This window comes from Pigmentiphaga humi (assembly GCF_900606115.1).
Classification (GTDB): domain Bacteria; phylum Pseudomonadota; class Gammaproteobacteria; order Burkholderiales; family Burkholderiaceae_B; genus Pigmentiphaga; species Pigmentiphaga humi.
In genome coordinates this window covers 223269-313941 of sequence record NZ_UWPJ01000023.1, presented here as the reverse complement: position 1 = coordinate 313941, position 90673 = coordinate 223269, and the positions used below count along the sequence as shown (strand labels likewise).

The window sequence follows — 90673 nt, the reverse complement described above, 5'->3', positions numbered from 1 at the left end:
GGCTTGCGCCCGCCCAGGCCGCGGATGCCTATCCCACACGGCCGGTCACCCTGGTCACCTCGTTCTCGGTCGGCAGCGGCCCCGACACCATCCTGCGGCTGATCGCCGACCGGCTGGGCAAGGAATGGGGCCAGCGCGTCGTCGTCGAGAACCGCCCCGGGGGCGGCGGCTTCGTCGCCATCGACGCATCCCAGCGCGCCGCGCCCGACGGCTACTCGCTGCTGCAACTCGACAGCGAACAACTCGCCGCCCTGCCCCATCTGTACAAGAGCCGCAGCTACGACCCCGACAAAGTCTTCGATCCTGTCGCCACGGTCTACATTACGCCCTTCCTCGTCTCGGTCTCGGCCAACTCGCCGTGGAAATCCGTCACCGACCTGATCGCCGCCGCCAAGGCAGCACCCGGCAAGATCACGTATGGTTCGTGGGGCATAGGCAGCCCCGGCCACCTGGGCGGCATCGCGCTCGAAAGCGACGCCGGCATCCAGATGCAACACGTGCCCTACAAGGAAGTCGGCCAGCTCTACGCCGCCGTCAGCAACCAGGAAGTGAACTGGAGCATGGCCACGCTCGCGTCGAGCCAGGGCGCCTACCAGGCCGGCAAGCTGCGCTACCTGGCCGTGGCAGCCGCCAAGCGCCTGCCGCAGATGCCCGACGTGCCTACCGTCGCGGAAAACGGCGGGCCGAAGAACTTCGAGATCAATTCCTTCGTCGTCCTGCTGGCGCCCAAAGGCACGCCGGCCGCCATCCGCGACAAAGTCAACGCCGATGTCGCCAAGGTCCTGACCCAGCCGGACATCAAGCAGCGCCTGGAAACCTTCGCCTTCCAGCCCATCAATTGGTCGCCCGACGAAATCCGCAAACAGACCGCCTCCCGCTCGCAGTTCTACCGGGGCTTGATCAAGAAGGCCAACGTATCATTGGAGTAGGATAGGTCCCCCCTACGCGCTTCGCGCGCCCCCCGGGGGGGCGGCACTGGCGGACCGGAAGGGGAAGCCCACCCCTACGCCCTTCGGGCGCCCCTCAAAGGGGCGGCACTGGCGGACCGGCAAAGCCGGATCCGCTGTGCCCTGGGCTGGCAGCGGCGGTTTGCGCGGTATCTCAGGCGCTGCCGGTCTTGCGGGCGGCCAGCAGTTTTTCGACGAAGAAGGCGCCGATCACGGTCTTGACGTCGCTGACGTCGCCGCTGGCGATCCAGCGCATCAGGTCTTCGAGCGGCGCGGTGAAGACCTCGAGGAATTCGCTGTCGTCGAGCTGCTGCTGGCCGCGCTCCAGCCCCTCGGCCAGGAACAGCACGATGCGCTCGTCGGCGTAGGCGATGGCGTTGTGGATGGTGGTCAGCTCGGTCCAGCGCTCGGCACGGAAACCGGTTTCTTCCAGCAGTTCGCGCCTGGCGGTGGCCAAGGGCTGTTCGCCCGCATCGATCTTGCCTGCCGGGAATTCGATGAAGGCCCGGTGCATGGGATAGCGGTACTGGCGCACCAGCACCACCTGGCCGTCCGGCAGCAGCGGCACGATCATCGACGCGCCCGGATGCAGGATGTACTCGCGCGTCGCGGCCGAACCGTCCGGCAGCGTCACGCCGTCGCGCCGCACGCGCAGCAGCTTGCCGTCGAAGACCGGCTCGCTCGAAACCGGCTGCTCGCGCAGGCGCTCGGCGCTGCGGGACAATTCCTGCAGGGCGGGATCACGGCTCATCGATGGCTCCGTTTGAATAAATAACGGTAGACGAAACCGGGATAGGCCAGCACCAGGTACAAGGTCAGCGTAATGGCATAGAACTGCCAGCCCTGCTGGAATACGTTGCCCAGGCTGGCCTCGAAGGCCAGGCCGACCGCGCCGACCACCAGGTACAGCACCAGCACCTCGGCCAGTCGCACCCAGAAAGGCTTGACGGCGGGTGTCCCGCCACGGCGGAAAGCCAGCGCGCCGAAGACGCGCTCGGACAGGAAAGGAAGATTGGCCGTCACCAGCGCGAGCAGGATCAGGACATAGATCGCCAGGGTCTGCTTCAAGGCCGGGTCCCCACTGCGGTCATGGAACAGGCGGGTGCGGCATGCCGCACGACCGCCCGCGGGAAGATCAAAGCGCCAGCGACGTATTGATCGCGTGGACGCATACCGCTACCAGCGGCGCGGGGAAAATCCCCAGGATCAGCAGCAGCGCCCCGTTGACCGACAGCACCGTACGAAAACCGAAGCTGCCCTGCAGCGGTGCCTGGTCGACGGGATCGTCGAAGTAGACGACCTTGACCACGCGCAGGTAGTAGAACGCGCCGATCAGCGAGAACAGCACCGCGACCACGGCCAGCACGACGTGGTTGGCCTGGATCAGGGCCTGCAGCACGGAAAGCTTGGCATAGAAACCGACCGTGGGCGGGATGCCGGTAAGCGAGAACATCTGCAGCAGCATCACGCCGGCGAACCACGGGTTGCGGCGGTTCAGGCCTTTCAGATCGTCCAGGGTCTCGCAATCGAAGCCCGCGCGCGACAGCAGCATCAGCACACCGAACGAACTGAGCGTGGTGAGCACGTAGACCACGATGTAGAACATGGCCGAGCCATAGGCGTTCTGGGCGTTGAAGGCGCTGCCCTCGACCACGCCCGACATCAGGCCCAGCAGCACGAAGCCCATGTGCGAGATCGTCGAATACGCCAGCAGGCGCTTGACGTTGGTCTGCATGATGGCGGCCAGGTTGCCGATCGCCAGCGACAGCACCGCCATGATGCCCAGCATGGGCTGCCAATCGGCGGCCAGGCCGAACAGGCCGTCCACCAGCAGGCGCAGCACGATGGCGAAGGCCGCCAGCTTGGGTCCGCCGCCCAGCAGCAGCGTCACGGCGGTGGGCGCGCCCTGGTAGACGTCGGGCACCCACATGTGGAAAGGCACCACGCCGAGTTTGAAGGCCAGGCCGGACACCAGAAACACCAGGCCGAACACCAGGATCATGTGGTTGTCGCCGGCCTGCGAGGTGGCGCGGGCGATGCCGGCCAGGCTCAGCGTGCCGGTGGCGCCGTAGATCATCGACATGCCGTAGAGCAGCAGGCCCGAGGCCAGCGCGCCCAGCACGAAATACTTCATCGCGGCTTCGGTGGACACGGTGTGCTCGCGGCGCACCGCCACCAGGGCGTAGAACGACAGCGACATCAGTTCCAGGCCGAGGTAGATGGTCAGCATGTTGCCGGCCGAGATCATCACCATCTGGCCCAGCAGCGCCAGCAGCGACAGCACGTAGAACTCGCCGCCGCGCAGCATGCCGCGGTCCTTGGCGTAGGACTTGCCGTAGATCAGGGTCACGCCCAGCGCGATGTAGGAGCACACCTTGAGCACGTGGGCCAGGTTGTCGGCCACGTACATGCCGTCGAAGGCGACGCCGCTCACGTTCCCGGCCAGGTCCGCCAGGCTCATCCAGGTCAGGGCCGCCAGCGTCAGCAGCGACAGGATGTGGGTCAGCGCGCGGTTCTCGTCCTTGACGAACAGATCGATCAGCAGGATCGCGGACGTCAGCACCAGCAGCGTAATCTCTGGTGCCGCAAGAGACAGGTTCAGGTTGGCAAATTCCATTCTCGTAACGTCCGGCGTCTTACAGTTTCGAAATGGCGACGTGCTTGAGCAGCGCGTCGACCGAGACGTGCATCACGTCGGTAAAGGGGGCGGGATGGACCCCCATGTAGATCACGGCGATCGCCATCGCTCCCAGGATCAGGAATTCGCGGCCGCTCAGGTCGGCAAGCTCGCGCACGTGCTGGTGCGTGATCTCGCCGAACACGACGCGCTTGACCATCCACAGCGAATAGGCCGCGCCCAGGATCAGGGCCGTGGCGGCCAGCAGACCGATCCAGAAGTCGTACTGCACCGCGCCCATGATCACGAAGAACTCGCCGACGAAGCCGCTGGTGGCCGGCAGGCCGCTGTTGGCCATCGAGAACAGCACGAAGAACGTGGCGAACTTGGGCATGGTGTTGACCACGCCGCCGTAGTCGGCGATGCGGCGCGAGTGCACGCGGTCGTACAGCACGCCTATGCAGAGGAACATGGCGCCCGAAACGAAGCCGTGCGAGACCATCTGCACGATGGCGCCTTCGACGCCGGCCGTGTTGAAGATGAAGAAACCCAGCGTGACGAAGCCCATGTGCGCCACCGACGAATAGGCCACCAGCTTCTTCATGTCGTCCTGCACCAACGCGACCAGGCCGATGTAGATCACCGCCACCAGCGACAGCCCGATCATCAGGCCGGACAGGCCGTGCGCGGCGTCCGGCACGATGGGCAGCGACAGCCGCAGGAAACCGTAGGCACCCAGCTTCAGCATGATCGCGGCCAGCACCACGGAACCGCCGGTCGGCGCTTCCACGTGGGCGTCGGGCAGCCAGGTATGCACCGGCCACATCGGCACCTTGACGGCGAAGGCCATCAGGAAAGCCAGGAAGATCAGCACCTGCTCGGTATAGCCCAGCGGCAGTTGGTGCCAGGCCAGGATGTCGAAGGTGCCGCCGGCCGAGTGCCAGAGGTACAGGAAGGCGATCAGCGTCAGCAGCGAACCCAGCAGCGTGTACAGGAAGAACTTGAACGCGGCGTAGACCCGGTTCGGTCCGCCCCATACGCCGATGATGATGTACATCGGGATCAGCGTGGCTTCGAAGAACACGTAGAACAGCAGGCCGTCGAGCGCCGCGAACACGCCGATCATCAGGCCGGACAGGATCAGGAACGAGCCCATGTACTGGGCGACGCGGCTGGTGATCACCTCCCACCCCGCCAGCACCACGATGATGGTGATGAAAGCGGTCAGCAGCACGAACCACATCGAGATGCCGTCGATGCCGAGGTAGTAGGACACGCCGTACTGGACGATCCAGGCCGATTTCTCGACGAACTGCATATCGGCCGTCGAGGCGTCGAAGCCGGTGTACAGCGGGATGGTGACCAGGAAGCCGGCGATCGCGCCGATCAGCGAGAGCGCTCGCGCCACGGTGGGCTTGCTGTCACGGCCTACGGCCAGCACCAGCAGGCCGAAGACGATCGGCGTGAAGATCGCAAGCGAAAGCCACGGGAAAGAAGTTTGAGCCATATCGCTTGCCATCACTTGTTCAGCAGGACGAAGTAGGTCACCAGGGCCATGATGCCGATGATCATGGCGAAGGCGTAGTGATAGATGTAGCCCGATTGCAGGCGGCGCGTCACGGACGCTAACCAGCCCACCAGGCGGGCGCTGCCGTTGACCATCAGGCCATCGATCAGCGACTTGTCGCCCACCCGCCAGAAGCCGCCGCCCAGCGCGCGCGCGCCGCGGGCGAACACCGCTTCGTTGATCTTGTCCATGTAGTACTTGTTCTCGAGCAGGTTGTACAACCAGCCGCAGCGCGCCTTGATCGCCGCCGGGATGGCCGGCTTGACCAGGTAGAAGAACCAGGCCACCACCACGCCCGCCAGCGCCAGCCAGAACGGTACGGTGGAGAACGCGTGCAGGCCGTAGGCCACCCAGCCGTGGAAATGCTCGCCCAGGTGCTCCATGACCGGCCGGTCGGGCGAATTGAAGATCACGCCCTTGAAGAAGTCGCCGAACAGCAGGGGGCCGACCGCGATCGCGCCGATGATCACCGACGGAATGGCCAGCAGCACCAGCGGCAGCGTGACGACGGCGGGCGACTCGTGCGGCGTGCCGCCATGATGGTGGTCGTCATGGCCATGCGCGTCGTGCGCGTGGTCGTCATGGCCGTGGCCGTGCGCGCCGCTCGTATCGAAGCGCTCCTTGCCGTGGAACACCAGGAAGTACAGGCGGAACGAGTAGAACGCCGTGATGAAGACGCCCGCCAGCACCGCGAAGTAGGCGAAGCCCGAGCCCCAGACGGTCGACAGCTTGGCCGCCTCGATGATGTTTTCCTTCGAGTAGAAGCCTGCGAAGAACGGCGTGCCGATCAGCGCGAGCGAACCCAGCAGGAAAGTGATCCAGGTGATGGGCATGTACTTGCGCAGGCCGCCCATGTTGCGGATGTCCTGGTCGTGGTGCATGCCGATGATGACCGAGCCCGCCGCCAGGAACAGCAGCGCCTTGAAGAAGGCGTGCGTCATCAGGTGGAAGATCGCCACCGAGTACGCCGAGGCGCCCAGCGCGACGGTCATGTAGCCCAGCTGCGACAGCGTCGAATAGGCCACCACGCGCTTGATGTCGTTCTGGATGATGCCCAGGAAGCCCATGAACAGCGCGGTGATGGCGCCGATCACGATGACGAAGGACAGCGCCGTGGGCGACAGCTCGTACAGCGGCGAGAAGCGCGCCACCATGAAGATGCCCGCGGTCACCATGGTGGCCGCGTGGATCAGCGCCGAGATCGGGGTCGGGCCTTCCATCGAGTCGGGCAGCCAGACGTGCAGCGGGAACTGCGCCGACTTGCCCATCGCGCCCACGAACAGGCAGATGCAGGCCACGGTCAGCAGCATCCAGTCGGTGCCCGGGAAGCTCAGGCCGGCCAGCCTGTCGGACTGCGCGAACACGTCCGTGTAGTTCATCGAACCGGCGTAGGCGAACAAGAGGCCGATGCCGAGCACGAAGCCGAAGTCGCCCACGCGGTTGACCAGGAAGGCCTTCATGTTGGCGAAGATGGCCGTCGGCCGGGTGTACCAGAAGCCGATCAGCAGGTAGGACACCAGGCCCACCGCCTCCCACCCGAAGAAGAGCTGGAGCATGTTGTTGGACATGACCAGCATCAGCATCGAGAAGGTGAACAGCGAGATGTAGGCGAAGAAGCGCTGGTAGCCGGGATCGTCCTTCATGTAGCCGATGGTGTAGATGTGCACCATCAGCGACACGGACGTGACCACGACCATCATCATGGCCGACAGCGAGTCGATCATGAAGCCGATTTCCAGCTTGATGCCGCCGATCGCGCTCCATGTGTAGAGCGCGCCGTTGAAGGTGTTGCCCGCCAGCACGTCGTTGAGCACGATCACCGAGCCGATGGCCGAGACCAGCACCCCCAGGATGGTGGCCCAGTGCGCGCCGGCGCGGCCGACCCAGCGGCCCAGGAAGCCGGTGCCGAACAGGCCGGCGATGGCGGACCCGACCAGCGGGGCGAATGCGATGAGTAGGTAGAGCTTAGGTACCGACATGTCTTGATCTTCTCGTAGCCCGGACCGTCAGCCCTTCAGCCGGTCAAGTTCATCAACGTTGATCGTGTTCAGGTTGCGGAACAATACAACCAGGATCGCCAGGCCGATGGCGGCTTCAGCGGCCGCCACGGTCAGGATGAAGAACACGAACACCTGCCCGCTCAGGTCGCCCATCCAGCTGGAGAAGGCGACGAAATTCATGTTCACCGCCAGCAGCATCAGTTCGATCGCCATCAGCAGCACGATGATGTTCTTGCGGTTGAGGAAGATGCCCACGATACTGATCGCGAACAGGATCGCGCCCAGCACCAGAAAGTGGCCGAGAGTCAGGGTCATGGTTGGTTTCCCTTGGGTTCGGCAGCAGCCGGCGCTTCGGCGCCCTCGCCTGCCTGGGAATTTTCGGTTTGCGACGGAATCGACACCAGGCGCACGCGGTCGGCGCGGCGCACGCGGATCTGCTCGGACGGGCGGTTCACCTTGACGTCGCTGCGGCGGCGCAGCGTCAGCGCGATGGCCGCCACCATGCCCACCAGCAGGATCACCGCGGCGATCTCCACCGCATAGATGTACTCGGTGTACATCGCCACGCCGATGGCGCGCGTGTTGTTGAAGTCGGCAGCGACGGGCGCCTGCGGCACGCTGGTGTCCCAGTAGGCGTTGGCCAGCACGAAAGCCATCTCGCCCACCATGACCACCCCCACCAGGATGCCCGGCACCAGGTAGCTCTTGAAGCCCTCGCGCAGCTTGCTCGTGTCGATGTCCAGCATCATGACCACGAACAGGAACAGCACCATCACCGCACCCACGTAGACGAGCACGATCAGGATAGCCAGGAACTCCGCCTTCAGCAGCATCCAGATCATGGCCGCGGTGAAGAACGACAGCACCAGGTGCATCACGGCGGTCACGGGACTGCGCGCGACGATGACCCGGCACGCTGCCACGACGAGGATCGCGGCGAATATATAGAACAGTATGGCGGTCATAGTGGGTTTCGATTACCGGTATTTCGCATCGTAGGCGCGGCTCTGCGCGATCTCGGCCTCGTAGCGGTCGCCGACCGCCAGCAGCATTTCCTTGGTGAAATACAGGTCGCCGCGCTGTTCGCCGTGGTACTCGTGGATGTGCGTCTCGACGATCGAGTCGACCGGGCAGCTTTCCTCGCAGAAGCCACAGAAGATGCACTTGGTCAGGTCGATGTCGTAGCGGCTGGTGCGGCGGGTGCCGTCCTCGCGCACTTCCGATTCGATGGAGATCGCCACCGCGGGGCAGACCGCCTCGCAAAGCTTGCAGGCGATGCAGCGCTCTTCCCCATTGGGATAGCGGCGCAGCGCATGCAGGCCGCGGAAACGCGGCGACATGGGCGTTTTTTCCTCGGGGTACTGCACCGTGATCTTGCGGGCAAACACATACCGCCCCGTCAGGCGCAATCCCTTGAGGAGTTCGGTCAGCATCAGGCTGCCGAAGAATTCCTTGATCGCTTGCATGATTCAGTCCTGCCTATTCTCTTGGCTCGCTTACCGCGCGCCTTACTTCCAGATGTTCCAGGGCGTCTGCATCCAGACCGCCACCACCAGCAGCCAGACCAGCGTGAGCGGAATGAATATCTTCCAGCCCAGGCGCATGATCTGGTCGTAGCGGTAGCGCGGGAACGAGGCGCGGAACCAGATGAACAGCGACACCACGAAGAAGGTCTTGACCGCCAGCCACAGCCAGCCCGGCACCCAGGTCAGCGGCGCCACGTCAATCGGGGGCAGCCAGCCGCCCAGGAACATGATCGATGCCAGCGCGGACAGCAGGATCATGTTGGCGTATTCGCCCAGGAAGAACAGCGCGAAGGCCATCCCGGAATACTCCACCATGTGGCCCGCGACGATTTCCGATTCGCCTTCCACCACGTCGAAGGGGTGGCGGTTGGTTTCGGCCACGGCCGAGATCACGTAGATCACGAACAGCGGCAGCAGCGGCAGCCAGTTCCACGACAGGAAGGTCAGCCCCATGCCGGCAAAGCGGCCGTCCGCCTGCTTGAGCACGATCTCGCTCATGTTCAGGCTGCCCGACACCAGCAGCACGGTCACCAGCACGAAACCGATGGCCAGCTCGTAGGACACCATCTGCGCGGACGCGCGCAGCGCGCCCAGGAAGGCGTATTTGGAGTTGGAGGCCCAGCCGGCGACGATCACGCCGTACACGCCCAGCGAAGTGATGGCCATGACGTACAGCAGGCCCGCGTTGACGTTGGCCAGCACCACTTCCGGACCGAAGGGCATCACCGCCCAGGCGGCCAGCGCCGGCATCAGCACCACCGTCGGCGCCACGATGTAGAGCACGCGGTTGGCATTGCTGGGAACGATCACTTCCTTGGTCAGCAGCTTGAGCACGTCGGCGAAGGGCTGGAACAGCCCTCGCGGGCCGACCCGGTTCGGGCCCACGCGGATGTGCATCCAGCCGATCAGCTTGCGCTCCCAGTACGTGAGATACGCCACGCACAGGATGATGGGCAAGGCGATGCAGGCGATCTTGACCAGATTCCACACCACCGACCAGGCTGCCGGGCCGATCAGCTCCGTTCCATGAGCCTGAAGGACGTCGATCCAATGCATCAGGCACGCTCCACGCTGAGTTGTTCGAATGCGCTGCCCAGCGCGAAAGTCGCGGCGTGGGCGGCGGAGATGCGCACGGCGCCGGCCGGCACCGTATCGTCCAGGGAAAGGAAGAGCTCGATCGCACCGGTGGCCGACTTGACGCGCACGCGGTCGCCGTCGGCCAGGCCCAGGCCGGCGATGGTGGCGGCGTTGGCGCGCGCATCGGGCTCGCGCGAAGCCGGCGCGGCCTGCAGCGCATCGGCGCGGCGCGCGATGGCGTCGCTGAAATACACCGGCACGTCGGCCACCCGCTGCAGGCCCTGCGCCGCAGCGCCGGCGCCGGGCTTGGCGGTTACGGCATTGGACAGGCGCGAGGCGATATCGCCGGCCAGCACGGCATCGCGCACGGACTCGGACGTCTCGTCGTCGAAACCCGGCAGTTCCAGCGCATTGCCCAGCACGCGCAGCACCTTCCAGCCCGGGCGGGTCTGGCCCAGCGCGCGGACCGTGCCCTTGAAGCTCTGGGCGCGGCCCTCGGCGTTGACGAAGGTGCCGGAGGTCTCGGTGAAAGGCGCGATGGGCAGCATCACGTGGGCCCAGTCCTGCGCGGCCGACTTGTAGGAAGTCAGCGCGACGTTGAACTGCGCCGCCCGCAGCGCCTCGAGCGCGGCCACGCCGTTGTCGGCGTCGAGCGCCGGCTCGGCATGCAGCACGATGTAGGACTTGAGCGGTTCGGCCAGCATCCGGGCGGCGGTCTTGCCGCCGCGCACCGGCACGGCCTCGGCCAGATAGCCGCCCACCGAGTTGCCGCCTTCGACGGTATAGCCCAGGCGGCAGCCGGCAGCCTGCGCGATGAGTTGCGCGTTGGCCGCCAGGGTGGACGCCTGCGGATGCTGCGCGGCCAGATTGCCCAGCAGCACGGCGCCGTTCTCGCCCTCGGCCAGCAGCGCGGCAACGCGCCTAGCGGCTTCGCCCGGCTGCACACCGGCCAGCTCGGGCGCAGCGGAGGCGTCCTTGGCCTGGGCCAGCGCAACGGCGATCTCGGCCAGCACACCCGGCAGCGCCCCGGGCGCAACGGTGATGCGCTCGGCGATGGGCATCAGCGGATCGTCGCCGGCCACGTCGACCAGGACCACCTGGGTGCCGGCCTTGGCGGCCTGACGCAGGCGCTGGGCCAGCAGCGGATGATCCTTGCGCAGGAATGAGCCGACTACCAGCACGCGGTCGAGCTTGCCGACCTCGGCCAGCGGCATGCCCAGCCAGGGCGCGCCGCTGCGGGCCGCGTCGAAGCCGTCGTCGGTCTGGCGCAGGCGGAAATCGATGTTGTCGGAACCCAGCGCGCGCACCAGGCGGGCCAGCAGCGCGAATTCCTCGGTGGTGGCGTACTGCGCGGCCAGCGCGCCGATCTCGCCGGCGCCGTAGCTGTTCTTGGCGCGCTGCAGGCCGGCGGCGGCGAATTCCAGCGCCTCGGCCCACTCCACTTCCTTCCATTGGCCGTCCTCGCCGCGCACCATGGGCACGGCCAGGCGATCGCCGCTGTTCAGGCCTTCGTAGGCGAAGCGGTCGCGGTCGCTGATCCAGCACTCGTTGACGTCTTCGTTCTCGAACGGCACCACGCGCATCACGCGGTCGTTCTTGACCTGCACGACCACGTTGGCGCCGATGCTGTCATGCGGGCTGACCGACTTGCGGCGCGCCAGCTCCCAGGTGCGGGCGCTGTAGCGGAACGGCTTGGAGGTCAGCGCGCCGACCGGGCAGATGTCGATCATGTTGCCCGACAGCTCGGATTCGACGGCGCGGCCGACGAAGGTCGTGATCTCGGAATGTTCGCCGCGGTTGATCATGCCCAGCTCCATCACGCCGGCGATCTCCTGGCCGAAGCGGACGCAGCGGGTGCATTGGATGCAGCGCGCCATTTCCTCGGCCGACACCAGCGGGCCCAGGTTCTTGTGGAACACCACGCGCTTTTCCTCGGTGTAGCGCGAGGACGAGCCGCCGTAGCCCACCGCCAGGTCCTGCAGTTGGCACTCGCCGCCCTGGTCGCAGATCGGGCAATCCAGCGGGTGGTTGATCAGCAGGAACTCCATCACGCCCTTCTGCGCGTTGATGGCTTTCTCGGACGCAGTGTGCACCACCATGCCGCTGCTCACCGGAGTGGCACAGGCAGGCAGGGGCTTGGGCGCCTTTTCGACGTCGACCAGACACATGCGGCAATTGGCCGCGATCGACAGCTTCTTGTGATAGCAGAAATGCGGCACGTAGAGGCCGGCCTTCTGGGCGGCATGCATGACCATGCTGCCTTCTGGCACCTCCACTTTCTGGCCGTCGATCGTAATTTCAACCATCTTATTTCCGTTTGCCCCGCCATCGGGCGGGGCGTATGCGTTTCGTTGAATGCTTTGCTATGCGAGACCGCGCCGGGGCTACAGGTACTCGGGCACCACGCAGTGCTTGTGTTCGATGTGGTGCATGAACTCGTCGCGGTAGTGCTTCAGGAAGCCGCGCACCGGCATCGCCGCGGCATCGCCCAGCGCGCAGATGGTGCGGCCCATGATGTTGCCGGCCACCGAATCGAGCAGCTCGAGGTCTTCGGGACGGCCCTTGCCGTTCTCGATGCGGTGCACCACGCGGTACAGCCAGCCCGTGCCTTCGCGGCAGGGCGTGCACTGGCCGCAGCTTTCCTCGAAATAGAAGTACGACAGGCGCTGCAGCGACTTGACCATGCAGCGCGTCTCGTCCATGACGATGACGGCGCCCGAACCCAGCATCGACCCGGCCTTGGCGATCGAGTCGTAGTCCATGGTGCAGTCCATGATGATGTCGGCCGGCAGCACCGGGGCGGACGAACCGCCGGGGATCACCGCCTTGAGCTTGCGGCCGCCGCGCACGCCGCCGGCCAGTTCCAGCAGCTTGGAGAACGGCGTGCCCATCGGCACTTCGAAGTTGCCGGGGTACTCGACGTCGCCCGAAACCGAGAACAGCTTGGTGCCGCCGTTGTTCGGCTTGCCCACCTGCAGGTAGGCGTCGCCGCCGTTGCGGATGATCCAGGGCACCGCGGCGAAGGTCTCGGTGTTGTTGATCGTGGTCGGCTTGCCGTACAGGCCGAAGCTGGCGGGGAACGGCGGCTTGAAGCGCGGCTGGCCCTTCTTGCCTTCCAGCGATTCGAGCAGCGCGGTTTCCTCGCCGCAGATGTAGGCGCCGTAGCCATGGTGGCCGTGCAGCTGGAAGCTGAAGCTCGAGCCCAGGATGTTGTCGCCCAGGAAGCCGGCGGCGCGCGCCTCTTCCAGCGCTTCCTCGAAGCGTTCGTAGACCTCGAAGATCTCGCCGTGGATGTAGTTGTAGCCCACGGTGATGCCCATCGCGTAGGCGGCGATGGCCATGCCTTCGATCAGGATGTGCGGGTTGTAGCGCAGGATGTCGCGGTCCTTGAACGTACCCGGCTCGCCCTCGTCGGAATTGCAGACGAGATACTTCTGGCCCGGGAACGTGCGCGGCATGAAGCTCCACTTCAGGCCCGTCGGGAAACCCGCGCCGCCGCGGCCGCGCAGGCCCGAGGCCTTGACCTCGGCGATGACCTGTTCCTGCGTCATGCCGGTGGTCAGGATCTTGCGCAGGGCCTCGTAGCCGCCGCGCTCGACGTAGTCTTTCAGGCGCCAGTTGTTGCCGTCCAGCCCCGCCATGATCTGCGGGTCGATGTGGCGATTGTGGAACGCCGTGCTGATGACCGGTTCGGCCACGCTCATTTTGCACCTCCGGCATCCGCCTCGCCCTTGAGCTCGTCGACGAGGGCGTCGAGCCGGGCTTCGGACATCTGGATGCACATACGCTTGTTGTTCACCAGCAGGACGGGCGCGTCGCCGCAGGCTCCCATGCACTCGCCTTCGACCAGCGTGAACACGCCGTCGGCGGTGGTTTCCTTGTAGTCGACGCCCAGCTTCTGCTTCAGGTAGTGGCCGGCCTTCTCGCCATCGCGCAATGCACAGGGCAGGTTCGTGCAGACCGAGATCTTGAACTTGCCCGTGGGGTGCAGGTTGTACATGTTGTAGAAGGTCGCGACCTCCTGCACGGCGATGGCCGGCATGCCGAGGACGTCGGCGACCTCTTCCATCACCTCTTGCGACAGCCAGCCCTTCTCGTCCTGGGCAATGGCCAGCGCCGCCATGACGGCGGACTGTTTCTGTTCGGCCGGGTACTTGGAGACTTCGCGGTCGATCTTCTTGAGGGCCTGTTCGGAAAGCAGCATGGTGGTATCCGGTTGGGACGCAGTCATGGGTTCAGCGGTCGATCTCGCCGAACACGATGTCCTGCGTGCCGATAATCGTGACGGCGTCGGCGATCATGTGGCCGCGCGCCATCTCGTCCAGCGATTGCAAGTGGGCAAAGCCGGGGGCGCGGATCTTCAGGCGGTACGGCTTGTTGGCGCCGTCCGAGACCAGGTAGATGCCGAATTCGCCCTTGGGATGCTCGACGGCCGAATAGGCCTCGCCCGGCGGCACGTGGAAGCCTTCGGAAAAGAGCTTGAAATGGTGGATCAGCTCTTCCATGCTGGTCTTCATCTCGGTCCGGCTGGGCGGAGCGACCTTGTGGTTGCCCGTCATGACGGGGCCGGGATTGTTGCGCAGCCATTCCACGCACTGCTTGATGATGTTGTTGCTCTGGCGCATTTCTTCGATGCGCACCAGGTAGCGGTCGTAGCAATCGCCATTGGTGCCGACCGGCACGTCGAACTCGACCAGGTCGTAGACTTCGTAGGGCTGCATCTTGCGCAGGTCCCAGGCGATGCCCGAGCCGCGCAGCATGGGGCCGGTGAAGCCCAGCGCCTTGGCGCGCTCGGGGGTGACGATGCCGACGTCGACCAGGCGCTGCTTCCAGATCCGGTTGTCGGTCAGCAGCGTCTCGTATTCGTCGATGTAGCCGGGGAAGCGGTTGGTGAACGACTCGATGAAGTCCAGCAGCGAACCCGAACGGTCTTCGTTCAGGACCTTCATTTCCTTTTCGCTGCGCAGCTTGCTGGGACGGTACTGCGGCATGCGGTCCGGCAGGTCGCGGTAGACGCCGCCCGGACGGTAGTAGGCCGCGTGCATGCGCGCGCCCGAGACCGCCTCGTAGCAGTCCATCAGGTCCTCGCGCTCGCGGAAGGCGTACAGGAACACCGCCATCGCGCCCACGTCCAGCGCATGCGAGCCCAGCGACATCAGGTGGTTCAGGACGCGGGTGATTTCGTCGAACATCACGCGGATGTACTGCGCGCGCAGCGGCACTTCGAGGCCCAGCAGCTTCTCGATCGCCATCACGTAGGCGTGCTCGTTGCACATCATGGACACGTAGTCCAGGCGATCCATGTAGGGCAGGGCCTGCAGGTAGGTCTTGTGCTCGGCCAGCTTCTCGGTGGCGCGGTGCAGCAGGCCGATGTGCGGATCGGCGCGCTGGATCACTTCGCCGTCCAGTTCCAGCACCAGGCGCAGCACGCCGTGCGCGGCCGGGTGCTGCGGGCCGAAGTTCAGGGTGTAGTTCTTGATCTCTGCCATGATTAGCGTCCCAATCCGTAGCCGTCTTCGCGGATCACGCGCGGCGAGACCTCGCGCGGCTCGATGGTGACCGGCTGGTAGATGACCCGCTTCTGCTCGGGGTCGAAACGCATTTCGACGTTGCCCGACAGCGGGAAGTCCTTGCGGAACGGATGGCCGATGAAGCCGTAGTCGGTCAGGATGCGGCGCAGGTCGGGGTGGCCCTCGAACAGCACGCCGTAGAAATCGAACGCCTCGCGCTCGTACCAGTTCACGCCCGGCCAGACCTCGACCAGCGAAGGCACCACCGGCAGGTCGTCGTCGGCCGCGAAGGTGCGCACGCGCAGGCGCCAGTTGTGCGTAACCGACAGCAGGTGCAGCACCACGGCGAAGCGCTGCGATTCGCGCACGTCGTTGCCGTAGGAGAAGTAGTCCACGCCGCACAGGTCGATGCAGGACTCGAAGCGCAGGCCTTCGTCGTCGCGCAGCGTCTGGCAGACTTGCATGTAGCGGTCGACGGGCACCTCGAGCGTGAGCTCGCCCAGGGCGAGCGTCAGGCGGATGTCGTCGCCCAAGGCGCAAAGCAGATTCTGGCGCAGGGTTTCAAGCTTGGTCATGAGCGCTCGGATCAAAAGGCGGCACCGGACAGGACGAGGCCTGCCCGGGCAAGGAATCGGAGGTGGGAATGGCGCATGCCGGCATGGGTCAGCGCGCGATGGTGTTGGTGCGCCGGATCTTGTTCTGCAGCTGCAGCAAGCCGTACACCAGCGCTTCGGCGGTGGGCGGGCAGCCCGGCACATAGACGTCTACCGGCACGATGCGGTCGCAGCCGCGCACCACCGAATACGAATAGTGGTAGTAGCCTCCGCCGTTGGCGCACGATCCCATGGACACCACCCAGCGCGGCTCGGGCATCTGGTCGTAGACCTTGCGCAGCGCGGGCGCCATCTTGTTGCACAGCGTGCCGGCCACGATCATCAGATCGGACTGGCGCGGACTGGGCCGGAAAATGATGCCGAAACGGTCGAGGTCGTAGCGCGCGGCGCCCGCGTGCATCATCTCGACCGCGCAACAGGCCAGGCCGAATGTCATGGGCCACAGCGAGCCGGTCTTGGCCCAGTTGAGGACCTTGTCGGCGGTCGTGGTGATGAAGCCTTCGTTGAGAATTCCGTCGATAGCCATTGATGAAACCCGGTGTCCTTCGGCAAGCGGCTGGGATCACTCCCAGTCCAGCGCGCCTTTTTTCCATTCGTAGATGAAGCCGACCACGAGAACGGCCAGAAATACCGCCACGGTGCCGAAGCCCAGCAGGCCGACCTGCGCGTTGGCCATGGCCCACGGAAACAAGAATGCGATTTCCAGATCGAACAGGATGAACAAAATGGCCACGAGGTAGTAGCGCACGTCGAACTTCATCCGGGCGTCTTCGAAGGCCTCGAAGCCGCACTCGTAGGGAGAGAGCTTTTCGCTGTCGGGCCGGCTCGGGCCGAGCACGGAGCCGAGGAACATCAGCGCGAAACCGATGACGCTGCCCACGATGATGAACAGCAATACTGGAAGGTAGCTCTCGATATTCATCAGGTAACCTGTTCGAGCGACGTTGCAGGCATTGGCGCGCCCGGACGTCATTGGCAAAGGCAGGATGCGGAAGAGCTTTCCCTGCGCCGCGCGGCCCACACCAAGGCGCCGCCCGTCCCGGCCGGACCGGCAAAGAGCGCCAACGCTTACATGCAAGGATGTATGTTTCTGCGCGGAATGCCACGTTTTCAAGAAACGCGCCCGGCTGCAAAAACAAGTTGTCTTACCGGATGACTGCAGTAACTGTCGGACACGCCATGTTTCACCCATGCTCATGTCCGACCGAAAGTATAGCGCAAACCCTGAGTCGGCCGAAACGTCCCTTTACCCGCGTCCGCTAGAGAAAAGCTCGGCCCGCCAAGGACTTACATGATGCTGAACGTCTGGACGGCACGCCCGCCCCGGCGCATGTTGCATTGCGCAAACCGGGCGGTTCGGCGGCCTGGCTTCACGGTGCCGGGAACGACCGCCAGCAGGTCGGTGGCATAAGGTCTGAAAGGCCAAAATCAGAACACGCTCTCTGCCAGGTTCTGATTCTGCGTCAGCGCCCGCTCGGTATGCGGCGCCGCCATGCCGACGAAGTGGCATTCCTGCTCCGCCGCCGTGCAGCCGCCCAGCAGCGGGCAGCCCGCGAACAGATCGGCCACCCAATCGACGAAAGCGCGCACCTTGGGCGACAGATGCCTGTTCTGCAGGTACATCACCGAAATCGGCATGGGCGAGGGCTTCCATTCGGGCAGCACTTCCTTCAAGCGGCCGGACTCGAGATGGGGAAGCACCAGGTAGCGCGGCGCCTGGATGAGGCCGAAACCCTGCAAGGCGCAATCGACGTAGGCGTCGGCGTCGTTGACCGCGATCACCCCTTTCATCTCGAACTCGGTGGCGACGCCATCGATGACGTAGTCCCAATCGAGCACGCGGCCGGTGCGGCTGGCGAAGTAATTGACCGCGTGGTGGCGCGCGAGATCGTCGAGGGTCCGCGGCTCGCCGTAGGCTTCCAGGTAGGCCGGCGCCGCGCAGGTGAGGTTCTCGAACGAACCGATGCGGCGCGCGACCAGGCGGGAATCCGGCAGGTCGCCCTTGCGGATCACGCAATCGACGGCCTCCTGCACCAGGTCCACCGGGCGGTCGCTCATGCCGATGACGAGTTCCACGTCCGGATAGCGTTCGTGGAACTCGCACAAAGACGGGATGAGTATGCTGCGGCCGATCGAGGCCGGCACGTCGATCCGCAGGCGGCCGCTCGGCCCGCGCGCGGCGTCGCGAAACGACGCCTCGGTTTCCTCCAGGTCGGCCAGCAGCTGCTTGCAGCGGTCGTAATACGCCGCGCCGTCCGGCGTGAGGCTGATCCTGCGCGTGGTGCGGTTCAACAGCCGTACCCGCAGCATCTTCTCCAGGCCCTGGATGGTCGTGCTGACGGTGGCGCGCGGCAGACCGAGGTTTTCGGCCGCCAGGCTGAAGCTGTTGGCTTCGACCACGCGCGTAAAGACTTGCATGGCTTGGAAACGGTCCATGGTGATCCCTTGAAAGCGGTGCCAGGCTGGGCGCACAGCGATTATTCAGCACGAACGAATAGTGTTGACGAATCCTGCCAGTTTATCCAGCCAAGGATAACACCGAGAATCTTCTCCTCTCAGAAATTTCCCCGACTTCCTATCCGAGGCCACCCTATGTCTACCCTGAGCACGCGCACCGCCGCCTTTGCCGGCGCGGCCATCGTCCTGGCGCTGGCAGCCGCCGGCCTGGCCGCGCTCTCCGAACCTGTCCAGGCCAACGCGCCCGCCTCCGCCCAGGCGCCCGCCACGCCGGTGGACGCCGCCCTGGTCGTCAGCCGCAACATCATCGACTGGCGCGATTACTCCGGCCGCATCGAAGCGGTCGAGCGCGTCGAGATCCACCCGCTCGTCTCGGGCACCCTCACTGCCGTCCACTTCAAGGACGGCGCGATGGTCAGGAAGGGCGACGTGCTGTTCACCATCGACCCGCGTCCCTACGAAGCCGCGGTCGCCCGCAGCCTGGCCCAGGCGGAAGCGGCCAAGGCCCGCGCCGGCCATGCCGAATCCGACGGAGCCCGCGCCGAGCGCCTGCTGGCCGACAACGCCATCGCCAAGCGCGACTACGACGCCAAGCAGAACGACGCGCACGTGGCGCAGGCCGAACTGCTGGCGGCGCAGGCCGCGCTCAAGGCCGCGCGGATCGACCTGGAACATACCCGCATCGTGGCGCCGGTCGCGGGCCGCATCTCGCGCGCCCGCGTCACCGCCGGCAACGTGGTCTCGGCGGGCACGGGCGGCGAGCCGCTGACCACGCTGGTATCGGTGAACAAAATGTACGCCGCCTTCGACGTGGACGAGCCGACCTATCTCAAGCTGGCCCAGGCCAGCCGCGCGGGCGGTGCGCCGATGCCGGTCCAGCTCGGCCTGGCCGACGAAACCGGCTATGCCCGCCGGGGCGCGGTGAGCTTCGTCGACAACCGGCTGGACACCGCATCCGGCACGATCCGCGTGCGCGCGATCTTCGACAACGCCGACGGCACGCTGATCCCCGGCCTGTACGCCCGCGTCCGTCTCGGCACCGGCAAGCCGCGCGAAGCCGTGCTGGTCGAAGAGCGGGCCGTGGGCACCGACCAGGAAAAGCGCTACGTGCTGGTGCTCGACGCCGACAACCGCGCCGTTTACCGGGAAGTCCGGCTGGGCCGCGGCAGCGGCGGCCTGCGCGTGGTGGAAGCCGGCCTCGCCCCGGGCGAGCGCATCGTCGTCAACGGCCTGCAGCGGGTGCGCCCGGGCGAAACCGTCGCGCCGCGCGACGTGCCCATGAGCACGCCCGCACGGCCGCCCCAAGGGCGTGCGTCCTCCCTCGGGGAGGATGCCGCGCAGCGGCAGGAGGGTACGCCAGCGGGCACGCCGGCCGCCGACCGGACCGGCGTGGTCTAAGGAAGAAAGGCCCGCATCATGAATATGTCCAGATTCTTCATCGACAGGCCCATCTTCGCGGGGGTGCTGTCCGTCCTGATCCTGCTCGGCGGCGTGCTGGCCCTGTTCCAGCTGCCCATTTCCGAATATCCGGAAGTCGTGCCGCCTTCGGTGGTCGTGCGCGCCCAGTACCCGGGCGCCAACCCCAAGGTCATCGCCGAAACCGTGGCCGCGCCGCTGGAAGAACAGATCAACGGCGTAGAGAACATGCTCTACATGCAGTCGCAGGCCAACAGCGACGGCAACCTCGCCGTGACGGTGACCTTCCAGCTGGGCATGGATCCCGACAAAGCCCAGCAACTGGTGCAGAACCGCGTATCGCAGGCCCTTCCCCGCCTGCCCGCCGACGTACAGCGCCTGGGCGTGACGACCATCAAGAGCTCGCCCACGCTGACCCTGGTCGCGCACCTGATCTCGCCGGACGACCGCTACGGCATCAACTACCTGCGCAACTACGCGCTGCTCAACGTCAAGGACCGCCTGGCGCGCCTGCCCGGCATCGGCGAAGTCCAGCTCTGGGGCGGGGGCGACTATTCCATGCGCGTCTGGCTCGATCCGCAGAAGGTCGCCCAGCGCGGCCTGACCGCGTCCGACGTGGTGCGCGCCATCCGCGAGCAGAACGTGCAGGTGGCGGCCGGCGTGATCGGCGCCTCGCCCAACTCGGCCGAAGTGCCCTTGCAGCTGTCGATCAATACCCAGGGCCGCCTGCAGACCGAGCAGGAATTCGCCGACATCGTGCTCAAGACCTCGCCCGAGGGCGGCGTGACGCGGCTGAGCGACGTGGCCCGCGTGCAGCTCGACGCGGCCGAATACGGCCTGCGCTCGCTGCTCGACAACAAGCCGGCGGTGGCCCTGGCCATCATGCAGGCGCCGGGCGCCAACGCGCTCGACGTATCGGCCCGGGTGCGCGAGGCCATGGACGACATGGCCAAGGACTTCCCGCCCTCGGTGGAGCACCGGATCGTCTACGACCCGACGCAGTTCGTGCGCGCGAGCATCGAGGCGGTGGTGCATACCCTGCTGGAAGCCATCGCGCTGGTGGTGCTGGTGGTCATCGTGTTCCTGCAGACCTGGCGCGCCTCCGTCATTCCCCTGCTGGCCGTGCCGGTGTCCATCGTCGGCACCTTCGCGCTGATGCTGGGCTTCGGCTATTCCATCAATGCGCTGTCGCTGTTCGGCATGGTGCTGGCCATCGGCATCGTGGTGGACGACGCCATCGTGGTGGTGGAAAACGTCGAGCGCAACATCGAGGCAGGATTGAGTCCGCGCGACGCCACCTACCGCGCCATGCAGGAAGTGAGCGGCCCCATCGTCGCCATCGCGCTGACCCTGGTGGCGGTGTTCGTGCCGCTGGCCTTCATGACCGGCCTCACCGGCCAGTTCTACAAGCAGTTCGCGATGACCATCGCGATTTCCACGGTCATCTCGGCCTTCAATTCGCTGACGCTGTCGCCGGCCCTGGCCGCCCTGCTGCTCAAAAGCCACCACGACAAGCCCGACGTCCTGACGCGGCTCATGAACCGCTCGCTGGGCGGCTTCTTCCGCGCCTTCAACCGCGTGTTCGGCAGCGCTTCCGAACGCTACGGCAAGGGCGTGGCGGGCGTGATCTCGCGCAAGGCTTCAGTCATGGGCGTTTATGCCGCGCTGCTGGCGCTGACGGTGTTCTTCGGCCAGATCGTGCCGGGCGGCTTCGTGCCGGCGCAGGACAAGCAGTACCTGATCGCCTTCGCCCAGTTGCCCAACGGCGCCTCGCTCGACCGCACCGAAGCCGTCATCCGCGAGATGTCGGACATCGTCCTGAAGCAGCCGGGCGTCACCCACGCCATTGCCTTCCCGGGCCTGTCGATCAACGGCTTCACCAACAGTTCCAGCGCCGGCATCGTATTCGTCGCCCTGGACGAATTCGCCGACCGCGAGGCCAGGGGGCAAACCGCCGACGCCATCGCGGCCGAGCTGGGCCAGAAGTTCGCCGGCATCAAGGAATCCTTCATCGGCGTCTTCCCGCCCCCGCCCGTGCTGGGCCTGGGCACGCTGGGCGGCTTCAAGTTCCAGATCGAAGACCGGGGCGCCCAGGGCTACGCGGCGCTCGACCAGGCCGCGCAGGCCTTCGTGGCCGCGGCCAGCCAGGCGCCGGAATTGGGGCCGACGTTCTCGAGCTACCAGATCAACGTGCCGCAGCTCGACGTGGATCTCGACCGTGTCAAGGCCAATCAGCTCGGCGTGCCGGTCACCGACGTGTTCGACACCATGCAGATCTACCTCGGCTCGCTGTACGTGAACGACTTCAACCGCTTCGGCCGCGTCTACCAGGTACGGGCCCAGGCCGATGCGCCCTTCCGCTCCCAGCCCGACGACATCCTCAACCTCAAGACGCGCAATGCCGCGGGCGAGATGGTGCCCTTGTCGTCGGTCGTCCAGGTCAAGCCGAGCTACGGTCCGGAAATGGTGGTGCGCTACAACGGCTACACCGCCGCCGACATCAATGGCGGGCCCGCGCCGGGCTATTCCAGCGGACAGGCCCAGGCCGCGGCCGAGCGCATCGCCGCCGACGTGCTGCCGCGCGGCATGCGGCTGGCATGGACGGACCTGACCTACCAGCAGATCCTGGCCGGCAACGCGGGCGTCTGGGTCTTCCCCATCAGCGTGCTGCTGGTGTTCCTGGTGCTGGCCGCGCTCTATGAAAGCCTGGTCCTGCCGCTGGCCGTGATCCTGATCGTGCCGATGAGCATCCTGGCCGCGCTGGCCGGCGTCTGGCTGACCGGCGGCGACAACAACATCTTCACGCAGATCGGCCTGATGGTGCTGGTCGGCCTGGCCTGCAAGAACGCCATCCTGATCGTCGAATTCGCCCGCGAACTGGAAATGCAGGGCCGTTCGGCGGTGGAAGCCGCCATCGAAGCCAGCCGCCTGCGGCTGCGCCCCATCCTGATGACCTCGATCGCCTTCATCATGGGCGTGGTGCCGCTGGTGCTTTCCACCGGCGCCGGCGCGGAGATGCGCCAGGCCATGGGCGTGGCGGTGTTCTTCGGCATGCTGGGCGTGACGCTGTTCGGCCTGTTCCTGACACCCGTGTTCTATGTCCTGCTGCGCAAGCTGGCGGGCAGCCGCCCCCTGCACGCGGCGGCGCCGCACCAGGCGCCCATCGTGGCCGAGCATGCGCCGGCCGCGCGCCCTGAGGGGGCGCTATGAAGCATCCCGACACCATGAAAACCACGCAACGCACTGCCTGGACGGCGCCGTCCGTCCTGCTCCTGACGCTTATCCTGGCCGGCTGCTCGGTCGCGCCCGTCTACGACAAACCGGCCGTGGACACGCCCGCCGCCTACAAGGAAGCCGCGCCCGAGGCCGACCCGCGCTGGAAAACAGCGCGGCCCGCCGAAGCGCTGGCGCGCGGACAATGGTGGACCGTGTTCGGCGATGCCGAACTGGACCGCCTGGAAGACCGCGCGCTGGCCGCCAACCAGAATCTCAAGGCCGCCGCGGCGCGCCTGGCCCAGGCCCGCGCCATGCTGGGCAGCGCCCGGGCCGAGCGCTATCCCGAGCTCAATGCCGGCTTCGGCCCGTCGCGCCAGCGACCTTCGCCCGCATCGCGCGGCCTGCCCGACGACGCGCCCAGTTCCGCCACGACGCTGTGGCGCGCCCAGGCCACGGTTTCCTACGAAGCCGACCTGTTCGGACGCATCGCGTCCGGCGTCGATGCCGCCTCGGCCCAGGCGGAACAGAGCGAAGCCCTGTTCCGCTCGGTGCAACTGGCCTTGCAGGCCGACGTGGCGCAGAATTATTTCCGGATGCGCGAACTGGATGCCGAGCAGCAGCTCTACGCCGCCACGGTCGCCCTGCGCGAGCGCAGCCTGAAGCTGGTGCAGCGGCGCTTCGACGAAGGCGACATCAGCGAACTGGACCTGGCGCGCTCGCGCACCGAGCTGGCCTCGGCGCAGGCCGAAGCGATCGAGATCGCGCGCCAGCGCAGCGCGGCGGAACACGCGCTGGCCATCCTGCTCGGCCAGCCGCCGGCCAGCTTCGGCCTGCCCGCCCGGCCGATCGCCCGCATGGCGGTGACGATCCCGGCCGGCCTACCGTCCGAACTGCTCGAACGCCGCCCCGACATCGCGGCCGCCGAGCGCGCCGTGGCCGCCGCCAATGCCCGCGTCGGCATCGCCCGGGCCGCCTTCTTCCCGCGCCTGTCGCTTACCGGCGCGCTGGGCTACGAGTCCGGGGAACTCGGCAATCTGCTCGACTGGCCGGCCCGCGCCTTCGTGCTCGGCCCCCTGGTCGGCACCGCGCTCACCCTGCCGATCTTCGACGGCGGCCGGCGCAGCGCCGAACTCGAACGCGCCCGAGCCGCCTACGAGGAAGACGTGGCCAACTACCGCCAGGCGGTGCTCGATGCCTTCCGCGAAGTGGAAGACAACCTGGCCAGCCTGCGCCTGCTCGACGAGCAGAACCGGGCGCAGGATGCCGCGGTCGCCTCGGCGGCCCGCGCCGCCGGGCTGTCCCAGATCCAGTACCGCGAAGGCTCGGTCAGCTACCTCGACGTCATCGACGCCGACCGCAACGTCTTGCAGCAGCGGCGCGCCGCCGTCCGCCTGGATGGCGAGCGGGCGCGCGCCACGGTGGGGTTGATCCGGGCCTTGGGCGGCGGGTGGAGCGAGGCTCCCCCTTCAACTGCAATGGTCGGCACGTCCATGGCCACGATCATTACGACACCCTGAACGAATTGACCGTTGCATCGACCGTGCGAACAGTCTCCTGGAGGCTCGCCGCCTGGGCCGCCATGGCGCCCGCGGCCTCCCGGTAATGTCCGGCCATGCCGGCCACGTCGTCCACGTGGCGCGCGACACCGTCGTTCAGCGAGGATTGCTCGCGCAGCGCCTGCCCGATGGCGGCCACCACCCTGGCCGCCCGCTCCGAGGCCGCGCTGAGCTCGCCCACGAAGCGGCCCGCTTCGGTCGCATTGGCCTGGCCCACCGCCACGGCTTCCACCACTTCCCGCATCAACTCGGCAGCGGCAGCCGTTTCATCGGCGATGCGCTCCACGGTCTGGCCGATCTGCAGGCTGGAGGCCGCGCTTTTCTCGGCCAGCGTCCTGACCTGCTCGGCGACGACGGCAAAGCCCCTGCCGTCCTCGCCCGCGCGCGCCGCCTCGATCGCTGCGTTCAGCGACAGCAGCTTGGTCTGGCCGGCGATATCGGAAATCAGGCGGGCCACGTGGCGAATCGACTCGCCATGCCGGTCCAGCGCGTCCAGCGCCCGCGACGCCGCCGTCATCCGCCCCGAGATCACATCCATGCGCTCGCCGGCGGTGCCGATCAGTTCACCGCCGTGCCGGGCCAGGCCGCAGGCCTCGCGGGACAGGCCGATCGCCTCTTCGACCGATCCGGCCACCTGGGTCATGCTCGCGGCCACGGTCTGCATGGATTCGGCCATGCGTCCCGCGGCGTCGCTCTGGCGGGCCGCCCCGCCGGCCACGCCCGCCGCGCCGGCCGACACTTCGTTGCCGGCGGCGTTCATGGTTGCCGACAGATCCTGCATCGTCGCCAGCGAGGTGCGCACGCGCGCCACGAGCCGATCCAGCGCGCGCGCCATGTCCGCCACCTCGTCGTTGCCCCGGGCTGCCGCGCGGGGACGGAAATCCAGATCATCGGCGATGGCGGCCAGGCGCGCCCGCATGCCGTCGATGGCGCCGACGATGGTGCGGCCGATGCGCCACGCCCCGGCCAGCACCAGGAGCATGGCGGCCAGGCCTATGCCGGCAATCATCGCCGCCAGGCGCCGGCTGGCCTGCCGTAATTCCGCCGCCCGCTCGGCCGCGGCCTGGGCGCCCGCTTCGGCCAGTGCCTGCATCGCTTGTTGCGCCTGCACATAATAGGATTCCTGCGCCGAATAGGCGGCCAGGTATTTCAGAAACAGGAATCGCTGGCGCTCCTCGGTCTCGGCTTCCACCAGTTGCGCGAGCAGATCCGTGAGCGGCTTTTCCTTCTCGGCCCAGGCATGGAAGGCCGCGTCGAAAGCGTCCAGCGCCTCGGACTCGCCCTGCGCCGCCGGCGCCTCGGACAGCGCCGCGCGAGCCGCCTCCATCGCGGCCCAGGTGCGCCCCTTCGACTGCAGCATGCGTTCCCACTCGTTGCGCGCCTCGATGGAATATTCGTCGGCCCACTGCAGCGGCTCCAGGCTGTGGCGGGCGATCTGCACCTGCCCTTCCCGCAGCGCGCCCAATGCCACCAGCGCCGGCACCCGCCGCTGCGCATAGTCGTCGACCGCGCCGCTCAGGCGCAACAATCCGGCCACCGCACAACCGGCCACAACCACCAGCGCGACGATGCCGGCAGTCCCCAAGGCGAACAATTTGCTGCGTATTTTCATGACACCCTAATGAAAACCCTAGGCCACAAATGACAACGGCGGGGTTCCCGAGAACCCCGCCGTTGCGCTTCATTCGCTTTATCGGCCCAGGCCGTACGGTGCTTGAGCAGCGTTACATCAATGAAATTCCCATGACATGTCGGCTAGCGGTACAGCCGGACCAGGCCCGCCACGTCGCCCCAGAAGACGTCCTCGTGTTCGGCCCGAATGGCCTGGTACAGGGCCGAGCAGAAGCCGGACACCGGCGTGCCCGCCTCCAGTTCGTCCGCCATGTCCTGCGAGATGCCGAGATCCTTGGCCATCAGTTCGACCGCGGTGCGTATCGGCTCGAACCGGCCGGCGGCCATCGACGGCCCGAATATCTGCAAAGGCTGCGAATCCGCAAAGCCGCCCGCCAATGCCGGGGCCAACTGGCCGAGATCGACGCCCGCCTTGCGCGCCAGCCCATAGGTCTCGGCAATGGTGAGCACATTCACGGCCACGATCATCTGGTTGCAGATTTTGGTGGTCTGGCCCGCGCCGGCCGGCCCCATGTACGTCACGCGCGCGGCGAGCGGGGCCAGCAAGGGCCGGGCAAGCTCGAGATCGGCCGCCTCGCCGCCGGCAAAGCAGATCAGCGACCCGCGCTCGGCGCCGGGCACGCCGCCCGATACCGGAGCATCGAGCCAGCCGGCTCCGGTCAATTCGCGCAGGCGGCGGCCGATGTCGCGTGCCTGCCCGGGAGAGATGGTCGAAAAATCGACCACCACCCTGCCCTGGCCGGCGGCGCCCGCCTCCGCCAGGCCGCCCGGCCCGAACGCGATCTGCTCGACGGCGGCGCCGTCTTTCACGCAAATCCCCACCACCTCCGCCTGCCGCAGCACATCCGCCGGCTCGGCCGCCACGGCCGCGCCGGCGCGCGCCAGTTCCTCCGCCTTGTCGGCGCTGCGGTTCCAGACCGTCACCGCATGGCCTGCGGCCAGCAACCGGGTCGCCATGGGCAGGCCCATGTTGCCAAGTCCGATGAATCCAAAACGGCGGGAAATATCCATGTACGGCCTCCAGTCGAACCGCGGCCGGTGTGCCGCGCAGCACCATGATAGCGTTGCTCGCCGCACCCCGGACGCCCGCGCACTGGACATGGGCGAATTGCGGTAAGGTAGCGGCAGAGCCGGCTTTCCCGCCGTCCGGCACACCACCGCTACCACCTACATGCCCAACAGTCCCTCGCGCAACCGATGGCGCGTGCGCGGCGAAATCACGTCGCGCCGCGAAGTCTTCCAGAGAACCATCGTCACCACGCTCCTGGTGATCGTCGCCGCCGACCTGATCGACTTGTGCATCAACCTCATCTACGCGCCCTTCCAGATCGTCCGCTCGGCCATCCAGACCACGCTGATCGCAAGCGTGCTGGGCAGCAGCGTGATCTACATCATGGCCATGGGAAATTACAAGCTCTATCAGATGAAATCGCACCTGGCGAACCTGAACCGGCTCGACCCCCATACCGGCCTGCTCAACCGCAGGGCCTTCATCGAACTGGCCGAGACGGCGCTGGCATCCGCTCGGCCGCACGTGCTGATGCTGGCCGACGTCGACGCCTTCAAGCGCATCAACGACATCTACGGACACCCCACCGGCGATCACGTGATCGTGACCCTGGCGCGCCTGATGCGTTCCGTTTTCGGACCTCCCTGCGAAGTCGCGCGCATGGGCGGCGAAGAATTTTCCGCGCTGCTGGTGCCCGCCACGCTGGAGGAGGCCGTGCGCCTGGCCGAAGCATTCGTGCGCCAGGTGGCGGTGGCGGACTTCTCCATGAACGGCCCGCCGCTGCACGTCAGCGTCAGTGTCGGCCTGATACCCATCGCCCGCGGCGCCAGCTTCGCCGACATCTACGCGCGCGCCGACCAGGCCATGTACCGCGCGAAAGCGGATGGCGGCAACCGTGTGAAGGTTGCCTCCTGAGGGACGCCCCTTACAGCGTGCCCTTCCGGCTCCCGATCAGGGACTACCCTTAGCGCACGGGCGTGCGCGCGCGCCCCGGGCAGGCTCAAACCGTTGGTACACGCGAGCCTCAGCCCCCGGCCCGGGGATTCGTCACGATCCTGAAACCTAGTTTTGCGGGCAAAGCCCATTCTGAAGCCGCGTCCCTGCTGGTCTAATTGATCGCGAAACCAGGAGGACGCGGTGAGAATCAGCAAGCTGGAACCGGAGCAGTTCACGCAGTTGCAGAAAGATCTCTACGAGCGCATTGCCGGCAAGCGCGGCCAGGTCAGAGGCCCCTACCTGGCGTGGATGCACCGGCCCGAACTCTGCGACATCGTCGAGAAACTGAATTCCTATTTCCGCTGGGACAGTCCCATTACCGGCCGCATCAGCGAATTGTGCATCCTGCTCACCGCGCGCTATTGGGACGCCGCCTATTCCTGGGTCGCCCATGCGCCCAAGGCGGTCGAGGAAGGCGTCTCCCAGGAAGCGGTCGACGCGCTCGCCCTCACGGGCCGTGCCGATTTCACCGCCGAAGACGAACGCGTGTTTTTCCGCTTCGCCGATGAACTGCTGCGCGAGCATTTCGTCAGCGATGCCACCTACGCCGACGCGGTACGCGTATTCGGCGAGGAAGGCGTGATCGACATGGTAGGGGCCATCGGCGCCTTCTCCATGCTCGCCATGCTGCTCAATGTCTTCCAGATCGACATGCACTCCGGACGGCAGGAGCCCTTTCCGGACGTCAGCGGCTACCGGCGCACCGGCACCAAGCCGCGTTGACGCGCCCTCCCCACCATTCAAGCAGGAAGGAAACCATGGACTACGGAATTGGCGGCCGGGTGGCCGTCGTGACCGGCGGCACGCACGGCATCGGGCTGGCGACTGCCAGGACATTCCTCGATCTGGGCGCGCGGGTCGCGATCTGCGGCCGCGATCCGCAGCGCCTCGAACAGGCCCGCGTCGCGCTGGGCGCCGGCCCCGACCGGCTGCTGGCCACCACGTGCGACGTACTCGATCCCGCCCAGGTCCAGCGCTTGCGCGACGCCGTGGCCGACTCTTTCGGCGGCGCCGACATGCTCATCAACAACGCCGGCCAGGCGCGGCTGGGCAACATGGAGCAGACCGAAGACCAGGAGTGGATGGACGAGTACCAGCTCAAGATATTCTCGGTGCTCCACCCCACCCGCGCCTTCCGGTCGCTGCTGGCCGAGTCCGGCCAGGGCGCCGTGGTCAACATCAACTCGCTGGTCTCGCAGCGTCCGCATCCGCACATGGCGGCCACCAGCGCCGCCCGCGCCGGCCAGCTGAACATGTCCAAGACCATGTCGCTGTGGCTCGCGGCCGATCGCATCCGCGTCAATTCCGTGCTGGTCGGGCTGGTCAAGTCCGGCCAGTGGGAGCGGCGCTTCCAGAAGCAGGACAAATTCGCCACCTACCAGGAATACCTGGACGACCTCGTCGCCCAGCGCAAGGTGCCGCTCGGCCGCTTCGGCGAATCCGAGGAAGTGGCCCGCACGATCGCCTTCCTGGCTTCGCCCGGCGCGGGCTACATCACGGGATCGTGGATAGACGTGACCGGAGGAATGAAGCCTCATGTCTGAGCAAGCCCGCCAGCAGGCCGCGCCTGGATCCCCGACCGTCGGCGATCTCGTCGTCGCCTTTCTCGAATGCCTGGGCGTCCGGACCGTCTTCGGCATCATCAGCATCCACAACCTGCCGATCGCCGATGCGCTGGCGCGGCGCGACGCGATCCGCTTCGTGCCGGTGCGCAACGAGGCCGGCGCCGTCAACATGGCCGATGCCGGCGCGCGCAGCACCGGCCGCATCGGCGTCCTGCTCACGTCCACCGGCGCCGGCTGCGCCAATGCCTGTGCCGGGCTGCTCGAATGCCTGGGCGCCGGCACGCCGCTGCTGCACATCACGGGCAACGTCGAGACCCGCTACCTGGACCGGGTCACCGGCTACACGCACGAGACTCCCACCCAGTTCCGCATGCTGGAAGGCGTGTCCAAGGCAGCCTTCCGCGTGCATACGCCGGAGACCGCGCTCGGCACGCTGCGCGAAGCGGCGCGCGTCGCGCTGAGCGCGCCCCGCGGCCCCGTCACCGTCGAGATCCCGATCGACGTACAGAAGATGCCGGTCTGCCTGCCTGCCGACTTCGGCCTGGTGCCGCCATCCCCCATCGAGCCTTGCGATGCCGCGGTCGAGCGAATCGCCGCCATGCTGCGCCGCGCCCGCCGGCCGATGCTGTGGCTGGGCGGCGGCGCGGCCGAGGCCGGCGATGCCAGCCTCGCGCTGCTGCGCGCCGGCATGGGCGCGGCCTCCAGCGTGCAGGGACGCGGCATCGTGCCCGACGACCATCCGCAAAACCTGGGCTCCATGGCCTCGCTGGGCGCCGCGCCCGATTTCCTGGGCAGTTGCGACTTCATGCTGGTGGCCGGTTCGCGGCTGCGCAGCGCGCAGACGCATTCGTTCCGACTGCCTCTGCCCCATCCGCTGGTCATCGTCGATGCCGATCCGCGCGCGGAAAACCGCAACTATCCATGCGACGCCTTCGTCTGCGCCGATGCGCAGCGCTTTCTGTCGGCGCTGGCCGGCAAGCTCGGCAAGCTCGACCTGGATCCGGCCTTTCACGACGACCTGCGCGCCGCCCGCCGTTCCGCGGAGAGCACGCTGCGCGCCATGCTCGGTCCCTACGAAGCGCTGCTGGACGCGCTCATCGAGCACGCTCCCGCCGATTTCAACTGGGTGCGCGACATCACCATCAGCAACAGCACCTGGGGCAATCGCCTGCCGCCCCTGCGGGCGCCGCGCCGCGGCGTCTACTCGGTCAGCGGAGCCATCGGCATGGGACTGGCGCAGGGCATAGGGGCAGCCATCGCCGCGCCGCAGCGCAAGACCATCGCATTGGTCGGCGACGGCGGGTTGTCGCTGTCGCTGGGCGAGGTCGCCACCGCGGTACAGGAGCGGGCCAACCTCACCATCATCCTGATGAACGACGGCGGCTACGGCATCATGCGCAACCTCCAGGACGCGCATTTCGGCGGACGCCGCTTCGCTGCCGACCTGCTCATGCCGGACTTCGGGCTGTTCGCCCGGTCGCTGGGCCTGCCGCACCGACGCGTCGCCCACCCACAGGGCTTCTCCGACGCGCTGCGGGAAATGCTCGCCATCGACGGCCCCAGCCTGCTGGAAGCCGACATGGCAGCCATCGGCCCGTTCGCCCAGGCCTTCGGCGGACCGCCCACGCCCTACAACCAGAAGAGCGCCTGACAGGCGCCAGCGAGGAGGCATCGAGCATGTACCCGGACACCCGGCTCTTCATCGACGGCCAATGGCGCGCGGGCGGCAACGGCGAGCTGCCCGTCTACGATCCTGCCACCGAAGCAAGGATAGGCTCCGTGGCGCACGCCGGCCCGGCGGACCTGGACGATGCGCTGGCAGCCGCCGCGCGCGCCTTCGACACCTGGCGGGCGGTGCCTGCGCCGGAGCGCGCGCGGCGGCTGCACGCGGTGGCCGACCACCTGCGCGGCCAGGCGGACCGGATCGCCCGCATCATTACGTGCGAAGAGGGCAAGCCGCTCGACCAGGCCCTGCACGAATGCGCCAGTTCCGCCGAGGTGTTCGACTGGTGTGCCGAAGAAGCCCGGCGCCTCTACGGGCGCACCATTCCCGCCCGCGTGCCGGACGTACTGCAGATCGTCGAACGCGAGCCGGTCGGCCCGGTGGCGGCCTTCACTCCCTGGAATTTCCCGCTCTCCCAGGTGGCGCGCAAGGTCGCCGCCGCGCTCGCGGCCGGCTGTTCCGTCGTGCTGAAGGCCGCCGAGGACACGCCTGCGACCGCCGCCTGCCTGATGCGCGCCATCGAGGCTGCCGGCCTGCCCGCCGGCGTGGCGAACCTGGTGTTCGGCAATCCGGCGGAGATTTCCGCGCGCCTGATCGCCAGCCCCGCCATACGCAAGGTGTCTTTCACCGGCTCGACCGCGGTAGGTAGGCAGCTGGCCGAACTGGCCGGCCGCCACATGAAGCCCATCACCGCGGAGCTGGGCGGACACGCGCCGGCCATCGTCTTCGACGACGCCGACCTGGACCGCGCCATTCCCCTGCTGGCAGCGGCCAAGTACCGCAATGCCGGGCAGATCTGCATCTCCCCCACCCGCTTCCTGGTCCAGGAAGGCATCTATGACGACTTCGTCGCGCGTTTCGCATCGCAGGCCGACGCCATCCGGCTCGGCCACGGTCTCGAAAGCGGCACCGGCATGGGTCCGCTGATCCACGAACGGCGCGTGCGCGCGGCCGAGGCTTTCGTCGCCGACGCGCTCGAACGCGGCGCGCAATTGCGGGCGGGCGGCGAGCGGCCCGGCGGCAAGGGCTGGTTCTATCGTCCGACGGTGCTGGCGGGGCTGCCCGCCGACGCGCGCATCATGAACGAGGAGCCCTTCGCCCCTATCGCGGCCATCACGCCGTTCCGCGACGACCGCGACGCCATCGCCGAGGCCAACCGCCTGCCCTACGGCCTGGCGGCATACGCCTATACCCGCTCGATGGCACGCGCGGCCCTGGCCGCCCGGGCCATCGAAGCAGGCATGGTGTCGATCAACCACCAGGGACTGGGCCCGATCGAGGCGCCCTTCGGCGGCGTCAAGGATTCGGGGCACGGCCGCGAGGGAGGCACCGAGGCCGTCGATGCGTACCTCGTCACGAAGTACGTCACGCATTTCACCCAGAGACTCTGACGAAGGACACGACGTGGTCACTTATGTATTGAGGCGCGCATTGCAGGCCATGGCCGTGCTGCTTGCGGTGTCCCTGGTGGTGTTCATGGGGCTGTATGCGATCGGCAACCCGGTCGACATCCTGCTGCCCGACGACGCGACCGAGTCCGAGCGGGTCGCCGCCATCCGCGCGCTGGGCCTGGACCAGCCGATCTGGACGCAATACCTGCGCTTCCTGGTCAATGCGCTGCACGGCGACCTGAGCAACTCTTTCGTCTACAACATGCCGTCCATCGACCTGATCCTGCAACGCCTGCCGGCCACGCTGGAACTGGCGCTGGCGGCGCTCTTCATCGCGCTGCTCATCGGTGCGCCGCTGGGCCTGATCGCCGGCCTCAAGCCGAACACCTGGATGGACAAGACCATTACCACCGGGTCCATCCTGGGCTTCTCGCTGCCCAACTTCTGGCAAGGACTGATGCTGATCCTGATCTTCGCCGTAGGACTCGGCTGGTTCCCTGCCAGCGGCCGCGGCCAGACCGGCTCGCTGTTCGGCGCCCAGACCAGCTTCGCCACGCTCGACGGCCTGCACCATCTGTTCCTGCCTGCGCTGAACCTGGCGCTGTTCAAGATGGCAATGGTCATCCGCCTGACCCGTGCCCAGGTGCGTGAAGTCATGCCCATGGATTTCGTCAGATTCGCCCGCGCCAAGGGCCTGACAGAGCGCCGCATCATCACCACCCACGTCGCCAAGACCATCGCCGCGCCCATCATCACCGTGATCGGACTGGAGTTCGGATCCATGCTGGCGTTCGCCGTGGTGACCGAATCCATCTTCGCCTGGCCGGGCATGGGAAAACTGATCATCGACTCCATCGTCCGCCTCGACCGGCCGGTCGTGGCGGCCTATCTGCTGGTAATCACCACGCTGTTCGTGGCGATCAACCTGGTGGTGGATCTGCTCTACATGGCGCTCGACCCGAGAACGAGAGATATATAGGCCCCCCGAATAACAAGTGGTTGGGGGGTGAGTGCTCCCTGAAGGAGATAGCGTTGTCAGAGGCTAGAGTGGTGATCGAGGGAACGGTCCCGGTTGTTGCGGGAACGGTGAAGCGAGCGCCGGGGCGGTTGCGGGCGGTGTGGGGCGAGTTCGCCGAGAGCCGGCTCGCGGTCGGAGGGCTGGCGGTGTGCGCACTGCTGGTGCTCATGGCGCTTTTTGCGCCGATGCTCGCCCCCCAGGACCCGTACGACCTGGCGCAGGTCGGGTTCATGGACGGCAGCCTGCCGCCCATGTCCCGATCGATGGAGGGGCACCTGTTCGTGCTGGGCACTGACGTGCAGGGCCGCGACATGTTCTCGGCCATGCTGTTCGGCCTGCGCACCAGCCTGTTCGTCGGTGTCGTGTCGGGTGTGATCGCCATCGTGCTGGGCGTGCTGATCGGGCTGCTGGCCGCGTACGCCGGCGGCTTCGTCGATGCATTGATCATGCGCGTGGTGGATTTCATGCTGAGTTTCCCCACCATCCTGGTCGCGCTGATGCTGCTCGCCGTGCTGGGCCAGGGGGTGGACAAGGTGATCCTCGCGCTGGTGCTGGTGCAATGGGCGCATTTCGCGCGCACGATACGGTCGGTGGCGCTGAGCGAGCGGCGCATGGAATACATCGAGGCGGCGCGTTCGCTGGGGCTGGGCAGGCTGCGCATCGTGCTCGGCCACCTGGCGCCGAACTGCATTCCGCCCATCATCGTGCTGGGCACCATCCAGATCGCCTCGGCCATTTCCGCCGAAGCGACGCTTTCCTTCCTGGGGCTGGGCCTGCCCATCACCAAGCCTTCGCTGGGGCTGCTGATCGCCAACGGCTACAACGTCATGATGGCCGGCCTGTACTGGATCAGCGTGTTTCCGGGCATGCTCCTGCTGGTGCTGATCTTCGCCATCAACATCGTCGGCGACCAACTGCGCGAAGTCCTCAATCCGAGGAATGCGCGATGAAAAGGCTACTCGAAATCCGCGGGCTGCGCACCCATTTCCACACCCGCGCCGGCGTGGTGAAGTCGGTGGACGGGATCGACATCGACCTGGACGAAGGCGAGGTGCTGGGCCTGGTCGGGGAAAGCGGGTCGGGCAAGAGCGTCACCAGTTTTTCCATCCTCGGGCTGATCGATGCGCCGGGCCGCATCTCCGGGTCGGTCCGTTTCCGCGGACGCGAGCTGGTCGGCGCGCCTCCGGAAGACTTGCGCGCCATACGCGGCCGCGAGATCGCGATGATCTTCCAGGACCCGATGATGACGCTGACCCCGGTGCTTCGCATCGAGACCCAGATGGTCGAAGCCATCCTGGCGCACGAGAAGGTGTCGCGCCGCGCCGCGCGCGCCCGCGCGCTGGAGGTGCTGCGCATGGTGAGCATCCCGTCTCCCGAGGAACGACTGCGCGCCTATCCGCACCAGTTCTCCGGCGGCATGCGCCAGCGCGTTGCCATCGCCATTGCGCTGCTGCACCGACCCGCGCTGATCCTGGCCGACGAGCCGACCACCGCGCTGGACGTCACCATCCAGGGCCAGATCCTGGCCCAGATGCAGGAACTGGTGGCCCAGACCGGCTCGGCCATGATCTGGGTCAGCCACGACCTGGCCGTGGTCGAGGCCATCGCCGATCGCATTGCGGTGATGTACGCGGGCAAGATCGTCGAATACGGCCCGTCGCAGCCGGTGATCGCGGCGCCCGCCCATCCCTACACACGCGGCCTGATCGACTCCATCCCCGGCAACACGCCGCACGGCCAGAAGCTGCGGCCCATTCCCGGCATGACGCCGTCGCTGCTGGCGCTGCCGCCGGGCTGCGCCTTCGCGCCGCGCTGCGCCTACCGGCTGGATGCCTGCGCGGCGCCGCCGCCGGTCAACGGCGCCGGGGGACAGCGCTGGGTGCGCTGTATCGCGCCGCTCCACGCCCCGGAAGATGCCTGCGGCACCGCCCCGCCGCCCAGAGCGGAACAGACCTCGCGCAGCGACATGGGAGCCGTGCAATGAATCCCCATCTTTCCCTGACCGACGTCTCCAGAGTCTTCACGCGCAAACCCGACCTGGTCGACCGCTTCGTGCAGCGCCTGGGCGGCAAACCCTTTCCCGTCGTCCGCGCGGTGGACCGGGTGACGCTGGAGGTCGGCCGCGGCGAGGCGCTCGGACTGGTCGGCGAATCGGGATGCGGCAAATCCACGCTGGGCCGCATCGTTTCCGGCATCCTGCCGCCCTCTTCCGGCGCGGTCTCGTTCGACAATGGCGCCCGCGCCGACGGCCGGCGCGCGCACGGCGACCGCCTGGGCATACAGATGGTGTTCCAGGATCCGATGTCCTCGCTGAACCGGCGCAAGCGCATCGTCGACATCATCGGCGAGGCACCGGTCTACCATGGCCTGGTCGCCCGCAAGGACAAGGCCGACAAGGTCGCGGCGCTGATGCGCGAGGTCGGCCTGGACCCCAGCTACGCCAGCCGGTTTCCGCACCAGTTCTCCGGCGGCCAGCGGCAGCGCATCGGCATCGCCCGCGCGCTGGCCGTGGAACCCAGCCTGCTGGTATGCGACGAGGCAGTCTCCGCGCTGGACGTATCGGTACAGGCGCAGGTGCTCAACCTGTTCATGGACCTGCGCGAGCGGCGCGGCCTGACGTATCTGTTCATCAGCCACGACCTGGGGGTCGTCAAGCACCTGACCGACCGGGTCGCCGTCATGTACCTGGGGCGCATCGTCGAGATCGGACCCACGCAGGAAATCTTCTCGCGGCCGGCCCACCCCTATACCCAGTTGCTGCTGTCCGAGGCCCCCCGCCTCGGACGCGGCCACAAGCGCTACCGGTCGGCCGCCAGCGACCTGCCGTCGCCGCTGGCGCCGCCGCCGGGCTGCCACTTCCATACGCGCTGTCCCCATGCCATACCCGCTTGCAGCCGTTCCATCCCTCTGTTGACGGCCGTCGGGCCGGACAGGAAAGCCGCCTGCCATCTCATCGAACAAACCAGGAAGGAGACCCCGTGAAACTCTCGAGATATATCCTGGCGCTGGCCTGCGCCATCATTTGCGCACCCGCCCCCGCCCAGACGCTGGTCATCGGCGCAGCCAACGACGCCACATCGATGGATCCGCAATTCACCCGCGCGGCGTCGAACCAGAACTTCGTCAACCACATCTACGAACGCCTGATCGAACCGGGCAAGGACGGCAAGACCACGCCCTACCTCGCCGAACGCTGGCAGAATCTCGATCCCAAGACCTGGATGGTCTACCTGCGCAAGGGAGTGAAGTTCCACAACGGCTCGCCCTTCACCGCGGACGACGTGGTGTTCTCCATCGAACGCGCGCCCAAGGTGCCGAATTCGCCGGCCTCGTTCGCCGCCGCCGTGGCCGAGGTCGACAAAATGGAGATCGTCGACAGCCACACCATCAAGTTCACCACCAAGACGCCCTCGCCGCGCTTCATCGAAGACGTCGGCTACGTGCACATCCTGGACAAGGAAACCTCCCAGGGCATGGCCACCGCCGATTTCAACAGCGGCAAGGCCGCCATCGGCACCGGCCCCTACAAGTTCGTTTCATGGACACCGGGCGACAAGCTCGAGCTGGTCCGCAACGAGGACTACTGGGGTCCCAAGCCCGCCTATCAGCGCGTCACGCTGCGCTTCATCGGCAACAACGCCGCCCGCCTCGCGGCGCTGCGCTCCGGCCAGGTCGACCTGATCGACCAGGTGCCGGTGCTCGACGTCAAGAGCCTGGAGAAGGATCCCAACTTCCGCGTAACGTCCGCCGCCACCTACCGCATCATCTACCTGGCGCTCAACCAGAACGCGGATGCGCCGCTGCTGACCGACCTGAACGGCAAGCCGCTGCCCAAGAACCCGCTGCAGGACAAGCGCGTGCGCCAGGCCATGTCGCTCATGATCGATCGCCAGGCCATCACCGATCGCCTGCTGCAGGGCGCCGGGCAGCCCGCCAACCAGTTCGTCAACGACCAGTCGTTCGGCTTCGATCCCAAGCTGCCGGCGATCAAGCCCGACGTCAAGCGCGCCAAGCAGCTGCTGGCCGAGGCGGGCTACCCGAACGGCTTCGGAATCACCGTGCACGGCTCGAACGACCGCTATCCGCAGGACGGCGAACTCGTCCAGGCGCTGGGCCAGATGTTCTCGCGCGGCGGCCTGAAGGTGAACGGCGTGGTCGCCCTGCCCTATACCGTCTATGCCAAGGAAGCCGTGGACAACAAATATGCGGCCTTCACCTTCAGCTACGGCAACGCCACCGCCGAATCGCTGCGCGGCCTGCTGGCCACGCTGCACACACGGCTCAAGGGCGACGTCGGCACCTTGAACCGCTTCGGCTATTCCAATCCCAAAGTGGATGAAGCCATCGACGGCGCCGCCAGCGAATTCAATGCCCAGAAACAGGAGCAGTACCTGCAGGAGGCCGCCGCGCTGGTCTACGACGACGCCGCCTTCCTGCCGCTCTACTTCCAGCGGCTGTACTGGATCTCGAAGAAAGGCGTGGACTTCGATGCCTGGTCGGATGAACGCAGCTTCGCCTGGCGCGCCAAGCCGGCCAAATAGGGACGTGGATCGACGAGCATGAACGCAGCAGCCACCGCCGGCCGGCCCATCGTTACCGTCAACCTGGGCGATTACCCTGCCACCCGCGCCTGGAAGAGCGGCCAGTTGGACTCGGACCTCATCGACGTCCGCTTCTCCGGGCTGCGCGCGGTCTGGGACGAGTTCGCCGCCATGATGCGCACGCAGAAATACGACTGCAGCGAGATGTCGCTGGTCAGCTACCTGCAGGCCCGGGCCCTGGACCAGCCCTTCGTCCTGCTGCCCGTGGTCGTTACCGGCAAGATGCAGCACGGCTACATCGGCTACGATGCCCAGCGCGGCCCGCTGCGTCCCAAGGACCTCGAGGGCCGGCGCGTGGGCGTGCGCTCCCACCCCCAGACCACCGGCACGTGGGCGCGCAGCATCCTGCAGAACGAGCACGGCGTGGACCTCGACGGCATCCAATGGATCTGCGTGGAAGACCCCCACGTCGAGGGAAGCAGCGTGCCGCCCAACGTCGGCTACGACCACAGCGGCCGGACCATGCTGCAGATCCTGCTGGCCGGCGACGTCGACGCCGCCGTCCTCGGCCCGGACATGCACCGCGACCCGCGCGTGCAGCCGGTCATCGCCGACGCCGACCAGGCTGCCGCCCGCTGGCTGGACAGGCACGGCATCGTGCAGATCATCCACATGCCGGTAGTCACGCAGGCGCTGGCCCGGGCCCGTCCCGACATCGTGCGGGAACTGTTCCGGCTCTACATGGCCAGCCGGGCGGCCGCGCCGGAACAGGAGCGGACCGCTTTCGCTCCGCATCCCGCCGGCGTCGAGCCGCTCAGGCGCGGACTGCAATGCATGATAGACGTCTGCTGCGAGCAAAACCTGCTGGCCCGGCGGCTGACCGTCGACGAATTGTTCGACGACACCACCCGCCGGCTCGGAGCCGTGGCGTGACCGCATGCCCCGACAGTGCCGCCGCCATCCCCCCGCTGGGCTGGGACGACCTCGGCCAGGCCCAGCGGGACGCCGCCTATGACAACCTTGCCGCCGTGGCCGGTGCCGCGGCGATCCAGCAGGCGCGGCACGAAGCATCGGCGCGCTTCCGGGCGGAACGTCCGGGATGCCTGGACCGCCCCTACGGCCCCGACGAACGCAACAGGTGGGATCTCTTTCCCGCCAGGGATCCGCATGCGCCCTGCCTGGCGTTCATCCACGGCGGCTACTGGCAGCGAGGCAGCCGGAACTCCGGCAGCGTGCTGGGAACCGGCGTCATGGCCCACGGGTGGTCGTACGCCTGCGTCGGCTATCCGCTCGCACCGCAGGTGTCCGTCGGCGCCATCGTCGCCCATCTGCGCCGGGCGCTGGACTGGCTGCGCGACACCGGCCCCTCGCTCGGCATCGCCGGCCCCCTGTTCCTGTGCGGTTCATCCGTGGGCGGCCACCTGGCCTCCATGCTGCTCGACCACGTGGCCGTCCGGGCGGGGCTGGCGATCTCCGGCATCTACGATCTCGCGCAGATCCGCGATACCTATCTGAATGCCAAGCTGCGGTTGTCCGACCATGACATCGCGACCTGCTCGCCTCTGCGCATGCCGGCCGTCGATAAAACACTGGCCATCGCCTACGGGACACGTGAACTCCCGGCACTGATCGGGCACGGGCGCGCCTTCCATGGCTACCGCGCGGACCGGCATCGGCCGGGGGCGTTGATTCCCGTGCCGCAAGCCAATCACTTCACCATCCTCGACTCGCTCGAATCCCCTACCGGCATCCTGACCGGACATGTGCTGCAGCTGGCAAACTGAACGTCACGACATCCTCCGACAGCCCTGCACGCCGCGCCAATTGCCGGCAGCGATCGAGTTCGCGGCAGCCTCCTGATCCAATGCCGCTACGGTTGGGGTTCGCGCTGGGCCAGGCTGCCTGCCGGCGTGGTAATCACGAAAAACACGAGATTATCGGTTCCGGTATTGGAAAGCCCATGGCCGACGCCGGCCGGCAGGAATACGAACGAGCGGGGCCTGACGACCTGCGGACAGCCGTCCAGTTCCAGCAGGCCCTCTCCCTCGACAAAGTAATAGACCTGCTCCTTGGCCTCGTGGACGTGCGTCTGCACATAGGCTCCCGGCTCATAGCTGGAAATCCGGAAATCCAGGAAGCTCGCCCCGTCTCCTTCCACGCTCACCAGGACCTTGGACAGCGCGCCCTGGAAGTGCCCGGGCGACTGTATCCAGGGAAACTCCGCGAGTTCCCTGACGGCGGCGCGGGGCCTGCCGCCGTCATTGCGCGACATCGAACTTCACCTTGGCGGCCAACTGGCTCCAGCGTTCGGTCTCTTCTTTGAAGTAGCCGCCGAGCGCCTCGGGCGCCCCGCCCTTGGGATCTTCGCCCATCGCCTTGAGCTTGCCGATCAGTTCGGGATTCTTCAAGGCTTGCGATGCGGCGGCGTTCAGCTTGTCGATCACCGGCCTGGGCGTGTCGCGGGGCGCAAAGATGCCCACCCAGCCCTGCACCGCGAAACCCGGCAGCCCCGCGGCCTCGGCCACCGTGGGCACGTCGGGCAGCGCCCCGCTGCGCTCGGGTCCGCTGACGCCCAGCGCCTTGAGCCTGCCGGAAGACACGAATGGCAAGGCGGTAGGCAGGACCGCGAACACATAGGAAATCTGGCCGCCGACCAGGTCGGTCATGACGGCGCCCCCGCCCTTGTAGGGCACGTGCTGGGCCTCGATTCCCGCGGCGGCATTGAACATCGCGGCATTCAGGTGATTGTCGCTGCCGTAGCCGGCCGACCCGTAGTTCAACGCGCCGGGCTTGGCCTTGGCCATGGCGACCAGGTCCTTGGCGCTGCCTACCGGCAACGCCGGATTGACCACCAGCACGGTCGGCACGGTGGACAACAGGCTGACCGGGGCGAGGTCCTTGCCGGCGTCGAAAGGCATTTTCTTGAAGAGGATGGGATTGGCCGCCAGCGCGGTCGAGGTCAACAGCAGCGTATAGCCGTCCGGATCGGCCTTGACCACTGCCTCGGTACCCGGGATGGACGCGCCCCCGCCCCGGTTCTCGACCACGACCTGCTGGCCCAGCGCCTCGGACATGAAAGGCGCGACCAGGCGCGCCGTGATGTCGGTAACGCCCCCGGTGCCATAAGGCACGATCAGGCGGATCGGACGGGAAGGAAACTCCTGGGCCCACGCGAGGGGCGCGGCCGCGAAGGAGCAGGTGGCCACGGCCCCCAGCGCTGCGACGACAAGACGAGCTTTCATGATGTGTCTCCGTAGATGGACATTGCTGCGTTTTTGTCCTGGAACCGCCGGCGTGCTAGCGCGCCGGTCTTGCGCCCGGCCAGACTTTGCTGGCGGCGCGCTCGTACTGCTTGGGATAGGGAACCTGCCCGCCCAGCGCATCGGCGGCATGCCATCCCCAGCGGGGATCGTCGAGCATGGCGCGGCCCAGCGCCACGAAGTCGGCCTCGCCCGACCGCACGATGGCGTCCGCCTGTTCGGGACGCGAGATCAGGCCGACCGCGCGAGTGGCGATGCCGGTGCGCTCGCGCACGGCGGCCGCGAACGGCACCTGGTATCCCGGACCGACGCTGATGCGCTGGTGGCCCACCAGACCGCCGGACGAGACGCACACATAATCGCAACCGATTTCCTTCAGTGCCCCTGCCAGGGCGACGGCGTCGTCGAGCCCGAAACCGCCCTCGGCCCAGTCGCTGGCGCTGATGCGCACGCCCAGCGCCCGGTCGGCGGGCAGCGCCGCGCGGACCTGCTCGGCGATTTCGAGCGGCAGCCGCATCCGGCCCGCCGCGCTGCCTCCGTAGGCATCGCCGCGCTGGTTCGACAGCGGCGACAGGAACTGGTGGAGCAGGTAGCCATGGGCGGCATGCAGTTCGACCACGTCGAAGCCGGTCCGCGCCGCGCGCGCCGCGGCGTCCACGAAGGCCTGGCGGATGCGCGCGATGCCCTGCTCGTCGAGCGCCTGCGGCACCGGCGCCCCCGCATCGCCGGCCAGCGCGGACGGCGCCAGCGGCTGCCAACCGCCCTCCTCCGGCGGCAACGGCCCCCGCCCGGCCCAGGGCGGACGTATCGACGCCTTGCGCCCGGCGTGCGAGAGCTGCACGCCCACGCGCGCGCTGCCCCATTGCTTGCAGAATGCCACGACCCGCGCAAGCGCCTGCTCCTGCGCGTCGCCATACAAGCCCAGGCAGCGCAGCGAACCCCGCCCCGCGGGTTCGACGGCGGTGGCCTCGGTCATCAGCAGTCCCGCGCCCGAATAGCAAAGCTGCCCGAGATGGGCAAGGTGCCAATCGCTCGCACAGCCGTCGGCATCGCTGCTGTACTGCGCCATCGGCGACACGGCAATGCGGTTGGGGAGTTCGACGCGGCCCAGCGCCAAAGGGGAAAACAAGCTGCGCGTCATGAAACGACATCTCCTGTATGCGTAAGGACAGGCCGCCGCAACGGGCATCCCGCGTTCTATAAAGTATCTTATAATTTGGGAAAAATTGTCAAAGCAGGACTAGCCCTAAGCACGAACGCCGCCGCGAGGATATGCGCATGCCATTGGATGAGCTCAGGATCTATACGGTGACGCCGCAAGGCCTGGAGGAGTATCTGCGTCTTGCGCAGGATGTAGCGGTTCCCATACGCGGCGACGCCTATGGCAGTTTGCTGGGGTTCTGGACCGGCGAGATCGGTTCGGTTTGCCGCGTGTTCAACTTGTGGCGCCACACGGACCTGGCCACGCGCCAGCAGGCGCGGGCGGGGCTGGACCGGCTGGACGCCTGGCGCAATGACTACGTGGCGTGCGTGCATCCGCTGATGGACGAGCAGGAGATCCGTTTCATGTCGCCTGTTGCGCCGCTGCGTCCGCCGGCCGGGGAGGTCAGCGCCTACGAATTCCGCCTGATACGGACCAAGGTCGGCAAAGCCGCCGAGATCGCGGCACGATTGCGCGACGAACCACCGGACGACGATCCGGCCATGTCGCTCGCGGTGTGGACCACTTTCGCGGGCAGACTGAATGAAGTCGTGCAGTTGTCGGCCTATCCCGACCTGGACCGCCGCATCCGCAGCGGCGGCTGGCGCGATTTCTACAACAGACACGGCGCATCGATCGCCCGCACGGAGTCCAGCCTGGTCGCCGCCTGCCCGCATTCACCGCTGCGCTGACGTTCGCGGCGGCGCACTCCGCGGCGGCTTTCACGCCCTCTCCACAACCATAAAAATTTCTTTCCATTAGGAATTTTTATAGCGTCGCCTTTCTGGCACGCATTCCGTTCGCGCCGGCGGCCCGGATGCCCGCAGGCGCGCAGCATCGCGCTGCCTCCGCGCACGGCCAATAGAAATCCTCATGCCTGCCATAAGGACATTTCATTTGGCGCCCTCCTCCCCGATCGGCACAATTCGGGCCAGTCGAATACAGACCGGAAATATCTGGCCCCCCAGGAGGAGAAGCAACGTGAAACTATCCAAAGCGCTGACTTGCCTGTTTCTTGCCGCGGCAGCGGGAACCGCCCAGGCACAGGACTACCCCGCCCGACCGATCCGCATGGTGGTGCCCTTCGCCGCCGGCGGCGTGGTGGACGTGACCGCGCGACTGCTCGCGCAGAAGCTGACCGAACGGCTCGGCTGGAACGTGATCGTCGAAAACAAGCCGGGCGGCAACGGCTTCATCGCGGTGAACTACGTCGCGCAGGCCCCCGCCGACGGCTATACCTTGCTGATGGCGCACACCGGCGAGTTCTCGGTGAACCCGGCGCTGTTCAAGAACGTGCCCTACAACCTGGAACGCGACTTCAAGCCCATCACGCTGGTCAGCGACACGCCCCTGCTGCTGGTGTCCAACGCCAACACGCCCTACAAGACCTTCGATGACGTGATCAAGGCCGCCAAGGCCAATCCCGGCGGCCTCTCCTTCTCCTCGCCCGGATCCGGCAGCTACAACCACCTGGGCGGCGAATGGCTGGCGCTGGAGGCGGGCATCAAGCTCATGCACATCCCCTACAAGGGCGGCGCACCCGCCATGGCGGCCGTTGCCGGCGGCGAGGTTCCGCTGGGCGTCGTGGCCGTACCCGCCGTGCTGCCGCACGTCAAGACCGGCCGGGTCCACGTGATAGGCCTGCTCACCCAGCGCACGATGGCCGACCACCCGGAATGGAAAACCGCGCAAGGCGCCGGCATCCCGCGCGTGGATGCTTCCAACTGGGTCGGCATGTTCGCGCCCAAGAACACCCCCGACGCCATCGTCGAGACCTTGCACCGGGAAGTGGCCAAGACGCTGGCCGCCGCCGACGTGGTGCAACGCTTCGCCGACGCCGGCGCCACCGTGGGCGGCATGCCGCCCGCGCAATTCAAGCAGCGCATCGAGTTCGACCTGCAGAACGTACGCGGCGTGATCGAACGCGCCAAGATCGAGCCCTGAAAGCGCAGGGAAATTTTTTCTGGAATCGTGCATGACCAACCCCAACAAGGCAAACGGACTGGACCTTCGGCGCTGGCTGGAAGACATAGCCGCCATGCGGCAGGTGAAGGAAGTTCCGGGCGCCGACTGGCGCCTGGAGCTGGGCGCCATCTCGGAACTGAACGTCAAGAAGGCCGATCCCATGGCCTTGCTGTTCGACGAGATCCCCGGCTATCCGGCCGGACACCGCGTCCTGACCTGCACCACGTCCAATGCCGTCCGGCTCGCCAACATCCTGCGGCTGGGCAGCGTCGATAGCCACCAGGACCTGGTGGGCAAGCTGCGCGGACGCCCCAACGCCTGGAAAAGCCGCGCCGCCGACTTTCCGCCGGTGGAGGTCGACGACGGCCCGGTGTTCGAACACGTCATGAGCGGCGACGAGGTCGACGTCACGGCCTTTCCCGCGCCGCTCTGGCATGAAAAGGACGGCGGCCGCTACATCGGCACCGGCTGCATGGTCGTCACCCGCGATCTCGACACCGACTGGGTCAACGTGGGCACCTACCGCGTCATGATCCACGACCGCAACCACGTCGGGCTGGACATGATCCCCGGCAAGCACGGCGCCATCCAGTACGACAAGCACGTCGACGCAGGCAAGCCCTTCCCGGTCGCCATCGTGCTGGGCTGCGATCCGCTGGGCTACACCATTTCCGGCATCGAAGTGCCCTACGGCATGTGCGAATACAACTACATCGGCGCCATCCTGGGCCAGCCGGTGGAAGTCGTGCGCGGACAGCTCACCGGCCTGCCCATTCCCTCGGCCGCCGAGATCGTGCTGGAGGGCTGGGCCCATCCCGGCGACATAAAAGAGGAAGGCCCGTTCGGCGAATTCCACGGCTACTACCCTGGCAAGCAGGGCACCTCGCCGGTGGTGACCATCGAACGCGTCTATTACCGTTCGCAGCCCATCCTGCTGGGCAGTCCGCCGGCCAAGCCGCCCAACGACTATTCCTATTCGAAAGCGGTGATGCGCTCGGCGCTGCTGATGGACGCGCTGCAGGCAGCCGGCGTGCCCGACGTGCAATCCGTGTGGGCCCACGAGATCGGCGGCGCGCGCATGTTCAACGTGGTGTCCATCAAGCAGCGCTACGCCGGCCATTCCCGCCAGGCGGGGCACCTGCTGCTCAACTGCGGCGTGGGCGCCTACATGTCGCGCTGGGCCGTGGTGGTGGACGAAGACATCGATCCTTCCAACCTGCAGGAAGTGATGTGGGCGGTCGCCACGCGCGCCGATCCGGAACGCGACATCGACGTACTGACCCGCGGCATGGGCTCGAAGAACGACCCGATGTTCGTCACCTTCGGCACCGACACCGCGTTCAACTCCAAGGCCGTCATCGACGCATGCCGGCCTTATGACTACCTCGGCCGGTTCCCCGAGGTTGCCGAAGCCAGCAAGGCCCTGCAAGCGGAGACCCGCCGCAAGTGGGGACACGTACTCGACGAATGACCCGAAGAACGACACCAAGAACGAGGAGCAGCATGAACCACACGACGATATTTGCCGCCACCCTGGCGGGCACGCTGGCCGCCGGCACCGCCTTCGCCCAGCAATGGCCGAGCCGGCCCGTTACCCTGATCGTGCCTTTCTCCCCCGGCGGCGTGGCGGACACGGTCGCCCGCCCCGTGGCCGAAGCCATGTCGCGCAAGCTCGGCCAGCCGGTCGTGGTCGAGAACAAGGCCGGTTCGGGCGGCGCGGCGGGCATTGCGCACGTCGCGCGGGCGGCTCCCGACGGCTACACCATCCTGATCTCGCTGCCCTCCATCTCCAGCATGCCCACCGCGGACAAGCTGGTCGGCCGCCAATCCATGTACCAGCTCGACCAGCTGGTCCCCATCGCCCGCATCACCGCCGATCCGACCGTGCTGGCCGTGCGCGCGGACAGCCCCTGGAAGACGCTGCAGGAATTCGTCGACTACGGCCGCAAGCACCAGATCACCTATGGTTCCTCGGGCGTCTACGGCACGCTGCACATGTACATGGCCTCGCTGGGCAACGCCGCCGGCATGGACATGCTGCACGTGCCGTTCGGCGGCGCCGGGCCGGCGCTGCTGGCCTTGATGGGCAACCAGATCCAGGCCGTGGCGGCCTCTCCGGCTTCGGTCAAGCAGCACGTGAACAGCGGCGCGCTGCGCGTGCTGGCCCACTGGGGCGACGAGCCGCTGGAAGCCTTCCCCAAGCTGCCCAGCCTCAAGTCCCAGGGCTACAACGTCGAGTTCTACCAGTGGAGCGGCCTGTTCGCCCCCGCGGGCACGCCCAAGGCCGTGCTGGAAAAACTCGGCGAAGCCGCCAAGTTCGCCTCTGAAGACGCCCGCGTCAAGAAGACCATCGAAGGCGGCGGCCTGCCCATCAAGTACCTGAACACGGCCGACTTCGCCAAATACTGGAAGGAAGACGCCGACGGGCAGATCCAGGCCGTGCAGCGCATCGGCAAGGTGGATTGAAACGCCGACATACCGGAAACGAGAACAGATGACTCAAACGCCCCACCCGCAGTTCGCCTCCGCCCAGGACGGCACCCGCATCGCTTACGCATTGCATGGCGATCCCGCCTCGCGCCGGCGCATCGCCCTGGTCCACTCGCTGGCCATGGACCATACGTTCTGGGATTCCGTCGTGGCCCATCTCGGCACGGACGTCGCGGTCGCGGCCATCGACGCCCGCGGCCACGGCCGCTCCGGCAGGCCGGCGGGCCCCTACCGCGTCGAGACCTTCGCCGACGATCTCGCGGCGGTACTGGACGCGCTGGGCTGGGAACGCGCGGCCGTGGGCGGCGCCTCGATGGGCGGCAGCGTGGCGCTGGCCTTCGCCATCCGCCACCCTGGCCGCACCGCCGGGCTGGGGCTGTTCGACACCACCGCCTGGTACGGCGCCAGCGCGCCGGCCGATTGGGAAGACCGCGGCCAGAAAGCGGTCCGGGAGGGGTTGGCCAGCCTGATCGCATTCCAGGAAACCCGCTGGTTCACCGACGAGTTCCGCAGCGCCCACCCGGACGTGGTGGCGCGCTGCAAGGAGGTCTTCCTGGCCAACGACGTGCCGGCCTATCTTGAAACCTGCCGCATGCTGGGCAATATGGACCAGCGCGGCGGGCTGGCCGGCATCGCCGTGCCCACCCGCATTCTCGTCGGCGAAGAAGACTACGCCACGCCCGTGGCCATGGCGCAGGCGCTGGCCGATGCCATTGCAGGATCGACGCTGCGCGTGCTGCCGCGCGCACGCCACCTGTCGCCGCTGGAGTACCCGCAGGACGTGGCTGCGTGCCTGCGCGAACTGGCGCGCGGCTAGCCGAAGGAATCCCGCCATGTCTCCCTACGAACTGCTGCGTCCGGCCTCGCTCGACGAGGCGCTGGAACTGATCGCCGCGCCGGATTTCGCCGGCCGCCCGGTCAGCGGCTCGACCGCGATCTCGCTGATGCGCCGCGCCGGCGTGCTCAACGTGGATAGCCTGGTCAGCCTGGAAGGCCTGCGCGCCTCGCTGAACCGGATCCAGGTCGGCGACGACGGCCAGGCGCGCGTCGATGCCCTGGCCACCCTGGGCGAGATGGAACGCCACGCCGCCCTGATGCGCTCGCATCCCGTGCTGGCGCAGGTATTCGTCACCCTGGCCAATCCGCGCGTGCGCAACGTCGCGATGATAGGCGGCTATCTATCGCACGGCGATCCGCACATGGATCTGCCGCCGGTCCTGAGCGCGCTGGACGCGCGCGTGACGGCCCGCAGCGTACGCGGCAGCCGCGAGATCCCGGTGGACCAGCTCTACCAGGGCTATTACGAAACCGCGCTGGCGGCCGACGAACTCGTCACCGGGCTGTTCATTCCCCGCCAGCCAGGCTGTGCCTACTACAAGAAGGTCACCACCCGCGCCCGCCACGACTGGCCCACGCTGGGCATCGCGGCCGCCTTCGACATGACCGGCGACCGCATCGGCCGCGCCCGCCTGTTCATCGGCGCCGCCACCGACCGCCCCAAGCGCCTGGAACAGACCGAGGCGCTGGTCGAAGGGCAGCCCTGGTCGGAAGCACTGGCCCGCAAGGCGGCCGAGGCGGCTGTCGCCGAGGCGCCGCTGGTGGCCGACAACCACGGCAGCATGGAATACAAGCAGGCGCTGCTGCGCGCCTATCTTCCCGAAGTTTTCGAGCAGGCCATGAAAACCGCCCGGCCGGCAACGAGGCAAGCATGACGACATCGACCGAACGTCCTTCCCTGACGCGCCTGGGCAAGGGCCTGCGCCGCCTCGAGGCGGTCGACAAGGTGACCGGCCGCGCCAACTACACCCACCACGTTTCGCTGCCCGGCATGCTGCACGCCAAGATCGTGCGCAGCCACGTGGCGCACGGCAGGCTGCTCGGCGTGAACGTCGAGGAAGCGCGCGCCGTCCCCGGCGTCATCGGGGTCTACACCGGCGCCGACATCCTCACGGTCATTCCCGAGCCCTACTACGGTCCGGCCTTCCACGACCAGCCCATCCTGGCCATCGACAAGGTGCGCTACGTGGGCGAACCGCTTGCCGTGGTCGTGGCCGAATCGCCGCACGTGGCCGAGGATGCCGCCGGCCTGGTCATGGCCGATATCGAGGAACTGCCCGCGGTGCTGGACGAGGTCGAGGCCATGCACTCGGACATCTACGTGCACGATTCGCTGCGGCCTGCCGGCACCTTCGCCGACCTCAAGCACCTGAGCGGCATCCGCGACACCAACGTGGCGCTGACCTTCGGCGTCAAGAAAGGCAATGTGGACGAGGCTTTCGCGCGCGCCCACCGGGTGTTCAAGAACACCTTCAAGACACAGCAAGTGATGCACGTCCCGCTGGAGCCCATGGTGTCGGTCGCCGACGTGCGCCACTCGCATGCCTACGTCTACACCGCCAGCCAGACGCCCTCCTTCGCGCGCACCGAGATCGCCCGCCTGCTGGGCTGGCGCGAGAACCAGGTCACCATCAAGACGGCCTTCCTGGGCGGCGGCTTCGGCTGCAAGCTCTACGTCAAGCTCGAACCGCTGGCCGTGGCGCTGAGCATGCTGTGCCACCGGCCGGTGCGCGTGGCGCTGACGATGGCCGAGCAGTTCTACACCATCACCCGCCACCCCACCACCTTCCGGATCGAGTCCGCGGTGGACGAAAGCGGACGCATTACCGCGCGCCGCTGCGAGGTGCTGTGGAACGGCGGCGCCTATGCCGACATCGGCCCCCGCGTCACCCAGAAATCCGGTTTCACCGCGCCCGGGCCGTACGACATCGAGCACGTGGACGTCAGCTCCGTGGCGATCTACACCAATCGCCCGCCGGCCGGCGCGTTCCGCGGCTTCGGCATTCCGCAGCTGGTATGGGCCTATGAAAGCCAGGCCGACATCATCGCCCGGGCGCTGGGCCAGGATCCGCTCGAGTTCCGGCTGCGCAACGTGCTGTCCGACGGCAAGCGCCACGCCACCGGCACCGTCATGCAGGACGCCGCCATCCCCGCCGTGCTCAAGCGCCTGGCCGAACGCTTCGGCTGGGACCAAGCCATCGAGCGCGGCACCGGCCGCAAGCGGCGCGGCCGCGGCATAGGCGTGGGCATCAAGGCCTGCGTCTCGCCCACCACGTCGGTGGCCGCAGTCTCGGTGGCGGCCGACGGCAGCTGCAGCGTCCAGGGCAATACCGTGGACATGGGCCAGGGGTCCGACACCGTGATGGCGATGATCGTCTCCGAAGTCATCGGCGTGCCGGCCGAATCGGTCTCGGTCGTTTCTCCCGATACCGACGCCTCGCCGTACGACATGGCCACGCTGGGATCGCGCTCGACCTTCCACATGGGCCACGCCGTGCGCCTGGCCGCCGAGGATGCGCTCGCCAAGCTGCAGGCGATGGCGCGCGAAGTCGGCGTCGACCGGGTCGATCCGAACGACCTGGGCATGCTGTTCGTGCGCAAGTTCGGCATGCAGGCCGGCACCATCATCGGCACCGGCGTCTACAAGCCCACCTACCAGTCGCCCGACAAACAGACCGGCCAGTCCGAGGACATCACGCCGAACTGGATGATAGGCGGCTGCGCCATGGAGGTCGAAGTCGACACCGAGACCGGCATGTACACCATCCTGCGCATGGAGAACGTGGTCGATTGCGGCACCGCGCTCAATCCGCTGGTCGTCGACACCCAGATCAGCGGCTCGGCCATCATGCAGCTGGGCACCGTCACGCTGGAGGAAATGGAATTCGACGAGCAGGGCCAGCTGCGCAACGCCGGCCTGTCCGAATACAAGATCCCCGGCATCCAGGACATTCCCCGCTACATCGGCCGCGAGGCGGTGGACGCCTACCAGGCCAACGGCCCGTTCGGCGGCAAGGGCGTCGGCGAAAGCGCGGCCTTCGGCGTGGCCTCGTCGCTGGCCGCGGCCATCGAGGATGCCGTGGGCGTACGCATTACCGATCTTCCCATCCGCCCCGAGAAGATCTGGGCCGGGCTCCAGGCCCGGCAAGGACAAGAGAGCACACAATGAGCACCCACCACATCGACATCCAGTTCCAGCTCAATGGCCGGCCCCAGCGCCACCATGTGGACGTGCGCGACAACGCCATCGACGTGCTGAACCGCTGCGGCCTGAAAGGCGCCCGCGAAAGCTGCGGCCAGGGCCTGTGCGGCTGCTGCACCATCTACGTCGACGGCCAGCCTGCTTCGGGCTGCCTGTGCCCGGCCTGGAAGCTCGAGGGCCGCGACGTGCAGACGGTCGAGGCGGCGCACGAGCAGGACGGCGAACTCGATCCGATCCAGCAGGCCTTCATCGACACCGGCGCGTTCCAGTGCGGTTTCTGCACGCCCGGCTTCGTCATGATGACGCGCAAGCTGCTCGACCTGCATCCCTCGCCCACCAATGCGCAGATCGAGCACTACCTGGCCGGCAACCTGTGCCGGTGCGGAACCTACCCCGAAATCATCGCCGCGGTGCGGCTCGCTGCGGAACGCATCGCGTCCGCGCGCTAAGGAGAGACATTGCATGGAAATGCTTGCTGAACGCCCGATCGCCGCCCCGCGGCCCCTGGTCTGGCAATGCCTGAACGACCCGGAGGTCCTGAAGGCCTGCATTCCCGGCTGCGAATCCATCGAGGCGACCGGCCCCGACAGCTACAAGGTCGCCATGGTGGCCGCCGTCGGCTTCATCAAGGCGCGTTTCGTGGGCGACCTGGCGCTGCAGAACAAGGTCGCGGACACCTCCTACGACCTCGGCTTCAACGGCTCGGGCGGCGCGGCCGGCTTCGGCAAGGGCAGCGCGTCGGTGGCCCTGGCCGACGGCGCCGATGGCGGCACGATGCTGAGCTACCGGGTCCAGGCCCAGGTGGGCGGCAAGCTCGCCCAGGTCGGCGCGCGCGTGATCGACGCCGTTGCCAAGAAAATGGCCGACGAGTTCTTCCAGCGGCTCGATGCCCACATTACCCGGGTCGCCGCGCCGCCCAGCGCCGATGTGGAACAAGCCCCCCAGCCCGCCGCAACGCCGGCGGCTGCCGCAGCGCCCGCGCCGGCAGCACCCGCCCCGGCCGCCTCCGCTCCTGCGGCGGCCTCCAAGCCCAATCGCGCCTGGCTGTACGCAGCCGCGGCGGTCGCGGTGGCGGTGGTCGCCTTCATCGTCCTGGGTTCGGGCAGCGGATCGTGAAAACCTGGGAGCCCCGCCGCCTGGCGCCGCCGGCGGGCCACTACGCCTACGCGGTGCAAACCGGCAATCTGGTCTATTTGTCCGGCGTCCTGCCCGACCTGGCCCGCGGCAGCGACTTCGCCGTCCAGTTCGGCACCTGCTTCGAGCGCATCGAAGCCATCCTGGCCGAAGGCGGGCTGGACCTGTCCCATCTCGTGCAATGCACCGTCTACCTGTCGGACATCACGCTGTGGGACGAATTCAATCGGCTGTACCGCGAGCGCCTGGGCGCGCATCGCTGCGCGCGCACGGTAGTGCCGGTGGGCGCGCTGCATTTCGGCGCCCTGATCGAAGTGCAAGCGGTGGCGGAAGCGATTCCGTCAACTGCTGCCTGAGCAGGCGCCGCGAGACTTTCCCGTTCGCCCCGAGCGGGATGCTCTCCAGCTTCCACCAGTAGACCGGCTGCCAGGCCGGCGGAAGCCGGGTCGCCAACTGGATGGCGAGATCATTGGCCTGCAGGCCGGGCGTACCGGTGAAGGCGCAGCCAACCACGGCGCCGTAGGTGGCATCCTCCACGCCGAACACCACTGCCTGGCGCACGCCCGCCATGCCTTCCACCTGCCGCTCGATCTCGCCGGGATGAATGTTCACGCCGCCGCGCAGGATCATGTCGTCGGCCCGCCCCAGCACGGTCAGCCTGCCGCTTGCATCGAAGCGCCCGACGTCCTGCGTATCCACCGGCGCGGGACAAGGCCGCAGCGCATTCTCGTGCACCAGCCGCGTCGCCAGAGCCGCATAGGGACTGGAAACGAGAATGCGGCCCGGCGCATCGGGCGCCGCGCCGGCCGGCCGGGCCAGCTCGACCCCCACGCCTTCGATCGGAAACCCCACGCGGCCCACCTGCCGGCACGCCGCATTCGAGCCGCACATCCAGCCCAGCTCGGAACTGCCGTACAGATTGATCAGCGGCACCTGCCAGGCCTGCTCGGCGTGTTCCCAGATATCCGCCGCCAATTCCGACGAGCTACAGGAGAGCCGCGTCAGCGACGGCAGCGCGTCCGCCATGCCCAGCATGATCCGCACCATGCTGGGCACCATGGGCATGAAGCGGATGCCGCGGTCGGCCAGCCAGCCCGTCAGGCGCGATGCCGAGAAGCCCGCCGCCACATGCAGTTGCGTATCGCGCAGCAGGAACGGCATCAGGCTCAGTATCTGCGCCGAATACCAGTTCATCCCGCGCACTTCCAGGCACGGTTCGCCCTCGTCCAGCGCCATCAGCCGGGCGGAGACCTCGCCGTTGTGCCGCAACGCCGCCGCCGATTGGTAGACCAGCTTGGGCATGCCGGTCGTGCCGGAGGTGCAGTTGACCTGCACCGTACCCGCGGGAAGGGCGCTGCGCCGTTCCGACAACGGCAGGTAGTCGGCCCCGCCCGGCCCCAGCGACAGCACGGCGGTCGGCCGGGCCGCGGCCAGCAGCGTACGCACCACGTCCGACGGCAGGAATTCGGTATCGATATTGAGCACGGCCGCGCCGGCCATCCATGCGCCCAGCCACAACACCACCTTGTCCAGGCCATTGGCCGAGGGCAGGAAGTAAAGCGGTACGTCCCCTCCTTCGCGGCGCGGCAGCGAACGCGCCACCTCGCCGACGCGCGCATACAGCGCACGGCCGTCCAGGGCCGCGCCGCTCGCCACGTCGGCCAGCGCGATCCTGTCCGGCTGCCGGCTGGCGCGGCGCGCCAGACAGGCTTCGACGAAGTCGGCAAAACTATCTGGCATGGGCAGCCAGGGCTTCGGGACCCGCCCGCCAATCCCGCTCGGCCCGCTCCAGCAGCCAGTCGCGGAAACAGGCCACCTTCTGGTGCGCATGGCGGCTCTCGGGCGTCGCCAGGTAATAGGCCGACTTCGATTTCAAGCGTGGCCCGAACGGCGAGACCAGCGCCTCGCGCCGCATCGCGCGGTTCACCAGCGGCGTGCGCCCGATCACGACGCCCAAGCCCTCCACCGCTCCGGCCAGCGAAGTGAGCTGCATGTGCATGCCCAGTTCCATGCTCGGCTGCAGATCGGCCAGGTCGGCCGCCGCCAGCCATTCCTGCCAGTCGTCTTCGTACAGCGAGGTGAAATAGGTGCGCAGCCATACCGAATCGCTCAGGATGGCCTGCGCGCCGAGATCGCTCCGGCCCCGGATCAGGGAAGGCGCCATGACGGGAAAGAAATATTCGTCGCACAGCCAGTCGCTGCGCACGCCGTCCCACTTGCCGGAGCCGTAGCGTATGGCGACGTCGTAGGCATTGATCTGGAAAGCATCGAAAGCCGCCGTGGTCGACAGCTGGATGCGCAACCTGGGATACGCGGCGCGGAATTCCGGCAGCGCGGGCAGCAGGCATTCGGTGGCGAAAGTCGGCAGACAGCTGACGGTCAGCGTGTTCTCGTTGCCGCCCTGGCTGGCCCGGTCGGTCGCGGTGGACAGCGCCACCAGCAATCCGCTGATCGCCTCCAGATACTCGGCCCCCGGCGTAGTCAATGCGATCTTGCCCCGGGCGCGCACGAACAGCGTCGTGCCGAGCCGGTCCTCCAGCGCGCGGATCTGATGGCTGATCGCCGCCTGGGTCAAGTGCAGCTCATTGGCTGCCTTGGTGAAGCTCAAATGGCGCGCCGTCGCCTCGAAAGCAAGCAGCGCGTTCAGCGGCGGAATGAAAGAGGCCATGCACGAGGCTTCCGGTGAGAGCCAGACACGGGCGGATTATAGCCGGGGAGGTTTTGCGAACCGGGCGCAATCTGCGCCGTTCATTCGTTATGTTCGCTCATGCATCACGAAACAGCACCCATATCCGTTCGCCGTCCACTTTGGCGGGAAAGGTGCGGACGTCCTGCGTCAATGGCGCGCAAAGCGCCTTCCCCGTACGCACGTCGAACCGGCCCTGGTGCAGCGGGCACTCGATCTCGCCTTCCTCCAGGAACCCGTCGCAAAGCCGGGCATTGCCGTGCGTACAGATATTGTCGGTGGCGAATACCTCTCCGCCGACGTCGTAGAGAGCGATCTCGACTCCCTCCGCTCTCACGGCTACGACATCGTCGTCCGGAAGTTCGCTGCGTGCGGCGATATCGACCCAACGGTCAGTCATGGACAAGCTCCTCAGATTCGTTGCCGCGATCTTAAGCGAGCCGCCCGCTGCTGATAATGCCCTGCGGTGAATGGTCAGTATTGCTGGCCGCAATAGATGCACGGCAGAACCGTCCCCGCCGCGGATTCCGGCGCGGTTGATTCAGCCCGGGAAGGCCGCGGGCACCGCCAGCGCCGGCGGCAAGCGCGGCACCCTTGCGTCGAAGCTATCGAACATCATCTTGCGCAGCCACTGATTGGCCGGGTCGCGGTGGTATTTGGCGGACCAGAATACGTTCAGGGGAATGGGGTCCAGACCGATGGGCAAAGGCGACCAGGCCAGCTCGAAAGGCAGCATGCTGCGGTTCACGAGGCGGCCCGGCAGCGTCGCCACCAGGTCCGTCTCGCCGAGGATATGGCCCACGGCGGAGAAATGCGGAATGCGCAGCCTCACGTTCCGGCGTATGCCGAGACGCTCCAGTTCCTGTTCCGCCATCATGTGGCCCGTGTTGGCGGCTATCACCACGACGTGGTCGGCGCGGCTGAACTCGTCCAGCGAGATCGGTCCCTTGTCGAGCGGATGCCCCTTCCTGAACGTACAGACGTACTGGCTGGACGCCAGGCGGCGCTGGAAGATCCCGGCATTGAGGTCCGGCAGCCATCCCACGGCGAGATCGACCGCCCCCGCTTCCAGTTCGTCCTTGAGATTGGCGGCGTCCTTGCGCACCGTGCTGATGGAAACCCGGGGCGCCACGGTTCCCAGCATACGCATCAGATTCGAAAGAAAATCGATCTCGCCGATGTCCGTCATGGCGATGGTGAAATTGCGCGTGCTCGATTCCGGCTCGAATGTCATTTCGAAATTGATCGCATCGTGCAATAGCCTCAGCGCCTCGCTGACGGGGCCGGACAGGCGCTCGGCGTAAGGCGTGGGCTGCATGCCGCGTCCGGTGCGGGTAAGCAGCTCGTCTCCCAATAGCGCCCTGAGGCGGTTCAACGCGTTGCTCATGCCGGGCTGGGACATGCCCAGGCTGTCGGCCGCCTTCGATACGCTTCCTTCCTGCATCAGCTCGGCGAACACGAGCAGGAGATTCAAGTCGACGTCGCGCAGGTCCATGGCCGCCTCCGGATATTCATTGAGGTGATATCGTACATTTGTGCGGCTTTATTGGTCCACGGGCCGGGCGGGGGGATCATGCGCCTGAACCACCGACCTGGAGCACACGCATGAACATGGAGCCCATTCAGGCCCTCCCCGTCCCGAGATGGGAAGGCGAAGGCTACAGCAGGATTCCCTTCTGGGTTTATACCGACGAGGCGCTGTACCACCGGGAACTCGACCGGATCTTCTACGGCAAGCACTGGAGCTACGTCGGCCTCGAAGCGGAGATTCCCCACGCCGGCGACTACAAGCGCACGTGGGTAGGAGAACGATCGGTCATCGTCGCCAGGACCGACGACGGCTCGATCAGCGCGGTGGAGAACATCTGCGCGCACCGCGGCGCCGCATTCTGCCGGGAGCGGACCGGAAACGTCAAAGAATTCCTGTGCCCCTACCACCAATGGACCTATGACCTGAAGGGCAACCTGGCCGGCGTGCCGTTCCGCCGCGGCCTCAAGAAGAACGGCGAGATCCGCGGCGGCATGCCCGCGGATTTCAAGCCTGCCGAGCATGGACTGAACAAGCTGAACGTCGCCGTCCGCAACGGCGTGATCTTCGCCTCGTTCGCCCACGACATCGAATCCCTGGAAGACTACCTCGGGCCGCGGATCCTCCCCTACTTCGACCGGACCTTCGACGGCCGCAAGCTGAAAATCCACGGGCATGCCCGTCAGCGCATCCCCGGCAACTGGAAACTGATGCAAGAGAACATCAAGGACCCCTACCACGTCGGGCTCCTGCATACCTGGTTCCTGATGTTCGGCCTGATCCGGGGGGACCAGAAATCGAACATCCTGATGGACGCGCACGGGCGCCACGGCGCGATGGCCTCGACGCGGGCGGACACGGGCAAAGGCGACGTCAGCCAGGGCCTGCACAGCTTCAAGGACGACATGCGCCTGCACGACGAGCGCATCATCGATATCGAACGCGAGCAATGGTGGAACGGCCCCACGGTCGTCATGCTGACGCTCTTTCCCAACCTGATCGTGCAGCAGCAGTCCAACAGCATGTCGATGCGGCAGATCATCCCGCGCGGCACGGGGAAATTCGACTTCGTCTGGACGCACTTCGGCTTCGAGGACGATACGCCGGACCTGGAAACCCGCCGCCTGCGCCAGGCCAACATGTTCGGCCCGGCCGGCTACGTTTCGGCGGACGACGGCGAAGTGCTCGAATTCTGTCAGGAGTCCTACGATGCCGGCGACCGGAACCGGGCGACGATCGCCGAACAAGGAGGCCGCGACTGGAGCGACTCGACGCATACCATCACCGAGAACGTCCTGCGCGGCATGTATGCATACTGGCGCAAGCTGATGGAGGTCTAGCCATGCAACTCACCCGACACCAGGCAGACCTGCTGGAGCTCATCGCATTCCATGGCAGCTATAGCGCGTGCCTGGACCAGAACGAATTCGAGCGCTGGCCCGATTTTTTCCTGGACGACTGCCACTACCGCATCCAGGCGAGGGAGAACCACGACCAGGGACTGCCGCTCTGCATCCTGTGGCTGGAAGGACGAGGCATGCTGCGCGATCGCGTCTATGGAATCCGCGAAACGCTCTATCACGATCCCTATTATCAAAGGCACGTGATATCGACACCGTTGATCACCGCCTCGAACGACGATGAGATCGTCGCCGAAACCAACTACCAGGTCATCCGCACCAAGCGGGACCAACCCTCCGAGCTCTTCAATGCCGGACGCTATCTCGACCGGCTGCAACGCACGCCCGGCGGCCTGAAACTGAAAAGCCGAACGTGCGTTTTCGACAGCGAGTGGATCCTCAACTCCATCATCTACCCGCTGTAGCGGCGGCGTTTACCGGGCGCGGCGGCGCCCCTCACCCCACCGAGGCGCCCGAGCGCTTGATCAATTCCGACAGGCGCTCGATATCGCGCTGCATCAGCTCGGCCAGCTCCGCCGGCGAGCCTCCCACCACCTCCAGTCCCAGGTCGAGCAGCTTGGGCTGGGCCTGCGGCGACTTCACCACCCTGGCGATCTCGGTGCTGAGCCGCTCGACGATGGGCTTGGGCGTCCCCTTGGGCGCGAACACGGCGTGCCAGGACGTGAATTCGAATCCCGCCACGCCCGCCTCGATCATCGTCGGCACGTCCGGCAGTTGCGCGATGCGCTTGGCCGAAGTCACCGCCAGCACCTTGATCTTGCCCGACTGCAGCAGGGGCAGCGTGGACGGCAGCTGGTCGAACTTGAACGCCAGCTGGCCCGACACCACATCGGTCAGGCCCGACTGGTTCTTGTACGGCACGTGCAGGAGCGGTACGCCGATGATCTGCGAAAACAGTTCCCCCGCCAGGTGCGGCGTCGTGCCCACGCCGGCCGAACCGTAGGCGCGCGCCTTCTCGCTCTTCTTGAGCAGCGCGATCAGGTCGGCCACCGAGTTCACGCCGAGATTGGGATTGGCCACCAGCAGGCTGGGCACGTCGCCCACCAGCGATACCGGCTCGAAATCCTTGACCGGGTCGTAGGGCAGGTTCTTGTAGAGGCTGACGTTGGCGGCATGCGTGCCGCTGGTGCCCCCTATGAGCGTGTAGCCGTCCGGCGCGGCCTTGGCGACGGTCTCGGCGCCGATAATGCCGCCCGCCCCCGCCTTGCTCTCGACCACGAAGGTCTGCTTGAGCGATTCGCTCAAGGCCTGAGTGATGATCCGGGCGATGACGTCGGTAGTGCTCCCGGCGAAGAACGGGACGACATAGGTGATGGGCCTGGCGCTCGGCCAGGGCGCGCCCTGCGCCCGCCCCACGGCGGGCAGGCTGGCGCCCAGCGCGGCTGCGCCCAGGGTGGCGAGGAAATCACGGCGATCGGTCATGGTTGTTGTCTCCTATCGTTGGAATGGCTGTCGGCAAGCCGACGGCAATCAGTTCAAGTCCGGACCCACTGTCCGAATGTCCAGCCGCCTCCCGTGCCGGCCGGACTGCGCGCGGTCGGCACGTAATCGATCAAGTCGAAGCGGTGGTCCTGGCAGGCGCCCGCGGCCACGATCCAGTTGCGGATCTCACCAGTCGGCGTATCCAGGCGCGGCAGGTTTTCCAGAATCGAACGGTCGTTCTCCTGCAGGCCTTTCAGGACCCGCCTGTCGAGCTCCTCGTCGAGCACGAAATGGCTCAGGCCGCCCGAAGCCACCATCAGCACACGCTGGTCGCCGGGGTATTCCTCGACCAGCGCGCGCAGCGCGGCGCCGAAGTCGAAGCAGCGGCGGCCGGTCGGCCGGTTCGGCGGATAGCAGGTATTCACGAACACCGGCACCATGGGAATCGGCTGGTTGTCCATCACCGCCTTCACCACGTAGGCGAAGCCATGCGGTATCCCTTTCTTGCCCGGCGCGCGCGAGCGGCGCTCCTCGATATAGCCGGACGGGCCCACGCTGCCGCCGTACTCGTCGCGCAGATAGCGGAAATGCGAGATGTCGAAATCGCGGTCGCCCAGGCCCTTGATCAGGTACTCGCCCATCGCCGCGTCCACCGGCACCGACATTTCGCGGTCGCCCCAGCCGCGCTGGAAGGTTTCGAACAGCCGGTGCGCGCCGGGCCGGTGCGATTTCCATGGGATCAGATCCCACGAGTCGCCCCAGTAGATGGACAGCGACGGCATGTTGTCGTCGAAAAACAGCTCCTCCTGGTCGTCGCTGATCACCATGACCACGTCCGGCTTCTGCTCGGCGACGACGTCGCGCAATTTCTGCGCGCCCACTTGCATGCGCTCGTACTTGGCGGCGAATACCTCGGGCGTCAGCTCCGCGGCCAGGCCGGGATCCGCGGCCTGCGCCTCTTCGAGCAACTGCGCATAAGGCGTTATGTTGCCCGTACGCGGGGATTGCAGTTCGGGATTCTTCTGGTCGGTGATTTCCGAATGCTTTTCCCAGTATTCGACTTCCAGGAACATCGGAGGGGAATGCGAGGTGCCAATGGCTCCGAGAAACTTCGCCATGTCTACTCCTGACTCATTTTTTGATGGAGGGTGCGCTCGAACGGGATTCAGGCCCGTGCAGGCTCCCAGTCGTGCAGCAGCGCCAACGGCTCGGCCACCGGTTCGAGCATCCCCTGCGCGACCATGGCCGACACCAGGGCTTCCCACATCCGCGCGTTGGCCCGGCGGCCGTTGGGCAGCGGATCCAGTTCGGGATTGATGCGCTCGAGGTCCGCGATCACGCCGGATGCGGGCGTGCCGTGGGCCGCGAGGTAATCGCGCAGCACCGTCTCGAAACGCTGGCAGACCAGGTCGGGCACTTCGGTGCCGGCGTACTTGGCGTCCATCACTACCAGGTGGTTGGCCGGCACGATGCCGGTCGCCCGGGTCCACGCCGATGCCGATTCCTGCGGATCGGCGATCAGGGTGCGGCAGCCTTCGGGCACATGGCGCAGGCCGATGGCCACGTCCGCCTCGCCCGATGCCAGCAGGCCGTCCAGCGTCTGGCCGCGCCGCTCGATCGCGCCTTCCGGCCGCTTCAGGCCGGGCACCGGGTCGTCGGCGACGAAGACCCAGGTCACGCCCGACAAATCCACACCCAGGTAATCCGACAGGTAGTAGCGCACCCACAGCGCCGTCGGCTGCGCCCAGGTGCGCACGGCGATCCGCTTGCCCGGCAGGTCCCGCACGTCCCGGACCGCGGAGTCCGCGCGCGCCACGATCTGGCCCAGCGCATACTGGCGGAACGGAAAGACCGGCAGCGCGATCAGCGGCGCGCCGGCCTGGCGCGCGATCAAATAAGATGTCGGCGACATCTCGCAGACATCGTAGGCGCGTTCGCGCAGCATGGCGCGCATCGCGGTCAGCAACGCGCCTTCGTAGGTGGCGATCCTGAACGTCACGCCATCGTGGGCTTGTTCGTCGAACAGAACATCGTTGTACTCATACCGCCGCAAGGCGGTCACGAGCGTATGGTCAGCCATCGTGTGCAATCTCCGGACACGGCCGGCACCGCGCCGGCATGAGAGGGCGGAGTGTGCACCGCGGTCCGCAGCGCGTCGATTGAGGAATGCAGCCAATACGTTGACAGAAAGGTTAATCCGCGCCAACCGGGCGGCTTTGCGAGGACCGCCCTGGCTTTGTATTTATCGCAAAACTGCTATGCGGCCCCCACTGTCCGGCGGCGCGCAATGCCTGGAATACTTGACCGATCCCGGACACCGTCCGCCCATCCCTCTTCACAGCAGTGGAACCACGCATGGCGACTACCGATACCTCTTCCCGCCACGGCGGCCAGATCCTCGTCGAAGCGCTGCGGCGCAATCTGGCGGATACCGTCTATTGCGTCCCCGGCGAGAGCTACCTGCCCGTGCTGGACGCCCTGGCCGACCACCCCGGCATCCGCACCATCGTTACCCGCCATGAAGGCGCGGCCTCCAACATGGCCGACGCCTACGGCAAACTCACCGGCCGCCCCGGCATCGCCATCGTCACGCGCGGCCCCGGCGCCACGCACGCGGCCAACGGCGTACATACCGCCATGCAGGACTCGACCCCCATGATCCTGTTCGTCGGCCAGGTGCACGGCGACGCCAAGGAGCGCGAAGGCTTCCAGGAACTGGACTACCGCAAGGTCTTCGGCGGACTGGCCAAATGGGCGACCGAGATCGAGTCCATCGAGCGCATCCCCGAGATCGTCAATCGCGCGTTCAGCGTGGCGCAATCCGGCCGCAAGGGTCCGGTGGTCGTCGCGCTGCCCGAAGACGTGCTGTATGGATCGGCGGCCGTGGCCGACATCCCGCCGGCACGGATCGCCGAAGCCGCTCCCGATGCGGCCGCCGCGCCCGAACTGGAGAAGCTGCTGCGCGAGGCCCGGCGCCCGCTGGTCGTGGTCGGCGGAACCGGCTGGACCGAGCAGGCCCAGGCCGACCTGCGCCGCTTCGCCGCCGCCTACAACCTGCCGGTGGCGGCTTCGTTCCGCCGCCAGGACATCCTCGACAACCGGGATCCGCACTACGTCGGCCAGATCGGCCTGGGCATCTCGCCCGCGCTGACGCAGACGCTGCGCGAGGCCGACCTACTGATCGCCATCGGCAGCCGGCTGTCCGAAGTCAGCTCGGGCAGCTACGAACTGGTGCGCAGCCCCGAACCCACCCAGCGGCTGGTGCACGTCCATGCCGACCCCGAGGAACTCGGCCGCGTCTACCGCGCCGAGCTGCCCATCAACGCGTCGGTGGCCAAGGCCACCGACGCCTTTGCCGAACTGCCCGCGCCGGCCGGCGCGCGCCCCTGGGACGCCCATACCGCCGCGGCGCGCGCGGCCTACGAGGCCCACAACGCCCCGCTGCCGCGCAACGACGCGCTGCGCGGCGTGGACCTGGGCGCCGTGGTCGCACATTTGTCCGACACGCTGCCCGAAGACGCGATCATCGCCAGCGGCGCCGGCAACTACACCGTCTGGGTCCATCGGCACTTCCGCTACAAGCGGCTGCACACCGAACTGGCGCCGGTCAACGGCGCCATGGGCTACGGCTTTCCCGCCGCCGTCGCCGCCAAGCTCGCCCATCCCGAACGCACCGTGGTGTGCTTCGCCGGCGACGGCTGCTTCATGATGTACCCGCAAGAACTGGCCACCGCCATGCAGTTCGATGCCCCGGTCATCGTCATCGTCGCCAACAACGGCATGCTCGGCACGATACGCATGCACCAGGAGCGCGAATATCCCGGCCGCGTTTCCGGCACGCGCCTGGCCAACCCGGACTTCGTGGCGCTGGCGCGAGCCTTCGGCGCGCATGCCGAACGCATCGAACACGAAGCGGATTTCCCGGCCGCCTTCGAACGCGCCCGCGCATCGGGGCGGCCCGCCTTGCTGGAACTGCTTACCGACCCGCTGCAGATCACGCCGCAGGCGCGGCTGGCCAAGGACTGAACGCCTGGGCCGCCTGGCCGTCCGCGGGCTGCGGCACCGGGCGGGCTCCCGGCCAGGCCCCCTGCTCCGCCAGCCTGGCCGTGACCGAACGGATCAGGCGGGTGAGCGGCCAGAGATCGCGGGCTTCCATGTCGGAGCGCCCCAGCACCAGCGAAATCGCCCGCTCCACATCCTCGCCCGGAATGGGGAAACCTTGCAGCCGGCCGCACGCGATGTCGTCGGCCACCGTCGCCAGCGGCAGCACCGAGCAGCCGCAGCCTTTGTGCACCAGGTCCACCGTCAGCGCATTCGAACCGTCGCTTTCCAGCGCGATCGTGGGGGCGTAGCCATGGCGCGAGGCCAGCGCCTCGACGAACACGCGCAAGCCGTGGCGCGTGCTGGGCAGGATCAGCGGCAGGCCTTTCAAGCCATGTTCGCAAAGGTGCGCCTGCGTCACCGGAAAGCCCGGCGGCGCCAGCAGGTAGAGGCGCTCCAGCAGCAGGGGCTCGTACACCATGCCGCCCACGTGCTCGGGGCGGTAGAGCACCGCCAGATCCAGCGCGCCGGATTGCAGGTCCGCCAGGATGGTATCCGCCAGGCCCTCGGTGAAATGCACCTGGCTGTGCGGGAAATGCGCGCGTAGCGCGTGGAACAGGTCGCCGAACAGCGCGCGGGCAATGGTGGGCTGGGCGGCGATGCGGATGCGGGCGGGGCCGCGCCGGGCGGTGCTGGAAACCGCCGTCCGCGCCGCCTCGAGCGAGCTGCCCACCTCGCGCGCATACGTCAGGAGCACTTCGCCCTGGCCCGTCAGCGCAACGCCTCTGCCATTGCGGCGGAACAGGCGCACGCCCAGGTCTTTTTCCAATTGCGCGATACGGCGGCTGACATTGGACGTGTCCAGGCCGTCGGCCAGCGCAGCAGCGGAAAAGCTGCCGGTATCGGCCACGCGGGTAAAGAGGGCGAGGTCGTCGGAATTCATCGGAGCGGGTCAGGAAGCCTGGACAATCCCGCCTAGCTTAACCCAGCGCCGGTCTTCCCCCGCGGTCTCAATGCGTGCGCGTACGCGGATCCGCCAGCGTGTCCGGCACGGACAGCATAGGCGGCCGGGTGCGGGCGGGCTTTGTGCGCGCCAATGGCGCCTCGACCGGCGCAGGCTCCGGACCGAAGGCGCGCGCGGTCTGCGCCATCCGCAGCCGCAGCCGCTCGACTGCCGTAGCCACGCATGAGACCGGCAGCAGATATTTCCAGGAGACCTCGCGCAGCCAGCGCCCGGGCATCAGGGGCGGCGCGGTGATCGCCAGAGCGGGAGCCCAGCCCGGCCGCCAGCGCAGCGCGATGCGCGGCCGCAAGGCGAGCGAGACGGCCGGCACGCCCACGTTGGAGGCCAGGTGCGCCAGGCCCGAATCATTGCCGACGAAAACACCCGCGGTCGCAAGCCAGGCGGCCACGTCGGCCAGCGATGCGTACGCAACCAGCCGCTCGCCCTGCGCCTCGATCCAGTGCCAATCGGCACGCTCGCAAGGAGCGACCACGAACCACGGCTCGTAGCCCTGTTTGCGCAGGCGCCGCGCCAACGCGAGGAAACGGACCGGCAGCCACTGCTTGTGGAGGTCGCTGGCCGTGGGATGGATGATCACCCGGTTGCGGATGACCACGCCCGCGGCGCCCAGCGGCACGACCAGGCCGTTGTCCCGGGTGGGATCGGCAAGCCCGAAGCAGTCGCGACAGACGTCGAGCTGGATGTCTACCATGGGCTTGACCTGGCGATAGGTCGGCCAGTGGTCCATCACCCACGCCCGCGGGTGCCAGGCGCGCGTATCGCCCACGACGTCGTTCGCGTAGGCGTGCAGCACGAGGTCGTAGCGCGAAAGTTCGCCGCGCGCCTGTGCGGCGCCCAATTCGGGCCGGATGTCGACGCCGGGAAACCACTCGCGCATGGCGTCCAGGTGCCTGCTGAACACCGTGACCGCTATGCCATGGCGCATCAGGTTGTTGACCAGCACCATCGAGACGAGCGTATCGCCGATACGGCGGGACATCACGAACGCGACGGTCCAGTCTTGCTCGATGGGGTGGGAAGGAGAGGTGGGAGTACCCGACATGTCATCTCATAATGAAGTGACCTCAGGTTTAAATAGCATGCGCATCCCGGCGCAACGCATGCAGTTCGTAACCAAGCATCGGCCGTCCGGCACTGCTCAACCATGCGCATCGGCCATGGCGCGGCGCTTCGCTCCGCACGCCCCGCGGCGGGGCGCAACAGCTGGAAACATCAATGCTTCGCGCCGAGTCCCAACAGCGACCAGAACGAACGTTTGCGGGTGCGGCGGTTGCCTTCGTAATCGCGCTGGGACGCCTTGGCGAATGCTCCGAACGGCTGCGCCGCGCGATAGCGGTCCAGGTCGTAGCCGGCGGCCAGCGCTTCCCGGTAGTAGCGGTCGAACAGCTCGGCAAGATCGGCGCGCGGATGCGGCAGCACCTTGCCGTCGAACCAGTGCTCGCGGCCTTCACGCGCCAGCCGCGGAAAGGCGTACTTGTGGGTGAACTGCGTCCCCATGTCGGAGTAGTGCAGGATGCGAATGGCGTGGCGCGCTTTCTCCTCGCCGTCGATATTGTTGTAGTCGGAGTGCATGGGCTCGATCAGTTGTCCGGCATGGCCGGTGAAGTGCCGCATCATGCGCTGGTGCGCATCGGGATCGGCGCGCAATTCTTCGATGGCCGGCAGTTCGGCCTGGGCGGCGGCGCAATCCCACACCGACACGCAGAAGCGCCAGGACGTCTTGCGCCCCTTGCCCGTCAAGACCTTGCCGGGGCCGAAGGGCATGCGCCAGAGCTCGGCCAGGTCGCACAGCACGACCATGTCGGCGTCCATATAGATGGCGCGTCCCTGGTAGCCGCAGAATGCCGGCACGCCCCAGCGGAAACCCGAGAAAGGCGTGGCCCAGGTTTCCGTGCGCCAGCCCAGCCCGCGCTCGGGGTCCGCATACCAGAAGCTGGACGGATCGCGGGTCAGACGCATCCATTCGATGTCGATAGGCAGCGAGCTATGCTTGCGCGCGCTGTATTCGAGCACCATCATTTGTTCGAGATCGCAGTCGTTCGGATCGCATCCGACGAAGAGCTTGATCCGGTCTTCCATGGCTTGCCTCGGTTTCAAGTGGCTGGTGCGAAGGCCGCGGCGCCGCCCGGCGCCAGTGCCCGCCAGTCGAGCTGGCGGAACGGCTCGCAGGCCAATGCGCCCTGCGGCGACAAATTGACGATTTCCACGCCCGATGCACGCAGCAGCGCCGCGGCCTGCGTGAACGAAGGCAGGATGTGGTCGGGCAGGTAGAGGTCCAGCGTCGTCGGCAGGCTGTCGCCGGGAGCCTCGTAGAACCGCGCCGCGCCGGCGGCATTGTTCAGGTCGACGCCGTGCAGCACGATCTGCGAAAACCCCAGCCAGGCCATGATCTGCAAAGCCGTGTAGGCCACGGTGCCGACGTCGAAGACGCCCTTGCGTATGTCCCGGCTGAATCCCAGCGCGCGGCCGGCGTCGAACACGGCCAGTTCGTCGTCGGCATGATCGTGCCGCACTTCTTCCATGGTGCGCGCCGGCAACAGCGCGCGGCGCTGCGGATTCTCGATCAGGAACAACCGGCATCGCAGCGCCTCGGCCGGCATTTGCTGCAGCACGTGCCACAGGCATAGCGGCGTGGTGAACAGCAGCAACTCCGTCGAGACGATGCGGCGGACCAGTTCCGGACGCGCGCGCACGAACCCCGTATCGTTGAAGCAGTAGTAGTCGAAGCGCACCGGATGGCGCTCGGCCAGCGCGATCGCGCCGTTGACGCCCATGACGTGCGACAGCCTCAAGCGGCGATAGTCGATCTCGTTGATCGACGGCCCGCTGGCGATGATGTGGCCGGTGCCGTGCGCGCAGCCGCGCTCCACCTGCGCATTGGCCAGCGGCAGCGGCTGGCGGCGGTAGGCATAGCCGGACAGGTTGCCGGCACCGTCCCGGCCTACCGCCACGTGCGGCCACAAGCGCTCGTTGTGGCGATAGCGCGGGCCGCGCCCGTAGCGGTAGAGCAGCTTGAACGCGGTGTTGGCGAAGCGGCGGGAAACGGACATAGTGCAAATCGTATTCATGACCAAGCCGGGGCATCGCGCTGCCGGGGCTACCATGCCTTCGATCATAATGGGCCATCGCCCATCCCACGCCGCGAAGCGGCCGCCGAACATGAGCAATCCGATTACAAATGCAAAAAAACGTATTTATCGCTGGATCAAGTACCGCCTGAAGCGGCCCGCTCCGCCTCCCCTGCTCCGCGGCTTCCAGGGTCCCGCGGTCGTGGTGGGTTCCGCGCCGGTCTCGCACCGGCCTGACGGGCTCGACGACACCTACTGCACCATCACCATCAACGGTTCACAATCGGCGACCGCGCGTTGGGGCATCGCGGTCCCCGACATCACCATGATGATGTTCAACCAGATCGAAGGCACTGCCTACAACCCGCGCGAAGTCCGGCGCGTGCTGCGCGGACAGCGCACCCGCGCCCTCTACCTGCTGCTCTGGCGCAAGAACGAGCGCGAGCGCCTGGAGCGCGGCCTGGCGGCCTTCGACTACGGCTACGACGACCTGTACATCGTCGACCGCTACGAGCGCATGGCCTTGCTGGACAGGGTGGCCGGCATGCTCACGCTGGAGATCGATGCGCCGTCCAAATGCTCCAACGGCATCAACGCTGTGCTCTTCGCCCTCCACCATGGCGCCCCGGCGGTCATCCTCACCGGCATCGACCCCGGCTCGGCCGGCCATGCCTACAACGACACCGGGATGGAAAGGCTGCACGTCCACATGGACAGCGTCGTGCTGCAGCGCCTGCTCGCCGCGGGACGGCCAATCTACACCGCCGATCCGGAAGTCGCCGATGCGACCGGCATTCCCTTGTGGACCGGCGAACACGCGCGCCGATACGCAGCCGCTCGCCAGTCCGGCTCCTAGCCGGACTGCTGCCGGACGTACAGGAGCCGATCGCGCGCGGCAAACCACTCGTCCGCGTAGTCGTCCTTCCGGTATTCCTCGAAATACGGCCCGCCGTCGGTAAAGTGGACCAGCCGGGCATCCGGCCTCGGCGCGTACTCGTTGACCAGCCAATTCCAGGCGGCCGGCAGTTCGCCGATCAGCTCGTCGGACTCCAGCCACTTGAACTGGTGAAGTTCCAGGCCGGTGGCGGTATTCACGTAGTCCGGGTCCAGCCGGCGGCATTTCCCGTTGTTGAACAGCACCACGCTGGACCAGTTCTTCTTCCGATACCGGGTCTGCACCTGGCCCAGGAACTTGCGTTCCCCGATGGGCACGTAGTCGTGCTTGACGCACATAGCGGCAAAGCGCTCGTCGCGCAGCGACCAGAGTTCGGCGATGTCGGCGCGCGCCAGCATGTCGCAGTCGATGAACAGCGACCAGCCTTGGTAGCCGCTCAGGTAGGGCACCAGGAAGCGCGAGAAAGAAAATTCGGTCGATTGCAGCGCGTTGCGCTCGCGCCGGAAAACGCGATGCAGGGTGTTCAAGGCAACAGGAGTGAAGGACACCGGAATGGAGCTACGCTCCAGGATGCTTTGGCAGAGCACGTGGTAAGCGACGGCTTCCTGGCTGTCGAAGCCGATGAAGATACGAGCGGTTTCAATCATGGTGCGGGGTGCCTGGCTTCCGTGCGGAGTGCTGCGCTGATCTGCCCCGGTACGCCTGTCGCGGGAGCCTTGCCTGCTCATCTGTAGCGGGCGAAAAAATTGTAAGGCCGACATGGCGGCAAAACCCGGCCGGGAATGTGACCACGCGTGAGAGTGGCAACCGGTTCGCGCGGCGGGCTATGGTCGCGCGCAAGGCAGGCAGAATCGTTCGGGTGGCGATCGTGTGTCGGCCTACAGCCGCGCGAAGCGCCCCGTTCCAACGGCCCGATCGTCCGGAGACTCCGCCATGCCCGACACGCCCGAAGTCCGCAAAGGCCAATCGCCCGGCCCGATGGCGCGGGAAGACTTCCGCGCGCGCTTTCTGCGCCGCTTCTACGATCCCGCCTTCCGCGGCGAGGATGCCGCCATCGCGCGGCTCGAGGCCATCGCATGGGACGCCTACTGCGAAGGCCGCAAAGCCCCCATCACCGAAAAAGCCGGCCCGGGCCATGCCGACCCGCAATACGACCTCTCCGTCGAATGGCGCGACGCGCGCGACCGCATCGAGGCCGCGCAGCGCCGGCAGCGCGACCCCGCCACGCCGTCGCGCGTGCTCCTCATCGTCGGCGCGACCCGCAACGACGGCACCTGTCCCGGGGAGATATCCAAATCCTGGCGGCTCGCGCAGATCGTGCGCGCCGAGCTCGAAGCCGGCGGCATCGCGCCCGACGTGCTCGATCTCAGCCGGCTCGCCTCCGAATACCAGCGCATCATCCATCCCTGCAAAGGCTGCGTGTCCACCGCCATGCCGCTGTGCCACTGGCCCTGTAGCTGCTACCCCAACCACGCGCTCGGGCAGTCCAACGACTGGATGAACGAGATCTACGAGCGCTGGGCCGCCGCCCACGGCGTCGTCATCGTCACGCCCACCTACTGGTATCAATCGACCAGCTCGCTCAAACTCATGATCGACCGCCTCGTCTGCGCCGACGGCGGCAATCCGGACCCCACCTCCACCTCGGGCAAGGATCCCGCCAAGGCCAAGGCCCTCGAAATGCAGGGCTGGCCGTATCCCAAGCACCTGGCCGGGCGCGTCTACGGGCTCGTGGTGCATGGCGACGTGGCCGGCATCGAAGGACAGCGCCGGGCGCTGGCCGACTGGCTCGACTGGATGGGGCTGATCGCGGCCGGCGCCAGCGGACGGCTGGACCGCTACATCGGCTACTACGAGCCCTATGCGACCAGCCACCAAGCCCTGGACCGGGACGAAGGCGTGCAGGAAGAAACCCGCAACGTCGGCCGGGCAATGTGCCGGGCGGTGGACGCGCTGCGGGCGGGGCGGCTCGCCGTGCCCGACGAGGGGCTGGAATCGCCCAGGCAGAAATAAGAGGCAAAAGCCGTCGCAAGGCGGATACGTGACGCATGCGCAGCCAGGCATCCGCGGCGCCGAGCAGGCCTGCGGGCCCGGCTTGCGGCGGGTACGGCGCTTGCTGTCCTGCCATCGCATGCACACGGCCATTACCGTCGCCGCCTGCCCCCATCCTCGACTCGACAGTTATGGAGCATCACATGAACAAGTCCACGATCCCCGTCGAACAGCGCGCCGCCCTGAGCCTGCTGCTGGACGATCATCGCCATGCCAAGCGGCTCTTCAAGCAGTTCGAAAGCGTGCGCGGCATGCAGGAAAAAAAGCAGATCGCGATGGAAGTCTGTCAGGCGCTGGAAGTCCACACGCAGATAGAGGAAGAGCTCTTCTATCCCAAGATCCGCGCGGACGGCGGGGAGAAGTTCGCGGATCTGCTGGACGAAGCCAAGGTCGAACATGCGTCGGCCAAGGACCTCATCGCGCAGATCCAGCGCGCCGGCACGGCCGACGAGCTGTTCGAGGCCAAGGTCAAGGTGCTGAGCGAATACATCGCGCACCATGTTTCGGAAGAAGAGGAAGAGCTCTTCCCCAAGGTCATCGCCAAGAAAATCGATCTGAAAGAACTGGCCGAAGAGATGGCCGCGCGGCGGGAGGAATTGATGGAGACCGCGCTCGCCTGACCCGGTCGCGCCGCGCCTACCATTCCACGATGGCCGGCGCGGCGGCGGCTGCCGCGCCGGGTCTTACGATGCGTGGGCCGGCTGCATCGAGGCATCAGGCAGCGTGGCCACGTCGTAGCCGTAAATCCAGTCCACAGGCAGCGGCAGCGGAGGCGGGTTCAGCTGATTGTTGCGGAACTGATCGCGCGCCTGGCGCTGCACTTTGGAAGCGCGGGGCTGGCGTTCCCGCTCGTAGGCCGCGAGCGCAGCCAACGGGTCGTCCCGCCCGCGATCGATATAGTGCGCCAGCGCGTAGCCGTCCTCCATGGAGATGGCCGCGCCCTGGGCCAGGGTGGGCATCATCGGATGCGCCGCGTCCCCCAGCAGCGCGATCCTGCCTTGCACCCAGGCGGCCAGCGGGTCGCGGTCGCGGATGCCCCATTTGTAGACCTCCTGCGCACGCGACAGCATCTGCAGCATGGCCGGATGCCATCCCGCATAGGCCGTCAGCATTTCGCCGATGTCGCTGGGCACCGCCCAGTTTTCCTCGGCCCAGTCGTCGCTCGACACGCGTCCGGCGAAGATGTTGAGCAGTTCGCCGCCCCGCAGCGGATAGAACAGCACGTGTCCCGACGGCCCCAGCCAGCCGGTGTACTCGCTGCCGTCCATGGGGACCGGCAGCGAAGACGCCGCGGCGCGCAGTTCGTCCATGGGCAGGATGATGCGCCAGCAGATCTGGTTGGTGAAACGCGCCTCGCGTTCGCCGAACAACTGGCGGGCCACACGGGAATGGATGCCGTCGGCGCCGATGACCACGTCGGCCTCGACGTCGCGGCCGCCCGCCAGGCGCAGTACGGCTCCGGACGCCGTCTGCTCCACGCCCACGCATTCGGCCCCGGTATGGATGGCCCTTTCGGGGACGCGCGACGCCAGCAGCGCATGCAGGTCGGCCCGGTGCGCGGTGTGATAGCTGGCGCCGTATTGGCGGCGCATGGCTTCTCTCATGGGGACCCGCTCGCGCACGGCGCCGCTGTCCCAGGTCAGCGACAGCCTCACCGAAGGCTCGGGCGCGAACTTCCTGAATTCGTCTTCCAGGCCCAGGGCGCGCACGACCTTGACGGCGTTGGGCGCCATCTGCAGCCCCGCGCCGACTTCGCCCAGGCTCGCTGCGCGTTCGTAGACCTGGACGTCGAAGCCGCGCTGGTGCAGCGCCGCCGCGGCGGTCAGTCCTCCTATGCCCGCCCCGGCGATCGCGATGCGCAGCGGACGGCGTGATGTACTAGCTTGCATGATTCTTCCAATCAAGGGATCGACGCCTCCCGCCGGGAGGCATGTTGGAGCCGAGCGTGCGGCCTGGCTTCAAGGCTCGTCCACGCGGATGTTCGCGGCCCGGATGACCTGCTCCCAGCCCTTCCTGTTGTCGTCCAGGAAACGCTGGAAAGCATCGGGCCCGCCATTGAAAGTCTCCGAGCCCTGCTCGACGTAGCGCTTGGCCGTGTCCGGCTTGCCCATGGCCTTGTTGATCTCGGCATTCAGGCGCGCGATGATCTCCGGCGGCGTGCCCCGGGGCGCCATGACGCCCAGCCAGCCGACCGCTTCGTACTGCTTGATGCCTTGTTCCTGGGCGGTGGGAACGTCGGGCAGCACGTCCAGGCGCTTGACGCCGGTCACGGCCAGCGCATTCAACTTGCCGCTCTTCACATACGACAACGCGCCCTGCAGATCGCTGATCAGCAGATCGGACTCGCCGCTCATCACCGACATGACGGCCGGCGCGTATCCCTTGTAGGGTACGTGCACCATGCTGATCGACATCTGCTGCCCCAGCCGCTCGACCGCCAGATGCGAGAAGCTCCCTATGCCCACCGATGCATAGCTCAGCTTGTCGGGATGCTTGCGCGCGTACGCCGCCAGTTCGCTCATGTTCCGGGCAGGCACCGAGGGATGCGTCACGATGACGCCGGGGACCACCACCGCCAGCGCTACCGGCGCCAGGTCTTTGTCGGTGTCGTAGGGCAGCTTTTTGTACAGGGCCGGATTGGTGGAAATATTCGTGCTGCCCAGCAGGAGCGTGTAGCCATCGGGCGCGGCCTTGGCCACCGCCGACGTGCCGATAATGGCCGCGCCGCCTGCCCGGTTCTCGACGATCACCGACTGCCCCAGGCTGCTCGACAGCTCCATCGCGATCAGCCTGGCCGTGGCATCGGCCACGCCGCCGGGGGCAAACGGCACGATGAGGCGGATCGGCCGCTCCGGATAAGCCGCTACTGCGGCGCCCGCCGACAGGCACATGCCCATTGCCACTACGAAACTGCGTCCAAGACTCTTCATGTCTCCATCCATCTGCGTAACGGGTTCAACTTGAATTTATACAATGTATAATTTAATGATATAATGTATAAACAAATTATATGACTACACTACGCGTGTCAACCCGCACGCACTGCGTGAATTCACCATGCCGCCCCCCAAATCCCCCCGCGAGCCGCGGCGCATCAAGTCGATCGAAGTCGGATTCAGGATCCTGCGGCTGCTGGAGCAATCGGGAGAAAAGCTGCCGCTGCGCGACATCGCCGCCGGCGTCGGCATGCCGCCCAGCAACGCCTACCTGTATCTGGCCAGCTTCGTATACGAAGGCGTCGCCGAACAGGACCCCGCTACCGGCCGCTACGGGCTCGGCCCCTTCGCCGTGCAGTTGGGCGGCGCCGCGCTGCGCCAGTCCAGCCTCGTCGAACGAGCCAAAGACCTGCTGACCCAGCTGCGCGACCAGACCCGCAACTCCGCCTCGCTCGCGGTATGGGGCAACCGCGGCCCGACCATCGTCTTCCACATCGACGGCGCCCAGTACGGTCCCATGGGCATACGCGTGGGCAACGTCCTGCCGGTGCTCAGCACGGCGACCGGCCGGGTGTTCCTATCCTGGCTGCCGGCGGAACAGACCGGCGCCCTCATCGAACAGGAACGGGCCGCGAGCCTGAGCCTGGCCGGCAGCTTCGATGCCCGCATCCGCAACGCCGGCATCGACGAGATCGCCGCCTCCGTCCGGGCCGCGGGCTGGGCGCAGACGGATCCGTCCATGGCGGGCGGTTTCGCCGCGGCGGCGGCGCCGGTGTTCGACCAGACCGGGCATATCTGCGCGGCGGTCACGACCATCGGGCCCGAGCGGCAGGAGGCCGGGGCCATGGAAGAAATCGGCAGGAAACTGAGGGAGGTCGCAGAGGAGTTGTCGAAGCGGCTGGGCGGCGGGCGGAGATAGCGTTGCCAGGGTAGGATCGTACAATTCCACCTATCCGATCGAGCAGTCAAACCGATGCCGCACGTTCCAGAAAGAAGGCCTGAATCGCTGGGCCAAGCCGCCTACCGGCAACTGCAGGAAGCCATCGAGACCGGCGCCCTCAAGCCGGGCGACCGTGTCAGCGTGAACGCGCTGGCCGACCAGCTCGCCATCAGCCGCACGCCTGTGCGCGAAGCCATCGCCTGGCTCGAGACCGACGGCCTGATCGTGCACCAGCCCTATCTCGGCCGGGTGATCGCGGAACTCGATCACCAGATGGTGAACGAACTCTATGCGCTGCGCTTCGTCCTCGAACCGGCGGCCGTCGGCATGGCGGCCAAGAACGCCACCGATGCCGAGATCGACGTACTGCGAGAAATGATCGCTTTCGAGCGTTCCGTGCTGGACGACCCCATTGAACGGGAGCGCCACAACCGGCGCTTCCACAACGCGCTGTACCGCACCGCGCACAACCGCTACGTCATCAGCACGCTCAGCGCGCTGCAAACGCCGATGATCCTGCTGGGGCCGGCCACGGCCAGCGACCCCAAGCGCCTGCTGGACGCCTATGCCGAACATACCGAGCTGGTCGAACGCATCGCCGCGCACGACGCCGAAGGCGCGCGCGCGGTCATGATGCGGCACCTGACCGGCGGGCAGCGCGCCCGCGTCAGCTACCTGCTCAATCAGCAGCGAAGCTGACCGCCGCCGGCTCTCAACCGCCCACGACGATGCCCAGCTTGTCGATCAGCCGGGTCCACTGTTCCAGTTCCGCGCGGATGAACGTCCCGAACTCGGTCGGCGTGGTGAGAGAAGGCTCGGCGCCATGCTCCATCATCTGCTTGACGATCTCGGGATCCCGCAGCGCGGCGTTCACATCCGTATTGAGCTTGGTCACGACGGCGGGCGGCGTGCCGGCCGGCGCGAGCAAGCCGAACCAGCCCACGGCGGCGTAACCCGGCACGCCCGCCTCGGCCACGGTAGGCAGCTTGGGCAGCGCCTTGGAGCGCTCCGCGCTCGTCACCGCGAGCGCTTTCAAACGGCCGGTATCGACGTAGCCCATCACGGTCTGGGCGGGCGCGAACATCAGGCTCAGCGTGCCGCCGAGCAGGTCCGTCACGGCCTGGCCGGTGCCCTTGTAAGGCACGTGCATCATCTCGATGCCGGCGACCTCCTTGAACAGCTCCACGGACAGGTGCGAGGCCGCGCCGACGCCTGAAGAGCCGTAGGTCAGCTTGCCCGGCTCGGCCTTGGCCTTGGCGACCAGTTCCTTGATCGTATCGATGCCCAAATTGGGATTGACCACCACCACGTAGGCCGAGGCCGATACCAGCGAAATCGGCGCGAACTGCCCGACGTTCTTCTTGTCGAGCGACGCGGTCGAACTCATCATCAGGGTATAGCCGTCGGCCGCCGCGCGCGCCACGTAGTTGGCCCCGATATGCCCGCTGGCGCCCGGCCGGTTGTCGACGATCACCTGTGTTTTCCAGACCTTGGTCAGGTGCGCGCCGAGAATCCGCGCCAAGGTATCGGCGCCGCCCCCCGGCGGGAACGGCACGACGATCGTCACCGGCCGCGATGGAAAGGCCTGCGCCTGGGCGTGCGCTGGCAGCATGGCCAAGGGCAGCAACACCGCCGCCACGCAGGCCGCGCGGCGCGCCGCGCTCGGCGCGCGCTCTTGCCGGGACCGCGAACGGCTCGAATCGATTGTAGATTTCACGATATGTCTCCTCCGATGAAAACAGCCGCCAGCAGCGGCGCTCGTTGTTCCGGGACTGCGCCCGGAAAGTTCAGCGCGCCGCCACGATGCGCGTGCGCAAGGCCATAGCGGGCTCCTCGAACGCGCACTCCACGACGTCGCCCGGCTTCAGGAACAGCTCCTCGGCATTGGGCTTGCCCACCGCCACGCCGCCGGGCGCGCCGGTGGAAAACATGTCGCCCGGCTTGAGCGGCAACAGCCGCGAGAAATGCTCGATGATGTCCGGCAGCTTCCAGATCTGGTCGGAAGTATTGACGCGCATGCGCTCCTCGCCGTTGACGCTGCACGTCACCCAGATGTCGTACACGTCGCGCACTTCATCCATCGTGATGATGTACGGCCCCAGCGGGCCGAACCCGGGCGCGTTCTTGGCGGTCCAGAAGCGCGATCCCGAAGCCACCTCGCGCTTTTGCGTATCGCGGCAGGTCAGGTCGTTCAGGATGGTAATGCCGGCCACGTAATCGAAGGCGTCCTCGCGGCGCGCGCGGTAGGCGGGCTTGCCGATCACGAACACCAGCTCGGGCTCGTAGTCCAGGCGCGGCACGTCCACCGGCCGCTCAACCTCGGCATCCTGGCCGACCAGGCAGGCGTTGAGCTTGATGAAGCCGGTGGGCTCCTCGGGCAGCTCCTTGATCAGATCGGTGCGCTTGAGCTCGGCGAGGTGGGTGCGGTAGTTCTTGCCCACGCACAAGAACTTCTCCGCGTCGGGCAGCGGCGGCAGCAGCCGGACATCTTCCAGGGCGTAGGAATGGCGCCCGCGCAGCGCGGCGTCGCGCGCCGCCGCATCGAGCAGGCGCCGCGCGCGCGCCAGGCCGTCATCGCCCTGCTCCAGCAGCGCGCGCATCGAGTGCGCGAAAGCGTCTTCCGCCGGCTCCACGGCAGCCGCGCAGCGCGCCAGGTCGAGCATGCCGCCCTCGCACAGCACGCCGACGCGGGCGGCGGAAGATTCGGCGGGGACGGAAAAGGTGGCGAGTCTCATGCGAAAAGGGCCTCATCAAATTATCGACCCGGCTCATCCTATTCCGGAATTCAATTGAATTCAACTGAATTCAATCATGAGAACGCCCTGGCCTGCTGCGCACGGAACGGCCGGGATTGAGAGATTTCTGGGCGAAGGGAAAGAGACGGCCAAGAGGAATAAGGGCCGGGATCGGAGGCGGCGTCGGCGAAGTCCGGTCCGCCGTCCCCTTTGGAGCCACGCTCAATCCGGCAAGGCGTAAGCCACCAGATAGTCCCCCATCTTGGTGCCGAAGGAGCCGTGGCCGCCCGCCATGATCACCACGTACTGCTTGCCGCCGACGGCATAGGTCATCGGCGTGGCCTGGCCGCCGGCGGGCAGGCGGGCTTCCCACAGCAGCCTGCCGCTGCCGACGTCATAGGCGCGCAGATAGTTGTCCTGCGTAGCCGCCACGAACATGACGTTGCCGGCGGTCGAGATGGGGCCGCCCAGGCCCGGCACGCCGATCTTCAGCGGGGGCAGCTGGAACAGCTGCGGCAGGCTGTCGCGGATGGTGCCTATGCGTTTTTTCCACACGACCTGGTTGCTCTGCAGATCCACGCCGGCCACATAGCCCCAGGCCGGCGCCTTGCATGGCAGGCCCAGCGGCGACAGGAAGGGGCCCAGTTCCACGCCATACGGCACGCCGTACATCGGCTGCACGCCGCTTTCCGACCCCTCTTCCTTCGTCCCTACCGTGCGGTCCGGATCCTCCGGAATCAGCCTGGAGACGAACGGCAGCCCGATCGGGTTCATCAGCGCCACCTGCCGGTCCTGGTTGACCGACATGCCGCCCCATTCGAACACGCCCAGGTTGCCCGGGAACACCAGCGTGCCGTTCTCGGACGGCGGCGTATAGACGCCGTCGTAGTTGAGGCGCTTGAACATCACGCGGCACATCAATTGGTCCAGCATGGTGGCGCCCCACATGTCCCTGTCGGTGAGCTTGTCCTGAGGCGCCAGGTTCAGCGCCGAGAACGGCTGCGTGGGCGCGTAGCGCTCGCCCCGGGCCTGCGGGCCCCGCGCCACGCTCTGCGGCACGGCCTTTTCCGCTACCGGCACGATGGGCTGCCCGCTGCGGCGATCCAGCACGAACACGTTGCCGGTCTTGGTGAGCACGTAGATCGCCGGCACGGTCCGGCCGCCGTCCAGCGTCACGTCCATCAGCGAAGGCTGAGCCGGCACGTCCATGTCCCACAGATCGTGATGCGTCGTCTGGAAGCGCCAGATCAGGCGGCCGGTCGTCGCATCCAGCGCCAGTACGGAATTGGCGTAGCGTTCTTTCAACTGATCGCGGTTGCCGCCCCAGATGTCGGGCGTGCCCACGCCGGTGGGAACGTAGACCACGTCGGTTTGCGCGTCATAGGCCAGCGGCGCCCAGGCGTTGGGCGAGTTGGGCGTGAACCGCGTATGTTCGCCGGGCATCGCGTTGGGATCTTCCGCGCCGGTGTCGAACACCCATTTCAGCGCGCCGGTGCGCACGTCGTAGCCGCGGATCACGCCGGACGGCTCCTGGCTGGAGAAGTTGTCCGTCACCGAACCGCCGATGACGATGGTCGATGCGGTCACCACCGGCGGAGAAGTCGGGTTGTAGCCCCCCGGGTAGGCATGAGGCATGCTTTTCTGCAGGTCGATCTCGCCGTCGTTGCCGAAATCGCCGCACTTCCGGCCGCTGTCGGCATTCACCGCGATCAGCCGACCATCGTTGGCAGGCAGCAGCACCTTGCGCGGGCAGACGGCCGATACGGCGCCCTCGGCCTTGGCCGCGCTGGCCGGGAAACGCTGCGCATTGCCGGCGTCGTGATACGCCACGCCACGGCAGGTCAGATGCTGGAACGTCTTGTCGGCCTTCAGCTTCGGGTCGTAGCGCCATAGGCGCCGGCCGGTCGCGGGATCGAGCGCGTCGAGGAACTGGTGCGGCGTGCACAGGAACAGCTTGTCGCCGATCTTGATCGGCGTGACCTGGTTGGTGGTCTCGGCCGAATCGTTGTCGGTCCTGAAATCGCCTGTGCGGTAGGTCCATGCGACCCGCAGATCCTGGACGTTCCCTTCGTTGATCTGCGCCAGCGGTGAATAGCGCACGCCGCCCTCCGTGCGCCCGTAGGCCGGCCAGTCCTCTTCGGCCACGCCAGCCACCGGCCGAGTCTGCGCCGGCTGGGCCCGGCTGAACGTGCCGTGGGTTTCCTGCGGGTCGTCGACAATGCCGTAGCCCAGTACCGCCAGCATGCCCGCCATCGCCAGGCCGATGGCCGTCTTGGCGGGCCGCGGCGCGATGAAACCGCGCGTGGCCGGCGGCAGCAGCAGCCACAGTCCCAGCAGGAACAGCACGTCGTAGCGCGGCGCCAGCGCCCAGAAATCCGCGCCGGCTTCCCATATCCCCCAGAGCAGCGTCGCGGCCAGGATCAGCGCGTACAGCCACAACCCCGCCGTACGGTTGCGCCGCAGGCACCACGCGCTCGCCAGCAGAGCCACGCCCACGGCGGCGTAATACCACGAGCCGCCCAGCGCCGCCAGCCAGACGCCGCCGAACAGCGAATACAGCGCAACCAGGAGCAGCACCAGCCAGCCAGCCGTCTGGGCCGCGCTTCTGCGGGGATGGATCGCATTCATGAAGTCGTCCTTTGTGGAGTCATCACAATCGGGAAATCATCACACAAGCATTGCCGCTGCATATCTTGGCAGTTCGGCGGCGCAGGCGCTATAGCGCGGCGAAGCAACCTGCATGTCCGAACGAACGGATGCCTGTGATTCGAACCTGCCCTACGATTCGCGGACCTTACCGAGTGCAACGCCCATTGACGCTCGCGGAACGCCGATCGCACCATGCCGGGAACGGCGCCGCTGCTGCCAAGGAGACCCCATGACCGTCAAGCCCATTCCCGAAGGCTTTCACACCGTTACGCCCTATGTGAGCGTAACGGGGGCCGACCGCTTCATCGAATTCCTGAAGAACGCTTTCGATGCCGAGGAACAGTACCGGCTCGATTCCCCGCGAGGCATCGGCCACGCGCAGGTCTCGATCGGCGACTCCAACATCATGATCAGCGAGAAGTGCGACGAATGGCCGTCGCATCCGGCCTCGCTGTACCTGTACGTTCCCGATGTGGATGCCGTGTACCGACAGGCGCTGGCCGCCGGCGCGACCTCCGTGACGGAGCCGGCCGACCAGTTCTATGGCGACCGCAGCGCGGGCGTGCGCGATGCATTCGGCAACACCTGGTGGATCGGGACCCACATCGAGGACGTGCCGAACGAGGAAATCGCCAGGCGGGCGCAGGCCTTGTTTGCCAAGAAATCCTGAATGCCGCCTACGGCAGGGATGCCGGCCGCGGGCCCGCGGCCCCCGGCACCGCGCCGAAAGTCTCTTTGCGCACGCGGCCATCCGGCCAGCCCAGTTTACGGGCAGTCGCTTCGACTGCGCTTATCAGGCGATCCGGCCCGCACACATAAATGGCGCTATCTCGGGATGCTCCTTCCAGCAAGGCCTCCAGGTCGAGGCGGCAGCCGGCCTCGTCGCCCGGATGGAGATGAAGCGCGGGGCCCAAGCGTGCCTGGAGCTCCGGTAGAAAAGCCATGCAATCGCGCGAACGGCACGCATAGTGCAATTCGAATCGCCGGCCCAGCGCCTGCAGCCGATAGGCCATCGCCATGAGCGGCGTAACGCCGATGCCTCCCGCGATGAGCAGGGACGCCGGCGCGTGCTCGTCCAGTTCGAAATCGTTGACCGGCATGCTGGTGGCAATGCGGACATTTTCATGCAGCGCCGCGTGGACTTCCTCGGAACCCCCGAGCGACGGTTTCGCCAGTTGCACCGCGATCCGGTACACGCTCGGATCGGCCGGATCGTTGCACAGTGAATAGGAACGGGCGAGGCCCGACGGCAGCATGAGATCCAGGTGCGCGCCGGCGGAAAAACCCGGCAGCGGCGCGCCCTGGGCATGCTCGAATTCCAGTGCGAGGATAGCGGCAGCGGCCATGTACCGGCGCGTCACCCGCAAAGGGAGCATGCCGGAATCCTCCGCCGGAGACGTTTCGTCCAGCAGGATCTGCACCCGGCCGTCGTCGATCCGGGCGGGCCATCTCTTGACCGGTTTCGTGCAAGGAGCGGACGTCGGCGCGCCGCTCGACAGATCGAAACGGCCGCCATGGAACGGACATTCGATTTCCCGGCCGTCCACGCGGCCTTCGGACAGCGACCCCGCGCCGTGCGAACATCGATCGCTTATCGCATGGATCTCGTCGCCCTGCCTGACCAGCGCGATGGCCAGCGTTCCAACATGCACCCGGCGTGGGCGCCCCGGCGCCAGGTCGGCCAGGCTGGCAACGGTATGCCAGCCGGCGGACACGGCGGCGGGCGGCGAACGGCCGGGTGCCTGGCTCGCGCTCGCCGTGCCCGCGCGATGGCGACCTTGCGGGGCATCAGCGCGCGCATCGCGGGGGCCGCGGCCCAAGCGTTCCCTCCAGGCCCGATAGGTGCCGTGAAATCGGCTTTCGTCGCCGACGGTGCGGGGGCCCAGGGTCCAGTCCTCGGAGACAATGCCCAGCTCCTGTTCATACGGATTCGTCGCCGGCAAACGCGAACGGTCCATGCCGCGCAGATAGCCGAGCGTCCAATCGGCCTGGGCAGCTTCCAGCCCGCGCTGGCTCAGTTCGTAGACGACGCTGTCGTCCGGCGTGGCGAAGCCGCCCGCGCCGAAGAAATCCTCATAGTCGCGAATGCGTGCTTCGCGCAGATCGGGATCTTCTCCCACCGGCGCCAGGCAGCGGACTTCCATTTCCGTCAGGTCGGCCCGCAATGGCCGAATCACTCGCAAGATCAGGCTGGAAACGTTTTCCACGATCTGCAGATTGGGAAAAATGGTGACATTGACGCCGTAGCCTGCCCAGCGCGTGCCCACCTCGTCCAGCGCGCGCGAATAGCTCGCCTTGCGCCGCTCCAGCAGCGTGGGCGTGACGCGGGCATTTTCGCGCCATTGCACTGCGTGCCCGCCGCGAAACCCGAACGAACCCTGGATGTCCTTTTCCTCGGCGGAGGCCTGCCCTTTGAGTTTATCGGTGGCGCGCCGGGCCAGCAGGTCGATGTACGAGGCGTGGGTATAGCCGAAGTGGTAGATATCCAGCGCGTTCTCGATCTGCAGTTTCCAGTTCGCACGGAAGGTATAGCGCGTCGCCCCGGGCACGAACTCCATGCCATCTGCGCCCTTGTCCAGCGTCAAATCGAGAAACTTCTTGGCATCGCCCAGATGGGCCTCGAGCTCCGGAACATCCGGAGACAGGCTGGCGAACAGGAAGCCGCGGTAATTGGCGAAGCGGGCCACGGGCTGCAGATCGGCAAGGCGCGGGTTCAGCGCCGGGGGGTAGCAGCCCTCTTCCTTCTGCGTGAGTTCGGCGCAGCGGCCGGCGCTGTCGAACACCCAGCCATGGTAGCGGCAGCTATGGTAGCGCTGGTTGCCGTTCTGGTGCGGCACGAGGACCATGCCCCGGTGGCGGCAGGAATTGATGAAGCAATGCAGTTCGCCCGCGTCGTCACGGGTCAGCAGTAGCGGATATCGGGAGATGGCGACGGTCTTGTAGTCGTTCGGTCGGGGAAGCTCCGAGGCCAGGCCGACGAAGACCCACCCCTTCTCGAAGAACTCCGCCATTTCCAGCTGGAAAACATCGGGGCTGGTGTATACGTCTCGATGGACGCGGAAGACCCCGTCCTCGGGACGATCATCGATCAAGGCCTCGATGTCCACGGGCGAGCGCACGGTTTCGTTCATGGAAGAGGCCTCACACGCAATGAAAATCTATATAGGTCGCGACGCGATCGTTCAACAGCTGCACCGTCTTGCTGGCGATGCGCAGTCCGTCTCCGGTGCGCCGCAGCACGTAGTCGTAATGGCCATAGAACACATCGTCCCGATAGGTGGGGATGTCGTAGCGCCTGACCATCCAGGTGGCGCTGACGCGGTGCTCGTCCCGTGTGCCGTGCGCGCCGAGCACTTGCACATTGCTGACGAAATGCGCGGTGCGGGGCAAGGGCTGGGTCGTCGGCGTCTGCCCCAGCGTGACGCGGCGCACGCGCTCCGCGATGCGTTCGCGGGGCTCGGCGAAGATCAGCGACGCTTCCGTTCGAGGATTGGTCACCGTTTCATGGTCGGCGCGCCAGGCCGGCACCCAGAACCGGGCGTCCGGCTCGAACAGCGCCAGCCATTCGTCCCATCGTCTTTGGTCGAGGCACCTGGCCTCATGGAACAGGAGAGTCTGGGCGTCCTGCTGCGCCAGCGGTGGAGAAGATGCAGTCATGAGTCAGGGAAGTACGAATGGCGGGCGTTGGCGGATGGCTTCGGCCGCGGCTATTCGGGTTGCAGGCCCGCAGCCTTCACCATATCTGCGGTGGCCGCGACTTCCCCGCGAATGAACTTGGCGAAATCCTGCGAGGTATTGGCGACCGGCTCCAGTTCCTTCGACGTCATGTGCTTGGCGATGAAGTCCGGCCGCTGAACGATGCGGGTCACGTCGTTGTGGATTTTCTGCAGAACCGCCTCCGGCGTGCCGGCGACGCCGAACAGGCCATACCAGATGACCGACCGCGCGTAGGGCATGCCCGCCTCGGCCGTGGTCGGCACGTCCGGGAACGAGGTGGAGCGGCGCTCGGCGGCGATGGCGAGCGCCTTCAGCCGGCCCTGCTTGATGAGCGGCGCAGCCAGGCTCGGGCTGGTGGCAGTGAGCTGCACGGCATTGCCGGTGACGGCGGTCAGGGCCGGGGCAATCCCCTTGTAGGGCACGTCGAGCAACTCGATGCCCTCGCGATGGGCCAGGGTCGCCATCAACAGCTGTTCCTGCGAGCCATTGCCCGGTGTCGAGAAGCTGATCGCGCCGGGCGAGCGCTTGGCCGCGGCCACGAGCTCCTGCAAATTGCCGAACGGCGTTGCGCTGTTGGCGATGATGAACTGCCCGGAACGGGCCACCACCGTGATCGGCGTGAAGGATTTGTCCGGATCGTAAGGCAGCTGCTTATAGATGAAGCGATTGCCGACCACCGTTCCCGGGTTGGTCATCATCAGGGTATAGCCGTCGGCTGAGGCATTGGCCACGCGCTCGGCGCCGATGATGGAGTTCGCGCCCGCGACATTCTCGACGATGACCGGCTGCCCCCAGAGCGGAGACAGCTCGGCGGACAGGGCCCGCGCCATGATGTCGATGCCCCCTCCGGCGGGAAAGGGAACGACGATGCGGACAGGTTCTTTGGGAAAAGTCGCCGCCAGCGCCGCCATGGGCGACAGGGCCGCCGTACACAACAACGTGCTGATCAGGGTTCGGGTAATAGGCATGGGCTGTCTCCTCTTGTGTGGTCGGTCTCGGATGGCGGACGGGATCCCGGTGATGCCGCCACCGGCTTCGCATTCTAATTAATATTGCACAAGTGTCAATATATTCCACATAGGACTATATTTTCGAAACGAAGAAACCCTGCGGGCGGCCGCCGGGCGAACGGCGATGGCCGAGGGCCGGCAGGAGCCGGCCCTCGGTGCAGCGCTTGAAAGTGTCGTATGAAAAGAAGCGCGGCCTGCGCGGACGTCAGGCCAGCGTCGCGCCCATCTGCTCGGAGACGGAACGCGTGGAGGCGAGCAGTTGCTCGACGACTTCCGGGTGATGCTGGGGCGTCAGGCCGGGATTCTGGGAAACCAGGGTAATGGCATAGACCATCGTGCCGTGCCGATTGAAGATCGGCGCGCACAGAGCATCCACGCCGTTCCGGAGCTCGCCGGTGGCGTAGGAATAACCTTGGGCGCGGATGTGCTCGGTGGCCTGCGCCAAGGCTTTCTTGCGTTCGGTCCGCGTACCGCTCCCGGCAGGAGCAGGACGCGTCTCGAACTCATGCTGCACCGCTGCGTCGAGCATGTCCTTGGGCAGATACGCGGCCCAGGTGCGGCCCGTGGAGGATCCCATGAGCGACAGGACCCAGCCCTCCTGGACGCGCACCACGACGTCGCTCGGCCTGCCCAGCCACCGCAGCACCGTGGGGCCGTTCGAACCCCATACCGTGACGTGGCCATCGGCGTCGATGTTCTTGACCAGGCGAGCGAGCTCTTCGGTTGCGGCGGCCACCCCGTCGATTCTTCGCAGGGCCGCAAGCCCGAGCTTGAGCGCCATGGGGCCGAGATCGTAGCGGCCGCTGCCTTCGTCCTGCTTGACCAGCCCCGCCTCGACGAAACTCACCAGATACCGGTAGACACTGCTCGTGCCGCGCCCGACCGCCGCCGCGATCTCGCGCAAATGCATGGGCTCGCTGTGGGCCACCATGACCTTCAGCACGTCGAGGCTGGACGCCGTCGATTGGATGCCGCGCGGGTTGGCGGTCTTGGGACGGCCGCGCGAACGGGGCTTGGCTGGATTGGAGGGCTGGTCTTCCATGCTGTCGTCGTTGCCGCCTTAGGGGTAAGCCTGGGCGCGATGATAATGCATGGCCGGCACTCGCACCGGACAGCCCCGCCGGCGGCAGGCGGCGTCAGATCGTCATGCCTCCATCGACGGCGAAAACCTGGCCGGTGGCGAAAATCGATTCGTCGCTGGCCAGGTACAAAACAATCGGCGCGATTTCTTCCGCCTGCGCGAGACGCCCCATGGGCTGGCGCGCCACGAAATCCCTGCGCGCCTGCACCGGATCGGAATAGCTGTTGATGCGATCGCCCAGGGACGGTGTATCCACGGTTCCGGGCGCGATACAGTTGCAGCGGATGCCCTCGCGCACAAAGTCCGCGGCAACCGCCTTGGTCAATCCCACCACGGCTGCCTTGCTGGCGCCGTAGATGAAACGGTTCGGCAAACCCTTCAGGCTGCCGCATACGCTCGCCATGTTGATGATGCTTCCAGAACCCGCCGCGAGCATGTTGGGCAGCACGGCCTGGATTGCCCAGAACTGGGCACGCACGTTCAGGTTGAATGCAAACTCCCACTCCTGGTCGGTCGCCTCCAGGATGGAGCCATTGTGGACGACGCCGGCGCAGTTGAACAAAACGTCGACGCGCGGCATGGCTTCGACGAGTCTGCCAATGGCCGCCTTGTCCGTGACATCCAGCGTGGCCGTGGTGACATTGGCGACGCCTTCGTAAGCCTTCAACAAAGCAGGGTTGACGTCGGTGGCCAGGACCCGCGCGCCCTGTGCGGCCATGGCCAGCGCGCTGGCCCGGCCGATGCCTTGGCCTGCTGCGGTCACGAGTGCGGTTTTATCTTTCAAGCGCATGAAGACTCCGGAATGTCGTCGAAGTGCACGATCGGTTGAGTGGATGACGCAAGCCGCGCGGCAGCGCGCGCGCCCGCCGGGAATCAGGGCATGTACTGCCCGCCGTTGACCTCGAGCACCTGGCCGGTCACATAGCCCGAGAGCTGCTCCGACGCGAGATAGACGAACGCGCCGGTGCATTCGTCCACCGTGCCCAGGCGCGCCATCGGAATGCCCTGGCGCAGGGTTTCGAGCTGTTGCGGCGTCGAGAACTTGGCGTGCAAAGGCGTCTGGATCACGCCGGGCGCGACGGCGTTGACGCGGATGTTGCGGCTCACCAGTTCCCGTGCCAGTCCCTTGGTGGCCACGCTGATGAAACCCTTGGTCCCCGCGTACATCAAGGCGCCGGGCCCGCCGCCGGTATGCGCGGCGACGCTGGTCACGTTGATGATGCTGCCGCCGTGCTTCATGTGCCCGACCGCGTGTTTCGTGCACATCATCATCGAGCGCACGTTCAGATCGATGATGTCGTCGAACGACTCGTCGGTCAGTTCGGTGATCGACAAGCGCTGCAGCATCGTGCCGGCGTTGTTGATCAGCACGTCGACCCGCCCCCAGCGGGCGGCCGCCTCGGAAACCACGCGCTCGCACTGCGCGCTATGACGCAGGTCGCCCTGCAGCGCGAAGGCTGCGCCGCCGCGCTCCAGAATGTCCGCCACCACCTCATCCGCGGCGGATTTGGAGCGGTTGTAATGCACCGCGACCTTGGCGCCGAGCGCGCCCAGGGCTCGCGCGCATCCCGCACCGATGCCGGTGGAGGCGCCGGTAATCAACACCGTCTTGTCTTTCAGATCGTTCACGGAGGAGTCGTCCCAATCAGTCCATGGTCAGATTTATTTGCTGGGCCAGCTTGGTAAACCTGTCGATATCCTGGTCGACCGTCTTCTGGAAATCGGCCGGCGCCTCGCTCAGATCAGCCGGGCTATAACCAAGCTCGAGAAGCCTTTTCTGAATCGCCTCGGCCTTCATCACTTTGGAAATCGCGGCATGCAGCTGTGCTTTTACGCTCTCCGGCGTGCCTCCTGGAACGCCGAATCCCTGCCATGAGCTGAAGTGAAAGTCAGGCGCGCCGCTTTCGGCCACTGTCGGCACGTCCGGGAAAATGGGAGAGCGATCCTTGGAGGAAACCGCCAAGGCCTTCAATTTCCCGGACTTGACGTGGGGCACCGCGCTGGACAGCGTCACCCATGCCAGATCCAGTTGCCCGCCGATGAGATCTACCAGCGTCGGGCCGCATCCCTTGTACGGAATGTGAAGGATCTGCATATCGAATTTGATATTCAAGGACTCGGCCGCCAAATGTCCAGGCGTGCCGGCGCCGCACGCGCCGTAGGAAAGCTTGGCGCCTTTTGCCTTCGCCGCCTTGACCACATCGGCAAACGACTGGTACGGCGATTGCGACGAAGTCACCAGCAGCTGGGGCGCATAGGCCACGATAATGACCGCATCGATATCTTTTTTCGGATCGAACGGAATGCTCTTGGTAATGGCGGCCGTTATCGCATACGTATCGTTCATCATCAGCAACGAGTGGCCGTCATTGGGACGGGTCGATAGATAGCGGCTACCGATGACCCCACTGGCTCCGGGCCGGTTTTCGACGATTACCGACTGGTTCAGGACAGTGCCCAGAGGCTGGGCGACGAGACGCGCCAATAGATCCGTTCCCCCTCCCGTGGGCCACGGAACCGTGATCTCGATCGGCTTGCTGGGAAAGCTCGCGGGCGCCTGAGCCTGCGCGGCGCCGACGGCGCCTAGACATAAACAGAACATCGCGGAAGAAAGACGGTTTGCCCAAGGCTGCGTTTCGAATTGCATTTCAGAACTCCTATCCTTACATCGAACAAAGTTGACTTTCCCAATGCCTGGCCCTCGAAACGAGGACGACCAATTGAAACCAGCCTTGCGGCAGGGTCTACGCGCTCATGACATGCGGGGCAAACAACTCCTCCACCTCGTGGCGCCTGGATGTGTATCCTTGTTCATGGCAATACCTGGTAAACGCGTCCAGGGTGGCCCTGTTCTTTTCCACTCCGTATGGCCAGCAATCCTCTCCGAATATGCGTTTCGTTTCAGCTATGGCGTACTGCAATGCAGGCAGCATGAATCTGGAATGCCCGTCGAACATCCGGTCCGGATCCGCCTCTTTCTTGGCCAGATCGAACAGCTTGTAAAGGCTTTGGCCTATCCACGGATGTCGTTCATAGAGTTCCCGCTTGACCACCAGCACGTGCCTGATCGGGAAAATTTTCGTCTCCCGGTAATATTGAATTTCGTCGTTTTTGTATTTCTCGAAAAGACGCGAGACATGAGCCGCGCGCTTATAGGCCTGGGGCGGCCGTTCGGAAATGAAAGCGTCGATGTCGCCGGCGTCGAGCAGTTCTTCCATGCTCCGGTTCCCTTCGAAAACCTGCAGGCTGACCGAAGCCGGAATCCTGTCCGGCGGCACCTTGTTCTTGCTTACCCAATGGATCGCGCTCAAATCGACCTGGTACTGGTCTTGCAACAGCCCCCGCGCCCAGAGTGTCGTGGATCCAAAGTAATTGCCTATCCCGACCCGCTTTCCTTCCAGATCTTTCGGGGCCCGGATGCCAGCCCTGCCGTTGATATACAGGGTCGAATGCCTGAAGGCCCGCGACAGGAAGACAGGCAGCGCGATCAGGTCCGTCCTGCCTTCATCCAATCCGATGACATAGTTGGTCAAGGGCATCTCGGCGGCATCGAAGATCCGGTAGCGAATCGGCGCAAGCCAGGAGCTGTCATGATCCACGATCTCTTTCGTCACCAGCTCCATGCCTTCGGGCGCGAGACTTCCGTCCAGGACGCCACGCGTCCGGTCATACCTGATACACGCGAGAGATAACTGAAGTTTCTTGGCCACCTGGATCCCCTTTCTCCGCGCTCAGCCTGCCTTGGCCGTCACGTCGATCTCCACATTGAACGTGAACAATAGCTTCGCCCCCACGAGCGTCCGGACGGGATACGGTTCCTTGAAATATTGCTTGTACACCTCGTTGAACGCAGCAAAATCATTGAGGTCGGTAAGGTATACGGTGACCTTGACGACGTCCTCCATGCTCGACCGGCATTCGCCCAGAATCATCTTGACGTTTTCGAGCACCTGCTTCGTTTGGGTCGCGATGTCTCCTTCGATGAATTGCCCCGTGTGCAGATCCATCGGCGTCTGTCCGGACAGATAGAGAACGTCCCCGCATCTGATTGCCGTGGTCAATGGCGGGCCTGCCTTCTTTCCGCCGGGTACATTGATAAACTCTTTCATCTTCGTCGACTCCAGTTTTCTACTCGGTTTCAGGCGCTTACCGTGTCGCCGGCCACGATGCGCACGATTTCCTCGATGTTCGGCGAATAGCGGTAATCTCTGCTCTTCGTGTAACTCAGGAAGGCGCCGGCCTGCAGGCCGTGCCTGCTTTTCTCTATGGGCAATTCGATTCGGACAGGCTCCCTGAAAACGCACATCGGATCCTCCCCGTTCAGCACCTTGTTCATTTCTCGCGCAAGCATCCTGCGGAATTGCACGATCCCGCGGTCTGTCGCGCCCAGATGCTCCTGTGTGCGGTCATTGATGGCTCCCTGCGACTCCCACATCATGATGTCCTGGCCGTCCACGTAATCCTTGATATATTCCCCCCGCTCGTCCCTGATCGGAACTTCGTAGGAAGTCGTCGGGTAACCTTCCGGTATCTCGACCCCTTCCGCCGGGTGAAAACAGTTGTACCAATAATGCATGGTCGTGGTGTCGTCCATCGGGACGCGGATCTGGAACTGGTTTACCCGGGTATCTCCGACGAGAAGCATGTTTGGAAAAATGAACGGATGTCCGGTCGTCCAATCCGTCGACTCGTCCTCGGCCTGCCCTTCGAGCAGCCGTTTCTTGATGATGCCGTATTCGAATTCTTCGAAAGCGATCTTTACGTGGTGCTTGGAAAAGGTGTCGAAAGGGGGGTCGCTGCGGCCCTTCTCCTGCTTGTAGAAATGCCCATGCAGCCATTCCACATGCACGGGATCCAGGGTGTTTTCCATGATCTGCAGCCAATTCACCGGAATCGCCGCATACCCGATGGTCTTGATTACGTTGCCGCCCTCGAAAAGCTCGAACGCAGGGAACTCCGGCAAGGGTGCCGGTCCCAGATAGGCGAACAACATTTCGCCCC

83 protein-coding genes and 1 pseudogene are annotated in these 90673 nt (G+C 66.5%); 35 read left to right on the top strand and 49 right to left on the bottom strand.

Annotation, left to right across the window (positions count from 1 at the left end):
• The coding region (locus PIGHUM_RS15345; RefSeq protein ID WP_148087258.1) for a Bug family tripartite tricarboxylate transporter substrate binding protein at window positions 1–929 on the top strand (929 nt) is incomplete at its 5' end.
• A gap of 172 nt (window positions 930–1101) precedes the next feature.
• Here the strand turns inward: PIGHUM_RS15345 and PIGHUM_RS15340 are convergent.
• From PIGHUM_RS15340 to PIGHUM_RS15260, 17 genes are all read right to left on the bottom strand, one after another.
• The gene (locus PIGHUM_RS15340) at window positions 1102–1698 is read right to left on the bottom strand and encodes an NUDIX domain-containing protein (RefSeq protein ID WP_124080433.1); all 597 of its coding nucleotides are present in this window, start codon (window positions 1696–1698) and stop codon (window positions 1102–1104) included.
• Window positions 1695–2015 (bottom strand): DUF2818 family protein, encoded by a 321-nt coding sequence (locus PIGHUM_RS15335; RefSeq protein WP_124080432.1) that lies wholly within the window; start codon window positions 2013–2015, stop codon window positions 1695–1697. Before PIGHUM_RS15335 ends, PIGHUM_RS15340 begins: the two co-directional genes overlap by 4 nt.
• Before the next feature lie 67 nt (window positions 2016–2082).
• Entirely contained in the window at window positions 2083–3564 is a 1482-nt protein-coding gene (nuoN, locus tag PIGHUM_RS15330) for an NADH-quinone oxidoreductase subunit NuoN (protein WP_124080431.1), read from the bottom strand.
• A 19-nt stretch (window positions 3565–3583) separates the two neighbouring features.
• A complete protein-coding gene (locus tag PIGHUM_RS15325) occupies window positions 3584–5071 on the bottom strand; it encodes an NADH-quinone oxidoreductase subunit M (protein WP_187697795.1) in 1488 nt (495 codons plus the stop codon).
• 11 nt (window positions 5072–5082) lie between these two features.
• Window positions 5083–7110, bottom strand: a complete 2028-nt coding sequence (gene nuoL, locus PIGHUM_RS15320) for an NADH-quinone oxidoreductase subunit L (protein ID WP_124080429.1) — start codon at window positions 7108–7110, stop codon at window positions 5083–5085.
• A gap of 27 nt (window positions 7111–7137) precedes the next feature.
• Window positions 7138–7446, bottom strand: coding sequence for an NADH-quinone oxidoreductase subunit NuoK (gene nuoK, locus PIGHUM_RS15315; protein WP_124080428.1), 309 nt, complete (start codon window positions 7444–7446; stop codon window positions 7138–7140).
• Window positions 7443–8096: an NADH-quinone oxidoreductase subunit J gene (locus PIGHUM_RS15310; protein WP_124080427.1), complete on the bottom strand. Its 654-nt coding sequence runs from the start codon at window positions 8094–8096 to the stop codon at window positions 7443–7445. The genes nuoK and PIGHUM_RS15310 overlap by 4 nt, the downstream gene beginning before the upstream one ends.
• 12 nt (window positions 8097–8108) lie before the next feature.
• Window positions 8109–8597 carry an NADH-quinone oxidoreductase subunit NuoI gene (gene nuoI, locus PIGHUM_RS15305; protein WP_124080426.1) on the bottom strand — a complete coding sequence of 163 codons (489 nt, stop codon included), beginning with the start codon at window positions 8595–8597 and terminating at the stop codon, window positions 8109–8111.
• 42 nt (window positions 8598–8639) lie between these two features.
• Window positions 8640–9713 carry an NADH-quinone oxidoreductase subunit NuoH gene (gene nuoH, locus PIGHUM_RS15300; RefSeq protein WP_124080425.1) on the bottom strand — a complete coding sequence of 358 codons (1074 nt, stop codon included), beginning with the start codon at window positions 9711–9713 and terminating at the stop codon, window positions 8640–8642.
• Window positions 9713–12040 carry an NADH-quinone oxidoreductase subunit NuoG gene (gene nuoG / locus PIGHUM_RS15295; protein WP_124080424.1) on the bottom strand — a complete coding sequence of 776 codons (2328 nt, stop codon included), beginning with the start codon at window positions 12038–12040 and terminating at the stop codon, window positions 9713–9715. Before nuoG ends, nuoH begins: the two co-directional genes overlap by 1 nt.
• 78 nt (window positions 12041–12118) lie before the next feature.
• Window positions 12119–13438 (bottom strand): NADH-quinone oxidoreductase subunit NuoF, encoded by a 1320-nt coding sequence (nuoF, locus tag PIGHUM_RS15290; RefSeq protein ID WP_124080423.1) that lies wholly within the window; start codon window positions 13436–13438, stop codon window positions 12119–12121.
• Window positions 13435–13938, bottom strand: coding sequence for an NADH-quinone oxidoreductase subunit NuoE (gene nuoE, locus PIGHUM_RS15285; protein WP_124080422.1), 504 nt, complete (start codon window positions 13936–13938; stop codon window positions 13435–13437). The genes nuoF and nuoE overlap by 4 nt, the downstream gene beginning before the upstream one ends.
• Before the next feature lie 31 nt (window positions 13939–13969).
• Window positions 13970–15223, bottom strand: coding sequence for an NADH-quinone oxidoreductase subunit D (locus PIGHUM_RS15280; RefSeq protein WP_124080421.1), 1254 nt, complete (start codon window positions 15221–15223; stop codon window positions 13970–13972).
• A gap of 2 nt (window positions 15224–15225) precedes the next feature.
• A complete protein-coding gene (locus PIGHUM_RS15275) occupies window positions 15226–15819 on the bottom strand; it encodes an NADH-quinone oxidoreductase subunit C (protein ID WP_124080420.1) in 594 nt (197 codons plus the stop codon).
• 88 nt (window positions 15820–15907) lie between these two features.
• Window positions 15908–16384: a NuoB/complex I 20 kDa subunit family protein gene (locus tag PIGHUM_RS15270; protein ID WP_124080419.1), complete on the bottom strand. Its 477-nt coding sequence runs from the start codon at window positions 16382–16384 to the stop codon at window positions 15908–15910.
• 36 nt (window positions 16385–16420) lie between these two features.
• Window positions 16421–16780, bottom strand: coding sequence for an NADH-quinone oxidoreductase subunit A (gene ndhC, locus PIGHUM_RS15265; RefSeq protein WP_124080418.1), 360 nt, complete (start codon window positions 16778–16780; stop codon window positions 16421–16423).
• Between the two features lie 506 nt (window positions 16781–17286).
• Window positions 17287–18294, bottom strand: a complete 1008-nt coding sequence (locus PIGHUM_RS15260; protein ID WP_124080417.1) for a LysR family transcriptional regulator — start codon at window positions 18292–18294, stop codon at window positions 17287–17289.
• 156 nt (window positions 18295–18450) lie between these two features.
• Here PIGHUM_RS15260 and PIGHUM_RS15255 point away from each other — a divergent pair, with 156 nt between their 5' ends.
• Genes PIGHUM_RS15255 through PIGHUM_RS15245 form a run of 3 tightly spaced genes read left to right on the top strand, consistent with a single transcriptional unit; the run spans window position 18451 to window position 24464 of the window.
• Window positions 18451–19713, top strand: a complete 1263-nt coding sequence (locus PIGHUM_RS15255) for an efflux RND transporter periplasmic adaptor subunit (RefSeq protein ID WP_124080416.1) — start codon at window positions 18451–18453, stop codon at window positions 19711–19713.
• Between the two features lie 18 nt (window positions 19714–19731).
• The gene (locus tag PIGHUM_RS15250; RefSeq protein WP_124080415.1) at window positions 19732–22941 is read left to right on the top strand and encodes an efflux RND transporter permease subunit; all 3210 of its coding nucleotides are present in this window, start codon (window positions 19732–19734) and stop codon (window positions 22939–22941) included.
• A 14-nt stretch (window positions 22942–22955) separates the two neighbouring features.
• Window positions 22956–24464: an efflux transporter outer membrane subunit gene (locus PIGHUM_RS15245; protein ID WP_124080414.1), complete on the top strand. Its 1509-nt coding sequence runs from the start codon at window positions 22956–22958 to the stop codon at window positions 24462–24464.
• On the opposite strand, the gene PIGHUM_RS15240 is transcribed toward PIGHUM_RS15245, so the two are convergent.
• Window positions 24451–26115 carry a methyl-accepting chemotaxis protein gene (locus PIGHUM_RS15240; RefSeq protein WP_124080413.1) on the bottom strand — a complete coding sequence of 555 codons (1665 nt, stop codon included), beginning with the start codon at window positions 26113–26115 and terminating at the stop codon, window positions 24451–24453. The genes PIGHUM_RS15245 and PIGHUM_RS15240 overlap by 14 nt on opposite strands.
• 143 nt (window positions 26116–26258) lie before the next feature.
• Window positions 26259–27146, bottom strand: coding sequence for an NAD(P)-dependent oxidoreductase (locus tag PIGHUM_RS15235; RefSeq protein ID WP_160142294.1), 888 nt, complete (start codon window positions 27144–27146; stop codon window positions 26259–26261).
• 160 nt (window positions 27147–27306) lie between these two features.
• On the opposite strand from PIGHUM_RS15235, the gene PIGHUM_RS15230 reads away from it, so the two are divergent.
• The 12 genes from PIGHUM_RS15230 (at window position 27307) to PIGHUM_RS15175 (ending at window position 40162) form a co-directional block, all read left to right on the top strand.
• Window positions 27307–28059, top strand: a complete 753-nt coding sequence (locus PIGHUM_RS15230; protein ID WP_124080411.1) for a GGDEF domain-containing protein — start codon at window positions 27307–27309, stop codon at window positions 28057–28059.
• Window positions 28060–28281: 222 nt separating this feature from the next.
• Window positions 28282–28863: a carboxymuconolactone decarboxylase family protein gene (locus PIGHUM_RS15225; RefSeq protein ID WP_124080410.1), complete on the top strand. Its 582-nt coding sequence runs from the start codon at window positions 28282–28284 to the stop codon at window positions 28861–28863.
• Window positions 28864–28898: 35 nt separating this feature from the next.
• Entirely contained in the window at window positions 28899–29684 is a 786-nt protein-coding gene (locus tag PIGHUM_RS15220) for an SDR family oxidoreductase (protein ID WP_124080409.1), read from the top strand.
• Complete coding sequence (locus tag PIGHUM_RS15215) at window positions 29677–31356, top strand: thiamine pyrophosphate-binding protein (protein WP_124080408.1); 1680 nt, start codon at window positions 29677–29679, stop codon at window positions 31354–31356. The genes PIGHUM_RS15220 and PIGHUM_RS15215 overlap by 8 nt, the downstream gene beginning before the upstream one ends.
• 26 nt (window positions 31357–31382) lie before the next feature.
• Window positions 31383–32819 (top strand): NAD-dependent succinate-semialdehyde dehydrogenase, encoded by a 1437-nt coding sequence (locus PIGHUM_RS15210; protein ID WP_124080407.1) that lies wholly within the window; start codon window positions 31383–31385, stop codon window positions 32817–32819.
• Window positions 32820–32832: 13 nt separating this feature from the next.
• Window positions 32833–33798, top strand: a complete 966-nt coding sequence (locus tag PIGHUM_RS15205; RefSeq protein WP_124080406.1) for an ABC transporter permease — start codon at window positions 32833–32835, stop codon at window positions 33796–33798.
• Between the two features lie 107 nt (window positions 33799–33905).
• Window positions 33906–34787, top strand: a complete 882-nt coding sequence (locus PIGHUM_RS15200; protein ID WP_425466731.1) for an ABC transporter permease — start codon at window positions 33906–33908, stop codon at window positions 34785–34787.
• Window positions 34784–35821: an ABC transporter ATP-binding protein gene (locus PIGHUM_RS15195; RefSeq protein WP_124080405.1), complete on the top strand. Its 1038-nt coding sequence runs from the start codon at window positions 34784–34786 to the stop codon at window positions 35819–35821. Before PIGHUM_RS15200 ends, PIGHUM_RS15195 begins: the two co-directional genes overlap by 4 nt.
• A complete protein-coding gene (locus PIGHUM_RS15190) occupies window positions 35818–36819 on the top strand; it encodes an ABC transporter ATP-binding protein (protein ID WP_124080404.1) in 1002 nt (333 codons plus the stop codon). Before PIGHUM_RS15195 ends, PIGHUM_RS15190 begins: the two co-directional genes overlap by 4 nt.
• Window positions 36816–38378 (top strand): ABC transporter substrate-binding protein, encoded by a 1563-nt coding sequence (locus PIGHUM_RS15185; RefSeq protein WP_124080403.1) that lies wholly within the window; start codon window positions 36816–36818, stop codon window positions 38376–38378. The genes PIGHUM_RS15190 and PIGHUM_RS15185 overlap by 4 nt, the downstream gene beginning before the upstream one ends.
• Before the next feature lie 18 nt (window positions 38379–38396).
• Window positions 38397–39311: a substrate-binding domain-containing protein gene (locus PIGHUM_RS15180; protein ID WP_124080402.1), complete on the top strand. Its 915-nt coding sequence runs from the start codon at window positions 38397–38399 to the stop codon at window positions 39309–39311.
• Window positions 39308–40162 carry an alpha/beta hydrolase gene (locus PIGHUM_RS15175; RefSeq protein WP_222929259.1) on the top strand — a complete coding sequence of 285 codons (855 nt, stop codon included), beginning with the start codon at window positions 39308–39310 and terminating at the stop codon, window positions 40160–40162. Before PIGHUM_RS15180 ends, PIGHUM_RS15175 begins: the two co-directional genes overlap by 4 nt.
• A gap of 86 nt (window positions 40163–40248) precedes the next feature.
• On the opposite strand, the gene PIGHUM_RS15170 is transcribed toward PIGHUM_RS15175, so the two are convergent.
• The 3 genes from PIGHUM_RS15170 to PIGHUM_RS15160 are packed head-to-tail and all read right to left on the bottom strand — an operon-like array spanning window position 40249 to window position 42779.
• The gene (locus tag PIGHUM_RS15170) at window positions 40249–40650 is read right to left on the bottom strand and encodes a cupin domain-containing protein (RefSeq protein ID WP_124080400.1); all 402 of its coding nucleotides are present in this window, start codon (window positions 40648–40650) and stop codon (window positions 40249–40251) included.
• Complete coding sequence (locus PIGHUM_RS15165) at window positions 40637–41620, bottom strand: Bug family tripartite tricarboxylate transporter substrate binding protein (RefSeq protein WP_160142293.1); 984 nt, start codon at window positions 41618–41620, stop codon at window positions 40637–40639. Before PIGHUM_RS15165 ends, PIGHUM_RS15170 begins: the two co-directional genes overlap by 14 nt.
• A gap of 55 nt (window positions 41621–41675) precedes the next feature.
• The gene (locus PIGHUM_RS15160) at window positions 41676–42779 is read right to left on the bottom strand and encodes an NADH:flavin oxidoreductase/NADH oxidase (RefSeq protein WP_124080398.1); all 1104 of its coding nucleotides are present in this window, start codon (window positions 42777–42779) and stop codon (window positions 41676–41678) included.
• 137 nt (window positions 42780–42916) lie between these two features.
• Between PIGHUM_RS15160 and PIGHUM_RS15155 the strand changes: the two genes are divergently transcribed.
• The 10 genes from PIGHUM_RS15155 to PIGHUM_RS24240 all read left to right on the top strand — a co-directional run bounded on the left by PIGHUM_RS15155 (window position 42917) and on the right by PIGHUM_RS24240 (window position 52823).
• Window positions 42917–43531: an NIPSNAP family protein gene (locus PIGHUM_RS15155; RefSeq protein ID WP_160142292.1), complete on the top strand. Its 615-nt coding sequence runs from the start codon at window positions 42917–42919 to the stop codon at window positions 43529–43531.
• Between the two features lie 289 nt (window positions 43532–43820).
• A complete protein-coding gene (locus PIGHUM_RS15150; RefSeq protein WP_160142291.1) occupies window positions 43821–44783 on the top strand; it encodes a Bug family tripartite tricarboxylate transporter substrate binding protein in 963 nt (320 codons plus the stop codon).
• 31 nt (window positions 44784–44814) lie between these two features.
• Entirely contained in the window at window positions 44815–46275 is a 1461-nt protein-coding gene (locus PIGHUM_RS15145; RefSeq protein WP_124080395.1) for a UbiD family decarboxylase, read from the top strand.
• 32 nt (window positions 46276–46307) lie between these two features.
• Complete coding sequence (locus PIGHUM_RS15140; protein ID WP_124080394.1) at window positions 46308–47270, top strand: tripartite tricarboxylate transporter substrate binding protein; 963 nt, start codon at window positions 46308–46310, stop codon at window positions 47268–47270.
• 28 nt (window positions 47271–47298) lie between these two features.
• Window positions 47299–48111, top strand: coding sequence for an alpha/beta fold hydrolase (locus PIGHUM_RS15135; protein WP_124080393.1), 813 nt, complete (start codon window positions 47299–47301; stop codon window positions 48109–48111).
• 16 nt (window positions 48112–48127) lie between these two features.
• A complete protein-coding gene (locus tag PIGHUM_RS15130; protein WP_160142290.1) occupies window positions 48128–49006 on the top strand; it encodes an FAD binding domain-containing protein in 879 nt (292 codons plus the stop codon).
• Window positions 49003–51300 carry a xanthine dehydrogenase family protein molybdopterin-binding subunit gene (locus tag PIGHUM_RS15125; protein WP_124080391.1) on the top strand — a complete coding sequence of 766 codons (2298 nt, stop codon included), beginning with the start codon at window positions 49003–49005 and terminating at the stop codon, window positions 51298–51300. The genes PIGHUM_RS15130 and PIGHUM_RS15125 overlap by 4 nt, the downstream gene beginning before the upstream one ends.
• A complete protein-coding gene (locus tag PIGHUM_RS15120; RefSeq protein WP_124080390.1) occupies window positions 51297–51782 on the top strand; it encodes a (2Fe-2S)-binding protein in 486 nt (161 codons plus the stop codon). Before PIGHUM_RS15125 ends, PIGHUM_RS15120 begins: the two co-directional genes overlap by 4 nt.
• Window positions 51783–51795: 13 nt before the next feature.
• Window positions 51796–52449 carry an SRPBCC family protein gene (locus tag PIGHUM_RS15115; RefSeq protein ID WP_124080389.1) on the top strand — a complete coding sequence of 218 codons (654 nt, stop codon included), beginning with the start codon at window positions 51796–51798 and terminating at the stop codon, window positions 52447–52449.
• Window positions 52446–52823 carry a RidA family protein gene (locus PIGHUM_RS24240; RefSeq protein WP_160142289.1) on the top strand — a complete coding sequence of 126 codons (378 nt, stop codon included), beginning with the start codon at window positions 52446–52448 and terminating at the stop codon, window positions 52821–52823. The genes PIGHUM_RS15115 and PIGHUM_RS24240 overlap by 4 nt, the downstream gene beginning before the upstream one ends.
• Before the next feature lie 409 nt (window positions 52824–53232).
• On the opposite strand, the pseudogene PIGHUM_RS24235 reads toward PIGHUM_RS24240, so the two are convergent.
• The 4 genes and pseudogenes from PIGHUM_RS24235 to PIGHUM_RS15090 all read right to left on the bottom strand — a co-directional run.
• Window positions 53233–53967, bottom strand: a pseudogene (locus PIGHUM_RS24235) (AMP-binding protein); the annotation flags it as partial.
• A gap of 229 nt (window positions 53968–54196) precedes the next feature.
• Window positions 54197–55135, bottom strand: a complete 939-nt coding sequence (locus PIGHUM_RS15100) for a LysR substrate-binding domain-containing protein (protein WP_124080387.1) — start codon at window positions 55133–55135, stop codon at window positions 54197–54199.
• A gap of 97 nt (window positions 55136–55232) precedes the next feature.
• A complete protein-coding gene (locus PIGHUM_RS15095; RefSeq protein WP_124080386.1) occupies window positions 55233–55553 on the bottom strand; it encodes a non-heme iron oxygenase ferredoxin subunit in 321 nt (106 codons plus the stop codon).
• Window positions 55554–55694: 141 nt separating this feature from the next.
• On the bottom strand, window positions 55695–56648 hold the full coding sequence (locus PIGHUM_RS15090; protein ID WP_124080385.1) for a LysR family transcriptional regulator: 954 nt from the start codon (window positions 56646–56648) through the stop codon (window positions 55695–55697).
• 110 nt (window positions 56649–56758) lie between these two features.
• Here PIGHUM_RS15090 and PIGHUM_RS15085 point away from each other — a divergent pair, with 110 nt between their 5' ends.
• The gene (locus tag PIGHUM_RS15085) at window positions 56759–58021 is read left to right on the top strand and encodes an aromatic ring-hydroxylating oxygenase subunit alpha (RefSeq protein ID WP_124080384.1); all 1263 of its coding nucleotides are present in this window, start codon (window positions 56759–56761) and stop codon (window positions 58019–58021) included.
• Window positions 58022–58023: 2 nt separating this feature from the next.
• Window positions 58024–58506 (top strand): aromatic-ring-hydroxylating dioxygenase subunit beta, encoded by a 483-nt coding sequence (locus PIGHUM_RS15080; RefSeq protein ID WP_124080383.1) that lies wholly within the window; start codon window positions 58024–58026, stop codon window positions 58504–58506.
• Between the two features lie 31 nt (window positions 58507–58537).
• Here the strand turns inward: PIGHUM_RS15080 and PIGHUM_RS15075 are convergent, their stop codons facing one another.
• The 3 genes from PIGHUM_RS15075 to PIGHUM_RS15065 are packed head-to-tail and all read right to left on the bottom strand — an operon-like array spanning window position 58538 to window position 61604.
• The gene (locus PIGHUM_RS15075; RefSeq protein WP_124080382.1) at window positions 58538–59524 is read right to left on the bottom strand and encodes a Bug family tripartite tricarboxylate transporter substrate binding protein; all 987 of its coding nucleotides are present in this window, start codon (window positions 59522–59524) and stop codon (window positions 58538–58540) included.
• 53 nt (window positions 59525–59577) lie between these two features.
• Window positions 59578–60642, bottom strand: coding sequence for a DODA-type extradiol aromatic ring-opening family dioxygenase (locus PIGHUM_RS15070; protein WP_124080381.1), 1065 nt, complete (start codon window positions 60640–60642; stop codon window positions 59578–59580).
• A gap of 47 nt (window positions 60643–60689) precedes the next feature.
• Complete coding sequence (locus PIGHUM_RS15065) at window positions 60690–61604, bottom strand: PhnD/SsuA/transferrin family substrate-binding protein (RefSeq protein WP_124080380.1); 915 nt, start codon at window positions 61602–61604, stop codon at window positions 60690–60692.
• Window positions 61605–61879: 275 nt separating this feature from the next.
• Here PIGHUM_RS15065 and PIGHUM_RS15060 point away from each other — a divergent pair, with 275 nt between their 5' ends.
• Window positions 61880–63550: a thiamine pyrophosphate-binding protein gene (locus PIGHUM_RS15060; RefSeq protein ID WP_124080379.1), complete on the top strand. Its 1671-nt coding sequence runs from the start codon at window positions 61880–61882 to the stop codon at window positions 63548–63550.
• On the opposite strand, the gene PIGHUM_RS15055 is transcribed toward PIGHUM_RS15060, so the two are convergent.
• The 4 genes from PIGHUM_RS15055 to PIGHUM_RS15040 form a co-directional block, all read right to left on the bottom strand.
• Window positions 63519–64508 (bottom strand): LysR family transcriptional regulator, encoded by a 990-nt coding sequence (locus PIGHUM_RS15055; protein ID WP_124080378.1) that lies wholly within the window; start codon window positions 64506–64508, stop codon window positions 63519–63521. The two genes, PIGHUM_RS15060 and PIGHUM_RS15055, sit on opposite strands and share 32 nt — an antisense overlap.
• A 67-nt stretch (window positions 64509–64575) precedes the next feature.
• Window positions 64576–65631: a glycosyltransferase family 9 protein gene (locus tag PIGHUM_RS15050; RefSeq protein ID WP_124080377.1), complete on the bottom strand. Its 1056-nt coding sequence runs from the start codon at window positions 65629–65631 to the stop codon at window positions 64576–64578.
• A 170-nt stretch (window positions 65632–65801) separates the two neighbouring features.
• Complete coding sequence (locus tag PIGHUM_RS15045) at window positions 65802–66668, bottom strand: glycosyl transferase (RefSeq protein ID WP_124080376.1); 867 nt, start codon at window positions 66666–66668, stop codon at window positions 65802–65804.
• 14 nt (window positions 66669–66682) lie between these two features.
• On the bottom strand, window positions 66683–67639 hold the full coding sequence (locus tag PIGHUM_RS15040; protein WP_124080375.1) for a hypothetical protein: 957 nt from the start codon (window positions 67637–67639) through the stop codon (window positions 66683–66685).
• Window positions 67640–67748: 109 nt separating this feature from the next.
• Between PIGHUM_RS15040 and PIGHUM_RS15035 the strand changes: the two genes are divergently transcribed.
• Window positions 67749–68513 carry a membrane-anchored protein gene (locus PIGHUM_RS15035; RefSeq protein ID WP_124080374.1) on the top strand — a complete coding sequence of 255 codons (765 nt, stop codon included), beginning with the start codon at window positions 67749–67751 and terminating at the stop codon, window positions 68511–68513.
• On the opposite strand, the gene PIGHUM_RS15030 is transcribed toward PIGHUM_RS15035, so the two are convergent.
• A complete protein-coding gene (locus tag PIGHUM_RS15030) occupies window positions 68510–69199 on the bottom strand; it encodes a glycosyltransferase family protein (protein WP_124080373.1) in 690 nt (229 codons plus the stop codon). The two genes, PIGHUM_RS15035 and PIGHUM_RS15030, sit on opposite strands and share 4 nt — an antisense overlap.
• A gap of 286 nt (window positions 69200–69485) precedes the next feature.
• On the opposite strand from PIGHUM_RS15030, the gene PIGHUM_RS15025 reads away from it, so the two are divergent.
• A complete protein-coding gene (locus PIGHUM_RS15025; protein ID WP_124080372.1) occupies window positions 69486–70565 on the top strand; it encodes a flavodoxin family protein in 1080 nt (359 codons plus the stop codon).
• A 182-nt stretch (window positions 70566–70747) separates the two neighbouring features.
• The gene (locus tag PIGHUM_RS15020; protein ID WP_124080371.1) at window positions 70748–71224 is read left to right on the top strand and encodes a hemerythrin domain-containing protein; all 477 of its coding nucleotides are present in this window, start codon (window positions 70748–70750) and stop codon (window positions 71222–71224) included.
• 63 nt (window positions 71225–71287) lie between these two features.
• Here PIGHUM_RS15020 and PIGHUM_RS15015 read toward each other — a convergent pair whose 3' ends face one another.
• Complete coding sequence (locus PIGHUM_RS15015) at window positions 71288–72493, bottom strand: FAD-dependent monooxygenase (RefSeq protein WP_124080370.1); 1206 nt, start codon at window positions 72491–72493, stop codon at window positions 71288–71290.
• A 69-nt stretch (window positions 72494–72562) separates the two neighbouring features.
• The gene (locus PIGHUM_RS15010; protein ID WP_160142287.1) at window positions 72563–73534 is read right to left on the bottom strand and encodes a Bug family tripartite tricarboxylate transporter substrate binding protein; all 972 of its coding nucleotides are present in this window, start codon (window positions 73532–73534) and stop codon (window positions 72563–72565) included.
• 127 nt (window positions 73535–73661) lie between these two features.
• Between PIGHUM_RS15010 and PIGHUM_RS15005 the strand changes: the two genes are divergently transcribed.
• Window positions 73662–74459 (top strand): IclR family transcriptional regulator, encoded by a 798-nt coding sequence (locus tag PIGHUM_RS15005; RefSeq protein ID WP_124080368.1) that lies wholly within the window; start codon window positions 73662–73664, stop codon window positions 74457–74459.
• A gap of 54 nt (window positions 74460–74513) precedes the next feature.
• Window positions 74514–75179 carry a GntR family transcriptional regulator gene (locus PIGHUM_RS15000; protein ID WP_124080367.1) on the top strand — a complete coding sequence of 222 codons (666 nt, stop codon included), beginning with the start codon at window positions 74514–74516 and terminating at the stop codon, window positions 75177–75179.
• Between the two features lie 13 nt (window positions 75180–75192).
• Here PIGHUM_RS15000 and PIGHUM_RS14995 read toward each other — a convergent pair whose 3' ends face one another.
• From PIGHUM_RS14995 to PIGHUM_RS14985, 3 genes are all read right to left on the bottom strand, one after another.
• Window positions 75193–76197, bottom strand: coding sequence for a Bug family tripartite tricarboxylate transporter substrate binding protein (locus tag PIGHUM_RS14995; protein WP_246013205.1), 1005 nt, complete (start codon window positions 76195–76197; stop codon window positions 75193–75195).
• 70 nt (window positions 76198–76267) lie between these two features.
• Window positions 76268–77215, bottom strand: a complete 948-nt coding sequence (locus PIGHUM_RS14990; protein WP_124080366.1) for a fumarylacetoacetate hydrolase family protein — start codon at window positions 77213–77215, stop codon at window positions 76268–76270.
• Window positions 77216–77437: 222 nt separating this feature from the next.
• A complete protein-coding gene (locus tag PIGHUM_RS14985) occupies window positions 77438–79843 on the bottom strand; it encodes a membrane-bound PQQ-dependent dehydrogenase, glucose/quinate/shikimate family (RefSeq protein WP_124080365.1) in 2406 nt (801 codons plus the stop codon).
• A gap of 250 nt (window positions 79844–80093) precedes the next feature.
• Between PIGHUM_RS14985 and PIGHUM_RS14980 the strand changes: the two genes are divergently transcribed.
• Entirely contained in the window at window positions 80094–80534 is a 441-nt protein-coding gene (locus PIGHUM_RS14980; RefSeq protein WP_124080364.1) for a VOC family protein, read from the top strand.
• 7 nt (window positions 80535–80541) lie between these two features.
• Here the strand turns inward: PIGHUM_RS14980 and PIGHUM_RS14975 are convergent, their stop codons facing one another.
• The 10 genes from PIGHUM_RS14975 to PIGHUM_RS14930 all read right to left on the bottom strand — a co-directional run bounded on the left by PIGHUM_RS14975 (window position 80542) and on the right by PIGHUM_RS14930 (window position 90665).
• Window positions 80542–82995 carry a Rieske 2Fe-2S domain-containing protein gene (locus PIGHUM_RS14975; RefSeq protein ID WP_124080363.1) on the bottom strand — a complete coding sequence of 818 codons (2454 nt, stop codon included), beginning with the start codon at window positions 82993–82995 and terminating at the stop codon, window positions 80542–80544.
• A 10-nt stretch (window positions 82996–83005) separates the two neighbouring features.
• The gene (locus PIGHUM_RS14970) at window positions 83006–83521 is read right to left on the bottom strand and encodes an aromatic-ring-hydroxylating dioxygenase subunit beta (RefSeq protein ID WP_124080362.1); all 516 of its coding nucleotides are present in this window, start codon (window positions 83519–83521) and stop codon (window positions 83006–83008) included.
• A gap of 50 nt (window positions 83522–83571) precedes the next feature.
• Window positions 83572–84549 (bottom strand): Bug family tripartite tricarboxylate transporter substrate binding protein, encoded by a 978-nt coding sequence (locus PIGHUM_RS14965; protein ID WP_124080361.1) that lies wholly within the window; start codon window positions 84547–84549, stop codon window positions 83572–83574.
• A 247-nt stretch (window positions 84550–84796) separates the two neighbouring features.
• The gene (locus PIGHUM_RS14960) at window positions 84797–85633 is read right to left on the bottom strand and encodes an IclR family transcriptional regulator (RefSeq protein ID WP_124080360.1); all 837 of its coding nucleotides are present in this window, start codon (window positions 85631–85633) and stop codon (window positions 84797–84799) included.
• A 94-nt stretch (window positions 85634–85727) separates the two neighbouring features.
• Window positions 85728–86462, bottom strand: coding sequence for an SDR family oxidoreductase (locus tag PIGHUM_RS14955; RefSeq protein WP_124080359.1), 735 nt, complete (start codon window positions 86460–86462; stop codon window positions 85728–85730).
• Between the two features lie 83 nt (window positions 86463–86545).
• Entirely contained in the window at window positions 86546–87301 is a 756-nt protein-coding gene (locus tag PIGHUM_RS14950; RefSeq protein WP_124080358.1) for an SDR family NAD(P)-dependent oxidoreductase, read from the bottom strand.
• Window positions 87302–87317: 16 nt separating this feature from the next.
• On the bottom strand, window positions 87318–88319 hold the full coding sequence (locus PIGHUM_RS14945; protein ID WP_124080357.1) for a Bug family tripartite tricarboxylate transporter substrate binding protein: 1002 nt from the start codon (window positions 88317–88319) through the stop codon (window positions 87318–87320).
• A 97-nt stretch (window positions 88320–88416) separates the two neighbouring features.
• Complete coding sequence (locus PIGHUM_RS14940; protein WP_124080356.1) at window positions 88417–89382, bottom strand: substrate-binding domain-containing protein; 966 nt, start codon at window positions 89380–89382, stop codon at window positions 88417–88419.
• 21 nt (window positions 89383–89403) lie between these two features.
• Window positions 89404–89781, bottom strand: a complete 378-nt coding sequence (locus PIGHUM_RS14935; protein WP_124080355.1) for a RidA family protein — start codon at window positions 89779–89781, stop codon at window positions 89404–89406.
• Window positions 89782–89810: 29 nt separating this feature from the next.
• Window positions 89811–90665 (bottom strand): RHO alpha subunit C-terminal catalytic domain-containing protein, encoded by an 855-nt coding sequence (locus PIGHUM_RS14930; protein WP_484266834.1) that lies wholly within the window; start codon window positions 90663–90665, stop codon window positions 89811–89813.
• Between the last annotated feature and the right edge of the window lie 8 nt (window positions 90666–90673).

Bases quoted from the DNA above. Each gene is read 5' to 3' on its own strand.
- PIGHUM_RS15005 (WP_124080368.1), top strand. From the start codon at position 73,662: ATGCCGCCCCCCAAATCCCCCCGCGAGCCGCGGCGCATCAAGTCGATC.
- nuoE (WP_124080422.1), bottom strand. From the start codon at position 13,938: ATGCTGCTTTCCGAACAGGCCCTCAAGAAGATCGACCGCGAAGTCTCC.
- PIGHUM_RS15235 (WP_160142294.1), bottom strand. From the start codon at position 27,146: ATGGATATTTCCCGCCGTTTTGGATTCATCGGACTTGGCAACATGGGC.
- PIGHUM_RS15220 (WP_124080409.1), top strand. From the start codon at position 28,899: ATGGACTACGGAATTGGCGGCCGGGTGGCCGTCGTGACCGGCGGCACG.
- PIGHUM_RS14930 (WP_484266834.1), bottom strand. From the start codon at position 90,665: ATGTTGTTCGCCTATCTGGGACCGGCACCCTTGCCGGAGTTCCCTGCG.
- PIGHUM_RS15155 (WP_160142292.1), top strand. From the start codon at position 42,917: ATGCCATTGGATGAGCTCAGGATCTATACGGTGACGCCGCAAGGCCTG.
- PIGHUM_RS15000 (WP_124080367.1), top strand. From the start codon at position 74,514: ATGCCGCACGTTCCAGAAAGAAGGCCTGAATCGCTGGGCCAAGCCGCC.
- PIGHUM_RS15115 (WP_124080389.1), top strand. From the start codon at position 51,796: ATGGAAATGCTTGCTGAACGCCCGATCGCCGCCCCGCGGCCCCTGGTC.
- PIGHUM_RS14935 (WP_124080355.1), bottom strand. From the start codon at position 89,781: ATGAAAGAGTTTATCAATGTACCCGGCGGAAAGAAGGCAGGCCCGCCA.
- PIGHUM_RS15125 (WP_124080391.1), top strand. From the start codon at position 49,003: ATGACGACATCGACCGAACGTCCTTCCCTGACGCGCCTGGGCAAGGGC.
- PIGHUM_RS15045 (WP_124080376.1), bottom strand. From the start codon at position 66,668: ATGGAAGACCGGATCAAGCTCTTCGTCGGATGCGATCCGAACGACTGC.
- PIGHUM_RS15140 (WP_124080394.1), top strand. From the start codon at position 46,308: ATGAACCACACGACGATATTTGCCGCCACCCTGGCGGGCACGCTGGCC.
- PIGHUM_RS15170 (WP_124080400.1), bottom strand. From the start codon at position 40,650: ATGTCGCGCAATGACGGCGGCAGGCCCCGCGCCGCCGTCAGGGAACTC.
- PIGHUM_RS15325 (WP_187697795.1), bottom strand. From the start codon at position 5,071: ATGGCTCAAACTTCTTTCCCGTGGCTTTCGCTTGCGATCTTCACGCCG.
- PIGHUM_RS15130 (WP_160142290.1), top strand. From the start codon at position 48,128: ATGTCTCCCTACGAACTGCTGCGTCCGGCCTCGCTCGACGAGGCGCTG.
- PIGHUM_RS15280 (WP_124080421.1), bottom strand. From the start codon at position 15,223: ATGGCAGAGATCAAGAACTACACCCTGAACTTCGGCCCGCAGCACCCG.
- PIGHUM_RS15195 (WP_124080405.1), top strand. From the start codon at position 34,784: ATGAAAAGGCTACTCGAAATCCGCGGGCTGCGCACCCATTTCCACACC.
- PIGHUM_RS15120 (WP_124080390.1), top strand. From the start codon at position 51,297: ATGAGCACCCACCACATCGACATCCAGTTCCAGCTCAATGGCCGGCCC.
- PIGHUM_RS15145 (WP_124080395.1), top strand. From the start codon at position 44,815: ATGACCAACCCCAACAAGGCAAACGGACTGGACCTTCGGCGCTGGCTG.
- PIGHUM_RS14945 (WP_124080357.1), bottom strand. From the start codon at position 88,319: ATGCAATTCGAAACGCAGCCTTGGGCAAACCGTCTTTCTTCCGCGATG.
- PIGHUM_RS15310 (WP_124080427.1), bottom strand. From the start codon at position 8,096: ATGACCGCCATACTGTTCTATATATTCGCCGCGATCCTCGTCGTGGCA.
- PIGHUM_RS15090 (WP_124080385.1), bottom strand. From the start codon at position 56,648: ATGGACCTGCGCGACGTCGACTTGAATCTCCTGCTCGTGTTCGCCGAG.
- PIGHUM_RS15070 (WP_124080381.1), bottom strand. From the start codon at position 60,642: ATGGCGAAGTTTCTCGGAGCCATTGGCACCTCGCATTCCCCTCCGATG.
- ndhC (WP_124080418.1), bottom strand. From the start codon at position 16,780: ATGAATATCGAGAGCTACCTTCCAGTATTGCTGTTCATCATCGTGGGC.
- PIGHUM_RS15095 (WP_124080386.1), bottom strand. From the start codon at position 55,553: ATGACTGACCGTTGGGTCGATATCGCCGCACGCAGCGAACTTCCGGAC.
- PIGHUM_RS15030 (WP_124080373.1), bottom strand. From the start codon at position 69,199: ATGATTGAAACCGCTCGTATCTTCATCGGCTTCGACAGCCAGGAAGCC.
- PIGHUM_RS14975 (WP_124080363.1), bottom strand. From the start codon at position 82,995: ATGAACGAAACCGTGCGCTCGCCCGTGGACATCGAGGCCTTGATCGAT.
- PIGHUM_RS14980 (WP_124080364.1), top strand. From the start codon at position 80,094: ATGACCGTCAAGCCCATTCCCGAAGGCTTTCACACCGTTACGCCCTAT.
- nuoF (WP_124080423.1), bottom strand. From the start codon at position 13,438: ATGAGCGTGGCCGAACCGGTCATCAGCACGGCGTTCCACAATCGCCAC.
- PIGHUM_RS15135 (WP_124080393.1), top strand. From the start codon at position 47,299: ATGACTCAAACGCCCCACCCGCAGTTCGCCTCCGCCCAGGACGGCACC.
- nuoL (WP_124080429.1), bottom strand. From the start codon at position 7,110: ATGTCGGTACCTAAGCTCTACCTACTCATCGCATTCGCCCCGCTGGTC.
- PIGHUM_RS15085 (WP_124080384.1), top strand. From the start codon at position 56,759: ATGAACATGGAGCCCATTCAGGCCCTCCCCGTCCCGAGATGGGAAGGC.
- PIGHUM_RS15215 (WP_124080408.1), top strand. From the start codon at position 29,677: ATGTCTGAGCAAGCCCGCCAGCAGGCCGCGCCTGGATCCCCGACCGTC.
- PIGHUM_RS15250 (WP_124080415.1), top strand. From the start codon at position 19,732: ATGAATATGTCCAGATTCTTCATCGACAGGCCCATCTTCGCGGGGGTG.
- PIGHUM_RS15240 (WP_124080413.1), bottom strand. From the start codon at position 26,115: ATGAAAATACGCAGCAAATTGTTCGCCTTGGGGACTGCCGGCATCGTC.
- PIGHUM_RS14990 (WP_124080366.1), bottom strand. From the start codon at position 77,215: ATGAGACTCGCCACCTTTTCCGTCCCCGCCGAATCTTCCGCCGCCCGC.
- PIGHUM_RS15180 (WP_124080402.1), top strand. From the start codon at position 38,397: ATGAACGCAGCAGCCACCGCCGGCCGGCCCATCGTTACCGTCAACCTG.
- PIGHUM_RS14970 (WP_124080362.1), bottom strand. From the start codon at position 83,521: ATGACTGCATCTTCTCCACCGCTGGCGCAGCAGGACGCCCAGACTCTC.
- nuoN (WP_124080431.1), bottom strand. From the start codon at position 3,564: ATGGAATTTGCCAACCTGAACCTGTCTCTTGCGGCACCAGAGATTACG.
- PIGHUM_RS15190 (WP_124080404.1), top strand. From the start codon at position 35,818: ATGAATCCCCATCTTTCCCTGACCGACGTCTCCAGAGTCTTCACGCGC.
- PIGHUM_RS15080 (WP_124080383.1), top strand. From the start codon at position 58,024: ATGCAACTCACCCGACACCAGGCAGACCTGCTGGAGCTCATCGCATTC.
- PIGHUM_RS15340 (WP_124080433.1), bottom strand. From the start codon at position 1,698: ATGAGCCGTGATCCCGCCCTGCAGGAATTGTCCCGCAGCGCCGAGCGC.
- PIGHUM_RS15275 (WP_124080420.1), bottom strand. From the start codon at position 15,819: ATGACCAAGCTTGAAACCCTGCGCCAGAATCTGCTTTGCGCCTTGGGC.
- PIGHUM_RS15055 (WP_124080378.1), bottom strand. From the start codon at position 64,508: ATGAATTCCGACGACCTCGCCCTCTTTACCCGCGTGGCCGATACCGGC.
- nuoI (WP_124080426.1), bottom strand. From the start codon at position 8,597: ATGCAAGCGATCAAGGAATTCTTCGGCAGCCTGATGCTGACCGAACTC.
- nuoH (WP_124080425.1), bottom strand. From the start codon at position 9,713: ATGCATTGGATCGACGTCCTTCAGGCTCATGGAACGGAGCTGATCGGC.
- PIGHUM_RS14985 (WP_124080365.1), bottom strand. From the start codon at position 79,843: ATGAATGCGATCCATCCCCGCAGAAGCGCGGCCCAGACGGCTGGCTGG.
- PIGHUM_RS15255 (WP_124080416.1), top strand. From the start codon at position 18,451: ATGTCTACCCTGAGCACGCGCACCGCCGCCTTTGCCGGCGCGGCCATC.
- nuoG (WP_124080424.1), bottom strand. From the start codon at position 12,040: ATGGTTGAAATTACGATCGACGGCCAGAAAGTGGAGGTGCCAGAAGGC.
- PIGHUM_RS15075 (WP_124080382.1), bottom strand. From the start codon at position 59,524: ATGACCGATCGCCGTGATTTCCTCGCCACCCTGGGCGCAGCCGCGCTG.
- PIGHUM_RS15015 (WP_124080370.1), bottom strand. From the start codon at position 72,493: ATGCAAGCTAGTACATCACGCCGTCCGCTGCGCATCGCGATCGCCGGG.
- PIGHUM_RS15230 (WP_124080411.1), top strand. From the start codon at position 27,307: ATGCCCAACAGTCCCTCGCGCAACCGATGGCGCGTGCGCGGCGAAATC.
- PIGHUM_RS15060 (WP_124080379.1), top strand. From the start codon at position 61,880: ATGGCGACTACCGATACCTCTTCCCGCCACGGCGGCCAGATCCTCGTC.
- nuoK (WP_124080428.1), bottom strand. From the start codon at position 7,446: ATGACCCTGACTCTCGGCCACTTTCTGGTGCTGGGCGCGATCCTGTTC.
- PIGHUM_RS15020 (WP_124080371.1), top strand. From the start codon at position 70,748: ATGAACAAGTCCACGATCCCCGTCGAACAGCGCGCCGCCCTGAGCCTG.
- PIGHUM_RS15245 (WP_124080414.1), top strand. From the start codon at position 22,956: ATGAAAACCACGCAACGCACTGCCTGGACGGCGCCGTCCGTCCTGCTC.
- PIGHUM_RS15100 (WP_124080387.1), bottom strand. From the start codon at position 55,135: ATGGCCTCTTTCATTCCGCCGCTGAACGCGCTGCTTGCTTTCGAGGCG.
- PIGHUM_RS15270 (WP_124080419.1), bottom strand. From the start codon at position 16,384: ATGGCTATCGACGGAATTCTCAACGAAGGCTTCATCACCACGACCGCC.
- PIGHUM_RS15050 (WP_124080377.1), bottom strand. From the start codon at position 65,631: ATGTCGGGTACTCCCACCTCTCCTTCCCACCCCATCGAGCAAGACTGG.
- PIGHUM_RS14960 (WP_124080360.1), bottom strand. From the start codon at position 85,633: ATGGAAGACCAGCCCTCCAATCCAGCCAAGCCCCGTTCGCGCGGCCGT.
- PIGHUM_RS15160 (WP_124080398.1), bottom strand. From the start codon at position 42,779: ATGACGCGCAGCTTGTTTTCCCCTTTGGCGCTGGGCCGCGTCGAACTC.
- PIGHUM_RS15260 (WP_124080417.1), bottom strand. From the start codon at position 18,294: ATGGACCGTTTCCAAGCCATGCAAGTCTTTACGCGCGTGGTCGAAGCC.
- PIGHUM_RS14955 (WP_124080359.1), bottom strand. From the start codon at position 86,462: ATGCGCTTGAAAGATAAAACCGCACTCGTGACCGCAGCAGGCCAAGGC.
- PIGHUM_RS15065 (WP_124080380.1), bottom strand. From the start codon at position 61,604: ATGGCTGACCATACGCTCGTGACCGCCTTGCGGCGGTATGAGTACAAC.
- PIGHUM_RS14965 (WP_124080361.1), bottom strand. From the start codon at position 84,549: ATGCCTATTACCCGAACCCTGATCAGCACGTTGTTGTGTACGGCGGCC.
- PIGHUM_RS15165 (WP_160142293.1), bottom strand. From the start codon at position 41,620: ATGAAAGCTCGTCTTGTCGTCGCAGCGCTGGGGGCCGTGGCCACCTGC.
- PIGHUM_RS15035 (WP_124080374.1), top strand. From the start codon at position 67,749: ATGAGCAATCCGATTACAAATGCAAAAAAACGTATTTATCGCTGGATC.
- PIGHUM_RS15010 (WP_160142287.1), bottom strand. From the start codon at position 73,534: ATGAAGAGTCTTGGACGCAGTTTCGTAGTGGCAATGGGCATGTGCCTG.
- PIGHUM_RS15025 (WP_124080372.1), top strand. From the start codon at position 69,486: ATGCCCGACACGCCCGAAGTCCGCAAAGGCCAATCGCCCGGCCCGATG.
- PIGHUM_RS15210 (WP_124080407.1), top strand. From the start codon at position 31,383: ATGTACCCGGACACCCGGCTCTTCATCGACGGCCAATGGCGCGCGGGC.
- PIGHUM_RS15040 (WP_124080375.1), bottom strand. From the start codon at position 67,639: ATGTCCGTTTCCCGCCGCTTCGCCAACACCGCGTTCAAGCTGCTCTAC.